Source organism: Salibaculum griseiflavum (assembly GCF_003129565.1).
GTDB lineage: Bacteria > Pseudomonadota > Alphaproteobacteria > Rhodobacterales > Rhodobacteraceae > Salibaculum > Salibaculum griseiflavum.
In genome coordinates this window covers 1-85,104 of sequence record NZ_QETF01000013.1, presented here as the reverse complement: position 1 = coordinate 85,104, position 85,104 = coordinate 1, and the positions used below count along the sequence as shown (strand labels likewise).

Sequence of the window (85,104 nt, the reverse complement as noted above, 5' to 3'; positions counted from 1 at the left end):
ACATCCTGCTGTATGCCCATGGCGAACCACTGTTCATCCAGTAGGTTTGTCAGTCTTTGTGCCCGCCTGCTCGCAACAGCATCACAAGTAGTTTTCAGAGAAAAGCTAATCTTATCAACAGAATAGAATTCTCTGACGTGCTTAGGAATCCGACGCACGAAGTAGTAAATGCCCGATTTTTTAAAGGTATGTTTTGGGGATTTGTTCAACGATTTGTTCTACGGTTGGTTCCCGCCAAACAAAAAGTTGTTATTTTACAGATATTTAGACTGAAGAAATGGTGCCCAGAAGAGGACTCGAACCTCCACGTCCATACGGACACCAGCACCTGAAGCTGGCGCGTCTACCAATTCCGCCATCTGGGCACAGATGTCGTGAGCAGGGCGTTTACGCCTGCACGCCGATGCTGTCAACGCGATTCCGCGATGTTTTTGCCGCCGGGCGCGGATCGGCAGCCTTCCGGCAAATCCGCCTTGTTTGTCAGGGGCGCGGGCGATAAACGCAAGGGAGCGATAGCCACGAGGGGTAAGACCATGTCCAATCTTGTCACGATTTTCGGCGGGTCTGGTTTTCTGGGACGATACATCGCCCGGCGCATGGCCAAGGAAGGCTGGCGGGTCCGCGTTGCCGTCCGGCGCCCGAACGAGGCCATGTTCGTGAAGCCCTATGGCGTGGTGGGGCAGGTCGAGCCTGTCTTCTGCAATATCCGGGATGACGACAGCGTGCGCGCTGTGGTGCATGGGGCCGATGTGGCGATCAACTGCGTCGGCACGTTCGACGCGTTCGGCAAGAACAATTTCGACGCCGTGCAGTCCGAGGGCGCAGAGAGGATCGCCCGTATCGCTGCGGAAGAGGGTGTGGCCCGCATGGTTCATGTTTCGGCTATCGGAGCCAACGCCGAAGCCGAAAGTGACTATGCCCGAACCAAGGCCGAGGGAGAGGCCGGTGTTTTGGTTCATATGCCCGGCGCAGTGATCCTGCGCCCCTCGATCCTGTTCGGGCAGGATGACAATTTCTTCAACCGGTTCGCGGGCATGACCACGATCAGCCCGATCCTGCCCATCGTCGGCGGCGACACCCGCTTTCAGCCGGCCCATGTGGACGACGTGGCCGAGGCCGCAGTCAAGGGGGCGTTGGGCGAGGCCGCGCCGGGGGTTTACGAGCTCGGTGGGCCGGACGTGAATACCTTCCGAGAGTTGATGCGGCAAATGCTGGGCGTGATCCGCCGCCGCCGCCTGATCTTCAACATGCCGTTCTGGATGGCGGGTCTGATGGCGCGGATCTTCCGGATCGGAGAGGTGATCAGCCTTGGCCTCGTCAAGGGGCCGATCACCAAGGACCAGGTTCTGTCGCTCAAGGTCGATAACGTGGTGCCGGAGGATGCAAAGGGCTTTGCCGATCTGGGCATCAAGCCGCAATCGATGGAAGCGATCCTGCCGGACTACCTGTGGCGTTTCCGCCCCTCGGGCCAGTATGCGGCGATCAAGGAATCGGCGCGCAATCTGAACACCTAGCTGTAAGCGGCCACGAGCAGCACGAGTCCCAGGATCACGCGATAGATCACGTAGGGCGTGAAGCTGACGGATTTGAGAAGCCGCATCATCAGCGACAGTGCAGCCAATGCGGCCAGGAATGACAGCAGCGCGGCAATCGCGCCATCGCGGGCCGCTTGTGCATTGGCGGTCAGCGCAACCTCCGCCCCCAGAAGCACGCCCGAGGCCAGAATCACCGGGATCGACATCAACATGGCCAGCTTGGCACTGTCTTCGCGGCCATAGCCCAGTCGCCGCGCCGCGGTGATCGTGATGCCGGATCGCGACGTGCCTGGGATCAGGGCCAAGGCCTGCCAAAACCCCATGATGATCGCGTCGCGCAGGGTCCAGTCGCCGGCCTGCTTGCTGGTGCCGCCGGTCTGGTCGGCCCAGTAAAGGACGATGCCGAAGATCAGCATGGTCCAGCCGATCAGCGCCATGGATCGCATCATGTCGTCCAGCCCGGTCAGTTTCAGAGCCAGCCCGAACAGAACCGCCGGAATTGTCGCGATAATCAGCAATAATGCCAGCCGCGCGCCTTCGGTATCGGCCTTGCCGTGCAGCAACCTGGGCAGCCCGAGAAGCGCCCCGCGCACGTCGCGCCAGAAATAGCCGATCACGGCCAGCAAGGTTCCGACATGCACAGCCACGTCGATCACCTGCCCCTGGTCCGCGCCACCCGTCACCTGCGGGATCAGGATCAAGTGACCCGACGAAGAGATCGGCAGGAACTCGGTGATGCCCTGGACGACAGAGACAAGGATCAGCGTGAATAGCGACATGCGGGGTGCCTGATTCGTTTCCGACGTTTCTACATCAGGTGCGAAAAAGCGAAAGCCGGGCAATAGGTCCGAAACGGACATAAAAATGCCCTTTGATGACTGGCGCAAGTCACCGCAAGCGACTATTTCCACAAACTAGGTCAACAATAATGACTTTTATTCTGTTCCGGTTCGGTTTAAACGGGGCGCTCTCGGGGCTCTGTTGGAGGATGGGACGTGGCCGATCAGAAGATGCTCAAGTTTGTCGACGTGGAACGGGATATGCCGGAAAAGCGCGCCCCCGACCTGCGCCGGACCGATTTCCACGAGATCTACGCCGAATACGCGGACGAGAAGGCCAAGGAACAGGCGGCGCGCTGCAGCCAATGCGGTGTGCCCTATTGCCAGTCGCATTGCCCGCTTCACAACAACATTCCGGACTGGCTGCGCTTGACCGCCGAGAATCGTCTGGAAGAAGCCTACGAGTTGAGCCAGGCGACCAATACCTTCCCGGAAATCTGCGGCCGGATCTGCCCGCAGGATCGCCTGTGCGAAGGGAATTGCGTGATCGAACAGTCGGGCCACGGCACCGTGACCATCGGCTCGGTCGAAAAATACATCACCGACACCGCTTGGGAAAAGGGCTGGGTCAAGCCGATCACCCCCCATGCGGAACGGTCGGAAAGCGTCGGGATCATCGGTGCCGGGCCGGCCGGGCTGGCCGCCGCCGAACGGCTGCGTCGTGCTGGCGTGCAGGTGACCGTCTATGACCGCTATGACCGCGCGGGCGGGCTGATGACCTACGGCATACCGGGCTTCAAGCTTGAGAAGGACGTGGTCATGCGCCGCATCAAGCAGCTTGAAGATGCTGGTGTCGAATTCGTCACCAACTGCAATGTGGGCGAGGATATCTCGTTCGATGCCATCCGCGGCAAGCACGAGGCCGTGCTGATTGCCACCGGCGTCTACAAGTCGCGCGAACTGCCCGCCCCCGGGTCGGGGGCCGACGGGATCGTTCGGGCAATCGACTACCTGACCGCCTCGAACCGCAAGAGTTTTGGCGACGATGTCGAGGAATTCGAAAGCGGCGAGCTGAATGCGCAAGGCAAGAAGGTTGTCGTGATCGGCGGTGGTGACACCGCCATGGATTGCGTGCGCACGGCGATCCGCCAGGGCGCCGAAAGCGTCAAGTGCCTGTATCGCCGGGATCGGGCCAACATGCCCGGTTCGCAGCGCGAAGTGCAGAATGCCGAGGAAGAGGGTGTCGAATTCGTCTGGCTGTCCGCGCCCAAGGGGTTCACAGGGGACGCGGTCGAAGGGGTCATGGTTCAGCAAATGCGCCTTGGCGCACCCGATGCCAGTGGTCGCCAGATGCCCGAGCTGATCGAGGGCAGCGACTATGTCGAAGAGGCTGACCTGGTCATCAAGGCGCTGGGCTTCGAGCCCGAGGATCTGCCGCGGCTGTGGGGCGTTGACGGGCTGGAGGTGACCCGCTGGGGCACCGTGAAGGCCGCGTTCACCACGGGTCTGACGAGCCTCGACGGTGTCTATGCCGCCGGCGACATCGTCCGTGGGGCCAGCCTTGTCGTCTGGGCGATCAAGGACGGTCGCGATGCGGCCGACGCGATCCTGGAGGATCTGTCCCAAGGGGCATCGGTCGCCGCGGAATAGGCCGGGTGCCTCGCCGGCCCGAGTGGTCGGCCAGAAACAGGAGCGCAGGATGAAGACAGTCGCAATAATGAGCATCGCCGCGATGCTGGCAGCGCCCGGTTGGGCGGTTGGCCAGACGTTCCAGATGCCCGACGGCTGCGAGGCCTTCGTGACCGTTCAGGGCAAGGATTGCACCGTTAGCCACATGTTCACCTGCGAGGCAGACCCGGCGGGCCATACCCGCCGCGCCGACCTGGATGAAGAGATGATTACCTATGTCGGCCGAGTCGATTCCGAGGCCCAGTGGATCGAGAGCTTTCATCTTCTGTCCGGCCATTCCGAACGCCTCGAATCCAATCCGGCCGACCGTGCGTCGTTGAGCGAGCTTCTGGCGAATGACCGCGACACCTGGGATTTCGTGACCGAAAGCGACGAGATCGGGCCGACCCGCTACACTGGCGAAGATCGACTGACCGGCGAACGCGTCGTGATCGACGACGTGACGCTTCTACGCACCGAATACGAAATCGTGTCGCGCAGCGCCGACGGCGAAGAGCTTTGGCGCGGGCAGGGGCGTGAATTCGTGCACCCTGAGTGGCGCGTCTTCCTTTCGGGGGTCAGCGAGTACCAGACGTCCGATGGCAGTTTCGAAAGTGACGGCACTCCCGTCGAATTCATCTTTCCCGGCGAACCGGGCTTTCTATCCGTCAATCCGAAATATGGCTGTGGCGTCGTCATGTCGTCCTACCGCACGGATTGACCGCATAACCGATCAAGCGCGCCCGAATGGGCGAAACGAGGAGCAAGACCATGACCAAGTTTGACGCCGATTGGGCCGCACAGGAACAGGCGAAGCGTGACTGGATGGCCGAGAACGGCCTGTATCGGCCAGAAGACGAGAAAGCCAATTGCGGCGTCGGCCTTGTCGTGTCCCTTGATGGCAAACCGTCGCGCCAGGTGGTGCAGAACGGCATCGATGCGCTCAAGGCCGTCTGGCATCGGGGTGCGGTCGATGCGGATGGCAAGACCGGCGACGGCGCGGGCATCCACGTGCAGATTCCCGTGCCCTTCTTCTACGACCAGGTCGAACGCACCGGCCACACGCCGCGCAAGGACGAATTGCTGGCCGTGGGCCAGGTGTTCCTGCCGCGCACGGATTTCGGCGCGCAGGAAACCTGCCGGACCATCGTGGAATCCGAAGTGCTGCGCATGGGCTACTATATCTATGGCTGGCGGCATGTGCCCGTGGCGATCGAGTGCCTGGGTGAAAAGGCCAACGCCACCCGCCCCGAGATCGAGCAGATCCTGATTTCCAATTCCAAGGGCGTGGACGAAGAAACCTTCGAGCGCGAGCTCTACGTGATCCGCCGCCGGATCGAGAAGGCTGCCGCTGCGGCTGGCGTCAAGGAACTCTACCTTGCCTCGCTGTCCTGCCGGTCGATCATCTACAAGGGCATGATGCTGGCCGAGCAGGTTGCCGAATTCTATCCCGATTTGCAGGACGAGCGGTTCGAAAGCGCCTTCGCCATCTATCACCAGCGCTATTCCACCAACACGTTCCCGCAATGGTGGCTGGCGCAACCCTTCCGGATGCTTGCCCATAACGGCGAAATCAACACGCTCAAGGGCAACCTGAACTGGATGAAAAGCCACGAGATCCGCATGGCCAGCGCCGCGTTCGGCGACATGGCCGAGGATATCAAGCCAATCGTTCCGCAAGGCTCGTCGGACTCGGCCGCGCTGGATGCGGTGTTCGAGGTCCTGGTGAGGTCGGGCCGCTCGGCGCCGATGGCCAAGACCCTGATGGTGCCGGAAAGCTGGTCGAAGCAGGCCACCGAACTGCCGCAGGCCTGGCGCGACATGTATTCCTACTGCAACTCCGTGATGGAGCCCTGGGACGGCCCGGCCGCCCTGGCCATGACCGATGGGCGCTGGGTCTGCGCGGGGCTCGACCGCAACGGTCTGCGTCCCATGCGCTACGTCGTCACCGGCGACGGGCTGGTCATTGCCGGGTCCGAGGTGGGGATGGTGCCCACGGATGAAGCCACCGTTGCTGAAAAGGGCGCGTTGGGACCGGGCCAGATGCTGGCCATCGACATGGCCAAGGGCGAGTTGTTCCATGACACCGAGATCAAGAACAAGCTGGCCCGCGCGCTGCCCTTCGGTGATTGGGTCGGCAAGATCAACGACCTTGAAACGAAGCTGTCCGGCGTGACCGAGACGCCTCTCTATTCCGGGGCCGAGCTGCGCAAGCGCCAGATCGCCGCCGGATACAGTATCGAAGAACTGGAGAGCATCCTTGTTCCCATGGCAGAGGATGGCAAAGAAGCCATCGCCTCGATGGGCGACGATACGCCCAGTGCGGTCCTGTCCGACAAGTATCGTCCGCTGAGCCACTTCTTCCGCCAGAATTTCAGCCAGGTCACCAACCCGCCGATCGACAGCTTGCGCGAATTCCGGGTGATGAGCCTCAAGACCCGCTTCGGCAACCTCAAGAACGTGCTGGACGAGGACAGCAGCCAGACCGAGATTCTCGTGCTGGAGAGCCCGTTCGTGGGCAATGCCCAATGGGATGCTCTGGTCGAGGCGTTCAATGCCCCGTCGGTCGAGATCGACTGCACCTTCCCGGCCGGTGGCGGGCAAGACGCCTTGCGCGACGCATTGGCCCGAATCCGCGAAGAGGCAGAGGACGCCGTGCGCTCCGGTGCCGGGCACCTGATCCTGACCGATCAGCATCAGAACCCGGACAAGGTGCCGATGCCGATGATCCTGGCCACCAGTGCCGTGCACAGCTGGCTGACACGCAAGGGTCTGCGGACGTTCTCCTCGATCAACGTGCGCTCGGCGGAATGCATCGATCCGCATTATTTTGCCGTGCTCGTCGGCTGTGGCGCCACGGTCGTCAACGCCTATCTGGCCGAGGACAGCCTCGATGATCGCATCGAGCGCGGCCTGCTGGACATGACCCTGACCGAGGCCGTGGCCCGCTATCGCAACGCCATCGACCAGGGCTTGCTCAAGATCATGGCCAAGATGGGGATCTCGGTCATCTCGTCCTATCGTGGCGGGTTGAATTTCGAGGCCGTGGGCCTGTCCCGCGCCATGGTCAACGAGTTCTTCCCGGGCATGCACAGCCGCATCTCGGGCATCGGCCTGACCGGCCTGCAGAAAAAGGTCGAACAGGTCCACGCGCAGGGCTGGCAGGGTGGCCAGGACGTTCTGCCCATCGGTGGTTTCTACAAGGCGCGCCGCTCGGGCGAGAAACACGCTTGGGAAGCGACGACCATGCACCTGATGCAGCAGGCCTGCAATCGGGCGTCGTTCGAGCTTTGGAAGCAGTATTCCAACGCCATGCAATCGAACCCGCCGATTCACCTGCGCGACCTGCTGGCGATCAAGCCGCTGGGCAACCCGGTGCCGATCGAAGAGGTCGAAAGCATCACCAGCATCCGCAAGCGGTTCGTGACGCCGGGCATGTCTTTGGGTGCGCTGTCGCCCGAGGCACACAAGACGCTGAACGTCGCCATGAACCGCATCGGTGCCAAGTCCGACAGCGGCGAAGGTGGCGAGGATCCGGCGCATTTCGTGCCGGAGCCCAATGGCGATAACCCGTCCGCCAAGATCAAGCAGGTGGCATCGGGCCGGTTCGGTGTGACCGCTGAATACCTCAACCAGTGCGAAGAGCTGGAAATCAAGGTGGCCCAGGGCGCCAAGCCCGGCGAGGGTGGCCAGCTGCCCGGCATGAAGGTCACCGATCTGATCGCGCGTTTGCGGCACTCGACCAAGGGCGTGACGCTGATCTCGCCCCCGCCGCACCACGACATCTATTCGATCGAGGACCTCGCGCAGCTGATCTATGACCTCAAGCAGATCAACCCGCGCTGCAAGGTGACGGTCAAGCTGGTGGCGTCCTCCGGTGTCGGCACGATTGCGGCCGGCGTGGCCAAGGCCAAGGCTGACGTGATTCTGATCTCAGGCCATAACGGTGGCACCGGCGCCAGCCCGGCGACCAGTATCAAGTATGCGGGCCTTCCCTGGGAAATGGGCCTGACCGAGGCGCATCAGGTCCTGTCGATGAACAACCTGCGCGACCGCATCACATTGCGGACCGATGGCGGGCTGCGCACGGGCCGCGACATCGTCATGGCGGCGATGATGGGGGCCGAGGAATACGGCATCGGCACCGCCGCGCTGATCGCGATGGGCTGCATCATGGTGCGTCAGTGCCAGTCGAACACCTGCCCGGTCGGGGTCTGCACGCAGGATGAACGCCTGCGCGAGAAGTTCACCGGCAATGCCGACAAGGTGGTCAACCTGATCACCTTCTACGCATCCGAGGTGCGCGAAATCCTCGCCGAAATCGGGGCGCGCAGCCTTGATGAGGTGATTGGCCGGGCCGATCTTCTGGCCCAGGTCAGCCGCGGGTCCGCGCATCTGGACGACCTCGACCTGAACCCCCTGCTGATCACGGTCGATGGGGCGAAGGACATCGTCTATGACCGGAACAAGCCGCGCAACGAGGTGCTGGACACTTTGGATGCGCAGATCGTCAAGGACGCCGCGCGTTTCCTCGAAGACGGCGAGAAGATGCAGCTGGAATATGCGGTGCAGAACACGCTGCGGACCATCGGCACGCGCACGTCCAGCCACATCGTGCGCAATTTCGGCATGCGCAACGATCTTCAGCCGGACCACCTGACCGTCAAGCTGAAGGGCAGCGCGGGTCAGTCGCTGGGTGCGTTCCTTGCGCCGGGTCTGAAGCTGGAAGTGTCGGGCGACGCCAACGATTACGTCGGCAAGGGCCTTTCGGGTGGCACGATCGTGGTGCGCCCGCCGATGCAATCGCCGCTGGTGGCGTCGGAAAATACGATCATCGGCAACACGGTGCTTTACGGGGCGACGGCGGGCTACCTGTTCGCGGCCGGTCGTGCCGGTGAACGGTTCGCCGTGCGCAACTCCGGTGCTCATGTCGTGATCGAGGGCTGCGGCTCCAACGGGTGTGAATACATGACCGGCGGCGTCGCGGTGATCCTTGGTGGAATCGGCGCGAATTTCGGGGCCGGCATGACCGGCGGGATGGCCTATCTCTACGATCCCGAGGGCAAATCCCAGGCCCTGATGAACATGGAAACGCTGGTGACCTGCCCGGTCACGGTTGACCATTGGGAGGCAGAGCTGAAAGGCCTGATCGAACGCCACGCCGCCGAAACCGGTAGCCGCAAGGCCGCCGATATCCTGCAGCATTGGGATGTCGAAAAGCCGAATTTCCTGCAGGTCTGCCCGAAGGAAATGCTGCCGCACCTGTCGGCACCGCTCTCGCTGGAAGACAGCGCCGTTCCTGCGGAATGACCACATATATGACACAATCGACCCGCCAATCGGCGGGTCGTTTCACATGCTGGGACAATCCTTTTGCGCTGCAGGCCGTTGCAAGGCGCTGATTGTAATTGAAAAAACGGCAGGATCTTCTTGATTGCCGCGCGGGGTGAATTCTTTTTTGCTCCGCAATTCTTCCCGAAATCCGACCAAATCGAAGGTCATGGTTGAACAAGCATTAACCCTGCGAGTTCAATCATGCCGACGAGTTACACAGACCAGTTCCTGACCATCGATCCCTACGCGCCGCCGCCGTCGGGTACGGCGATGACCTACTCCGTTCGGACACTCACGGACCAGAACGACGACTCGGATTTCGACCGGTTCGATAACGACAATATCAACGGAATCGACATAACGGCCTCTTACGCGGAGGACTCGGTAACGTTGAACGTGCCGGGCGTCGGCAACGTGACCTATACAGGCGTCACCTTTTACCTGGCCGACGGTTCGCGAGTCTTCACGCCCAATGACGGTCAGGTGCTGCAGAACGGGACTCTTGTCAGCACAACCTGGGTGTCGGGCGAGGGGCCTTTGCTCGCCTCTGAACTTGGACCGCCCTGTTTCGCATCCGGCACGATGATCGAAACCGACAGGGGCGCGGTGGCGGTCGAACGGATCACCGAAGGTGACCTTGTTCAGACGCTGGACAGTGGGTTGCAGCCGGTGCGCTGGCGGGGTGCCCGGACGGTATCCGGATTGACGGATTTCGCGCCGATCCGATTTGCGCCGGGCGCGATGAACAATCACAGGGCCATGCTTCTTTCGCCCAATCACAGGGTTCTGGTCACGGGGTGGCGCGCTGAACTTCTTTTCGGACAGGACGAGGTGCTGGTTGCGGCCAAGCACCTGGTCAATGGGGACACGATCAACCGGGTCCCGAGCCGGTCGGTGACATATCACCACCTGATGTTCGACCGGCATGAAGTTGTTTTCGCCGATGGGCAGGCGTCGGAAAGCCTGTATCCCGGCGATTTCATCCGGTCGGAACACCCGGAAATGCACGACGAAATCACGGCGTTGTTTCCGGAACTGGTCGGCACACCAACACAACAATGGCAGACCGCGCGCTATGTTCTCAAGCGGCCAGAGGCCGAAGTGCTTTGTTCGAGACAGTTTTCGCAGCCGATAAGAGCCGCTGCTTGACCGGACCGTTGGAACGGTGTGAATGGGCCTCATGGCCAGGAAGACTGCATCCCGCAAGCAAGACACAAGCAAGGAGCCGCGCCTGCGCAGGTTGCGCTTGTTCCTGCGCCGCTGGCTTCTGAGGGGAGGGCTGATCGTGCTTGGGGCTACGGTTCTGGTGGTCGGGCTTTTCACGGTGGTGAACCCGCCGACCACGCCATACATGTTCTCGGAAAGCAGCCGTCTGGATGGGGTGGACCATACCTGGGTCCCCATGGAAGAAATCGCGCCGGTCATGGCCCGCGCCGCCGTCGCCGCCGAGGATGCCGATTACTGCCTGCACTGGGGTTTGGACCTGTCCGCGATCCGCGCCGCCATGAATGACGGGACCGGGCGCGGGGGGTCAACGATCAGCCAGCAGACGGTCAAGAACGTTTATCTCTGGCAGGGGCGCAGCTGGTTCCGCAAATCCCTTGAGGCATTGCTTACGCCTGTGGTCGAGGCCGTCTGGACCAAGCGGCGGATTCTCGAAGTCTACCTGAACGTGGCCGAGTTCGATGAGGGTGTATTCGGTGTCGAGGCCGCGGCGGTTCACTATTTCGGTGTCCAAGCGCGGGATCTGACCCCGACCCAAGCGGCGCGTCTTGCTGCGGTGCTGCCCGACCCCAAGGCGCGGTCGGCGGCGCAGCCGTCAGCCTTCGTGCGATCTCGGGCGGCCAGCATCCTCGACGGGGCGGCGACGATCCGCGTGGATGGCCGCGCAGAGTGTTTCGAGGACTGAGCCGGGATTGAACAAGTCCGGCCCTTCGGGCATTGAAGGGAGAATAGCCCTTGCAGAGACCCGTTCATGAACCGCCTCTACCATTATCCCCTTTCGCCCTTCTGCCGCAAAGTGCGCCTGAGCCTCGCGGAAAAGAAGATCGAGGTGGAGCTGGTCGAGGAACGCTATTGGGAAAAGGACCCGGATTTCCTGCGCCGCAATCCGGCCGGCAAGGTGCCGGTGCTGAAGATGGGCAACCGCACCATGGCCGACAGCACCGCCATCTGCGAGTATCTGGAAGATGCCCATCCCACTCCGGCTCTACTGCCTGCAACGCCCGAGGGCCGTTACGAGATGCGTCGGCTGGTGGCCTGGTTCGATGACAAGTTCAATGCCGAGGTGACGACCAAGCTGATGGGTGAACGGGTGTTCCGCAAGGTCATGGGCACCGGCTATCCCGACAGCACCAACGTCAAGGCCGGCGCCAAGGCGATCAAGTATCACATCGACTACATGACCTGGTTGCTGGACCAGCGGCGCTGGCTGGCCGGCGACCAGATGAGCCTTGCCGATTTCGCCGCCGCCGCGCATCTGAGCTGCCTGGACTATATCTCGGACGTGGACTGGAACCGGTCCGAGGTGGTCAAGGACTGGTATGCCAAGATCAAGTCGCGGCCCGCCTTCCGGTCGATCCTGGCCGACCAGGTGCCGGGCTTTCCGCAACCTGCGCATTATGCCGACCTGGATTTCTGATCCGGTTTCGCCGCCTTCGGCGCCGACCCGCGCGAGGGGCTTTGCCCCTCGCGCTCCCCACGGTATTTTCGCCCCAAAGAAGCGGGGACGGTTTGGCGGATCTTAAGGCCCGGCTGATCGAACGGGCGCGGGCCGAAGGGTTCGCCAAGGTCGGCGTGTGCCGACCCGATGCAGTGCCCGAGATGGCCGCGCGGCTGGATCGTTTCGTGGCTGAGGGGCGGCATGGCCAGATGGGGTGGATGGCCGAGCGCATGGGCTGGCGCGGCGATCCCTCGGCGCTCTGGCCCGAGGCCCGGTCCGTCATCATGTTGGCCGAACCCTATACGCCCGATCACGACCCCCTGGAGGTTCTGACGCAGCGCGACCGGGCGGCGATCTCGGTCTATGCGCAGAACCGGGATTACCACGATATCGTCAAGAAGCGCCTCAAGCGGGTCGGGCGCTGGCTGGTCGAGGAAGAGGGATGCGAGATCAAGGTCTTCGTGGATACCGCCCCGGTGATGGAGAAGCCGCTGGCGCAGGCCGCCGGTCTTGGTTGGCAGGGCAAGCACACGAACCTGCTGAGCCGCGATCTGGGCAACTGGTTCTTTCTGGGCGCGATCTTCACCACCGTCGCACTGGCGCCGGATGATCCGGGACAGGAAAATTGCGGATCCTGCACCGCCTGTCTCGATATCTGCCCCACGGATGCCTTCCCCGCGCCGTTCCAGCTGGATGCGCGGCGCTGCATTTCCTACCTGACCATCGAACACAAGGGGCCGGTGGACGAGGAACTGCGCCCTTTGATGGGCAATCGCATCTATGGCTGCGACGATTGCCTGGCGATCTGCCCGTGGAACAAGTTCGCACAGCAGGCCACCGAGATGCGCTATGTCGGGCGCGAGGATCTGCGCGGCCCCAAGCTGGCCGAGTTGGCGAAACTGGACGACGCGGGATTTCGCACCATGTTTTCAGGGAGCCCTATCAAACGGATCGGACGAGATCGCTTTGTGCGGAACGTCGCCTACGCGATCGGCAATTCCGGTGACCCGACACTGCTTGAGGCTGTTCGGGCGCTGTGCACGGACCCGGACGATACCGTCGCCGATGCGGCGCAATGGGCGGTCGGGCGCTTGACCGAACGGAGGTTCGAATGAGACGACTTGTGATGATCTGGGCGCTGCTGGCGACGCCGCTGGCAGCACAAGTGGAGCAAGGCCCACCCAATGCGGAGTTCGAGCCGGCTTTCCCGGCTCAGACGCGCGCGCCCGCGCTAAAGGAGACCGCCGTGCAGGCGGACTGGTTGGTGCGCGGCCTGTCCAATCCCTGGGGAATTGCCGTGCTGCCCGATGGCCGGATGCTGGTCAGCGAGCGCCCTGGCCGTCTGCGGCTGATCGGGCCCGAGGGTGTTTCGGAGCCGATCAACGGCCTGCCCGAGGTCGATGCCCGGCGGCAGGGGGGGCTTCTGGACGTCGCGGTTCGGCCGGATTTCGACCGAACCCGCCAGGTCTGGTGGACCTATGCCAAACGTGTTGACGGGGGCACGGTGACGGCAGCGGCGACCGGCAGGCTCAGCGAAGACGGCACCCGGATGCAGGACGTGCAGGACATCTTCGTGCAGGAGCCGCCATCACCGAACCCGATGCACTACGGCAGCCGCATCGTCTTTGGCCCGGACGGCATGGCCTTCATCACCACGGGCGAGCATTTCAGCCGGTCCGAGCGGCAGCTGGCGCAGGATCTCGACACCACCTATGGCAAGGTCGTGCGCGTCACGCCGATGGGTGACGTGCCACCGGACAATCCCTTTGTGGGCGAGGACGGGCTGGATACGATCTGGTCCTATGGGCACCGGAACATGCAGGGCGCGGTGATCGGGCCGCAGGGCCGGCTCTGGACGATAGAACATGGCCCGGCCGGGGGCGATGAGCTGAACCGGCCCCTGCCGGGGCGCAACTATGGCTGGCCGGTGATTTCCTATGGTGTGAATTACAACCGGAGCAGCGTCGGGTCCGGTGAGGCTGTGCGCGAGGGGATGGAGCAACCCGTTTATTATTGGGATCCGGTCATCGCCCCGGGCGGCATGATGTTCCATAACGGGCGCGGCGGGTTCGACTGGAATGGCGATCTGTTGATCGGGTCGCTCAATCCCGGCGGGCTGGTCCGCTTGCGCTTTACCGAGGGCCGCGTGGCGGGTGAAGAGCGCCTGCTGCGCGATATCGGCCGGGTCCGCGATGTCGAGGTGCTGGGTGATGGCACGGTCCTGCTGCTGATCGACGCGCCTGATGGGGGCATCATGCGGGTGCGGCCGGCGGGTTGACTGGCCATTCGCCGGATCGGGGCGTAAGCAGAGCGCATGTTCGCCGCGACACCCGCAACCAGCCCCGTTCGGGGTATCTTCCTGATGATTTCCGCCGTGACGGTGTTCACGGTCATGTCCGCCTTCATCAAGGCCGTGCCGAATGTGCCTGCGGGCGAGGCCATGTTCTTTCGGTCGATCATGGCGATGCCGATCATCCTGATCTGGTTGATCTGGCAGGGGGAATGGCCGGGGGGCATCCGCACCAATAGCGTGCGCAATCACGCGGTGCGTGGATTGGTCGGGTCGGCGGCGATGGGTTTGGGCTTTGCCGGGCTGAAATACCTGCCGCTGCCGGAAGTTACGGCGATCCGGTTCGCGACGCCCGTGGTGATGGTCATTCTTGCGGCGCTGATGCTGGGGGAACGGCTGCGCCTGATCCGGATCAGCGCCGTGGCGACGGGCCTCGTGGGTGTCTTGATCATCATCTGGCCGAGGCTCAGCTTCGGTCTGGACAATACCGAGGCGCTGGGCGCGATCATGGTGCTGGGGTCGGCCTGCCTTGCCGCTCTGGCACAGGTCTTCGTCAAGGGCATGAGCGGGTCAGAGACAACGGCGGCCATCGTCTTCTGGTTCTCGCTGACTTCGACGCTGGCCTCGCTGCTGACGGTGCCGTTCGGCTGGGTCTGGCCGAACCCCGGTGAGGCGGCATTCCTGGTCGGTGCCGGCCTTGTCGGTGGCATGGGTCAGATCCTGCTGACCTCGTCCTACCGGCTGGCCGATGCGGGGGTTCTGGCGCCCTTCACCTATGTCTCGATGCTCTGGTCCGTCGTGATCGGCTATATCTGGTTCGACGAGGTCCCGACTCTGCCGATGCTGTTCGGCGCCGCGCTGGTGATCCTCGCCGGGGTGGTCATCGTGCTGCGCGAACGCCAATTGGGCAGCAACGCAACCGCCCGCCGCAAGGTCAGCGCCAAGGGGCTGCAATAGGCCCCGGGGGGTTGAAAGGGTGCATTTCGCGCCCCCACATGGTATGAAGAGACCCCATTCATGAGAGAGGAGGTGCTCATGACACGCCATATCATCGACCATCGGAAACCCCAGGGCCAAGCGTCCCGGGCAAAGGCATTCCTGAAGATCGAACGGGAAGAGCGGCCCAGCGATGCGACCCGCCGCCTGCAGCGCGAACCACGCAAGCAGGGGGCAGGGCGGCTGCGGCAGTTCTTGCGGATCGAGAAGGGCCAAGAGGCCTGATCTGAAACGAAAAGCCCCCGGAACAGGTGTTCCGGGGGCTTGGCCTTGCCATGTGGCGCGATCAACTGCGCACCAGTTTCTCGTAGCTTTCGACCATGTCCTTGGCCAGCGAACCAACTTCGAAATTGTAATTCCCGATTTGGCCCACCGGCGTGACCTCTGCCGCGGTCCCGGTCAGCCAGCACTGTTGGAAGCCTTCAAGCTCCTCGGGCATGATGACACGTTCATGCACCGGAACCTGCTTTTCCTTGAGCATCCCGATCACGGTTTGGCGGGTCAGACCGTTCAGGAAGACATCGGCCTTGGGGGTATGCACCTCTCCGTCCTTGACGAAGAATATGTTGGCACCGGTGCATTCGGCCACGTAGCCGCGATAATCCATGAACAACGCGTCGGAGCATCCCTTGGCCTCGGCCGCGTGCTTGGAGATCGTGCAGATCATGTAGAGACCCGCAGCCTTCGCATGCACCGGGATCGTTTCGGGGCTGGGGCGCTTCCATTGGGCGATGTCCAGCTTGGCGCCCTTGAACTTGGCATCACCGTAATATGCACCCCATTCCCAGGCCGCGATGGCAACCCGGACCGGGTTGCGCGCCGAGGCGACGCCCATGTCTTCGCCCGCACCGCGCCAGGCAACCGCGCGGACATAGGCATCGGACAGACCGTTGGCGGCGAGGACCTGCTGCTTGGCGGCCTCGATCTCGTCGATGGTGTAGGGGATCTCGAAATCCAGCTCCCCGGCCGAGAAATGCAACCGCTCCGAATGCTCGCGGCTCTTGAAGATCTTTCCGCCATAGGCGCGTTCGCCCTCGAACACCGACGAGGCGTAGTGCAGCGCATGGGTCAGGATATGCACATTCGCATCGCGCCAATCGACCAACTGGCCGTCCAGCCAGATTTTCCCGTCGCGATCATCATAGGCCCCTGCCATAGCATCCTCCATCAGCTTTGCATTTGTTGCGTCATTTAGGTCCGCTCCGGACACAAAATTTCGCAAAATCCTTGATTCGATACTGATCGCGCCTTGGAATGTCAACAACACTGACGTATTATTACCGCAAGCGTGATGAGGAGGCGGGCCATGGCCGACGGACCTGAAGGCGGACAGGCGCTGTTGTTCCTGACGGATGACCAGCTGCGCAAGGGCATCGAGGCGATGTTCTTCGCCTATCGCGGCTTCACCGCCGATCCAGACCGTATTCTGGCCGACCTTGCCTATGGGCGGGCCCATCACCGGGCCATCCATTTCATCGGGCGCAGCCCCGGCACGACCGTCAACAACCTGCTGTCGATCCTCGGTGTTACAAAGCAATCTCTGAACCGTGTGTTGCGCACGCTGATCGAAGATGGCCTTGTGATCAGCGAGGTCGGCAAGACCGACAAGAGGGAGAGGAACCTCTACCTGACCGAGCAAGGCCGGGCGCTGGAACAGCGTCTCTCGGACGCCCAGAGGGACCGGATGCGCGCAGCCTATCGCGCCGCGGGACCCGAAGCGGTCGCCGGGTTCCGGCAGGTGCTCGAGGCGATGATGGATGAGGACCTGCACCGCCATTACAGGGCGATGAAGGACGCGAAGGTGTGACATGATGAGTGACAATCCGCATTTGCTGGTGGTCGATGACGACGAACGCATCCGCGTCCTGTTGCAGAAATTCCTGGTGCGGAGCGGGTTTCTCGTGACCTCGGCGCGGGATGCGGACCATGCCCGGCGCATCCTGTCGGGGCTGGATTTCGACCTGATCGTCCTGGACGTGATGATGCCGGGCGACGATGGCGTCACCCTGTGCGGCGAATTGCGCCGGCAGCGCGACACGCCGATCCTGCTGTTGACCGCCAAGGCCGAAACCAGCGACCGGATCGCCGGGCTGGAAGCGGGGGCCGATGACTACCTGCCCAAACCGTTCGAACCCAAGGAACTGCTGCTGCGGATCAATTCGATCCTGCGGCGGATGCCCGCGACCGATACCGGCGTGGCCTTGCCCAAGGTGCTGCATCTCGGTCCGTTGCGCTATGATATCGAGCGCGGCGAGATGTGGCGGGGCGAAGACCTCGTGCGTCTGACAGCGACGGAGAACCAGCTCTTGCAGATCTTCTCGGGCCAGCCGGGAGAACCTGTCAGCCGTGCTGACCTGGTTGAGAAGCTGGGGCGCAGCGGTGGGCAAGCCCAGGAACGGGCGGTGGATGTGCAGATCACCCGTTTGCGCCGCAAACTGGAGGAAGACCCCAAACAGCCGCGATACCTGCAAACGGTGCGCGGCGCGGGCTACATGCTTGCACCGGACTGACCCCTGTTGTTCCGCGTTCAGAATGAACTGAGCCCTTGTGCGGACCTGGAATATGCGGTTTTCCTGACGCCATGAGCACTGCCCTGATCACCCATCACGATTTTTTCGATCATGTCACGCCGCCGGGCCACCCCGAACAGGTGGCGCGGCTGGATTCCGTTTATGGCGCCCTGGAGGACCTGGACCTGACCCGCGTGGTCGCCCCGCTGGCCGCCGAGGCGGACCTGCTGCGGGTGCATCCCAAGGCCTATCTTGACCGCATCGCCGACGCGATCCCGGAGAAGGGTATTCGGGCGCTGGATGCCGACACCCATGTGTCGCCCGGATCTCTGGGCGCGGCCTGGCGTGGGGCCGGTGCTGTGTTGCGGGGCGTGGACATGGTGCTGTCAGGCGAGGTGGGCAATGCCTTTGCCGCCGTGCGCCCGCCCGGGCACCATGCCGAAACCGAAACACCGATGGGGTTCTGCCTTTTCGGCAACGTGGCCGCCGCCGCGAAGTATGCCCTTGACCATCACGGCCTGTCCCGCGTCGCCGTTGTGGATTTCGACGTGCATCACGGCAACGGCACGCAAGACCTTCTGTGGGACGAGGCGCGGACCCTGTTCGTCTCGTCGCACCAGATGCCGCTCTGGCCCGGCACGGGGCGGCCCGACGAGACCGGTGCCCATGACAACGTGCTGAACCTGGCCTTGCCGCCCGAGAGTGATGGCGCCCATATGCGGCGGGTCTACGAGGCCGAGGTCTTCCCGCGCCTGCACGCGTTCGCGCCCGAGTTGCTGCTGATCTCGGCGGGGTTCGACGCGCATCACGCTGATCCGCTGGCCCAGCTGAACTGGGAGGTAGAGGATTTCGTCTGGCTGACCGGGGCGCTGTGTGACATCGCTGACGAGAGTTGCGGCGGCCGTGTGGTGTCGGCGCTTGAGGGCGGTTATGATCTGGAGGCCCTGGGCCTCTGCGTGGCGGCCCATGTGAATGTCTTGATGGAGAGAGCCCGATGAGTGACCGTCCCGTCGCCGAGATGAGTTTCGAAGACGCCCTGCGCGAGCTGGAAGAGGTCGTGGGCAAGCTGGAGCGCGGCGAGGTGCCGCTGGACGAGAGCATAGCGCTCTATGAACGTGGCGCGAAACTGCGGAAGCGCTGCGAGGCGAAGTTGCAGGAAGCCGAAGAAAAGGTCGCCAAACTGACGCTGGATGGCGACGGCACACCGACTGGAACCGAGCCGCTGGACGCGGGCTGATCCCGTGACATTGAAAGCGGCGGTGGAGCGCGCCCGTGAGGCGTCCGAGGCACGAATCGAGTCGGCCTTGGTCGGTGTCGAACTGCCGGTGGCCGAAGCGATGCTGTATGCCGTGCGTGGGGGCAAGGGGCTGCGGGCCTTTCTGGTGACCGAGAGCGCCCGGTTGCACGGGATCACTGATGCGATCGCACCCGCCGCCGCGATCGAGTGCATCCACGGCTATTCACTGGTCCACGACGACATGCCCTGCATGGACGACGATGCGCTGCGGCGCGGCCAGCCCACCGTGCATGTCAGATGGGACGAAGCGACCGCGGTTCTGGTGGGCGATGCGCTGCAATCTCTTGGTTTTGAGCTGCTGGCCGAGGCAAAGGGCGATCCGGCGCATGTTCTGGCCCTTGGCCGCGCTTTGGCGCGCGCGGCCGGTGTGCGTGGCATGGTCGGCGGGCAGGCGATGGATATCGCCGCCGAAAATGCTGCCCAGCCCCTGGACCTGGCGCAGATCGAGGCTTTGCAGGCGGGCAAGACCGGCGCGCTGATCCATTGGTCCGCGACGGCGGGCGCCCTGCTGGCGGGTGCGGATACCGACCCGTTGGCGTGCTACGGCGATGCGCTCGGCCGGGCCTTCCAGATCTGGGATGATGTGCTGGATGTCGAAGGCGATGCCGCCACGGTCGGCAAGGCCGTGGGCAAGGATGACGGGGCCGGCAAGGCGACCTTCGTGTCGCTTCTGGGGCTGGATGAGGCCAAGCGCCGCGCTGCCGACCTTGTGACAGAGGCTTGCGATGCCCTATGTATTTATGATGAAGACGCGGACAACTTGCGGGACTTGGCCCGCTACGTGATCTCGCGGGACAAGTGATGAGCCAGCCACCCGAAACGCCCCTGTTGGACAAAGTCCGGATTCCGGCGGACCTGAAAGGTCTTTCCGACGCCCAGCTGCGGCAGGTTGCAGATGAGCTGCGGACCGAAACCATCGCCGCCGTAAGCGAGACCGGAGGGCACCTGGGCGCGGGACTAGGCGTTGTGGAACTGACCGTGGCGCTGCATTCGGTCTTCGATACGCCGAAGGACAAGGTGATCTGGGATGTCAGCCACCAGTGCTATCCGCACAAGATCCTGACCGGGCGCCGCGACCGCATCCGCACCCTGCGCCAGAAGGACGGCCTGTCGGGGTTCACCAAGCGCAGCGAGTCACCTTACGACCCGTTCGGCGCCGCGCATTCCAGCACGTCCATCAGTGCCGCGTTGGGCTTTTCCGTGGCCCGCGACCTCGGGGGTGCCGGCGGTGACGCGATCGCCGTGATCGGTGACGGCGCAATGAGTGCCGGCATGGCCTTCGAGGCGATGAACAATGCCGGCCACCTGGGTAAACGGTTGATCGTGATCCTGAACGACAACGAGATGTCGATTGCCCCGCCGGTGGGGGCGATGTCGTCCTACCTGTCGCAACTCTATGCCGGCGCGCCTTTCCAGGACCTGAAAGCCGCGGCCAAGGGCGCGGTGTCCTTCCTGCCGCCGCCCCTGCAAGAAGGCGCGCGGCGGGCCAAGGATTTGCTGAAGCACATGACCGTGGGCGGCACGATGTTCGAGGCGCTGGGCTTTTCCTATGTGGGTCCGATCGACGGGCACGACATGGACAGCCTTCTTTCGGTACTGCGCACGGTCAAGGCACGCGCCACCGGGCCGATCCTGATTCATGCGATCACCAAGAAGGGCAAGGGCTATGCCCCGGCCGAAAGTGCCCAGGACAAGGGTCATGCGACTGCCAAGTTCGACATGATCACGGGCCAGCAGAAGAAGGCCCCGTCGAACGCGCCCAGCTATACGAGTGTCTTTTCCGAGGCGCTGATCAAACAGGCCGACGCCGACGACAAGATCGTCGCTGTGACGGCGGCGATGCCCGACGGGACCGGTCTGGCCCGGTTCATGGAGCGCTATGCCAGCCGCTGTTTCGACGTGGGCATCGCCGAACAGCACGCCGTAACATTCGCCGCCGGGTTGGCCGCCGGCGGGATGAAGCCGTTCTGCGCGCTCTATTCCACCTTCCTGCAACGCGGCTACGACCAGGTGGTGCATGATGTGGCGATCCAGCGCCTGCCGGTGCGCTTCGCCATCGACCGCGCCGGGCTGGTCGGCGCGGACGGGGCGACCCATGCCGGGTCGTTCGATATCGGATTCCTGTCGAACCTGCCGGGCTTTACCGTGATGGCCGCGGCGGACGAGGCGGAGCTGGTGCGGATGGTGGCCACGGCCGCGTCCCATGATGACGGCCCCATCGCCTTCCGCTTTCCGCGGGGCGAGGGGGTCGGGGTCGAGATCCCCGAGGATGCGCAGCCGCTGGAGATCGGCAAGGGTCGCATCATGCAGCAGGGCAAGGGCATCGCGATCCTGTCCTTCGGCACCCGCCTGGCCGAGGTCGAAAAGGCCTGCGAGTCGCTGGGCGGGAAGGGGATTACGCCCACGGTGGCCGATGCCCGTTTCGCCAAGCCCCTGGATCGTGACCTGATCCTGAAACTGGCGGCCGATCATGACGCCCTTATCACCATCGAGGAAGGTGCCATCGGCGGCTTCGGTTCGCATGTGGCGCAGCTTCTTGCCGAGGAAGGCGTGTTCGACCACGGGTTGAAGTTCCGGTCCATGGTGTTGCCCGATATCTTTATCGACCAGGCCAGCCCGCGCGACATGTATGACGTCGCCGGCATGAATGCCGAACATATCGAAGCCAAGGTTCTGGACGTGCTGGGCGTGGACGTGATCGGCAAACGGGCGTGATCCGATTGTGCGGCTGCGCCGCGCAGGTTTCCCTGAGACATCTTGAGCGCACAACGCCGTTGGTCCGGCGGGCTCGGCCCATGGGCCTGTGCCGTGAGTTTATTCGCCAAGATGAAGGGGCCGGTCAGCCCTTGTCCGATAGTCGCCGTTCGATTGCGTCGAGCCGTTTGAGCACTTCGTCCCGATAGGTATCTGTCGCGGCATCGGCTTCTTCGTGGTGGGCGTCCTGCATCGAGTTGACGATCAGGCCGACCAGAAGGTTCACGACCGCGAAGGTTGTCAGCAGGATGAAGGGGACGAAGAAGACCCAGGCATAGGGGTAGACCTCCATCACCGGGCGCACGATGCCCATGGACCAGCTTTCAAGCGTCATGATCTGGAACAGGGAATAGGCCGAGAGGCCCAGGGTTCCGAACCAGTCGGGGAAGGCATCGGAGAAGAGCTTGGTCGAGATGACCGAGCCGATATAGAAGATCAGCGCCATCAGAAGGAAGACGCTGCCCATGCCGGGCAGCGCGGTGATGAAGCCTTCGACCACCCGGCGCAGGCGCGGTGCGGCCGAAACCACGCGCAGCACCCGAAGGATACGCAGGGCGCGTAGCACGGAAAGGGTCTGTGCCGCCGGAATCAGGGCGATACCGACGATCACGAAGTCGAATATATTCCAGCCCGAGGCGAAGAACCGGAGCCGGTAGGCGAACAGCTTGGCCACGATCTCGATCACGAAGATCACAAGGCACAACGTATCCAGCGCGTAGATCACCGACCCCCATTGCGCCATCACCCGGTCCGATGTTTCCAGGCCGAGGATGATGGCGTTGAAGATGATCACGCCGATGATGAAATTTCGGAAGAACGGGCCGTCGATAAACAGGCTGGTTTTGTGTCTCAGGGTCATGATGGGCTTTTCAAATAGGACGGGCTAAACGGTCTTGGACGAGGCGGATTCCTGGGTCAGCAAGCTCTCAAGTCCGGTTCGGTAGTCGGGGTAGAGCAGTTCGACCCCGAGTTCGGACTTGATCCTGTCGTTTCGGACCTTCTTCGACTCGGCATAGAAGCTGCGGGCCATGGGCGACATCTGGGCCTTGTCGAAATCGACGGCTGGCGGTTCCGGCAGATCAAGCAGCTGCGCCGCGTGTGAAATCACGTCCTGCGGCGGCGCCGGGTCGTCGTCGCAGACATTGTAGACCGCGCCGGGGTTCGGGCGGTGCATCGAGGCGTCGAGCACTTGTGCGATATCCTCGACATGGATGCGGGAAAAGACCTGCCCGGGCTTGATGATGCGGCGCGCGGTGCCGTTGCGCACCTTGGCGAATGGGCCTCGGCCGGGCCCGTAGATACCGGCGAGCCGGAATATATGCAGTGGAAGGCCCTGTTCGGCCCATTGCGCCTCGGCTTCGACCCTGCGCTGGCCGCGCTCGGTTCCCGGCGTCAGCGGTGTTGTTTCGTCCACCCAGTCACCGCCATGATCGCCATAGACCCCGGTGGTGGACAGGTAGCCGACCCAGTCGAACTGCGCCGCGCGTGCGCGCAGGGTATCCCCCATAAGCTCCAGGGTCGGATCGCCGGACCCGGTCGGGCCGGTCGAGACCAAAAGGTGCGTCGCGCCCTCCAGCGCGGCTTCGATTGCGCGGCGGTCCCATTGCAGTGGCGTAACCCCTTCGGCGCGCAACATGTCGGCCTTGTCCGGGTCGCGGGTGGTGCCAAACACGGTCCAGCCCCGCGGCACCAGCCTGCGCGAGAGTGCCCGCGCTGAATACCCGTGGCCGAATGAGATGAGCTTTGCCATGCGTTCTAGGTGGGACAAGGCGGCCACCGTGGCAAGGGCCATTCGAATACTCGGTCGCCTTCTCAAGGCGGGTTTTCGACAATTGCCCTTTTTCAGGGCCCCCGAGATTACTTTCCCTTCCAGACCGGGTCGCGCTTTTCGGCAAAGGCGCGGGCCCCTTCGAGCTGATCCTCGGAATCGTAGAGCACATCGACGCTGCGCAATTGCCGCCCGGTAATACGGTTCATCGCGTCCTGGAACTTGCTGTCCTCGGCATCCCGCACGATTTCCTTGATCGCGGCGTAGACAAGCGGCGGCCCCGAGGCCAGCAGGCGCGCCATCTCCCAGGCCTTGTCCATCAGCTGATCACCCGGGTGGATATGGTTCACGATTCCCCAGCGATGCGCCTCGTCCGCATCGAACCAGCGCCCGGTCAGCAGCAGCTCCATCGCGATGTGATAGGGGATCCGCTTGGGCAGCTTGACGCTCGCGGCATCCGCAACGGTGCCCGACCGGATTTCCGGCAGGGCGAACTGCGCGTGATCGGCGGCCAGGATGATGTCGGCCGACAGTGCCAGTTCCAGGCCGCCCCCACAGCAGATGCCGTTCACGGCCGCGATCACGGGCTTGTTCATGTCGCGCATTTCCTGAAGGCCACCAAAGCCGCCCACGCCATAATCGTCGTCCACCGCGTCGCCGTCCGCCGCGGCCTTGAGATCCCAACCGGGGCAGAAGAACTTCTCGCCCCCACCGGTCAGGATCGCCACGCGCAGCTCCGGATCGTCCCGGAAATCGCGAAACACTTCGCCCATGCGACGGCTGGTCTGCAGGTCGATCGCATTGGCCTTGGGACGGTCCAGCGTCACCTCGAGGATCGTGCCATCGCGGTGCAGTTTCACGGGGTCTGTCATTGCGTTCTCCGGATCAGGGCGTCGGCGACGACGGCTTGGCTGGGGGTGCAGATCAAGGGGTTGATCTCAACCTCTTGAAGATGGGCGGTATTGGCAAGAACATAGTCCTGAATGGCCATGATCGCATCGAGAACGGCTTCGAGCTTGGCCGCGGGCTTGCCACGATAACCCGAAAGCAGGGGGGCGATCCGAAGGGATTGCAGAGCCTGTCTCACCCTGTTTCGGGAGGCGGGGACAAGCAAATGCGCGGTGTCCTGCATGATCTCGGTCAGAACACCGCCCGCCCCAAGGGTCAGAACAAATCCATGGGCGGGGTCCCGCAGGACTCCGATCAGCAATTCGGCAACGCCGTCCGTGACCATCCGTTCCAGCAACAGATCGCCGTCAGGCATCCGGTTGGCCGCGTCACGAATGTCATCGGCGTCTTCAAGGTTCAACATGACCGCCCCTGCCTCGGTCTTGTGGGCAATGCCTGTGGATTTCAGAACGAACGGCCCGGGTTGATCCCTTGCCTGATCCAGCACCTCCTCAAGCGCCCCCCTGCACCCCCATGGAACCGTTGCCCCATGGTCCGCGAGCACGCGTTTGGCCGCGTCTTCTTCAATCAAATCGGCTGGGTGTGCCGGTCCGGGTCGAGGCAGGTCGGCATCGGCCATGTGGCGCATTATGGCGGCCCGGATCGCCCCCATGGCCTCGGTCAAGCCGGCCAGCGGAATGACCCCGCCGGCCGCGAGTTCCCGGGCGCGGTCTTCGGGCATCAATTCGGGCAGGGTCGACACCATGGCCAGTCGCCCGCCTGTTTGCGCGCGCGCGGCGAGGGCAGCTGCAACGGCGCTGTCCCAGTCGGTGTCGTTACATATATCGGTGCGCGGAAAATCCACGATCAACAGTGTCAGGGCCAGATCAGGCTCGACCATGGACGAAAACGCATCTGTCATGGCCGAAACATCCCGCCAGATATAGGTGTGATAATCCAGGGGATTGGCCAGGGTTACGCGGGGGCCCAGCACCTGGGCCAGACGGTCGGTCTGGCGCCGGGTCAGTGGCGGAAACTCCAGCCCGAACCGCGCGCCCGTATCCGCGGCCAGGCTCGCCTCGCCGCCCGAACAGCTGATCGAGGCAATCCGCGCGCTGGGCAATGGACCGGCGATATGCAGCAGCTTGAGGGCTTCGAGAAAGGTGGACAGGTCATCGACCTGCCCTATGCCCAAGTGATCCAACAAGGCCCGAGCCCCTGTATCGGAACCGGAAAGGGACGCGGTGTGGGACACGGCCGCGGCCTGGGCGGCCTCGGATTGACCCACTTTCAAAACCACTAACGGAACATGCCGCATCTTCGCCTTGCGTGCCAGGGCCTGCCATTCCCCCACATCCCCGAACCCTTCCACATGCAGGCCGATCGCCGTGACACGGGCATCGTCCAGAAGCGCCATGGCAATCCGCGCCTGGCTGGTCTGGGCCTGGTTGCCGCATGTCACCACATAGCCGATCGGCAATCCACGCTTCTGCATCGTCAGGTTGATCGCCATGTTCGAGCTCTGGGTCAGGATCGCCACCCCCCGGTCGACCATCCGGCACCCATGCTGATCGGGCCACAGAAGCGCGCCGTCCAGCGCATTGATGATGCCGTAGCAATTCGGCCCGATGATCGGCATGTCACCCGCCGCTCGCAGCAGCGAGGCGTTCCGCTCGGCCCCGTCACCGACCTCGGCAAACCCGCTGGCAAAACAGACGGCGCCGCCCGCGCCGGCGTCATTGAGGCTCTGGACCGCCTCGATCGTCGCATCCCGGTTGATCCCCACGAAGGCCGCGTCGGGCGCGCCGGGCAAGTCCTCGATCCGCGCATAGGCGCCGTTTCGGGGGTGCACATGCCAGACCGGGCCGGAAAAACCGGCCCTTTCAATCTGTTCCATCACGGATCGGCACCACGCGCCCCCACCGATCACCGCCACGGAGTCCGGGCGCAGCACTCTGGACAGGTCGCGCATTACCGTTCGCCTTTCTTTGGACCGGAAATATCCCGGGGAGCGCGAGGGGCAGCGCCCCTCGCCCCGGTCGGATTGGCGAAGCCAATTCGAAATCGGGTCATGCGCCCAGCGCCCGCAACAGGTCGCGACTGATGATATGGCGCTGGATCTCCGATGTGCCGTCCCAGATCCTCTCGACCCGCGCGTCCCGCCAGAACCGTTCCAGCGGGTAGTCATCCATAAGGCCCATCCCGCCATGGATCTGGATCGCCGCGTCGGTCACCCGCGCCAGCATCTCGCTCGCAAAGAGCTTGGCGCTGGCGATTTCGCGGTTTGCGGGCAGGCCCCGGTCCAGCCGGTCGGCGGCGGCAAGTGTCAGCAGGTCGGATGCGTCGATCTCGGTGATCATGTCGGCCAGCTGAAAACTGACGCCCTGGAACCTGCCGATCTTCTGGCCGAATTGCTCACGTTCGGCGGCGTAATTCAGGGCATAGTCGAACACCCGCCGTGCGCGGCCCACCGACATTGTCGCTACGGTGATCCGGGTGGCATAGAGCCACGTGTTCATCACTTCGAATCCGCCATCGACCTCGCCCAGGACCTGGGCGTCGGGCAGGCGGCAATCGTCGAAGTCGAGGATCATGTTCTTGTAGCCGCGATGACTGACGGACCTGTAGCCGTCGCGGATGGTGAAGCCCGGCGTGCCCCGATCGACAAGGAAGGCGGTAATGCGTTTCTTGGGGCCCTTGGGGGTCTGGTCCTCTCCGGTCGCGATGAAGACGATGATGAAATCCGCATGATCCGCGCCCGAGATGAAGTGCTTTGTCCCGTTCACCACCCAATCGCCACCATCCCGCACGGCGCTGCATTTCATCCCCCGCACGTCCGACCCGGCGCCGGGTTCGGTCATCGCCAGCGCGTCCATCCGCTCACCTCGCACGGCGGGCATCAGGTAGCGGTCCACCTGCTCGCCCTCGCAAGCCATCAGGATGTTCTGGGGGCGCCCGAAGAAATGGGTCAGCGCCATGGAGCCACGCCCCAGTTCCCGTTCCACCAGGGCGAATTCGAGGTGGTTCAGCCCCGCGCAGCCGACGCTTTCGGGGAAGTTGCAGGCATAGAAGCCCAGATCGAGTGTCTTTCTCTTGATCTCGTCCGCGATTTCCCCGGGGACTTCGCCAGTGCGTTCGACAAGTTCTTCGTGTGGGTAGATTTCCTTTTCGACGAAGTTGCGGACGGTGTCGGCGATCATCTGCTGTTCGTCGGTCAGACCATAGGTTGTCATCATCTGGGCCTTCTGTAGGGACGGGAAAGGGTGGGTCCGACCCTAGCTCCGTCCCAGCCGCCGGGTGCTGGTCCAGCGCGACAGGTCCTCGAAGAACAGCCTACCGGGCATAGTCAGAGCCTTCCTCATCAAGAATCGCCTTGAGTTCCGACAGGTGGCGCTCGTCCTGTTCGGGGTAGTCTTCCAGTTCCCGCGCGGTTTTTTCGGCGATCTCGTCAGACAGGACGCGCAAGGGCTGGCCGGTTTGCAGGGCGCGGATATAGGTCTCGGCCGCGCGCTCGAAATAGTAAAGCCGATTGAAGGTCTCGGCGACGGTGGCACCGATCACCATGACCCCGTGATTGCCCATGATCATGACCTTCTTCCTGGGGTCGGTCAGAAGGCCGGCGCAGCGTTCGCCCTCGTCCTCGAAGGCCAATCCGCCATACCCGTCGTCGATGACGTAGCGATTGAAGAAGGTCGCGCAGTTCTGGTCGATGGGCGGCAAGCGGCTGTCTGCCAGAGAGGCCAGAACGGTGGCGTGGATCGAATGCACATGCATGGCGCAGCGGGCATGGGGGCAATGCCTGTGCAGACCGCCATGCAGGCCCCAGGCCGTCGGGTCGGGGGCGTCGGGTCCGGACAGAGTCTCGGGGTCGTTGGCATCCACCACGATCAGGTCACTGGCCTTGATCCGCGCGAAATGCATCTGGTTGGGGTTCATCAGGAACCGTGTGCCATCGTCGCTGATGGCAAGGCTGAAATGGTTGGCCACGCCCTCGTGCATGTTCAGCCGCGCGGTCCAGCGGAACGCGGCGGCCAGGTCCACACGCTCGGACCAATGATCCATGTTCGGCTTGAGTGTCGTGACGGTCATGGGGTCTCCGAAAGGTCGATGCCCTCAGCCAAGCACGGCCTGACCTCGCGTGACTAGCGAAAAAACGACATGGGGAATGGCTTGCGGGTCCGGGGAAACTGGTGTCACTGTGACGGATGACATTCATGATACCTGTTTCGCACCGTTATCGCAGGGCGCTGGCGGTGCGTTTTGATAACTGCCAAGGGGATGATGCGCGATGATCCCGTCCGATGCGAACCTGCCGGTCCTGTCACCCGATGTGCCGGAGCCAGAAGCCTTTTCCGATGCGGCCAGCGCGGTTGCCCGCCTGCGCGAGATCTATGAAATCGCGGTGGAATACCTGACCCGCACGTTCCAGGACAACGTCGCGGGGGACCGGCCCGACACACGGTTCCGCGCCTTTTATCCCGAACTGCGGTTCACGACCACGACCTTCGCCCAAAATGACACCCGGCTGAGCTTTGGCCACGTGGCCGGGCCGGGCACCTATTCCACGACGATCACGCGTCCCGACCTGTTCGAAGGCTACCTGACCCAGCAGATCGACCTGCTGATCCAGAACCACGGCCAGCCGGTCACGGTGGGCGTGTCCGATACGGCGATGCCGGTGCATTTCGCGGTGCGCGGAGAGATCACCGTGCCCCAGGACGGCGCCATCAAATACATTCTGCGCGACGTGTTCGACGTGCCCGACCTCGCCATGATGCATGATGACATCGTCAACGGAATCGGGTTCCGGCACGAGGATGGCTCGGCCCCGCTGGCGCCCTTCACCGCGCCGCGCATCGACTATTCGCTCGCCCGGTTGCAGCACTACACCGCCACCGCGCCCGAGCATTTCCAGAACCATGTGTTGTTCACGAACTACCAGTTCTACGTGCAGGAATTCGAGGCCTATGCCCGCGCCATGCTGGCCGACCCCGACAGCGGCTACAGTGGTTTCGTGGCGCCGGGATGTGACGAAATCACCGACCCGGACGCGCCGCTCTGCTTGCCCGAGAAGCTGCCGCAGATGCCGACCTACCACTTGAAACGCCCCGGCAATGCGGGGATCACCCTGGTCAATATCGGGGTGGGTCCATCCAACGCGAAGACCGCCACCGACCATATTGCCGTCATGCGCCCACATGCCTGGCTCATGGTGGGCCATTGCGCCGGACTGCGGAATTCGCAGCGGTTGGGAGATTTCGTGTTGGCCCACGGCTACCTGCGCGAAGACAAGGTGCTGGACGACGACCTGCCGGTCTGGGTTCCGATTCCGGCCCTGGCCGAGATCCAGATCGCCCTGGAAACCGCCGTTGCCGGCGAAACCGCGCTGGAAGGTTACGAGCTCAAGCGCTTGATGCGGACCGGCACGGTGGCCTCGCTGGACAACCGCAACTGGGAACTGCGCGAGCATACCGGACCCGTCCAGCGCCTGTCGCAATCCCGCGCCATCGCGCTTGATATGGAAAGCGCCACCATCGCCGCGAACGGGTTTCGGTTCCGAGTGCCCTATGGCACGCTGCTTTGTGTCAGTGACAAGCCGCTGCACGGCGAATTGAAGCTGCCGGGCATGGCCAGCGATTTCTACAAAACGCAGGTCGCGCGTCACCTGATGATCGGGATACGGGCCATGGAACACCTGCGTGAAATGCCGCTGGAGCGGATTCACAGCCGGAAATTGCGCTCTTTCGAGGAAACGGCCTTCCTGTAAAGGCCCAAAAAGCCCACAAAATAGGGTTTTTTTGCCTTCTCAAACACACTAACCGTTGTGGACGAACACAAGATACCGTTAAATAATGCCAGAAAAGCCCAACCAATCGGGCGGAATGAGGAGACCACATCATGGCAAAACCGTTGACCAAGACCCAGCTTGTCGCTGCCCTGGCCGAAGAAATGGGGACTGACAAGAAATCCGCAAGCGCCGCGCTGGACGCCATCACCGGCATCATCACCAAGGAAGTGTCCGGCGGCGGTGCCGTGACCCTGCCCGGCGTCGGCAAGATCTACTGCCGTGAGCGCCCCGAGCGCATGGTGCGCAACCCCGCCACCGGCGAGCAGATCAAGAAGGACGCCGACAAGGTGGTCAAGATGACCATTGCCAAGGCGCTCAAGGACAGCGTGAACTCCTGATCCTTGCCGAATAGATCGTGAAAGGGTCGCCCGCGGGCGGCCCTTTTTCGTTGCCCTCCGGGCCTTTCCAATGGCGGCTATTCGTGGTCAGCTTGCAGGAAACAAGGGCAGGGATTTTCCGACACATGAAGACCCAGGTGGATATCAGGGCCATCGCGCTGGGCGTGGCTTTCGGGGTAATGTGGGCCTCGGCCTTCACCTCTGCGAGGGTCATCGTTCAATATGCTTCGCCGCTGCATGCTTTGGCGATACGCTTCCTGATCTCCGGGCTGATCGGTGTGGTGCTGGCGCGGATGTTGGGCCAGAGCTGGCACCTGACTCGCCGGCAATGGACGGCTACGATCGTGTTCGGGGTGTGCCAGAACGCGCTTTATCTCGGCCTGAATTTCGTGGCCATGCAGACGGTCGAGGCCTCCTTGGCTGCGATTATCGCCTCGACCATGCCGCTGATCGTCGCCATCGCCGGCTGGGCGGTCTTCGGGGAAAAGCTGCCGCTGCTGGGTGTCGCGGGGTTGTTCGCGGGGGTTGTCGGCGTGGCGATCATCATGGGCGCGCGGGTGCAGGGCGGGGCTGATCTCTACGGGATTGCCTTGTGTGCCATTGCCGTTCTGTCGCTGGCCGTGGCCACGATGAGTGTGCGCGGGGCGTCTTCGGGCGGAAACTTCCTGATGATCGTCGGGCTTCAGATGCTGGTTGGTAGCGCGCTGCTCTGGGGCGCGGCCCTGTCTTTCGAGACATTCCAGGTCACCTGGTCCTGGCAGTTGGGCGTGGCCTTCGCCTACACGGTGGTCGTACCGGGGCTGATGGCGACCCTGGTCTGGTTCGTGCTGGTCAACCGGATCGGGGCCGTGCGCGCGGCGGTGTTCCACTTCCTGACGCCCTTCTTCGGGGTCCTGACGGCATGGGTTCTCTTGAGTGAACCCCTTGGCTGGAGCGACGTGATCGGCGTGGCGATCATCACCTTCGGCATCCTTGCCGTTCAATTGTCCAGGCAGAAACCGGCGAGCCCGGCCAAGCAGGCGGCCTAGCCGATCTGGCCGCGCAGGCCGCCGGTCTGGCCGCGGTCCAGCAGGATGTGGTCAAGGATAACAGCGGCCATCATCGCCTCGCCCACGGGCACGGCGCGGATGCCGACGCAAGGGTCATGGCGGCCCTTGGTCACGACCTCGGTCGGGGTGCCGTCGATCCGGATCGACTTGCGCGGCGACAGGATCGAGCTGGTCGGTTTGACGGCAAAGCGCACGACGATGTCCTGACCGGTGCTGATGCCCCCCAGGACACCCCCGGCATGGTTCGATGAATACTCAGGTCCGTTCGGCCCCATGAAGATCTCGTCGGCATTGTCGCGCCCGGTGAGGGCGGCGGCGGCCATGCCCTCGCCGATTTCGACACCTTTCACGGCGTTGATGCTCATCATCGCGGCGGCCAGGTCGGTATCCAGCTTGCCATAGACGGGCGCCCCGATGCCGGCGGGCACGCCGCGGGCCACGACCTCGATCATCGCCCCGACCGAGTTGTGGTCGTCCTTGCGCAACCAGTTCAGGTAGTCGGTCCAGTCCGGTACCGCCTGCGGGTCGGGGCACCAGAAATCGTTGTCGTCGATGCTGTCCCAATCGAACCGGGCGCGGTCGATGGTCTTTTCGCCCATCTGGACCATGTAGCCCTTGATCTCCACCCCCGGCGCGAGTTGCTTGATCGCCTCGCGCGCGACACCGCCGGCCGCCACGCGGGCCGCCGTTTCGCGGGCCGAAGACCTCCCGCCACCGCGATAGTCCCGCAGCCCGTATTTCTGGTGATAGGTGATGTCGGCATGGCCGGGGCGAAACGTCTGCGCGATCTCGCCGTAATCCTTGGACCGCTGGTCCGTGTTGCGGATCATCAGCTGGATCGGCGTGCCGGTGGTCGTGTCGTCGAACACGCCGGACAGGATTTCCACCGCATCGGGTTCATTGCGCTGGGTGGTCATCTTGTTCTGGCCCGGACGCCGCTTGTCGAGCCATCGCTGGATCATCGGCGCCGTCAATGGCACGCCCGGCGGACAGCCGTCGACTGTGGCCCCCAGGGCGGGCCCGTGGCTCTCGCCCCAGGTGGTGACGCGGAAAAGATGACCGTAGCTGTTGAGGCTCATGTTGGACGCTCCGTTTGCCCGCCCCGTCTAGCGGCCACTGCGGGTCTTGCCAAGCCCGGGGGCAGGCCCTAGGTTCCGCGCTACCTCGGGGTGCTTCGGAAACGAAGCTGAGATGCCAATCCGGCGAACCCGTTGAACCTGAACCGGTTAAGACCGGCGGAGGGAAGGTTTGTGAGCGATCCTCATTATTCCGACTTCCGTCCGGCGATATGGAGGATGCACATGAAAACCACCCTTTCCGTCATCGCGGGACTTCTGGCCACGAGTGCCATGGCCCAGGAAAACGTGCTGACCGTCTACACCTATGACAGTTTCGTCACCGAATGGGGCCCCGGCCCCGCGGTCGAGGCGGCGTTCGAAGAGACCTGCGGTTGCGACCTGCAATTCGAAGGCGCCGGGGATGGCGCCGCCCTTTTGTCGCGCCTGCAACTGGAAGGTCCGCGCACCGACGCCGATATCGTGTTGGGGCTGGACACCAACCTGACCGCCGCCGCGCGGGAAACGGGGCTTTTCGCGGAACATGGGCTGTCGCCGGATCTGGACCTGCCCGTTGAATGGACCGATAGCCATTTCCTGCCCTTCGACTGGGGTTATTTCGCCTTTGTCGGCAATGCCGGCGCCGAGGCGCCGACCTCGCTGCGGGACCTTGCCGACAGCGACATCCAGATCGTCATTCAGGACCCGCGTTCGTCAACGCCGGGGCTTGGGCTTCTGATGTGGGTAAAGACCGCCTATGGCGATGAGGCCAGCGCCCTTTGGGAAGACCTGGCCGACAATATCGTCACCGTCACGCCGGGTTGGTCCGAGGCCTATGGCCTGTTCCTGGAAGGCGAGGCCGACGCGGTTCTGTCCTACACCACCTCGCCCGCCTACCACCTGATCGCGGAAGAAGATGACAGCAAGGTGGCCTGGGCCTTCGAGGAAGGCCACTACATGCAGGTCGAGGTGGCCGGCAAGGTCGCCAGCACCGATGTGCCCGACCTGGCCGATCAGTTCCTTGCCTTCATGTTGACCGATGCGTTCCAGTCGGCCATCCCGACGACCAACTGGATGTATCCCGCCGTCGTGCCCGAGGACGGCCTGCCGGACGGGTTCGAGACCCTGATCCAGCCGGAAACGGCCCTCCTGCTGTCCCCGGAAGAGGCCTCTGCCACGCGTGACGCGGCCCTGGAAGAATGGCGCGCGGCGCTGGCACGATAGCGGCGCTTCTTGTGCTGTCATTGATCGCGGTCCCCATCGGGGCCGTGATCTGGACAGCCGGGGGCATCGCCGGGCTGAGCGCCGCTGATTGGGCAGCGTTCCGTTTTACCATCTGGCAGGCGCTTGTCTCGGCCGGGCTGAGCGTCCTGCTGGCCATACCCGTGGCCCGAGCCTTGGCGCGGCGGCGGTTCCGGGGGCGTGCGGCCCTCATCACTTTGCTGGGCGCGCCCTTCGTTCTGCCGGTGATCGTCGCGGTCATGGGGCTGGTGTCGATCTTTGGCCGCTCGGGGCTCGTCAATACGGTGCTGGCGGGGATCGGCCTGCCCCCGGTGACGATCTATGGACCCCAGGGCGTGATCCTGGCCCATGTCTTCTTCAATCTGCCGCTGGCCGTGCGCATGCTGGTGCATGGCTGGCTGTCCATCCCGGCCGAGCGGTTCCGCGTCGCGGCGCAACTGGGGCAGCCAGTGGGGCGTTTGCTGGAATGGCCGATGCTGCGCCGCACCGTGCCGGGGGTTTTCGTGGTCATCTTCCTTGTCTGCACCACCAGTTTCGCCGTGGCCCTGATCCTTGGTGGCGGGCCGAGGGCAACCACGCTGGAACTGGCGATCTATCAGGCGGTGCGCTTCGAATTCGACCTTGGTGGTGCGGCTACGCTGGCGCTGATTCAGCTTGGCGTCTGCGTCCTCGCCATGGCGGCCCTGATCGTGGTCGAGGCGCCGGACGCGCTGGGCGCCGGGCTGGATCGCACGGTGGAGCGGTGGGACGGTTCGCCCCGATTGGACGGTCTGGTCATGGCCTTGGCGGCGCTCTTCCTCATCCTGCCATTGGCGGCGATCATCCTGTCCGGCCTGCCCGGCCTGCAGCAGGTGCCGGTCTCGGTCTATGCGGCCGCCGGCCGCTCGGTTATCGTCGCGCTGGCGTCCATGACGCTGTGTATCCTGCTTGCGATCACGATCGTGACCCATGGCCAAAACTGGCCGCGCGTGGTGGCGACCCTGCCGCTCTCCGTGACGGCGCTGGTTTTGGGCACGGGCCTGTTCATCGTCGTTTTCCCGTTCCTGCGACCCTCAAGCGTGGCGCTTCCGGTCACGGCGCTGATGAATGCCCTTTTCGCGCTGCCCTTCGCGGTAAGGATTCTGTCCACGGCGCGAGACGATGCCGAGGCGCAGTTCGGGCGGCTGGCCGATGGCTTGGCGTTGAGCGGTTGGGCGCGGATGCGGGTGCTGATCCTGCCCCGTATCCGGCGGCCGCTCGGCTTTGCCGCTGGCCTTGCGGCGGCGCTGTCCATGGGCGATCTGGGGGTGATCACGTTGTTCGCGTCGGGAGGGCAGGAAACCCTGCCGCTTGCCATGTTTCGCTTGATGGCCGCCTACCAGATGGAGGCCGCGGCCGGTGCCGCGGTGCTGCTGGTGGCGCTTAGCCTTGGTGTATTCTGGTTGTTCGACAGAGGAGGCCGCGTTGGCGCTGGCGCTTGAGAATTTGAAGATTGCTCTCGACGGGTTTGAGCTTGCCGCCGATCTGACGGTCCAGGGAGGCGGGTTCATCGCGCTTCTGGGTCCGTCAGGCGCGGGCAAATCGACCGTTCTGAATGCCGTGGCCGGGTTCGTGCCGGTAGCGTCGGGTTCGGTGCGTTGGAACGGCACCCGGATCGACACTCTCCCGCCGGGAAAACGGCCTGTCGCGACGCTGTTCCAGGACAACAACCTGTTTCCCCATCTGAGCGTGGCGCGCAACATCGCCTTGGCCCTGACAGCCCGCGCCCGGCCGACAGCCAACGAGACCCGGCAGGTTGACGAGGCCCTGGCGCGTGTCGGGCTGGGCGAGATGGGCGCGCGCATGCCGGGCACGCTTTCGGGTGGGCAGCAGAGCCGCGCGGCGCTGGCGCGCGTCTTGCTTCAGGACAAGCCCCTCGTTCTGCTGGACGAGCCGTTTTCGGCCCTTGGGCCAGGCCAGCGGCGCGAGATGCTGGCGCTGTGCCGTGACGTGCTGGGCGGGGCTGGGCGCACGGTGCTGTTTGTCAGTCACGATCCCGAGGATGCGGCGCAGGCGGATGCGATCAGCGTCGTGATCGACGGCACGGTCTCGCCCCCGCGACCCGCGGCCGAGGTGCTGGAAGATCCGGCCAGTCCCCTGCGGTCCTATCTGGGCAAATAAAAAGGCCCGCCGGGTCGGGCGGGCCTTTCAAATCGTGTCCTGGACCGTTCAGGCCTTCTTGGCAGCCTTCTTGTGCGGGGCCCAAAGACGCTTGTTCGTCATGTAGAGCAGAACCGACAGAACCGTCAGGAAGATGACGCCGGTCAGACCGGCCTGCTTGCGGGCCATCATCTTGGGTTCGGCCGTCCACATCAGGAATGCGGCCACGTCCTGCGCCTGTTGCTCGACGGTGGCGGGGGTGCCATCGGCGTAGACAACGCCATCCTCGAAGAGCGGCGGGGCCATCGAGATGTAGCCGCCCGGAAACGCCTCGTTCTGGTAGAGAACGACGCCTGCTTCTTCCTTGGTTTCGCCGGTATAGCCAGACAGGATCGAGGCAATGTACTCGCCGCCGCCCATGCCGTTGAACAGCTGGCTGAGGCCGGTGCCGTAGGGGCCATGAAAGCCTGCACGGGCCTTCGCCATCAGCGACAGGTCCGGCGCGCCCTGGGTGTTGTTGGCCGGGAAGTGGTCGGCCGGGGTCAGGGTCTTCTGGTCGCCGGTTTCCGGGTCGATCAGGTCGAAGTTCTCGGGCGAATCGAAATCCGACATGAAGAACTGTTCCGCGTAGGCGCGCATCTGATCTTCCGGCAGGTGCGGGCCGCCCTCGTCGCTGAGATTGCGGAAGCTGACATATTTCAGACCATGACAGGCCGAGCAGTTCTCGGTGTAGACCTGAAGGCCACGCTGCAGCTGAAACTGGTCAAATGCACCGAACGGCCCTTCGTAAGAGAAGGAATAGTCGGTGATATGCGTGTCCTCGGCCCCGGCGGCGTTGGCGCCGGTGGCCAGTCCGAGGGCGACGGCTGCGGTAAGGGTGAGTGTGCGGATCATTGTCTTACGGTCCTTTCTCACTCGGCCGGGGTCGCCGAGCTATCGGCGGCCTTGTTGCCATAGTGCGCGTTGAAATCGTCCTCGATCGTGGCGGGCGGCGTGTCCGGCTTCTCGATCACGCCCAGCAGGGGCAGGATGATCAGGAAGTAGGCGAACCAGTAGGCCGACCCGATAAGGGCGATGATCGGGTAGATGCCTTCGGCGGGCATGGCCCCGGCCCACATGAGCACGAAGAAGTCCACGACCAGCAGGGCGAACCACCACTTGAACATCGGGCGGTAGCGACCCGAGCGCACCGACGAGGTGTCCAGCCACGGGGCCAGCGCCATGACGATGATCGCACCGAACATGGCCAGCACGCCGAAGAACTTGGCGTCGATGATCCCGAACGAGATCCAGTTGGCCAGGATCACGACCCAGACGTCAGCGGTGAAGGACCGCAGGATCGCGTAAAAGGGCAGGAAGTACCATTCCGGAACGATGTGCGACGGGGTTACCAGCGGGTTGGCCTCGACGTAGTTGTCCGGGTGGCCCAGGTAGTTCGGCATGAAGCCCACGATCGCGACGAAGACGGTCAGGATCACGGCCAGCGCGAACAGGTCCTTGATCACGAAGTAGGGCCAGAAGGGCAGGGTGTCTTTCTCGGCTTCGGCCTTCGAGGTGCGGCGCACTTCAACACCTGTGGGGTTGTTGTTGCCGGTCGAGTGGAAGGCCCAGATGTGCACGATCACCAGCCCGGCAATGACGAAGGGCAGAAGATAGTGCAGCGAGAAGAAGCGGTTCAGGGCCGGTTGACCCACGGACGATGCGCCCAGCAGCCAGGTCTGGATCTCGTCGCCGATGAAGGGGATGGCGCCGAACAGGCCGGTGATAACGGCGGTGCCGTGGAACGACATCTGACCCCAGGGCAGAACGTAGCCCATGAAGGCGGTGCCCATCATCATCAGGTAGATCAGCATGCCGATGATCCAGGTGACCTCGCGCGGGGCCTTGTAGGACCCGTAGTAAAGACCACGGAAGATATGGGCATAGACGGCCACGAAGAACAGCGAGGCGCCGTTCATGTGGAAGTAGCGGATCATGTGACCGCCATTCACGTCGCGCATGATGTGTTCGACGCTGGCGAAGGCCAGGTCGACATGCGGGGTGTAGTGCATGACCAGCACGACGCCGGTGGCGATTTGCAGCACTAGGCAGAAGGCCAGGACGATACCCCAGATCCACATCCAGTTCAGGTTCTTGGGGGTGGGGATCATCAGGGTGTCATAGATCAGGCCGATGACGGGCAGGCGGCTTTCCAGCCACTTTTCGCCGCGCGTCTTCGGTTCGTAATGGTCGTGGGGAATTCCGGACATCTTCGGCTCTCCTTAACCCAGCTGAATGGTGGTTTCGTCCACGAAGGACGCGACGGGAATCGGAAGGTTTTCCGGGGCGGGGCCGCGGCGGATACGACCCGACGCGTCGTAGTGCGAACCGTGGCAGGGGCAGAACCAGCCTTCGAAGTCGCCGGCGCCATCGCCCAGCGGCACGCAGCCGAGGTGGGTGCAAACACCCATCTGGACCAGCCACTTGCCTTCTTCGTCCAAGGTGCGGTTTGCGTCTGACGCATCGGCCGGATTGGCCAGGTTCTCGTTCCGGGCCATCTGGTCCGGCATCGAGTCCAGATCGGCATCCTGGCTGCGCGCCAGAGCGATCTCGTCCTCGGTGCGGTGGCGGATGAACACCGGCTTGCCCTGCCACAGCACGGTAAGCTGGGTCCCGGCCGAGAGGGTGCTGACATCGACACGGATCGAGGCCAGGGCCAGCACGTCCGCCGACGGGTTCATCTGATTGACCAGCGGCCAGACAGCGGCGCCGGTCGCGACGGCGCCGGCACCGGCAGTCGCATAATAGATGAAGTCGCGGCGAGTTCCTTGATGGTCTTCTGCGTTTGACACGGTGTTCATCTCCGATTTTCTTCAGACCCGGCCAAAAAGGCTGGGTCGCTCGCATAGAATACGGCGCCCCGAAAAAGACGCCATTCGCGCCGCTTCTAGCGGCACATTTCGGTGTCGTCCAGTTTCCAATCGGTCTCAGGGCAGAGGTGCGGCGATTGGCCCGGTGGTCCAGAGGGCCAAATCGTCGCGGTGACGGTTCATTCAGCGGCGGTGGCCTGCATGGATGGCCGAGCCGAGAATCGCTCGGCCCATTCCGCCAGGGTCGGCCGCCCCGCGCGCCAGCCCCGCCCAGCATGGCGCAGATCAAGATAGCCCAGCGCACAAGCGGTGGCGATCTGGCCCATCGTGACCGGCCCGGACAGGTGGCTGGTCCATCGGTCTTCCAGTGCGGTCAAGGCGCGGTCGATCTTGGCCCACTGCGCGTCCAGCCAGTCGGGCCATGCCGCGTCGCCGCGAAACCGGGATTCGTAGGTCATGGACACGGCGCTGTCGATAATCCCTTCGGCCGTTGCCTCCAGGGTCAGCACTTCCCACAGACGGGCCTTGGGGTAGAAATTCATGTCCGAGAGGCTGTCGAGGTAGCGGCATATCACCCGGCTGTCATAAAGCGCCGGGCCATCAGGCCTGACCAAAGCGGGAATACGTCCCAACGGGTTTGCAGCCAAGGCTGTTTCTGCGCTGTCGAACGGGGTCGTGGTCACGGGCACTTCCGAGATTCGATCCTCGAATCCTGCCTCGCGGATCAGGACCCTTACCTTGCGCACGTAAGGAGAGGCGGGGGACATGATCAGTTGCATCGGCAACACCTCTGGCCGGGACGGACTGATGCTAGACGGTTTCCAATCAGGGCTTCAACCCGGGTCGGGTTCAGGAAAAACGGTTCCCGGCGGCCAGGGTGGATATTTGGTCATGATAGAACGGAACCTGCCCGATGCCTTGAACGCGTCCAGCCAGCGTTGGACGTCGTCCCATGGCTGTGCGGCGAACCAATCCAGATCGACATGAGCGAATTGCCGGACGAAGGGCAGGATCGCCAGATCGGCAAGCGTCGGTCCCGGTCCGAACAGCCACGCTTGTCCAGACAGACTGTCATTCAGCCGGATGATGAAATCGCCGGCCCGCGCTCTCTCGGTCTCGGGATCCGCGTTTTCATAGCGACTGGCGTACTTGTAGCGATCAAGGGCCGACTTGAACGCGCCATCGCAAATCTCGACCAGATCGAAGCCCTCCGTCGGCATGTCCAACAGCGCCTCGGGGTCTCTTCGGCGCAGGGCCCAAAGCATGATGTCGAGGCTTTCATCGATGACCCCGTCCGGGCCATCGAGGCAGGGCACCGTGGCCGAGGGCGAGGTGGCAAGGAAAGCCGGGGGCTTGTCGCGCAGCACCACCTCGCGGAGCTCTACAGTCTGTCCGGCGCTGGCAAGTGCCAACCTGGCCCGCATGGCATAGGGGCAGCGGCGGAAGGACCAAAGGATCGGAGTCATGCCACCAGCTGTTTGCCGGCTGTGCCGGTGATGCGGGCGGTGACGATCCGACCCTCGGGCTGGTCCTCGGAAAAAGCGACCTCGGTGAACTGGGGGGTGCGACCCATGCGCGGGTTTTCCAGAAGAACGGCGTGGGTCCGGCCGACCTGGTCGGCCAGATGCGCCTGAACCCGCGTGTCGCCCGCCGCCCGCAGCCGGGCGGCGCGGTCGCGAATGACCGGGCCGGGAACCTGGTTCGGAATCTTCGCCGCCGGAGTCCCGTCGCGCTTGGAATAGGGAAAGACATGCAGCCATGTGAGGCCGCAGTCCTCCACCAGCCGCAGCGAGTTTTCGAACTGGGCCTCGGTCTCGGTTGGGAAGCCGGCGATGATGTCCGCGCCGAATGTCATGTCGGGGCGCAGCTTGCGGGCCTCTTCGGCAAAGCGAATGGCGTCATCGCGCAGGTGGCGGCGCTTCATCCGTTTCAGAATCAGGTCGTCACCGTGTTGCAGCGACAGATGCAAATGCGGCATCAGGCGCGGTTCGGTCGCAATCGCCTGCATCAGGGCCGGATCCACTTCTATGGAATCTATGGAGGAGATCCGCAGGCGCGGCAGGTCCGGCACCATTTTCAGGATGCGCATGACAAGATCGCCCAGTTTCGGCCCGGCCGGCAGGTCGGCGCCCCAGCTGGTGAGGTCCACGCCGGTCAGAACAACCTCGTTGAAGCCCTTGCCGACCAGCCGCTTGATCTGCTCCACCACCACGCCCGCGGGCACCGACCGAGAATTGCCCCGGCCATAGGGTATGATGCAAAAGGTGCAGCGGTGATCGCAGCCGTTCTGCACCTGCACATAGGCGCGGGACCGCGTGCCGAACCCGTCGATCAGGTGGCCGGCGGTCTCTGTCACGGACATGATGTCGTTGACCTGCACCTTTTCGGTTTCCCCGATCAGGTCGGGGGCCAGCGCCGCCCATGTCTCGGGCTGCATCTTTTCGGTGTTGCCGATCACCCGGGTGACCTCTGGCATGGCAGAAAAGGTCTCGGGCTCGGTCTGGGCGGCGCAGCCGGTGACGATCAGGGGCGCGTCGGGGTTCTCGCGGCGCAGCTTGCGGATTTCCTTTTTCGCCTTGCGCACAGCCTCGGCCGTGACGGCGCAGGTGTTCACGACCATCGCGTCGCCAAGGCCGGCGGCCTGGGCCAGGTCTCTCATTGCCTCGGTTTCGTAGGAATTGAGGCGACAGCCCAAAGTGGTGAAGTGCGGTGCCTCAGCCATGCCAGACCCCGTCAAAGACATGTGCCGTCGGGCCTGTCATCCAGACCCCGTCTTCGGTGATCTGGATATGGATCGGACCGCCATCCAATTCGATCGTCACCTCTGGTCCGACCAGCCCGCGCCGGTGCGCGGCCACGGCGGTGGCGCAAGATGACGAGCCGGAGGCCAAGGTGATCCCCGTTCCCCGTTCCCAGACCCGCATCCGAAGGTGGTCCGGCCCGATGACATGGGCGAATTGCACATTGGTGCGTTCGGGGAACAGCGGGTGATGCTCGATTCCGGGGCCGCGCGTGGCAAGGTCGATCGCTTCGGCATCGGCAACGAAAAAGGTGCAATGCGGGTTGCCCATGCCGGTTGCAGTCGGGGTGCCGTCTATGGGCAACTCCAGGGTATCCATTTCCCGCGCCAAAGGCACCTCGTCCCAGCGGGTCAGGGCCGGCCCCATATTGACCGAGGTCAGCCCCTTTCCTGCATCGCGGGCGATCAGGTGCCCCCGGTCCGTCGCCAGTGCCAGTTCGGTCTTGCCGGTCTGGTCCATGATGTGCCGGGCGATGCAGCGGGTCGCATTGCCACAGGCCGCCGAACGCGAGCCATCGGCGTTGTAGAATGTCAGGTGTGCGTCCGCCTCGTCCGAGGTCGTGATCACGGCCAACTGGTCGAACCCGATGCCGCGATGCCGATCCGCCATCGCGATCACGGTCGCATCTGACGGCCATGCGCGACCCGCACGCCCATCGATCACGACGAAGTCGTTTCCAAGCCCGTGCATCTTCATGAAGGCCAATGATTTCTGATCGGTCGCGCCCATACGCGGGCGTATAGAGGAGGCACCCGGACGAATCCAGAGATTGAAACGATTCCGGGGTTGACCCCCGCTCACACTCTTTCTAAAGACGCCGCCTAGTGGGCCGTTAGCTCAGTTGGTAGAGCAACTGACTTTTAATCAGTGGGTCGCAGGTTCGAATCCTGCACGGCTCACCACTGTTTCCTCGATATCCATGAACGCCTGATCAGGCGCGCCGCGACAGGATGTGTTGAATTGCGGTCAGGATGATGCCGTTGGTGTTCAGGTCGCTGTAGCCCTCCATCGGCGTCAGGTCGTCCTCCTGCAAGCCGGATGCAAAGCCCCAGCTGTCGAGGCGCGCGCGGGACCGTGCCAGGGCGAGGAGATCGTCTATGAAGTCATGGGAGCGGGTGGCCGCCCAAAGGTAGATTGCCTTGGTGCTGATCATGCGACGGTCTTCCAGTGCGGGGTCGCTTCCGGCCTCTTGGCCCGGGCCGGTTGCGGCTATTATCCACGCTGTGTCTCCCGGCAAGTCGACGCGAAGGCCCTGGTAGGCGAACCAGGGCGGCCTGTTCAGCGGCACCTCGGAAACACATCTGTAGCGCCCTGTTTCCTCGAACAGGCGAAGTTGTGCATCGAACAGGACATCCGCGAGGTAGCGAGCCTCCGGGCTCTGACCGAACTCTATCGCCTCCAGGAGTGCCGGTTCAGGTCCGAAATGGCCAAGATCAGCAGCCGCATACAGCAACCGTATCCGGTCATCACCACTGGGCCGGTCCGAGAGCGTCGGATAGGGCGTATGGACCGAGAGACCCGCAAAGGCGAACCCTCTGCGAATATAGTGCGTGCAGTGGGATTGTTGGGTGTCTACCCAGCCGGTGGATGTCCCATTAAAGGGGTGCCCTCCCCTGATCGCTCTTGCGAGATCCCAGCCATCGATCAGTTTTCGAGCCTGTTCGGGTGTTGCGAAACCATCCTTTTCAGCCCGTTGCAGTGCGATCAGAAAACGCCCTGTATCGCAGGCGTCGAAGGCCATTCGGGTCGGCTCGAGCGTTCCGGCATCGAACAGGGCTGGTGGAAGGCGGTGGCCATCGAGCTCGATGGTCGGGATGGCGCGCAGGATCTTTTCGATGCGGACCCGGGCCTCTTCATGAGGGATAAGCGACAGATGCGCCGCCGCCATGAGACCCTGAACCTGGCTGGCGACGTCCCAGAGCGTGATTTCGGCATTGATGACGAGCGTCGCGGCACCTGATTGCGCGGTCCCGGCACAAAGTCCGGTATCCGCGCGCGTGAAGCGATCGATGAACGAATATGCCTGTCGGGCATCCTCCAGAAAAGCCGTGCGGGCCGCGGCATTGGGTGGCGATGGTTCATCTGCCCCCCGCGCCTCGCGTCGGCGGGCTGACCAGAACCGGCGCAGGACCTGGTCTGGTGCCGCCAGTGCATCACGCAGCCCCTCGATCGTGGTGAATGTGACCAATCCCTCGCGCTTTGCGGTTTGAATCGTCCGCTGCAACTGTATCCGCTGGAACCGGGTTGCTATTTCATCCGGTGAAATTATCGCCAGCGCATCCGTCATCGGGTTTTCCCTGATCCGGTCCCCTACAGGGATAAGGCTCGGGCTATCATGGCCGATGTGAAAGCGACCATCGGCGCGCGGTCCGATCTCTGCATATCCAGCCTGACGCGGGGAGAGGACGATCTCGGCGATGTTGTCTTCCGACAATTGGTCGATTGGATCATCTGACCGAAAACAGGCGCTGCCGGGCTCCGAAAAACGGGCCAGTCGCGTGGCCGTTGTCAGGCAGGTTCCGGTTGATGACGACGGCGGCGTGTCTGGATCCGCACCGATCAGGGAATAGGGCACTTCGATTTCGTCCAGCATCATGGCAAAGTCCGCCTGCACTTCGCTGCCCCTGTCGGTTTCGAAGGCGAGAGCCATGTTCTTCGACGCGCCCGGATTACCCTGCAACAGGTGATCCTTGGGTCGGGTCGGCACGATCCGACCGTTTCCGAAGGCAAGATCCAGCGATTTGGCCCAGGCTTCTGCCCAGTCGATGGCGCGCGACGGATCCACATCCGAAATATCCAGAACCAGCATTTGCGGTTGCGCGGTGAGACCGAGGTCGGGGATCGTCTTGGCCGGGTCGTCATTCAGCCGCCGTCGGATGCCACCGGAGAGCCGCAGGATGCCCCAATCGACGGGCTGAACCTCGGTCCGGTCGGGCGCATTATCAGTCTGACCGGCATCAATCTGGATCCTGAAACCGGCCGCACGATAGGCGAAGGGTTCGATCCCAGGCGCACCATCAGGAAGAAACACCGAGACGGCGTCATCGAGCGCGAAGGCCGTATCGCCCAGAAGGTCGGCGATCCGATCGCGCAGCCGGGTTGCCTCGCGCAGGTGAAGGTAGCGATGCGCCGAGTCGATCGGGACATGGTTGACGGCAAGTTCGACAATCCCCTTGTCCGCGCCGAGCGTGACCAGAAGTGCCTTTAGTCTGTCGGTCTGACGGGACGAATTCTCATCACCTCGGTATTCCGAAAAAACAACCGTAAGTGGAATTAAGCGATTTGAAAAAGAGCGAAGTATTCGCGCGGGAAAATCAGAATTGGGTGTTTTCTCGACTCCTTGAATGACCAGGAAAAGGCTTCCGGCTCCAAGGGACTGGCCGGCGACCCGCCGTCCGGAAAGGGCCAACGCCAGTGCCGAGACCGAGGCCAAGTATTGTCGCCGTGTGACCTCCAAGACCTATGCCTCCGAAAAAACTATTCTTTTCACGTGTTTAGAGGATATATTAATATTGGTTGATGTTAAATATACACATCCTTTGACTTTTGCATAGGGCGATCATTTGCGCGAACGGCCCAAGATTGAACTGGAAAAAGAGGGACAAACTCTCATTGTCGGCTGGTTTCCCAAGCCCGTGCCGCAGCCGGTGTTCTTTGACCGATTCGGACGGCGGGCGAAGATCGTCTTGGGGCTTGTGCTATTCCTGATCGTCTTTTCCGTTTTTTGGTTTGTCGAATTCTTCTCTCGGGTCGATCAGCTGGATGCCTTGCCAAATGCAGCAACTGTGCCGGTCGTTGAGAGTGTCGCTGCTGCGTCCGGCCAGCTGGACGTCCGGGTGCTTCAGCCGGGACTGGAAACTCGCTGTGGTCAGTCGGTTCTGCAACCAGGACGAGACTACAACCGTGTGTCGGCCTTCCTGCCCTTCGGTGACAAACTGGCGCTGAGTGGCGCGCGGGCCTTCTGCGCGGACTTGCAGGATATCTACTACGAGGCGTGGACAATCACGGCGACGGGGGGGGAGATTCAGCCCCTCGGACCGGAGGCGCGGCCTATCCGCTCGACGACCACCGTGTCGGCTGGAACGCATTGAACAGGCCGAACGGTTTCGCAACCCTTGCGCCGGCCAGTTGGCAGACGACGGCAGATCTTGAGGCGTTGTTCAGTGACGTCAGCGGATCGGATTTTGCGTCCGAACTGGCCGGGATCATGCCCGATCTCGCCGGGCGGGGCCTGTGCGTCGACCTGTCTGCGCATCCCGACCTTTCGGTTTCCGCAGTCGCGGCGGCATCTGCGAGTTTGCGGAACGCGACGCTGCCATATGGCGCTGAATCCTGCCTGATCGCGGATGTCACCATGTCGGCCTTGCATGAGCCGTCCGCCATACCCGATGTGGATCGCGTTGTGGCCCGGGTTGCCCTTGCCGGCCAGACGCCGGTCGGCTCTCCGATGTCGCTGCGGGAAATCGAGCAGGCTGTCGAGCGGGTCGACGCCACCATTTCCGGGGATCGACTGCGTTTCGCCTATGTGACCGAAGGCCTCGCCTTCAGAACCGGTGAGCGAACGCCCCGAAAGGTGTCTTATGCCGAGGCCATGTTCCTCGCATCTCGGTATGACGCAACCACGACGATCGCCGCCGAGTCCGGTCTGCTGTTGATCCGCTACGTGGATTCGGACGGTGTATTCAACCAGATCTGGCTGCCGGACGCCGAGGTGCTTCATCGCATTCACACGAGCCACGGTGGCGGGCCTGCCGTCCTGTGGCCGATCGGCTACGAGAACCCCGCCTTCCGGTGGATCATTGACCAGCCCGACGCCACTGATGCCGCGGCGTCTTCCGCTGACTACCTCGGCCATTACGGCGTCTTTGAGGGCGCAGGGCCGTTTTCGACTACGGTATCGACTGCGCAGACCGGTCGGATTGCCTACCAGATTGATCCGGCGACCGGCGAACGGACCGGAGCGACGCTGGACGATGTGCCGATGGAGAATTTCGTACGCTTCTTCGGGGCTTCCACGGAGACGAATACACTTTCGTTGGCTTTTACCGGGCTGCCCGGTCGGGGCGATCTGGAGCGACTTCTTGAAACACTCGATCTGCTTGAGGTTCCAGCGACCTTCTTCCTTTCCTTCCGTGATATCCTGGGCGCCCGTGGCGCGGTGGATACACTGAAAGAGGCCGGTCATCAGGTCGGTGTCAAGCTCGTTCCCCAAGGGTCCAGTTCGACCGTAGCGCGGGACACGGCTCGGCTGTGCAACAAGCTGGTCCAGCATTTTCTGTCCCATGACGAAGGCTGGCGGGCGCGATTCGTGCTGGACCTCGAGGCACGCCCAGGCACGAACACGAACGCGGCACTGTTCACCCAGGTTCAGCAGATGCAAACGGACGGCTATCTCGTCGTCCACCCCACAATCGCTACGGCCATCGACGCCGACCGGGTCGATGCGTTGATCGACACGATCTACGATCAGGCGCTAGCCCGGTCTACCAACGTGCTGGCCTTCGATATCTCCGGGGCAAATCGGCGGGTGCTGAACGAAACGGTGCCAGACCTTCTCGCCCGTCTGCGCAGCGACGGGTTCGAGTATCGCGCGCTGGCCGATCTTGCTCAAATCGCGCCAGCCGAGGCGACGCCGGCGGTTCAAATGACTCCGCTTCGCCGCGACGACGTGACTTACGGTGTTCTGGCCGTCAGCTGGGCGGGGATCCAGGGTATCATTTTCGTCCTGGCATTGATCGTGGCCCTGCGATCACCGGTTTACCTTCTGCTGGCTTTCGCCCGGCGTAAGCGCTTCGATCTCGACATGGACTATCACCCGCCGCTTACCCTCGCGATCCCGGCCTTCAATGAGGAAAAGGTGATCGCGCGGACCTTGGACAGCGCCCTGTCCGTCGATTATCCTGGGCTGGAAATCGTGGTTGTCGACGACGGATCAACGGACGATACTCGGCAGATCGTCATGGAATATGTCGAGCTTTGGCCAAACGTCCACCTTGTGGAACAACCGAATGGCGGCAAGTGGAGTGCCCTGGATCACGCCATCGCGGTAACCGAAACGGAGCTGATCGCGATCCTTGACGCGGACTCCCTTATCGAGCCCATGGCACTGCGTGAGATCGTTCAGCCCTTCAAGGACGAAACTGTTGGGGGCGTGGCCGGGACGGTCGAGGTCGGAAACCGCGGCGGCATCCTCAGCGCGTTCCAACGGCTGGAGTATATGCACACCCAACAGGTGATGCGCCGCGCCTACGAGGTGTTTGACGGCATCATTGTTGTTCCCGGCGCCATGGGGGCCTGGCGGGTGGAAGCGGTCAAGAAGGCCGGTCTGGTATCCGGTGATACGATCACCGAGGATGCCGACCTGACGATCGCCGTTCACCGAGCCGGCTACAGCATCCGCTACCAGGAGAATGCGAAGTCCCACACCGAGGCACCGGATACGATATCCGGGTACCTGCGGCAGAGATTCCGGTGGACCTTCGGCATGTTTCAGGCGTCCTGGAAGCACAAACGATCGATCCTGGAGCGCAAGACGGTTGGCTTCATCTCGATTGTGGATGCGATCTGGTATCAGTTGATCACGAGCGTGATCTATCCGTTCTTCGACATCTACCTCATTGTCTTCCTGCTGCGGCTCGGCTTCAGCTATGCCACCACGGGCAGCGCCGGCGATGTCGATTTGTCCATGCAAATCTCGGCCGCTTACCTTTTGATCATCACGTTCGAATTCGTGAACATCGTGTTCGCAATGTACCTGGCGCGCCGGTGGGAATGGGTCCTTCTGCTGGTCGGTCCCTTGGCCCGGTTCGGCTATCGGCAACTTCTGTATCTTGCCTCGATCAAAGCCATCCACGCGGCCTTGATGGGCAAGCTGGCGGCTTGGAACAAGCTCGAACGGACAGGGACGGCTCGACTGGAAAGTTAGCGAGACAGGATCAGGACAGTCCCGGACCGCGCGGCGCGAATGGGATGGAATATCCGCCAAGATCGACGATGTAGTTGCGCAGCGGCATGCCATATGGATCGCGGATATCGGCGCGCCCGTTCGAGTTCACGAACTGACGCAGCGCGCCTGGCCCCAGGAGGTGGGTCGCCGCCAGCATGCCGCTGGGCGAAAGCGTGACGCCACCAACCTGGCGCCATGCATAGCGATCAAGGCCATCGGCCTCGATATAGCGCCACATGATCTGCATCCATTCGCGTGCGGCATCGTCCTGAACCGCAGGGTTGGCAAGGAAGTCGGCGACCGAACGAATTCCGTTCTTACCGGTGAATCCGCCACTGAAATTGTTGTCATAGACATCACGGTCGCGGCGCACATAGCCCAGGTCGATCAGAGCAGCCTCGCCGAATTGGTAGGCACCGATGAAGTTCAACGTGTTGACGGCCCGGTAATTTCCGCTGGATTCCCGGTGCCGCAATGCGCCGAAGAATGCGTCGTAACTGCCGGATGATGCCAGAATGACCTGTTCAGGCTCCGCAGACGATTGGATGCGGCTGTTTGCATTCTGGGCTGACACCTGGGGGCCTTGGGTCAAAGACAATAGTGCACCCACGACCACCCACGCCATGCGCGATGGTTTCCAAGCCATAACCTACCTCTGGTCTTAACTTCAGCGTTAAGTTGAACGCTTTGTCAGAAAACCACGGCGTTATGACAAGAGAGAGTTTGGAACAGGGCGTTTTTGTGGCGGGAATCCACCTATGATTGATTCATTTCTGCAACGTAGAGGTGAGGCCCGCCGCAACTCAGTGAGCCAGGTTGCAAAGATAATCCTGCAAATTCAGTGGCTAACAGCCGCCTCTCGGATCGCGCGGATATTGGCGCCATAGGGTGCGGGATCGGCGACAGAGCCGCCGCGGAAAACCGCCGACCCTGCAACAAGGACATCCGCCCCGGCTGCCGCGACGAGGGGGGCGGTCGTTGGATCGACGCCACCGTCGATCTCGATATGGATCGGTCGGTCGCCGATCATGTCGCGCAGCGTCCGCACCTTGGCTGTCATGTCGATGAATTTCTGGCCGCCGAACCCAGGGTTCACGGTCATCACGCAGATCAGGTCGGTCAGGTCCAAAACATGCGTGACCGCCTCGGCCGGGGTGCCGGGGTTCAGCGCGACACCCGCCTTCATTCCCGCCGCACGGATCGCCTGCAATGTGCGATGAATATGCGGCCCGGCCTCTACATGGGCGGTCAGAATATCGGCCCCGGCCTCGGCATAGGCGTCGATATAGGGATCGACCGGCGCGATCATCAGGTGCACGTCCATGACCGTTTTGACATGTGGCCGGAAGGCTTTGACGGCCATCGGGCCAAAGGTCAGGTTGGGCACGAAATGGCCGTCCATCACATCAACATGGACCCAATCGGCCCCTTGCGCTTCAATCGCCTGAATCTCCGCGCCGAAATTCGCGAAATCAGCGGACAGGATCGACGGGGCGATCTTGATCGAACGGTCGAAACTCATGGGATGCGGGCCTTTCGGGGCAGGGAAGATCGCGGGCTTTCTAGCACGCGTGTCGGCCCCAGTGGAAGAGAGACTAGCTCTCTTCCGAAGGTGGCCAGACGAGGGATTGCACGGTGTAGACCAGGATCGCTGCCCCGACCGCGCCAAGGGCCGCGACGCCCAGCAGGACGATCAGGTCGATCGGTCCACCGATATCGGCCAGTTGCGAGTCCGTCATCGCCATCGTGAACCACACGGCCAGCACCGCGCCCACGGGCATCGAGACCTGCGCCCAGAGAAACTTGCGCCAGCTGACGGCGTGGTCGCGGATCAGCACGTAGAGGTAAGCCAGTGTGACCAGCCCCGCCAGCGCCACCATGATCCAGAACAGGCCACGTCCGAAAATCTCTTCGAAGACGGCCAGCATGGTGGAAAGGGTCATCTCTTGCATGGGTCTGTCTCCTTACGCGCGGCCGCGCAGCATGGCGTTATAGGTGGCTTTCAGGGCGACCTCCTTCATCAGCCAGCTGATCCAAAGCTCTTCCAGCGGAGCGATGATGCCCGGGAAGGACGGCACAAGGTCGTTGTTGTAATCGAACTCGATCAGCATGGCGCGACCGACCTTGGTGATCATCGGACAAGAGGTGTAGCCGTTATAGGTCTCAGTCGGATCCATGCCGGCAATGGCGCTGACGATACCATCCTCCACGACGGGCACCTGCCATTTCACGCTGGCCGCGGTCTTGCCCTTGGGCACGCCGGCCACATCGCCCAGCGCCCAGATGTTGTCGTAGCGCAGGTGACGCAGGCTGTATTGGTCGCACTCCACCCAGCCCTGGTCGGCCCATTTGTCGGCCCAGGACAGGCCCGATTGGCGGATCACATCCGGCGCGCGCTGTGGCGGGATCACATGGATGTAGTCATAGTCCATCTCCACATCGAACCCGTCCTTGTCGGCAAAGGTGGCGCGGCGCGTGCCCGGTTCGATGGCCTTGAGTGTATGCTGCATGGCAGTGTCGATGCCGCGATCACCGAACAACATGCGCACCTTCTCGGCCACGATCGGCACACCGAAAAGCGACCCTTGCGGCGCGGCATAGATGTATTCGGCCTTGCCACGATTGCCGCCTCGACGGGCGATGTCGTCGATCAGGAACGTGTGCTTGAGTGGCGCGCCTGCACATTTCATTTCCGTGGCGGGGCGCGTGAACAGCCCAACGCCGCCCTCTTCGGCAAAGCGCCCGGCAGCGGCCCATGTGCGCGCGGCGTAGTCCGGCCCCGCGTAAAGCGCGCCGATCCCGTTTTCACCCACCATGTCGAGGCTGAAGCCCTCGATTGCATCGTGGTCCAGAACGAGGCCGGGGGCGACAACCAGGAAGTCATAGGAGACGGTCTGTCCGCCCTCGGTTGCCACAGTCCTCGCATCGGGGTCGATCGCCGTGGCCGTTTCGGCAATCAGGGTCACGCCCGAGGGCAGCCAGTCCGTCGTCTCTGAGACAACGTAATCGGCGGGCTTCAACCCGGCGGCGACGAGAGACAGGCCCGGTTGGTAAAGATGCTGCGGGCGTGGATCGATCAGGGTGATATCGGCCCCGTCCAGGCGGTCCGCCAAGCGGTTGGCAAGCGACGTGCCGCCAGCGCCTGCGCCGATGATGACGATCTTTGCATTGGTGGGCACCGGCTGGGCCTGCCCGGCGCCCGCTGCGGCCAAGGCGGCACCGCCAGCGGCCATACCGAGAAATGCGCGGCGGTTGGGTCTCGGATCAAGTCCGGGCAGGAGTCGGGTGTCTTTGGGCAAGGCGCTCTCCGTTCGTCGATTTGGGAACGCGCCCCGCAACGATCGAGGGAACCAGGTGATCGTTGCGGGGAAGGCAGGCACCGAAACCGGGCTGCCTTGCGCTCCTTCCCTGCGGCTGCAACGCAAGGGAAATATAAAAACATGTTGCTTTTGGCATAAATCGCCCAAGTTTCCTTGATGCAGATCAAAAAGCGGCTTGGGTTTCACAGAATTCGAGGGATGTGGGTATGGTCAGAGCCGATTCACGTGCCGCGCTCAAAGGCGTCTCAGGCGTCGATCACCGCGGCCGCCTCTGCCGGCCGGCGCACGGCGGCGGAGCGCGTGCGCGCCATCAGGAACGTTCCGTGCACATGCGGGGCATCGGGAAAATACCACCGACCCGTGATGCGGGTTGCCGTTGCGTTGACTTCCCCTTCATAGGTCGGTCGAGAATTGGTGTCGAAATCCGTGTAGGTCTTGAGGAAGCGTACGCTGCCGCCCCGGCGCGTGCCGGAAAGCACGGCCATCAATGTATCGCCGGCGCTGTCGCAGAAGGTGTTGGTCTCGACGGTCTCGCCGCGCAGGGTCGGTCCGGTCTGCGTAAGCACCGCGTCAAAGGCAACGGGTTCTCCATCGGCGGGATTGGCATAGTCATAGCGACCCGTCCAGGACCCCGTCAGCGACCCGGCGGTCGGCTGGTCAGTCCCGCCTGAGCGTATCGCCATAGGCCAGCTTCGGTTCCAGCTCGATTCGCTGGCCGCCTTCCTTGACCGCGCCGGAATTGCGGTCGGCGATGATCCGTGCCGCGGCCTCGCCGATCTCGGCACGGCAGGCATCCATCGTCGCCAACTGTAGCGGCAGACCGTCCAGCAATTCGACCCCGTTGAACCCGGCCAGACCGATCCGGCCGGGAATGTCGATCCCCTGCTCTTGCAGGTATAGCAGACCACCCGCGCCGATCATGTCGTTGGAGTAATAAAGGAAATCCAGGTCCGGGCTACGGGTCAGCATGGCCTGGGTCATCTCGCGCCCCTTGGAGAGTGCCGAACCACCGGAATAGAATTCCTGGTCGGCGATCTCGATCCCGTGGCCTGCCAGCGCCCGGGTCAGGCCCTCGAACCGTTTGCGGGCGCGGTGATCGAGGGGCATCTTGGTGCCCAGGAACCCGATCTTGCGATAGCCCGCTTCGTGGATCGCCTCGCCCATCAGTCGCCCGGCGCGGCGGTGCGAAATGCCGACATTGGCGTCCACAGCGTCGCCATCGGTGTCCATGATCTCGACGATCGGAATGCCGGCCCGTTCCAGCATGGCCCGCGCGGGTTCGGTATGTTCCAGACCGGCGATGATGATCCCCGAAGGTCGCCATGACAGCATCTCGAACAGGACTTTTTCTTCCTTCTCGGGTGAGTAATCCGTCACGCCCACGACCGGCTGCAGTTCGGTGCCTTCCAGCGCCGCGGAAACCCCGGACAGCACCTCCGGAAAGACCATGTTCTTGAGGCTTGGAATGATGACTCCGACGAGGTTGACCCGCTGCGAGGCCAAGGCGCCCGCGATCTTGTTGGGCACGTAGCCGAGCGTTCGCGCCGCTTCCTGCACGCGTTCACGGGTCGCCTGGCTGACATCGCCCTTGTTGCGCAAGACGCGACTGACGGTCATTTCGCTGACGCCGGATGCCTCGGAGACATCGCGAAGCGTGAGCGGGCGCTTGTTCGAACTGTTCAATGTGCTGGCCTGTCCATTGTCCCTTGCCACCTTGTTACCTTGCTTGCGGGGCGTTGTCCAAGCCCTTGCCCCGATCCGCCAAACGCGGCATTCAGGGGCCAGCGGTCCCGTGGCTCAACTGGATAGAGCAGCCCCCTCCTAAGGGGCAGGTTGCAGGTTCGAATCCTGCCGGGATCGCCAATCACCCTTGCAGCAGTTTCGCCATGTGAAGGACGGCCAGTTCGTAGCCATGCACGCCGCAGCCGGCTATGACAACGTCGGCGCGGCGGCTGACATAGGAATGGTGGCGGAACCGTTCCCGTCGATGAACCTGGCTGATATGCAGCTCGATGACCGGCCCGCCGAAAGCGCTCAGAGCGTCGAGGATCGCGATCGAGGTGTGTGTGTAGGCGCCTGGGTTGATGATGATCCCCGCCGCCTTGTCGCGCGCGTCGTGGATCCAGTCGATCAGCTGTCCTTCGTGATTGGATTGCCGCTGCTCGACCGTAAGCCCCTCTGTTTTGGCCACTTCCGTGCAACGGCCGGCGACATCCTCCAGCGTGTCGGCGCCGTAGATCTCGGGCTCTCGCCGGCCCAGCAGGTTCAGGTTTGGGCCGTTCAGGATATAGACCAGATTGCTCATCTTCGCGTCCTTCGCATTGCGTTGATAATGCGTAGCAAAGCCCGCGCGGCTTGAACATGCCGGTCAGTGCGGAAACCGCTTTACGGCGGCACCACGGCCACGCCATGCTGATCGGGCAGACAAGACACAGGCAGAATATGGCGAAATTTCCTACAGATCCGGGGCAGGACTCCTATGATGTCGTGATCATCGGTGGCGCGATCATGGGATCGTCGCTGGCCTGGCACCTGTCCACCTCGCCGGATTTTGACGGTTCGGTGCTCGTGGTGGAACGCGACCCGAGCTACGCTGCCTGCTCTACCGCGCACACCAATTCCTGCATCCGGCAGCAATTCGGTAACGCTCTGAACATCCGCATCTCGCAATATACCGCCGAAATCCTGCGCGATTTCCGGGCGCATTTGGGCGGGGATGACCGGGTGCCCGACCAGCATATTCAGTCCTTCGGTTACCTGTACCTGGCCGGGGACGAGGCGGGGGCGGACCGGCTGCGCCGGGCCCATGCGGTGCAGCAGGAGTGCGGCGTGCCCTCGCGCCTGTTGACCCCCGGCGAGATCGCCGAGGCCTACCCGTTCTATGCCCTCGACGATGTGATCCTCGGAAGCCACAACGCGCGCGACGAAGGCTATTGGGATGGCGGTGCTGTCTTCGAATGGTTCCGGCGCAAGGCGCAGGACAACGGGGCAGAGTTCATCGCCGGCGAGGTGGCCGGACTCGAGAAAGACCGGTCAGGGTCCCGTGTCGAGGCGGCGCAGCTGTCATCCGGTGAACGCATCGCCTGCGGTGTCGTGGTCAACGCGGCCGGGCCGCGCGCGGCGCGTGTCGCCGGCATGATCGGGCGCGATATCCCTGTCGAGCCGCGCAAGCGTTTTTCCTGGGTGTTCAAGGCCGAGCAGCCCTTGTCCGGAGAGTTGCCCCTGACCATCGACACCTCGGGCGTTCACGTGCGCCAGGACGGGCCGGATACCTATCTTGCCGGCGGTCACCTGGCCGATGACCCGGCGGCAGATCCCGATGATTTCGAGATGGACCCCGATTTCTGGATGGACGTCGCATGGCCTGCCATTGCAACGCGGATCCCGCAATTCGAGGCGATCCGCGTGATCAACGAGTGGGCCGGGCATTACGCGTTCAACACGTTCGACCAGAATGCGATCGTAGGGCCGGACCCCGAGGTATCGAACTTCCTCTACATGAACGGGTTTTCAGGCCACGGGCTTCAACAGGCGCCGGCGATGGGGCGAGGTCTGGCGGAATGGATCACGTCGGGTGCGTATCAAACGCTTGATCTCGGCCCGTTTCACCTCGACCGTGTACTGCGTGGCGAGCGCTTCGGCGAAAGCGCGATTATCTGAATGAACGTCTCGACCGCCTTGCACCTTGGCATGCAGAGAGTAAGAATCTTGCCTGTGGTGTTGAGTAGACGCGGTTATGAATGATGCTTCCCTCGATCGAATGATTGCCCTTTCGGTCGAGACGCTGACACAGGGCGATGAAGACCGGATCGGCGGTCTGGTGCGGCTCTTGGCGACGCGCTGGCCGAATGAACCGGCCCTGTCCATCGCCTTTGCCCTCACCAACGCTGCCGCCTCCATCGAGGAAATGGTCGATTCCGAAACCACGCCGCCCGTGGTCCTGATGCGTGCCTACAAGTTTGCGGCCCTCGTTGCGGCCGATGTGCATGCGGTGCAATCCATGGGCAAGGTGCCGGCCCGCGCCTCGGACCTTTTGCATTTCTGGCGACGGGTCGATCCCTGGTTCCTGAACCGCTGAGCTGGTTCAGACCATGCGGATCACGTCCTTGTCGATGGCCAGCATATAGCCTTTGCGGGCGATGTTCTTGACCAGCAATTCACTGATCATCTGGTTGCCCAGGCTGTCGCGCAGGCGCTTGATCCGCGTGGCGCCAGCGGCCTCGTCGCAATCGGCGGCGTTCCGTCCGGAGATAACCGCCTCGATCTCGGACCCGGACAGAACCTCGTCATCCATGCGGGCCTCTGCCAGCACTGACAGGGTTTCGATCGCCGCATCGGTCAGCTTGAATTCGAAATTGTTCAGCATCACCGTCTTCTGGTCGCGGGCGATCAGCAGGGAATTCACCTCGATTCCCTGGCGTTCGATCATGCTCATCCGGCGGTTCAGCGCGACCAGCATCACCAGGAAGGCCACGGCGGCGATCAGTAGGGCGGTCGCAAAAACCAGCAGCACAAAGATGACGAAGCGGTAGCTGTCCAGGGTCTCGGAAAAGGCCGTGCCGGACTGGGCCAGGATCTCAAGCAGCTTGACCTCGGCCTGGCCCGTCAGGTCGTCGTTCTCGATGAAAAGCTGTTCGACCCGCGCGTTGAAGGCGTTCGCGTCGGGCAGGTTCAGAAACAGGACCGCCGCGGCCACCGCAAGGATGACCACGATGGCGATGATGCCCGCCAGCACGACACGGTTGCCCGTTTGCCGTGCCTCAATAGCGGAGGAAGAATTCTCCGGCACTGTCACGTCTTTCCTCTAACCCGGCATCGTCGAAGACGCCCACGATGTTCAACAGCTGCCAATCCTCGTCGGACAGGCGTGTCTCCAGTTGATCCGCGGCATTGGTCGCGGTGCAGTCGCCGCGGATTTCAGCGACACCATAATGCAGGCGCAGGGGATCGTCGCGCTTGGCCTTGTAGTCGGCATAGCAGGCGGCCCCGGCGGGACCGGCGGCCAGCAGGCTGGCAAGCAAGAGGGGTAGAACGCGTTTCATGCCCGGACGATGCCCTTTCGGCGCAGTGTTATTCAATATCTCCGCGCGGGTCCCGGTTCGTCAACCGATAGCATCCCCGCGTTATTGAGCGACGGCGACACACATCGTCAGCCTTGGGTCATTCCGTCGGCCCGCGCCGATGCAATCGAAAGGATTGACCGATGATGAAGACCCTGACCGCCGGTCTGCTGGCCCTGAGCCTTGGACTGGGCACCGTAACGGCGACACCGGCCCATGCAACCCTGTCCGATGAGGAGAAGGTGATCGGCTTGCTGAGCCTGTTTCTTCTCGGGGCCGCGATCGCCCAGAACAATGACGACAAGAGCGATGCCCGTCGCGACCGGCGTGACAACAGGTGGCGAGAGCTTCCGGCGCGCTGCTTGACCAGCGTGTCCACCCGCCGGGGCGATGTGCGGATGTTCGGTGAACGCTGCCTGCGCCGTCACTATGACCACGTGAACCGGCTGCCCGCGCGATGTGAGATTTCGGTGCGGGGGCCGCGCCACATGCGCCATGGCTACGTGCCGCGCTGCCTGCGCCATGCCGGGTTCCGGCTGGAGCGTCTGCCCAACTGATCTGCATCGAGCAGGGCACGGGCCATTCGGCCTGTGCGGCGTGGGGTCGGGCAACCGGCCCCTTGCCATTTCCGGTGCGACCTGCTTGGAGGCCTGCCATGGTTGATGCCCCGGATTTCCATTTCGAGGATGCCGCCCGGCAGGCCGGCGCACGGCGTATCGCCGGCGTCGACGAAGTCGGACGCGGCCCACTGGCAGGGCCTGTGACGGCGGCGGCAGTGATCTTGGACCCAGACCGGATTCCCAATGGTTTGCAGGACAGCAAGAAGCTGACCGCCCGGCGACGGGTCCAGCTTGCTGCCGAGATCCATGCAAACGCCGAGGTCAGCATCGCACATTGCACCGTCGAAGAGATCGACAAGCTGAACATCCTGCGTGCTGCGCATCTGGCGATGGAACGCGCCCTGGCTGGGCTGAGCGGGGTCGATCATGCGTTGATCGACGGCAACATGATCCCCCGCGAGCTGACGTGTCCGGCCGAATGTATCATCAAGGGCGATGCCCGGTCGCTGTCGATTTCGGCGGCGTCAATTGTGGCAAAAGTGTGTCGCGATGCGATCATGGTGGATTTGGCGCAACAGCATCCCGGCTACGGCTGGGAGACGAACGCCGGCTACGGGTCCAAAAGCCATATGGAGGCCCTTCGAAATATCGGTGTGACCCCACACCATAGACGGTCCTTCAAACCGGTCCACAATATCTTGTATCAAGATAAAAACGTAACCCCTTGATTCAAAAATACTTTTGACAGCGAATCGCCTCTGACTCATCTTTAGGACAACGAACGAGCGGACAATCCGCCGGGACAGAGGCAGAAAATGACGAAGAAAAACACCGAAGCGGGCGCGTCGGCGCTCCCTCTGAATTCGATTCTCGATGGCGATTGCATTGAGGTGATGAACAGCCTTCCGGAAGGCTCCATCGACCTTATCTTTGCGGACCCGCCCTATAACCTGCAATTGCGCGGCGATTTGCACCGGCCCGACAATTCCAAGGTCGATGCCGTGGATGATGAGTGGGACCAGTTCGCCAGCTTCCAGGTCTATGACCAGTTCACCCGCGATTGGCTGAAGGCCGCGCGCCGTCTGCTGAAGCCCGATGGGGCGATCTGGGTGATCGGCAGCTATCACAACGTGTTCCGCATGGGGGCAGAACTGCAGAACCAGGGCTTCTGGATTCTCAATGACGTGGTCTGGCGCAAGTCCAACCCGATGCCCAATTTCCGTGGCAAGCGCCTGACCAATGCCCATGAAACGCTGATCTGGGCGTCGAAATCGGACAAGTCGAAATACACCTTCAACTACGAGGCCCTGAAGGCGCTGAACGAAGGCACGCAGATGCGGTCGGACTGGGTTCTGCCGATCTGCACCGGCCATGAGCGGCTCAAGGACGACAAGGGCGACAAGGCGCATCCGACGCAGAAACCCGAAAGCCTGCTGCACCGCGTTCTGGTCGGCACGACCAATCCCGGCGACGTGGTCCTCGACCCGTTCTTCGGCACCGGCACCACCGGCGCGGTCGCCAAGATGCTGGGACGTGATTTCATCGGGATCGAGCGCGAGGCAGCCTATCGCGAAGCCGCGACCAAGCGCCTGTCGAAGGTTCGCAAGTATGATCGCGATGCGCTTCAGGTTACCACGCCCAAACGCGCTGAACCGCGCGTGCCCTTCGGCCAGTTGGTCGAGCGCGGCATGCTGCGCCCCGGCGAGGAATTGTGGAGCATGAACGGCCGTCACAAGGTCAAGGTGCGCGCCGATGGCACGCTGATCGGGGACGACGTCAAGGGGTCGATCCACCAGGTCGGCGCCCATCTGGAAGGGGCGCCCAGCTGCAATGGTTGGACCTACTGGCACTTCCGCAAGGACGGCAAGAAGGTTCCGATCGACCTGCTGCGTCAGCAGATCCGCTCCGAGATGCGGGCGAACTAGCCCCAAGAGATACCGCCTGTGCCTGTGGCCAGACCACGGCACGACTTCCCCGCCGTCCCTCGGGTTCGGCGGGGCTTTTTGCATCCGGCCCAAACATTGCATTCGTGCGGGGGGCTGTTTAGGGACATGATCGACAGACCACGAGAAACGAGCCGATGCAGCAAAACCCGAACGCATTGCCTGACCTGACGGTCGTGGTCCCCTGCTACAATGAACGTGACAACGTGCGGCCGCTGGTGGATCTGCTGGACAAGGCACTGGCAGGCATTCGGTGGAATGTTCTCTTTGTCGATGACGACAGCCCCGACGGCACCGCGAAAGAGGTCCGGGCGCTGGCGCGCGAACGCGGCGACGTGCGCCTGTTGCACCGGGTCGGGCGGCGCGGGCTGGCCGGTGCCTGTATCGAGGGTATCCTGTCTTCGGTCAGCCCGGTGGTTGCCGTCATGGATGGCGATTTGCAGCATGACGAGACCAAGCTGGCCGACATGTTTGCCGTTCTGCGCGACAGGTCCGAGGTCGATCTGGTCATCGGCTCGCGCCATGTCGAGGGCGGTTCGGCCAGCGGTGGGCTGTCCGCGCTGCGCGAATGGGGCAGCGACCTGGCCACGAAACTGGCCCGGCGGCTTCTGAAAATCAGCGCCAGCGACCCGATGTCAGGCTTTTTCATGATCCGCCGCGAACGGTTCAACGAGGTCGTCACAGACCTACAGACCCAGGGTTTCAAGATTCTGGCCGACATGCTGGCGGCCTCGCGCGGGCGCTGGAATGTGGCCGAGGTCGGCTATGAGTTCCGCACGCGCCAGCATGGCGAAAGCAAGATGGATACGGCGATCACCCTGGAATTCCTCGGGCTGATCCTGTCGCGCCTGACCGGCGGGATTTTCCCGATCCGCCTGATCCTGTTCCTGATGGTCGGCTTGAGTGGCGTCGCCGTGCAATTGGTCGCGGTCCGCTTCGCCCTGTGGGCAACCGGGTTTCCCTTCTACATCGCCCAGAGCTTTGGCGTCTGGGTCGCCATGACCTCTAATTTCGCGCTCAACAACATCCTGACCTATCGTGACCGGATGTTGCGGGGGCTGGCCTGGTTTCGTGGGCTGCTGTCCTTCTACGCGGTCTGTTTCATCGGTGCGCTTGCGAATGTCGGCGTGGCCGAACTGCTGTATGAGACCTGGCCGAACTGGGCCGTGGCCAGTTTCGCGGGTGCCGTCGTGGGGGCCTTGTGGAACTTCGTGGCCAGCGCGCTGGTGACCTGGCGGATGCGCTAGACGATGGCGGCGGCGCGCGGACCATTGGGGATCGCCCCGATCCTTTGGATCCTTGCGCTGTCGCTGCTGTGGCGGGTGTTCTTCGCCGCCGTCCTGCCACTTGGCACGGATGAGGCCTATGCGCTGGCCGTCGGGCGGAGCTATTCCATCAGCTTCTATGACCATCCGCCGCTGGGCTTCTGGGCGCCAGCCCTGGCCGAGGATGTTCTGGGCGCCGCCGGTCCGTTGGGCTATCGCATCCCGAACCTTGCCCTTGGCACGCTTGCTGTCTGGTTTCTTTACCTGAGCGGCCGGCGATTGGGCGGTGAGAAGGCCGGGCTTTGGACCGCGCTGCTGGCGGCGCTGGCGCCCTTCATGGCCCTGTCGGGCGTGATGATCCTGCCGGACGCGCCGCTCTATGCGGGGATGACCGGGGCGCTTTATGCGCTGATCCGATTGGCGCAGGGGGAAACCGACCGGTTTTGGCTTTGGGTGTTCGGCGGGCTGTGCCTGGCCGTGGCTTTGGCCTCGAAATACCAGGCGGGATTGTTGCCGATCAGCCTTCTGATCTGGATCGCCGTGACCCGCAGCGCCTGGGGCTGGCTGGCACGGCCGGGTTTCTGGCTGGCCGTTGGTCTGGCGATGCTCGGCCTGCTGCCGGTCCTGCTGTGGAATATCGGCAATGGATGGGCGTCGTTCGCGTTTCACGGCGGGCGGGCCGGGGGCGGTGTGAATCCCGCCAATTTCGCGCTGATGGTGCTGGCTCAGGCGCTTTACCTACTGCCGGTGATCCTTGTCTGGGGCGTCGGGCGCCTGATGTCGCGCGACCTGTGGCGCGATCCGGTGGTGCGCCTGCTGATCCTGATCGCCCTGGGACCGATCGTGATGTTCAACGCGATCTACCTGTTCAGCGGCGGGACGCTGCCGCATTGGTCGATGCCCGGCTGGATGGTCCTGTTGCCGCTGATGGGGGTATGGCTCGCGCAAGGCGCGGGCACGGCCGCGGGCCGGTGGCTGATCGGCATTGCCGTGCCCATTCATCTGCTTTTGGCGGGCATCGCGCTGCATGTGCAGACCGGCTTTCTGACGGCCGCCAGTGACCCGCTGCCCGAATGGGACAATTCCGTGCCGCTGATCCCCATGGCAGAGACAAGGGCCGCGATGGCGGCCAGCGGGCACCTGAACGGGGCCGACCTGCTCGCGGCGACGGGCTGGACCGAGGCCGGGCACATCGCGGCCGCCCTTGGGCGAGAACACCCCATGCGCGTGATTGACGGCCGCGCGCATCACTTTGCCTTCATGCCCGGCCAGTCCATGGGAGGCGCCGCCCGGCTGATCGGGATCACGCGCCTGACCGAAGCCGAGGGGCTTGCCCTTGACCTGCTGGAAACGGCGCGCCAGCACGATCCCGGGGCGCGGCTTCTGGGCATCGTCACCGTTGAACGCGGATCACGTCCCTATTTCGCATTGCCGGTCGTTGCGCTTTCGCTTGATCCGGTGCGGCTGTCCGCACAAGAAGGGGACGAGTTCTAAAGATGGGTCCGGACATGGCGAAAATTCTGCTGACCGGTGGTGCGGGCTATATCGGGTCTCATACCTATGTAGGCCTTGTGGAGGCCGGGTATGACGTCGTGATTCTGGACAACTTCTCGAATGCCAAGGCCGATGTTCCGGCCCGTTTGGAACGGATCACGGGGCAGCCGGTGACCGTCTATCGCGGTGATGTGCTGGACCGCGCGCTGCTGGATCGGGTGTTTGCCGAGCACCGGATCGACGGCGTTGTGCATTTCGCGGCACTCAAGGCCGTGGGGGAAAGCACGCAGAGGCCCTTGGACTACATCCATACCAATGTGGGCGGGTTGTTGACCCTCTTGTCCGCGATGGATGCGGCGGGGGTCCGGCGCATCGTGTTCTCGTCGTCGGCGACGGTTTATGGCGAAACCGATATCCAGCCCATCCCCGAGGATCACCCGCGCACCTACACGTCCCCCTATGCCTATACCAAGATCACCGGTGAATTGACGCTGGAACAGGTGGTGGCCGCCGATCCGCGATGGGCCGTGGGTGTTTTGCGCTACTTCAATCCTGTCGGCGCGCATAAATCAGCCCTGATCGGCGAAGACCCGGCGGACCTTCCAAACAACCTGATGCCCTATATCGCCAAGGTGGCGACGGGCGATTTGCCCAGGTTGCGCGTCTTCGGAGATGATTACGATACGCCCGATGGTACTGGCGTGCGGGACTACATCCATGTCGAGGACCTGGCAGATGGCCACGTTCTGTCCATCGCCGCCCTGATCGAGACCGGCGAAAGCCATGCGGTGAACCTTGGAACCGGCAAGGGCTCGTCCGTGCTCGACGTGATCCGCGCCTATTCCGAAGCCTGTGGCCGGGATCTGCCCTATGACATCGTTGGTCGTCGGGACGGTGACGTGGCGGTTCTGACGGCGCGACCCGAAAAGGCGCGCGACGTGCTGGGCTTCGAGGCCAAGCGCAGCCTGGAAGACATGTGCCGGTCCAGTTGGGCCTGGGTCAGCGGGCAATTGTCCAACGATCTCAAGCCCTGACCGAATTGGTCAACTGGCGCCGCGCGGCATCGGAGTGGTGCCGAGCCTGTAAGGGGTCCAGTCGTCGATCTCGGGATAGTATTGCCGGCGCCAGGCCTTGACCCGCGGATTCATGATCTTGCGCCAAAGCGGCGGGATCACCGCTGCGACGGTCATCACAGGATAGCCATAGGGCAATTGCGGCGCCTCGTCCTCTTCGTAGTTCTGAAGCAGCGGAAAGCGCCGGTCGGGCTTGTAATGGTGATCGGAGTGGCGTTGCAGGTTGATCAGAAGCCAGTTCGATGCCTTGTGCGCGGCGTTCCAGCTGTGACGTGGCTGAACATGGTCGTATTTGCCGTCGCCCAGGTGTTTCCGCGTCAGCCCGTAGTGTTCCACGTAGTTGACCAGTTCCAGTTGGAAGACGGCCCAGAAGGCCTGCGTCAGGAACAGGAACAAGCCCCAGAGCCCGCCGATCCAGAGCGCCAAAAGGACGAAGGCCAGTTGCAAGGCAAGATACCGCCAGAACGGATTGGACGGATGGTGCCAGGGCAGCCCCTTGCGCGCCAGCATGGCCTTTTCGGCACGAAAGGCCGAGGGCGGGCATTCTCGCAGAACGCGGGGGAAATACCGGTGGAAGCCCTCATTATAGCGGGCCGTGACCGGGTCGCGCGGCGTGCCGACATAGCGATGATGCACCAGAAGGTGCTCGGACCGGAAATGCGAATACATCACCATGGCTAGCAGAATGTCGCCCAACCAGCGTTCGAGTTTCGGTTTCTGGTGCAGCAATTCGTGGGAATAGTTGATCCCGATCGTGCCCGACGCGATGCCGAGTGCGGCGAAAAGCAGCCATTCCTCGGCCCAGTGCAGATGGCCGGTCCGGGTGACGTAGACCAGGATGCCGAAAATTGTCAGGAACTGGATCGGTGTCCAGATCAGCGTGATCGCGCGATACCAGAACAGGTCCGAGGTGTCGGTCTCCGGGTCGGCATTCTCGGTATATCGGCCAAGGATCGCGTCCAGCACCGTGAACAGGTGCCAGGTCGCGAGCGGTAGAAGTGCGATGAACCATCCCCCCTTAAGGGCCGCAACCCAGGCCAGCGGCACAAGCATGAGGGAGGCCCAGAAGGGCAAGGCGCGACCGATCCGGGTCAGTTCGCTGTTCGGGATTTGGTCACTTGTCGCCATGGCACTCTACCTCGTGGGGCTTCACGCCAACCGTATTGCATCCAGCGCCAAGCTCAAAGGTCACGCAGCGTCGCGGCGGCCAAATCGAAGGCCTTTCGCATGACCGTGGGCAGGTCGGCGGGGCGAAAGCTGTTCGCGGGGTGGAATTGTCCGCGATCCGGCGCCGAGGTGGCCGGGACCGTCGCGATCTGCACCGCCAGCCGCAGGTGGAAATGGGTGAATGTGTGCCGCGCCTCGGCATCCAGTGTCTGCCAATCCGCAGGCAAGGGCGGGGCCGGGGCCGGGTCATCGCTCCAGTCCGTGGTGGGCCAGCCCAGCATGCCGCCCAGAAGCCCCTTGTCGGGCCGGGTTTCCAGAAGCCACGCCCCGTCGTCGCGCCGGGCGATATAGGCGATTCCATGGCGGGTGGGCTTGGGCTTCTTGGGCAGTTTGCGGGGCAACTCGGCGGCATGGCCGGCGCGGCGGGCGTCACAGTCTTCCCGCAGGGGGCAGATGCCGCATGCCGGGGATTTCGGGGTGCAGATCGTGGCGCCAAGGTCCATCACGGCTTGCGCATAGTCGCCGGGCCGTTCGTTGGGTGTGTGGCGTTCAGCGAGCGCTGTCAGCTCTTTCTTGGCCGTGGGCAGCGGGGTCTGAACGTCGTGCAGTCGGGCCATGACCCGTTCCACGTTACCATCCACCACCGTGGCCGGCTCGTCGAAGGCGATGGCGGCAATGGCGCTGGCGGTATAGGGGCCGATGCCGGGCAGCGTCAGCAGCGCCTCGCGGGTTTCCGGGAAACGTCCGCCGTGCTCCGTCACCACTTGCCGCGCGCATTTCAGAAGGTTGCGGGCACGGGCGTAATAGCCCAGCCCGGCCCATGCGGCCATGACATCGGCATCCTCGGCGGCGGCCAGGGCCGCGACGTTGGGCCAGCGCGTCGTGAAAGCATGGAAATAGGACCGCACGGCGGCGACAGTGGTTTGCTGCAACATGATTTCGGACAGCCAGACGCGATAGGGGTCGGGCCGGATACCTGCGGCCCTGTCCGCAGGCCCCACCCGCCAAGGCAGGTCGCGCGCGTGCCGGTCATACCAAGCCAGCAGGTGTTCCGATAACAACGTGTCACGCATTCTTTATTCCTGCCCCGACCGGGTTTCTCTGGCGTCTGCCGCACATAGGTTTAGACTAGGGCGCGACGATGAAACAACCACGCAAAACCGGCACCACGCGCGGCTTTTCCCGTGCGGCGACGTTGATGCAGGGGCGGATTCGCTCTGCCTCGGAATCACGTGGTTTTGCCGTGTCCCGCCTTCTGACCCATTGGTCCGAGATCGTCGGTGAGGCTACCGCGAAGGTCTGCCATCCGGTCAAGGTCAGCTATGCCCAGGGTGGAATGGGCGCGACGCTCTCGTTGCTGACCAGTGGCGCGCAGGCGCCGATGCTGGAAATGCAGAAAGCCCAGATCCGCGAAAAGGTGAACGCCTGCTATGGCTACAACGCAATCGCACGCATTCACATCACCCAGACCGCGCCGACCGGCTTTGCCGAGGGGCAGTTGGCCTTCGATCCTGCCCCCAAGAAATCGCAGGCGCCGGACCCGTCCACGATTCATACCGCGCAAGAGATTGCCGGTGATGTGGGCGATGACAGTCTGAGACTTGCCCTTGAAGCGCTGGGCACCAATGTGCTTAGCAAGCGTAACACCAGATAAGTGAAAAGAGATCCCATGAAAAATGCCCTCCTCGCCACTGTCGCTGTCGCTGCCGTTGCCGGTGGTGCATGGTTCCTGTCCCGTCCCGCCGTTCCGGCCGATCCGGTTCTGGGGGCCGCGCTGGCCCAGGATGCCGAATACGACGCCAGCCAGATCATCGAGATGGTGAAAGGGGCCGAGGATGCCCCGGTCGAGGTGATCGAATACGCCTCGTTCACCTGCCCCCATTGTGCGAATTTCCACGACAACCAGTATCCCCAGATCGAGGAAAACTACATCGACACCGGCAAGGTGCGTTTCGTCTATCGCGAGGTCTATTTCGACCGTCCCGGCCTGTGGGCGTCGATGGTGGCCCGTTGTGGTGGCGAGGAACGGTTCTTCGGGATCACAGACTTGATCTATGAGCGCCAGGATGAATGGGCCCGTCGCGAAAGCGGCGAAGAGATCATTTCGGACCTGCGCCGGATCGGCAAGGTTGCCGGCCTGACCGACGAAGACCTCGATGCCTGCCTCACTGACGGCGAGACCGCGCAGAACCTCTATGGCTGGTATCTGGCCAATGCCGAGGCCGACGACGTTCAGGGCACGCCCAGCTTTGTCATCAATGGCGAGAAGTATTCCAACATGTCCTATGATGATTTCGCCGCGATCCTGGACGAGAAGCTGGCCGAGGCCGACGCCGCCGAATGACACCTCTGGACGGTCTCAAGGTCGTGGAACTGGCCCGCATCCTTGCCGGGCCTTGGGCGGGTCAGTTGTTAAGCGACCTTGGGGCCGAGGTGATCAAGATCGAAGCCCCGGCCGGCGATGATACCCGTCATTGGGGCCCGCCCTTCATCGAGCGAGATCAAGACCGATCGGCTGCCTATTTCCATGGCTGCAACCGGGGTAAACGGTCGGTGGTGCTGGATTTCAAGGCACCCGAGGACCTGGCAACGGCCAAGCGCCTGATCGCCGAGGCAGACGTGGTGATCGAGAATTTCAAGGTGGGCGGGCTGGCGAAATACGGGCTGGACTACGAAAGTCTGAAGGCCGTAAATCCCGGCCTGATCTATTGTTCGATCACCGGTTTTGGGCAGGATGGGACTTATGCCGCGCGTGCGGGCTATGACTACATCATCCAGGGCATGTCTGGCCTGATGTCGGTCACAGGAGAGCCCGACGGCCAGCCGCAGAAGGTCGGTGTTGCCGTGACGGATATCCTGACCGGACTCTACGCCAGCAACGCGGTATTGGCCGCCTTGCACCAGCGTGGCCGAACTGGTGAAGGGCAGCATATCGACATGGCGTTGCTGGACGTGGCCGTTGCCACCACGGCCAACCAGGCGATGAACTACCTGGCCACGGGCGATGCGCCGAAACGACTCGGCAATGCGCACCCTAACATCGTCCCTTATCAGGTGTTTGACTGCGCCGATGGTTACGTGATCATCGCCGTGGGCAATGACGGGCAATTCCGGCGGTTCTGCGACCTTCTTGGCCTAGCCGGACTGGCGGGCGATGCCCGGTTCGCCACCAACCCGGCGCGGCTCGAAAATCGAGAGCTTCTGGTGGGCCAACTGGCCCAAGCCATGGCCGAATGGACCAAGGCGGACCTGTTGGCAGCCTGCGAGGGCGCGGGCGTGCCCGCCGGGCCGATCAATGACATGGCCGAGGTCTTCGCCGACCCGCAAGTCGTGGCGCGGGGGCTTCGTATCGACCCCGAAGGCGTGCCGGGCGTGCGGGCGCCGATCCGGTTTTCCGGAGCGGATCTTGCGACGGATCGCGCCGCGCCGCGCCTGGGCCAGGATCAGGATCTGGCAGAGTCCTGACCCAAGAGCGCATCCAGCCTGTCATCCAGTGCCGACCAATCTTCAAGGTCCAGGCGCACCGGAAGGGTGATGACCTTCTGCCGGAAGGCGGCCGGCAGGCGCACCGCATCCTTTTCGGTCGTGACCAATTGCGCGTTCAGCAAGGCCGCCTCTTTTTCCAGGCGCAGCATCAACGCATCCGTCAGCGGTTGGTGATCTTCCAGCGCCTCGCCACGCACCAATTCGGCCCCGAGACCGCGCAGGGTGGCAAAGAATTTTTCAGGGTGGCCGATCCCGGCAAAGGCCAGGACGCGCATCCCTTGCCAGGGCATTCCGGTGGGCAGGGGGGTCAGCGCACCGTCCAGCCGCAGGCAGTGATCCGGCAGGTCCGGTGCAAATGCCTCGCGATGTGCCGGTGCACCGATCACGAGAAGGGCATCGGCCCGCGCCAGCCCTGCAGGGACCGGTTCGCGCAGCGGCCCCGCAGGCAGGACCCGCCCATTTCCGAAGCCCTTGACCGCATCGACCACCACGATTGACAGGTCCTTGGCCACGGCCGGGTTCTGGAACCCGTCATCCATTACGATGACATCCGCGCCCGCTGCCTCTGCGGCGCGCACGCCCGCGGCCCGGTCCTTTGACACCCAGACCGGTGCGAAGGCGGCAATCAACAGCGGCTCGTCCCCGACCGCGTGCGCCCCGTGGCGCGTCGGATCGACCTGCACCGGCCCTGCAAGTTGGCCGCCATAGCCACGGCTGACCACGTGAACCGCGCTTCCGGTCCGCCCGATGTGCTGGCACAGCGCGATGACCGTCGGTGTCTTGCCGGTCCCTCCGGCATTGATGTTGCCGACACAGATCACCGGCACCTGCGCCCGGTATGCCGGGGCTCGGGCCACGCGCCGCGCGGTCAAGGTGCCATAGAGCCAACCCAAAGGCGCCAACAGGCGCGCCAGCAGGCCGGGATGCGACGGGTCCCTGTCCCAGAAGGCCGGCGCCCGCATCACTGCACCATCCCGTCAAGGACCGCGTCCTCGATCACCATGCTCAGGTCGCGATAATCCATCGAACTTCGGGTAACCTCTTCCCAACCGGCATGAGCCATGGTCGCAGGCCGTTCCGGACCGATCAATTCGCCCAGGGCGACACCCAGTTCAGAGCCGCTGCGCACTTTGCGCAGGGCGCCGGCTTGCGACAGGCGGCGGTACTGGGTTTGCCAAGGCTGCGTGAACGGGCCGTGCAGAACAGCGGAGCCGACGGCGGCGGCGGGGAAGGGCGGTGGCCCGTCGGGGCCCGACAAGGTGCCACCCATGAAACTGACCGGCGCGATGCGATACCAGAGCCCGGCTTCGCCCGGCATGTCGGCGACAAGGGCCTGGATGTCCTCTTGTGGCGGCTCATCGGCCGAGCGGAGCGCTGTGCGCAGACCCGCGCGCGACAGTCGCCGGACGAAGTCAGGTCCGTCGGCGATATCCCTTGGTGTGATGATCATCAGCAAGCGGTGACTTCGGCGGCTGGCGGATTTGTGCGCGGCAACCAGTTGGGCGATTTCGCCGGGCACGACCGCATCGGCGAACCAGGCCGGCCGGCTTCCGACCGCTTCGGCCATGACCGTCAGCTCGTTCGGGTCATGTTCGGGCGGGTCGGCGTCCTCCTGCAGCGGGCCGGTCACGCTGATCCGGCTGGCAGGAATGCCCATCTTTTGCAGCCAGCTGCTGGTGGCGCCATCGACTCCGAGTATCCGTGCGAAGGCGGAGAGCGGCTGTCGCAGGATGCGGTTTCGCACAAGCAACCCGCGTGGGCGGAGCTGGTCCAGGCGGGTATTGACCAGGATGGCCGGGATTTCGCGTTTGGCGACCGTATTCATCAGGGTCGGGCGCGGCCCGCCGAACCAGACCACGACAGACGGTGCGCTGTCATCGAGAAAGCTGCGCACGGAGGCGCCGTTATCGGCCGGGAGACCGGTTGCCTCGATCCTGGGGCAGTCCAGCAACCTCAGTTGATCCAGGTCTCCATGTGGGGCGCCCAGCAAGAGGCGCATCTCGGTTTCGGACCCGATCAGGTGCCGGGCCAGCGCGACCGCGGCGGCCAGGTTCGAGGCATCGTCGCAACCGATCCAGACAAGGGGATGGGTGGTCATCGCGGATCTGGCCCGTCGCTTGGCCGTTCAGCCCAGCTCCTCCGTCGGGGAGGCCTCGGTGCCCTCTTCGCGTAGTCGATGGAGGTGGGCGATGAAATAGCGCATATGGGCATTGTCCACGGTGCGCTGCGCCTCGGCCTTCCAGGCGTCATAGGCGGCGTCGTAGTTGGGGTAGATGCCGACAAGGTGGATATCCTCGACATTCTTGAAGGTGTTCTTGGTTGGATCGACGAGTTCGCCACCGAACACCAGATGAAGGCGCTGGGCCATTGCCATGCTCCTGCCATTGCTGCGATTGCGGCAGACCCTAGGGGGTCAACCGGGCAGCGTAAAGGGACCGGGCTGGGAAAGATCGCGGCGCAACTCCCCTATCAGCGCCCCATGCAAGGCGCCTCCGGCGACCATGCCCGCAATCTGCGGATGCGGGTTGTTGAACCGGGCGGGTCCGCCATTGCCATCGGTCGCGGTGCCGCCGGCCTCGGCCACGATCAGGCTTCCGGCGGCCACGTCCCATTCCCATGTCGGGCGCAGGGTCAACATGGCATCGAACCGGCCCTCGGCAACCAGGCAAAGCCGATAGGCCAGTGAGGTGCGAAAGCTGCGGCGAAAGCCGGGCACTGGCCCGCGCCAGAACCCGGGGGCAAGGTTCGGCTTGGTCGTGAGAACCTCGGCCCCTGTCGCATCCTGTGTTCCGGTGACGGTGATCGGGGCACCGTTCAGCGTCGCCCCGCGCCCCCGTGCAGCCCGATACAGCAGCCCCCGCGCCGGCAGGTAGACCACCGCGGCCGAAATGGCGCCCCGTTCGGCCACGGCAAGCGACAGCGCCCAGTCCTCGCTGTGGTCGATGAAGGCGCGTGTGCCGTCGATCGGGTCGATGATGAAGACGTGATCGGCGCTCAGACGGTCGGCATCGTCCTCGGTTTCTTCCGACAGCCAGCCATTGCCGGGGCGCGCGGTCAGCAGCTTGTCACGCAGATAGCGGTCCACGGCCAGGTCGGCCTCGGTCACGGGACCGGCGGCGTTGTCCTTTTCCCAGACCTGTGGATCGGCCCGGAAATGCCGCAGAGCGATGTCGCCGGCCTCTTGCGCGGCCTGCTCCAGCAGGGTGAGGTCGTTAATTACCGGCAAGGGTCAACCCATCGATGAGAAGCGAGGGAACAACCCGGCTAAGATGCGTTTGCGCATCATTGGCGGGCACGATCCGGCGCAGCATGTCGCGCAGGTTTCCCGCGATGGTGCATTCGTTGACCGGATAGGCAATCTCGCCATTCTCCACCCAGAATCCCGAGGCGCCGCGAGAATAATCCCCGGTATTGGGGTTGATGGTCGATCCGATCATCGACGTGACGAGCAACCCGGTGCCCATCTGGGCGATCAGGTCCTCGCGGCTGCGCTCGCCTTGAGTGAGAGCCACATGGGTGACGCCCGGAGATGGCGGGGCGGATACGCCGCGTGCAGCGTTGCCGGTGCTGTCCATGTCCAGCTTGCGGCCTGTCGCAAGGTCCAGGGTCCAGCCGGTCAGAACGCCGTTTTCGACGATGGCGCGCCGCCGCGTCGGCAGCCCCTCTGCATCGAACAGGCGCGAGCCCTGCACGCGGGCGCGGTGCGGGCTTTCGACGAGCGACAGGTCAGTTGGCAGAACCTCTTTGCCCAACCCGTCCAGCAACCAGGACGACCCGCGCGCGATGGCGGTTCCGTTGATCGCCTGCAACAGGTGTCCGATCAGGCTGCTTGAAATGCGTTCATCGAACAGAACCGGGTAGCTGCCCGTCGCCGGCTTGCGGGCGCCATGCCGGGCCACGGCACGCTCGGCGGCGCGGCGGCCGATCTCGGCCGGGCTGCGCAGGTCGGCCATGTGGGTGCGGCTGTCGAAATCGTAGTCGCGTTCCATTCCGGTGCCCGTGCCGCTGATGGCGACGCACGAGACGGAACACCCGGTGCCATCATATCCGGCCGAGAACCCGGCGCTGGTGGCCAAGTGCACGGATCGGCTACCATAGGTGGCGCTGGCGGATTGGACCTGCGTGACACCGTCAACCGCCAATGCGGCGGCCTCGGCCTCTTCGGCCCAGGATTGCAGCCTGGCGGGGTCGGGTTCGGGGCTGCCATCGACAAGGTCCAGCCGTTCGGTATCAAGGTCCGTCGCCAGCTGTTCGGGTGCGGCAAGCCCCGCATAAGGATCTTCGGGGGCGATACGGGCCATGGTGACGGCGCGTTCCGCCATTTCGCGGATCGTCTCGTCCTTGGTGTCCGAGGCCGAGACATTGGCCTGCCGGTTCCCGATGAAGACACGCAGCCCAAGATCGGTGCTTTCGGCGCGTTCTGCCTGTTCGAGGGCGCCAGCCCGCACGTCGATCGAGGCAGAGGCCCCCGCAACGAGAATGGCATCGGCGGCGTCGGCCCCGGCGGATTTGGCAGCCTGCAAGAGGCGGTCCGCCAGGTCGGGAAGGGAATGTATCATCTGCACCTCATGGATCGTCACACAGGTAGTCCGACCGCCGAGTTACCGCAAGTGCGCCCCCGAACGGCAAGCGGGGCGTCCGGTTGCCCGGCCGCCCCGCCCGATCGTGGTATTCCAGCGTTATTGGATACGCTGGCCATTGGCCAGGATGTGGCCCTGGTCATTGATCTCGATGGTCGAGGTCAGTTGGTCATCGCCCACCGGCGTTGCGAACATGCCGAGCATCATGCGCGGCATCATCGCCTGGTCCTCGGGGATCAGGCCCATCTGGATCAGTTTGTCGATCAGGCCGTTGACCCCGTTGATCCGGAAATCCGCCTGGCCCTCGGGGCGTGGCATGCCGGGGATCGTCTGGAAATCGGTGTTGTCGAAGGTGAAGGCCCCTTCGCCCATGACCTCGGCACCGGCAACACGCATCGTAAGGTCGTTCAGCGTCACGTCATGGATTTCACCGGGAAGGTCTGCCATGGCGGCCGCCTGGGCCTGCTCGGGATCCATGAAGTCGAAGAAGGGCGTGACATTGCCCGTCAGGTTCAGTGCCACGGTGGCCGGATCGCGCGGCAGGATTTCACCGGGATCGAACAGGTTCCACAGACCGTCGCCCACGGCAAGGTCGCGCAACTCGAAGCCCAGTTCGAACCCGCGCGGGGCGTTCGCCTGGCTGAGGGGCACATCCATGGTGAAGCCGAAGGTCGACATCGAAGCCTGGATGGGGAAGGGCAGCTCTTCGGGGATCGACATGTCGAGGGCGATGCCGGTGCTTTCGCTTTGGTAGAGCATGCCGTCATAATCCGCGGACACCGACAGGGCGGTGCTGTCCGTACTGACATTGCCAGAAGCGGATTCGCCGTCGGCGTCGATATTGAAATCATATTGGGCGGCACCGATCGAATAGCCCCCTTCGAAGGCGAAGCCGTCCGCGAACATGGTCTCGGGCGCATCCATGTCCATATCCATCGGCATGGCCAGCTTGGCGGCAAGCATCAGGTCAGCCATGTCGCCGTTGAATTGAATCACGCCGGACCCGCCCTTTTCGCGCAAGTCGACATTGATATCGACACCGGCCATGGTCAGGGAATAGTCCATGTTCTGTAGGTCACCGCTGCGCACGATGTAATCGCCACTGATGACTTCCATCGTGATCGTGGCGGCGTTCAGCAGGACCTCTTCCTCGATTTCGCCGCCAACACTGTCCACCGTGATGGAATAGCTGTCAGCCACCAGCGCATAAGACAATGCGTCGGGCGTGCCCGAGGCGACGATGTCCAGTCCCTCGTTGCTGATGGTCAGTTCCACGGGGCTGCCCTCGATCTCCAGGCTCATCGGATAGCTTTCCGGCATTCCCACACGCACCGTTCCATCGCCCTGTTCGGTGAAGGTGAGCGGCCCCATCTCGGAATTCACGGTCACGTCGTCGTCTGACATGGACAGTGTCAGGGTCTCGACGGTCAGGGTGTCGCCGGACATGGATTCATTCCCGACTGTGACGCCACCGTCTCCGTAGACCTCGATCTGCGTTTTCCAGTTGTCCCAGACTTGCTGGGCGGTGACATCGGCGTAGGCGGCTGTGCTGCAAAACAGGGCGGCCCCGAGGCTGCCGGCGCGCAGGAAAATCGGTTTCGTCATATCACGGGTGCTCCTATCAAGAATTCAGGACCAAGCTTTCCAAGCCCTGTCCTCCGGGTCAAGGTCGGGATATCAATTCCCTGGCGCAGGCAATCGAGAGGTGTCGAAAACATGCAGGACGCAAGTGACAAGACGATGAATGGCAAGGTGGTGCTGATCACCGGCGCCAGCCGTGGTATCGGCGCAGAGGCCGCGCGCGCTTTTGCAGAGGCGGGTGCCAAGGTGGCGCTGCTGGCGCGGTCCGAGGACCGGATCGCGGAGCTGGCCGGTGAAATCGGCCCCGCGGCAATCGCCATTCCCTGTGATGTCAGCCGGTTCTGGGAAATGCAGGCGGCCGTCGATGCGACCTTGAAGACCTTTGGCCGGATCGATGTTCTTGTGGGCAATGCCGGGGTCATCGAACCGATTTCCCACCTGGCCGAGGCCGACCCCGAGGAATGGGGCAAGGTGATCGACATCAACCTCAAGGGGGTGTTCAACGGGATGCGCGCGGTCCTGCCGCACATGCTGGACCAGGGCGGCGGCACGATCCTGACCGTATCATCGGGCGCGGCACATAACCCGGTCGAGGCCTGGTCGCACTACTGCGCCTCGAAAGCGGGCGCCTACATGCTGACCCGGTCGGTGGACAACGAATACCGCGACAAGGGCATTCGTGCCCTTGGCCTATCCCCCGGGACGGTCGCCACCGAGATGCAACGGGAAATCAAGGCGTCAGGGATCAACCCGGTCAGCCAGCTTGACTGGTCCGACCATATCCCGCCCGACTGGCCCGCGAAGGCGATGGTCTGGATGTGCGGGGCCGAGGCCGATGCGTGGCTGGGGGACGATGTATCGTTGCGTGACGAAGACGTGCGTCGAAAGGTGGGGCTGTCATGATCGAAATCGACCGCAATGGGGATGTTCTGACCCTGACGCTGAACCGGCCCGACAAGGCGAATGCCCTGACCGAAGATATGCTGGCGACGCTGGCCGATGCTGTATCCGAGGCGCGTGAAAAGCTGCTGGTCCTGACAGGTAAGGGCAAGGTCTTCAGCGCCGGGGCCGACCTGGACGAGGTCAAGGCCGGGGGGCTGGCCCTGTCGCCGCAATGGGAACGTCTGTCATGGGCCGTTGCCGAATTTCGTGGGCTGTCCGTCGCTGCGCTCAACGGCACCGTCGCCGGGGGCGCCATGGGAATGGTGCTGGCCTGTGACCTGCGACTCTGCGTGCCGGGGGCCAAGTTCTTCTACCCGGTGATGAAGCTGGGCTACCTGCCGCAACCGACCGATCCGCGCCGCTTGTCGGCGCTGGTCGGCCCCGCGCGGGCCAAGCTGATCCTCATGGGCGGACAGAAGATCGCGGCTGACGACGCGTTTGCCTTTGGCCTGGTGGACCGGATTTGCGACGCCCCGGCGGACGTGGCGCAGGGGATTGCAGCAGATGTTCTTGCTGCCAGGGCCGACCACGTTACGGCAATCAAAGGGATGATCTAGGGCTTGCCAGCCGTGCCTTATCGTTTGCGCCGGCCGCCCTTGCTTCGGGAATTGAACCCGGGAGGGCGTTTGCGGACCCAGCCGATAAACCTCGACAGCCGGGGATGGGCGCGCAGGGTCTCCACGGTGTTGTAGGCGCGGGCCAGCTCGGCCTCGCTCAGGGTTGCGTGGATCTCCTTGTGGCAGATGTGATGCAGCAGAACTGTCGGCCCGCCCTTGCCGCCTTTGAGTTTGGGCACGAGGTGATGCAGGCTTTGCGGTGCTTCCGGCGGAATTGGCCGCCCGCATAGCGCGCAGATGGGCGTTTCGCTGTTCATGAAGCTAGTGTAAGACCCTGTCCCGATACGCCAAGGGTTCAAGGGGTAAACCATGTTCGAGTCGATCTGGAATGAGTATGGACCAATGGTCATGGGTTGGGTGGAGGTGGCGCGCGATTGGTTGCTCAGCCCCGCCTTCTGGTCACAGCTGACGCTGTTGGTCGTCGCCTATCTTGCGGCCCTTGTGATCACGCGAAAGGCCAACCCCCGCATCGAAAAGCTGCTGACCCCGCCCGAGGAGGCGGTGAACATCCTTGCCAAGACCAGGCGGTTCGTCCTGCTGTTTCTGCCCCTTCTGCTGCCGCTATTGGCCTTTGCGCTGACCGCGGTGGGGGAACAGGTGACGCGGTCGCTGTTCGGATCCGGCGCGATCATTGCTTTCGGCAAGCGGGTCTTCCTGTTCCTCGCAGTGCAGGCCTTCGCCCGCGACATGCTGAAGGATCCGTTCCTCAAGGTTCTGGGCAAGTTCGTGCTGGTTCCCGTTGCCGCGCTTTATGTCGTCGGCCTGATCGGGCCGGTGATGACATGGCTCGATTCCACGGTCGTGCCATTGGGCAACCTGTCCTTCTCGGTGCTCAAGGCGCTGCAATTCATCGTGGTCGCGGCGGTGATGTTCTGGTTCGGGCGCTGGTCGAATGACCAATCGGTGGCGCTGATCGAGAAACAGCGGGACATGCGCCCGGCCACCCGTCAGCTGGCCGCCAAGGCCGCCGAGATCGCCATTTTCGGCATCGCCTTCCTGCTGGTGATGAACATCATGGGTATCCCGCTGACCTCGCTGGCCGTGTTGACCGGTGCGCTCGGTGTCGGGATCGGTTTCGGCCTGCAGAAGATCGCTTCGAATTTCATTTCCGGGATCATTCTGCTGCTGGAGGGTCAGGCGACAGTTGGCGACTATGTCGAACTGGACGGCGGCGAGGCGGGCACCATCGTCAAGATGACCGCGCGGGCGGCGATCCTGGAAACCTTCGACGGCCGCTGGATCGTGGTTCCGAACGAGGATTTCATCGTCACCCGCGTCGTGAACTATTCCGACCAGGGCAGTGCGAACCGCTACGAGGCGCCCTTCTCGGTCAGCTATGATACGGATATCAACCTGATCCCCGACATCATCGAAAAGGCGGTGGCCGAGTTGGATTTCGTCCTGTCCGAGCCGGAGGCCCCCGATTGTGAGCTGCGCGGCTTTGGCGACTCGGGAATCGATTTCGCCTGTGAGTTCTGGGTGAACGGCATTGATGACGGGCGGCACAAATATACCAGCCAGGTCTTGTTCGCGATCTGGAACGCCCTCAAGGCCCATGACATCGAGATCCCGTTCCCGCAGCGCGTGGTCGAGATCAAGGGCGGTTTCCCCAGGGCCGAGACTTGAGCGATGCGCTGATCGTCGGGGCCGGGCCAGCGGGCCTGATGGCGGCCGGGGAACTGGCCGCGGCGGGCCACTCCGTGACGATTGCCGAGGCGATGCCATCGCCGGCGCGCAAGTTCCTGATGGCGGGCAAGTCGGGCCTGAACCTCACCAAGAACGAACCGCTCGAGCAGTTCCTGTCGGCCTATGACGGTCGGGCCGAGGTCCTTCGCCCGATCCTGGCAGGGTTCGGACCGCCCGAGGTCATGAACTGGGCCGAGGCGCTGGGCCAGCCGCTCTTCACCGGGACGACGGGGCGCGTCTTTCCCAAGGCCATGAAGGCGTCACCGCTGCTCAGGGCCTGGTTGGGCCAGTTGGAGGCACAGGGGGTGACACTTCGGCGGCGCTGGCGCTGGACAGGCTGGGACCCGTCAGGTGCGCCGCAATTCGAGACGCCGGACGGACCGGTCGCCTTGCATCCGCGCGCGATTGTTCTGGCCTGCGGGGGTGCGTCCTGGGCGCGGCTTGGCTCGGATGGGGCCTGGGCAGACTGGCTTTCCGAGGTAGCGCCCTTTGCGCCTTCGAATGCCGCGCTTGCGGTCGATTGGACCGATCACATGGCGCCCCATCTGGGTGCGCCGCTGAAAGCCGTTGAATGGCGTGCGGGCGATCTTGCCTCGCGGGGCGAGGCGGTGATCAGCGTCCGCGGGCTGGAAGGGGGCGGCGTATACGGCCTGACCCCGGCCTTGCGGGCGGGCCTGCCCCTGACTGTCGATCTCGTGCCCGATCTTGACGCCGCGGCGCTGACCGCGCGCCTTCCTGCCAAGGCGCGGTTGGCGCATTGGCTGAAGAACACGCTGAAACTGCCACCTGCCAAGGCCGCATTCTTCTTCGAAATGACTGGCGGGGCGGGGCTCCCGCGATCCGAATGGACAAGAACGGTCAAGGCGCTGCCGGTCCGGCATGCCGGGTTGCGCCCGATGGACGAGGCGATCTCGACGGCGGGTGGCGTGCGTTTCGATGCGCTGACACCGGAGCTGATGTTACGCGACTGGGCCGGAGTCTTTGCGGCCGGCGAGATGCTGGACTGGGAAGCCCCGACAGGGGGATACCTCCTGACCGCCTGCATGGCGACGGGGCGCTGGGCGGGTCGGGCGGCTGCCAAGCACCTTGCTCAGACCGCGTAATAATCCCTGTACCAGGCTACGAATTGCGCCACGCCCTCTGTCACCGGGGTTTGCGGGCGATAACCGGTCAGATCCTTCAACAAGGTTCCATCCGCCCAGGTCGCAGGCACGTCACCCGGCTGCATGTCCATGAAGTTCTTTTCGGCGGTCCGGCCCGTGGCGGCCTCGACCGCCTCGATGAAGGCCATCAACTGGACCGGTTCCGAGTTGCCGATATTGACCACGCGATAGGGGGCGACCGGTGACAGGCTGTCGCCCTCTGCAACCTCACCCTCGGAGCGTTCGGGCGTGGCGTCCATCAACAGCCGGATCCCACGCACAAGGTCGGTGACATAGGTGAAATCGCGGCGCATGCCCCCGTGGTTGTACACGTCGATCGGGTCGCCGTTCAGGATTGCCTTGGTGAACTTGAACAAGGCCATGTCGGGCCGCCCCCAAGGCCCGTAGACCGTGAAGAACCGGAACATGGTCGTCGGAATGCCGTAGAGATGGGCATAGGAATGGCCCATTGCCTCGTTCGCCTTCTTGGTTGCCGCATAGAAGGACATCTGGGTGTCGGCTTTGTGCGTCTCGGCATAGGGCATGTCTGTGTTGGCCCCGTAGACCGACGAGGTCGACGCCATCAGCAGGTGCTTCACCGGCGTCGCCCGCACTGCTTCCAACAGGTTGAAGGTGCCTATGATATTGGCATCCACGTAAGAGCGCGGTTCCTCGATGGAGTAACGCACCCCGGCCTGCGCGGCAAGGTGGATGACGAAATCGGGCCGTTCCTCGGCCAGAAGATCGTGTAACAGGCCCTCGGTTTCCAGCCGGTCATTCACCGCCCGAAACCCTGCCGATTGCAGAAGATTCGCCTGCCGCCGTTCCTTGAGTCGAACGTCGTAATAATCGGTCATGGCATCCAGCCCGATGACCTCGATCCCCTCGTCCAGCAAAAGCCGCGACAGGTGATAGCCGATGAACCCGGCAGACCCGGTGACAAGCGCCTTGGCCATGACCCCTCCGAAATCGTGTTTGCATCACGTCTATAGGTGCCAAATCCATTTGCAACATGCTAACGAACCCCAAAACGGCCTGTTGCAGTCGGGCCAGGCTATCACCTGCGCGCCCCGGCGCATCATAACGGAGGAGGAAACGTGATTACTCCGGTCATTCTGGCAGGCGGTTCTGGCACCCGGCTCTGGCCGCTGTCGCGCAAAAGCTATCCGAAGCAATTCGCGGCCTTTGGTGGTGCGCAGTCGTTGTTCCAAGATACCGTGACACGACTGTCGGGGGCCGGCATGGGGCGCCCCGTGGTCGTCACCTCCGAGGCCTTCCGTTTCATCGTCACCGAACAGCTGGGCGAAATCGGTATCCCGCCGGAGACGGTTTTCGTGGAACCCGAAGGGCGCGATACTGCGGCCGCAATCCTGCTGGCCGCCCTGTCATTGGCTGACGATCCCGACCGGCTGATGCTGGTCGCACCGTCCGATCACGCGATTCCCGATGCGGCGGCGTTCCGCGCTGCCGTGGACGAGGGCGCCGTGTCGGCGCGTGAGGGCCGGATCGTCACCTTCGGCATTGCCCCGGATCGTGCCGAAACCGGCTATGGTTATCTCGAACTGCATGATGCCGCCGAAGACACCCGTGCGCGGCCCCTGGTGCGATTTGTCGAAAAGCCCGACAAGGCCCGCGCCGAGGAGATGCTGGCAACGGGGCGCTACCTTTGGAATGCGGGCATTTTCCTGATGCGAGTCGGCACCTTGCTGGAGGCCTTCGCCGTCCATGCCCCGGACCTGGTCGAGCCGGTGCAGGCATCATTGGACAAGGCCCGCCCGGACCTTGGGTTCCTGCGGCCGGAGGCCGGGGCCTGGGGCGAGGTGCGCAAGGTCAGCATCGATTACGCGATCATGGAAAAGACCAAGGATCTTGTTGTCGTGCCTTTCCCCGGGAAATGGACGGACCTCGGTGATTGGGAAGCCGTGCGCATCACCCATGCCGATGCGGACGGCGTAGCCGGTTCCGGCGATGTCACCGCCATTGATTGCCGCGACAGCCTGCTCTGGAGCGAGGGCGAAGGTCAGGCCCTGGTGGGATTGGGATTGGACAATATCGTGGCTGTGGCCATGCCCGACGCGGTGCTGGTCGCAGATCGTAGCCGCAGCCAGGACGTGAAACAGGTGGTCGAGGTGCTTCGAGATCGCGAAGCGCCCCAGGCAGATACCTTTACGCGCGATCATCGCCCATGGGGATGGTTCGAAAGCCTGGCCCTTGGCCCGCGATTCCAGGTCAAGCGCATCTTTGTTCATCCCGGCGGCCGCTTGTCCCTGCAAAGCCATGTGCACCGGGCCGAACACTGGATCGTCGTCGAGGGCAGCGCCGAGGTGACCGTGGGGGATGACGTGCGAATGGTGTTCGAGAACCAGTCGATCTATGTCCCGCAAGGCGCCGTGCATCGCCTGGCCAATCCCGGCAAGGTTGGTCTGACCCTGATCGAGGTGCAGACGGGCGCCTATCTGGGCGAAGACGACATCATCCGGCATGAGGATGTCTACAGCCGCAGCTGATCAGAAGCCGAAGATGAAATCATCGGCTGTCAGATCCGACACCTCCAGGGTTCCGCTGTCGGGCATGATCAACAGGGTTTCGTCGCCGAAGGCCAGGTGCACGCCATCGCCTTGGGGGGTCAGGGTCAATTGGTCGAAGCCGTACAGCATGGGAATCTCGCCCAGGTGGATCGAGTCCGTACCGTTCTCAAAATCCGCGATCATGTCGTGTTCGCCGTCGGCGACGAAGATGAAGACATCCGCTCGGGCGCCGCCGAAAAGGGTGTCCTGTCCCGATCCATCGATCAGGCGGTCATCGCCGCCGCCGGCGGACAGGGTGTCGTCACCGGCCATCCCGGCCAGCAGGTTCTGTCCACCATCGCCCGAGATTACATCGCTCTGATCGCTGCCGATCTGGCTGTCCGACAGGTCCGACAGGTCCAGCGCGAATTGCGTAACGCCTTCATCGCTGCCGCTGGCGAATATCTGGGCAACGCCATCCAGAACGGCCACGGCGATAGCAGACAGGTTCATCAGGGTTGTATCGGTCTGATCCGCGATCGTGTCGAGATGGTAAAGCGCGCCGCCGGGCAGGATCTCGAACACCGAAAGCCCGTCATCGCCGCCCCCCGCGATGACGAAGCTCCGGTTGCCGATCTCGAATGTTTCGACGGCCTGGACGCCTCCGAACCGCGTGTCGCGGCTGTCCAGGTAATGTGACAGGACGGTGGTTTCGCCATAAGGCCCGACGCTGACCACGCTGAGACTGTTGCTGCCCGCCGCGCCGACAATCAGGAGCCCCAGGTCGCCGACCTCGGCCGTGGCCAAGGCGGTGGGGGCCGAAACCCACAGCCCCTGATCTGGCCCAATAACGCCCATCAGACGCATGTCGCCCAGGTGGCCGAGCCAGTGGGTCGTGATCGTCCCGTCGCTTCCTGAAAGTGAAAACACGAAAGCCCTGTCGCCGATGGTGATGGTTTCAAGATCGGTGACATCCGACGCAGCAGGCGTATCCGATGTGGAGGTCGAATGGGTCAGGTCGAGCTTAAGGTCCGACCCGATGGAAAAGACATGAAGATCGGGTTGGCCCCATTGGCTGGTTATGACGAACGTCGTGCCGAGAACGCTGGCGGTGGTCGCGACCTCGGTGCCTGAAAGCCACCCCGCAGCATCATCGGGCAGGAAAAAGCCGTCGAACGCGCCGGCGGGGTCCAGAACATGCAGGGCCGTGTTGTCATCGGCACGCCCGGAGGGGATCAGCACGGGCTGTCCGTTGATGTCGACCACGTCGATATCACTCAGGCCGGCGGTGCCGCTATTCGGGCCCTGGCTCTCATGGTCCGTGTAGGTCAGCCCGCTGGTCGAGATCGCGTAGGAAACAAGGCCGCCATCGATCTCTGACCCAGTCAAGAGATAGGGTGTGCCGGAAATCCAGGCGATCTCAAGCGCGACGAGGCCAATGTCATGCGGCCCCGCTGTGATCGTCGTCACGTGTTCCAATTCGGCCATGCCGAACCCCCTCACCGGATTGACCCAGATCGGGTTTGCCAAGGCCTAGTGCCGGGGATGCGCCGCGATTGTGGCGCGCTCTCGACGCTTGGTTCTAATTTGTCTCAAGCGGTGCGCGGCCGATGGAATCGTAGCGTTCGAACCCGGCGCGCTTGGCGTCCTTCACGGAGTAGATGTTGCGCAGATCGGCCAGGCGGGGCGTGTTCATGTGGCGGGCGATCTTCTTGAGGTCGAGCCCGCGGAACTCGTTCCACTCGGTCAGGATGACCACGAGGTCGGCTTTTCGCGCGGCCTTGTAGGCATCCTCGACCCAGTTCACACCGGGCAGGAGCGCCTCGCCTTCGTGCCGGCCCTGCGGGTCCGTGACGCGCACCTTGGCCCCGCCACCCACCAGCGCGGGCACGATGGACAAGGACGGGGCGTCGCGCATGTCGTCTGTATTGGGCTTGAAGGTCACGCCCAGGACCGCGATCAGCTTTCCGTTGAAACTGCCGTCGCACAGGTCCAGCAGCTTGTCGATCATGCGGCGCTTGGTTTCCTCGTTCACCTTGATGACGGTCTCGGTGATTTGCATCGGCGCGGCATGTTCCTGGCCGATCCGGGCCAACGCCTTGGTGTCCTTGGGAAAGCACGATCCGCCATAGCCGGGCCCGGCATGCAGGAACTTGTTGCCGATGCGCCCGTCCAGACCCATCCCCTTGCTGACCTGCTTGATGTCGGCCCCGACCTTCTCGCACAGGGCGGCCATCTCGTTGATGAAGGTGATCTTGGTCGCGAGGAAGGCATTGGCCGCGTATTTGATCATCTCGGCGCTTTCCAGATCGGTGGTGACGATGGGGAAATCACGCAGGAAAAGCGGGCGGTAGATCTCGGCCATGACATCGGCGGCGCGGTCGGTCTGGACCCCGACAACCACCCGGTCGGGGCGCATGAAATCGTCGATGGCCGCGCCTTCGCGCAGGAATTCGGGGTTCGAGGCTACGTCGAAATCAAGGTCCGGGTTGGCCTTTTGAACAACCTGCTTGACCTTGCGGTTGGTTCCGACCGGCACCGTCGACTTGGTGACGATGACGATGTAATCCTTCGCCGTCTGCGCGATTTCCTCGGCCACGGCCATTACGTAGGTCAGGTCGGCATGACCGTCGCCGCGCCGGGTCGGGGTGCCGACGGCGATAAAAGCAGCCTCTGCCCCCTCCAGCGCTTCGGTCAGATCGGTGGTGAAGGACAGACGTCCGGCCTCGGTATTCTTCGCGATCAGCTCGTCGAGGCCGGGCTCGTAGATCGGAACCTCACCGGATTTCAGTCGTGCGACCTTGTCGGCGTCCTTGTCGACGCAAACCACCTCATGCCCGAAATCCGAAAAACACACACCCGAGACAAGGCCCACATAACCGGTGCCGACGACCGCGATCTTCATGAAACTGCTCCAAACCGTTCACGCCCGGTATTCGACCATGGGCTGGGCTCTGTCAACGCGTCCGGGCAATCACGGGATCCTCGCGGCTACCATTGTTCGATCAGCAACAGGGAATTGCCGTCCGTCGGCCGCGGACGCTCTGCGGCGCGACAAGCGCGAAACTTATCCTCCTGGCGTGCGCCATACTTGAACCGATGCGAATTGTCGGCGATTGTCTCGGGATGATGGTCCCTCGATCAAATCTGCCAATTCTCGCTGCCTTTGCGGTCACTCTGCTCTCGGCCTGTCAGTCGGGCAGTGAAGGTGACGGCGCTGGAGATCTGGACAGTCAAGATCCGCCGAGCGCAGGTTCAATCCTTTCCTCCTACTACGTGGAGAACTTCGACGCCTTCCGAGATGCAGCACTGGATTTGATCGAGAACGATCCAAGGTATCTGCTTCAGGTTGCCGATGGCGAGTGGTGGGTGGATCGTAATGGCAATCAAGTGTTCGAGGAAGGCATCGATGTTGTCCTGCTGAGTGATCCATTGAAACATGCTGGGGTTCACTACGCACATGCGAGCGGCCTGACCGGCTCCGGAGAGGTCATCGCATTCTCTGATGGGGGATACCTTCTGTCTCATGAGGTCTTCGACGGCAAGGTGGTCACGGACCTCAGCGACGTGGTCGATGGACATGGCACTGCGGTCGCATCCATTGCCGCCGGGGCCTCTGGCAGCATGATCGGCGTCGCTCCTGGGGCCGACCTGATTTTGGGTGATTTCGATTCCTACGGTCAACTTGCTGAGACGGCGAGAGTTGCGGCGCAGCAGGGCGCTATCGCATTGAACAATTCCTGGGGTTTCACGAATATGGAGGTGACCCAACAAACCTATGACAGCTTCAGTGCCGGGGTGGAAAGCGGCACCTATCTCGATGCCCTTAGGGTCAGGACCCATTGATTTCCGCATTTCGGCGTGATTCACGGTTCGAAAAACGAGCGGTGACCATGTCTGATCTTTTCTGGCTGACGGAGGCGCAGATGGCGCGTCTTGAGCCCTTCTTCCCCA

At 63.3% G+C, this 85,104-nt stretch carries 82 protein-coding genes, 3 tRNA genes and 1 riboswitch; of the genes, 44 read left to right on the top strand and 41 right to left on the bottom strand.

Going from position 1 to position 85,104, the window contains the following annotated elements:
- Together DFK10_RS16760 and DFK10_RS11870 are read right to left on the bottom strand one after the other, a co-directional pair.
- On the bottom strand, positions 1-209 hold a 209-nt coding region (locus DFK10_RS16760; RefSeq protein WP_408005591.1), incomplete at its 3' end, for a DUF6538 domain-containing protein.
- Positions 210-278: 69 nt separating this feature from the next.
- Positions 279-365: transfer RNA gene (locus tag DFK10_RS11870), tRNA-Leu, on the bottom strand.
- A gap of 168 nt (positions 366-533) precedes the next feature.
- Here DFK10_RS11870 and DFK10_RS11865 point away from each other — a divergent pair.
- A complete protein-coding gene (locus DFK10_RS11865) occupies positions 534-1,514 on the top strand; it encodes a complex I NDUFA9 subunit family protein (RefSeq protein ID WP_109389243.1) in 981 nt (326 codons plus the stop codon).
- On the opposite strand, the gene DFK10_RS11860 is transcribed toward DFK10_RS11865, so the two are convergent.
- Positions 1,511-2,314, bottom strand: coding sequence for an undecaprenyl-diphosphate phosphatase (locus DFK10_RS11860; RefSeq protein ID WP_109389252.1), 804 nt, complete (start codon positions 2,312-2,314; stop codon positions 1,511-1,513). The two genes, DFK10_RS11865 and DFK10_RS11860, sit on opposite strands and share 4 nt — an antisense overlap.
- Positions 2,315-2,530: 216 nt before the next feature.
- Here DFK10_RS11860 and DFK10_RS11855 point away from each other — a divergent pair, with 216 nt between their 5' ends.
- From DFK10_RS11855 to gltB, 3 genes are read left to right on the top strand one after another with little or no spacing between them, the layout of a single operon-like run.
- The gene (locus DFK10_RS11855; protein WP_109389242.1) at positions 2,531-3,964 is read left to right on the top strand and encodes an NAD(P)-dependent oxidoreductase; all 1,434 of its coding nucleotides are present in this window, start codon (positions 2,531-2,533) and stop codon (positions 3,962-3,964) included.
- 49 nt (positions 3,965-4,013) lie between these two features.
- Positions 4,014-4,703 carry a hypothetical protein gene (locus tag DFK10_RS11850; protein ID WP_109389241.1) on the top strand — a complete coding sequence of 230 codons (690 nt, stop codon included), beginning with the start codon at positions 4,014-4,016 and terminating at the stop codon, positions 4,701-4,703.
- 50 nt (positions 4,704-4,753) lie between these two features.
- Positions 4,754-9,292, top strand: a complete 4,539-nt coding sequence (gene gltB / locus DFK10_RS11845; RefSeq protein WP_109389240.1) for a glutamate synthase large subunit — start codon at positions 4,754-4,756, stop codon at positions 9,290-9,292.
- A gap of 42 nt (positions 9,293-9,334) precedes the next feature.
- Here gltB and DFK10_RS16510 read toward each other — a convergent pair whose 3' ends face one another.
- Positions 9,335-9,484: a hypothetical protein gene (locus DFK10_RS16510; protein WP_217810143.1), complete on the bottom strand. Its 150-nt coding sequence runs from the start codon at positions 9,482-9,484 to the stop codon at positions 9,335-9,337.
- Between the two features lie 33 nt (positions 9,485-9,517).
- Here DFK10_RS16510 and DFK10_RS11840 point away from each other — a divergent pair, with 33 nt between their 5' ends.
- From DFK10_RS11840 to DFK10_RS11810, 7 genes are all read left to right on the top strand, one after another.
- Positions 9,518-10,465: a Hint domain-containing protein gene (locus DFK10_RS11840; RefSeq protein ID WP_109389239.1), complete on the top strand. Its 948-nt coding sequence runs from the start codon at positions 9,518-9,520 to the stop codon at positions 10,463-10,465.
- 31 nt (positions 10,466-10,496) lie between these two features.
- Entirely contained in the window at positions 10,497-11,225 is a 729-nt protein-coding gene (gene mtgA / locus DFK10_RS11835) for a monofunctional biosynthetic peptidoglycan transglycosylase (RefSeq protein ID WP_109389251.1), read from the top strand.
- 66 nt (positions 11,226-11,291) lie between these two features.
- Complete coding sequence (gene fzlA / locus DFK10_RS11830) at positions 11,292-11,957, top strand: FtsZ-binding protein FzlA (protein ID WP_109389238.1); 666 nt, start codon at positions 11,292-11,294, stop codon at positions 11,955-11,957.
- A gap of 92 nt (positions 11,958-12,049) precedes the next feature.
- Entirely contained in the window at positions 12,050-13,093 is a 1,044-nt protein-coding gene (gene queG, locus DFK10_RS11825) for a tRNA epoxyqueuosine(34) reductase QueG (protein WP_109389237.1), read from the top strand.
- Positions 13,090-14,256 carry a PQQ-dependent sugar dehydrogenase gene (locus DFK10_RS11820; RefSeq protein ID WP_109389236.1) on the top strand — a complete coding sequence of 389 codons (1,167 nt, stop codon included), beginning with the start codon at positions 13,090-13,092 and terminating at the stop codon, positions 14,254-14,256. Before queG ends, DFK10_RS11820 begins: the two co-directional genes overlap by 4 nt.
- Positions 14,257-14,292: 36 nt before the next feature.
- Positions 14,293-15,225, top strand: coding sequence for a DMT family transporter (locus tag DFK10_RS11815; protein WP_109389235.1), 933 nt, complete (start codon positions 14,293-14,295; stop codon positions 15,223-15,225).
- Between the two features lie 78 nt (positions 15,226-15,303).
- The gene (locus DFK10_RS11810) at positions 15,304-15,489 is read left to right on the top strand and encodes a hypothetical protein (protein WP_109389234.1); all 186 of its coding nucleotides are present in this window, start codon (positions 15,304-15,306) and stop codon (positions 15,487-15,489) included.
- Positions 15,490-15,550: 61 nt separating this feature from the next.
- On the opposite strand, the gene DFK10_RS11805 is transcribed toward DFK10_RS11810, so the two are convergent.
- A complete protein-coding gene (locus tag DFK10_RS11805; RefSeq protein ID WP_109389250.1) occupies positions 15,551-16,420 on the bottom strand; it encodes a branched-chain amino acid aminotransferase in 870 nt (289 codons plus the stop codon).
- A 150-nt stretch (positions 16,421-16,570) separates the two neighbouring features.
- Between DFK10_RS11805 and DFK10_RS11800 the strand changes: the two genes are divergently transcribed.
- The 6 genes from DFK10_RS11800 (at position 16,571) to dxs (ending at position 21,786) form a co-directional block, all read left to right on the top strand.
- Positions 16,571-17,071 carry a MarR family winged helix-turn-helix transcriptional regulator gene (locus DFK10_RS11800; protein WP_109389233.1) on the top strand — a complete coding sequence of 167 codons (501 nt, stop codon included), beginning with the start codon at positions 16,571-16,573 and terminating at the stop codon, positions 17,069-17,071.
- 1 nt (position 17,072) lies between these two features.
- Positions 17,073-17,774, top strand: a complete 702-nt coding sequence (locus DFK10_RS11795) for a response regulator (RefSeq protein ID WP_109389232.1) — start codon at positions 17,073-17,075, stop codon at positions 17,772-17,774.
- A 71-nt stretch (positions 17,775-17,845) separates the two neighbouring features.
- On the top strand, positions 17,846-18,772 hold the full coding sequence (locus tag DFK10_RS11790; protein WP_109389231.1) for a histone deacetylase family protein: 927 nt from the start codon (positions 17,846-17,848) through the stop codon (positions 18,770-18,772).
- Positions 18,769-19,011 carry an exodeoxyribonuclease VII small subunit gene (locus DFK10_RS11785; RefSeq protein ID WP_109389230.1) on the top strand — a complete coding sequence of 81 codons (243 nt, stop codon included), beginning with the start codon at positions 18,769-18,771 and terminating at the stop codon, positions 19,009-19,011. The genes DFK10_RS11790 and DFK10_RS11785 overlap by 4 nt, the downstream gene beginning before the upstream one ends.
- A complete protein-coding gene (locus tag DFK10_RS11780; RefSeq protein ID WP_109389229.1) occupies positions 18,965-19,873 on the top strand; it encodes a polyprenyl synthetase family protein in 909 nt (302 codons plus the stop codon). The genes DFK10_RS11785 and DFK10_RS11780 overlap by 47 nt, the downstream gene beginning before the upstream one ends.
- Complete coding sequence (gene dxs, locus DFK10_RS11775; RefSeq protein ID WP_109389228.1) at positions 19,873-21,786, top strand: 1-deoxy-D-xylulose-5-phosphate synthase; 1,914 nt, start codon at positions 19,873-19,875, stop codon at positions 21,784-21,786. Before DFK10_RS11780 ends, dxs begins: the two co-directional genes overlap by 1 nt.
- A gap of 124 nt (positions 21,787-21,910) precedes the next feature.
- On the opposite strand, the gene DFK10_RS11770 is transcribed toward dxs, so the two are convergent.
- The 6 genes from DFK10_RS11770 to DFK10_RS11745 all read right to left on the bottom strand — a co-directional run bounded on the left by DFK10_RS11770 (position 21,911) and on the right by DFK10_RS11745 (position 28,570).
- The gene (locus tag DFK10_RS11770; RefSeq protein WP_109389227.1) at positions 21,911-22,684 is read right to left on the bottom strand and encodes an ion transporter; all 774 of its coding nucleotides are present in this window, start codon (positions 22,682-22,684) and stop codon (positions 21,911-21,913) included.
- A gap of 24 nt (positions 22,685-22,708) precedes the next feature.
- Positions 22,709-23,575, bottom strand: a complete 867-nt coding sequence (locus tag DFK10_RS11765; protein ID WP_109389249.1) for an SDR family oxidoreductase — start codon at positions 23,573-23,575, stop codon at positions 22,709-22,711.
- Between the two features lie 107 nt (positions 23,576-23,682).
- Positions 23,683-24,465 carry a carnitinyl-CoA dehydratase gene (locus DFK10_RS11760; protein ID WP_109389226.1) on the bottom strand — a complete coding sequence of 261 codons (783 nt, stop codon included), beginning with the start codon at positions 24,463-24,465 and terminating at the stop codon, positions 23,683-23,685.
- Positions 24,462-26,453 carry an acetate--CoA ligase family protein gene (locus DFK10_RS11755; RefSeq protein ID WP_109389225.1) on the bottom strand — a complete coding sequence of 664 codons (1,992 nt, stop codon included), beginning with the start codon at positions 26,451-26,453 and terminating at the stop codon, positions 24,462-24,464. The genes DFK10_RS11760 and DFK10_RS11755 overlap by 4 nt, the downstream gene beginning before the upstream one ends.
- A gap of 97 nt (positions 26,454-26,550) precedes the next feature.
- Positions 26,551-27,714, bottom strand: coding sequence for an acyl-CoA dehydrogenase family protein (locus tag DFK10_RS11750; protein ID WP_109389248.1), 1,164 nt, complete (start codon positions 27,712-27,714; stop codon positions 26,551-26,553).
- Positions 27,715-27,814: 100 nt separating this feature from the next.
- The gene (locus DFK10_RS11745; protein WP_109389224.1) at positions 27,815-28,570 is read right to left on the bottom strand and encodes a class II aldolase and adducin N-terminal domain-containing protein; all 756 of its coding nucleotides are present in this window, start codon (positions 28,568-28,570) and stop codon (positions 27,815-27,817) included.
- A gap of 199 nt (positions 28,571-28,769) precedes the next feature.
- On the opposite strand from DFK10_RS11745, the gene DFK10_RS11740 reads away from it, so the two are divergent.
- The 3 genes from DFK10_RS11740 (at position 28,770) to DFK10_RS11730 (ending at position 31,695) form a co-directional block, all read left to right on the top strand.
- The gene (locus tag DFK10_RS11740; RefSeq protein WP_109389223.1) at positions 28,770-30,248 is read left to right on the top strand and encodes an AMP nucleosidase; all 1,479 of its coding nucleotides are present in this window, start codon (positions 28,770-28,772) and stop codon (positions 30,246-30,248) included.
- A gap of 131 nt (positions 30,249-30,379) precedes the next feature.
- Positions 30,380-30,667, top strand: coding sequence for an HU family DNA-binding protein (locus DFK10_RS11735; protein ID WP_109389222.1), 288 nt, complete (start codon positions 30,380-30,382; stop codon positions 30,665-30,667).
- Positions 30,668-30,804: 137 nt separating this feature from the next.
- The gene (locus DFK10_RS11730; RefSeq protein ID WP_109389247.1) at positions 30,805-31,695 is read left to right on the top strand and encodes a DMT family transporter; all 891 of its coding nucleotides are present in this window, start codon (positions 30,805-30,807) and stop codon (positions 31,693-31,695) included.
- On the opposite strand, the gene aroC is transcribed toward DFK10_RS11730, so the two are convergent.
- Positions 31,692-32,795, bottom strand: coding sequence for a chorismate synthase (gene aroC / locus DFK10_RS11725; protein ID WP_109389221.1), 1,104 nt, complete (start codon positions 32,793-32,795; stop codon positions 31,692-31,694). The genes DFK10_RS11730 and aroC overlap by 4 nt on opposite strands.
- A 76-nt stretch (positions 32,796-32,871) precedes the next feature.
- A riboswitch (TPP riboswitch) is annotated at positions 32,872-32,977 on the top strand.
- A gap of 34 nt (positions 32,978-33,011) precedes the next feature.
- Here aroC and thiB point away from each other — a divergent pair.
- Genes thiB through DFK10_RS11710 form a run of 3 tightly spaced genes read left to right on the top strand, consistent with a single transcriptional unit; the run spans position 33,012 to position 36,152 of the window.
- Positions 33,012-33,995 carry a thiamine ABC transporter substrate binding subunit gene (gene thiB, locus DFK10_RS11720; protein ID WP_408005590.1) on the top strand — a complete coding sequence of 328 codons (984 nt, stop codon included), beginning with the start codon at positions 33,012-33,014 and terminating at the stop codon, positions 33,993-33,995.
- Positions 33,971-35,473, top strand: a complete 1,503-nt coding sequence (locus DFK10_RS11715; RefSeq protein ID WP_109389219.1) for an ABC transporter permease family protein — start codon at positions 33,971-33,973, stop codon at positions 35,471-35,473. The genes thiB and DFK10_RS11715 overlap by 25 nt, the downstream gene beginning before the upstream one ends.
- Positions 35,457-36,152: a thiamine ABC transporter ATP-binding protein gene (locus DFK10_RS11710; protein WP_235866832.1), complete on the top strand. Its 696-nt coding sequence runs from the start codon at positions 35,457-35,459 to the stop codon at positions 36,150-36,152. Before DFK10_RS11715 ends, DFK10_RS11710 begins: the two co-directional genes overlap by 17 nt.
- A 48-nt stretch (positions 36,153-36,200) precedes the next feature.
- Here DFK10_RS11710 and DFK10_RS11705 read toward each other — a convergent pair whose 3' ends face one another.
- The 7 genes from DFK10_RS11705 to dapF all read right to left on the bottom strand — a co-directional run bounded on the left by DFK10_RS11705 (position 36,201) and on the right by dapF (position 42,510).
- Positions 36,201-37,025 (bottom strand): cytochrome c1, encoded by an 825-nt coding sequence (locus tag DFK10_RS11705; RefSeq protein ID WP_109389218.1) that lies wholly within the window; start codon positions 37,023-37,025, stop codon positions 36,201-36,203.
- A gap of 17 nt (positions 37,026-37,042) precedes the next feature.
- Positions 37,043-38,380 (bottom strand): cytochrome b, encoded by a 1,338-nt coding sequence (locus DFK10_RS11700; RefSeq protein WP_109389217.1) that lies wholly within the window; start codon positions 38,378-38,380, stop codon positions 37,043-37,045.
- Positions 38,381-38,392: 12 nt separating this feature from the next.
- The gene (petA, locus tag DFK10_RS11695) at positions 38,393-38,962 is read right to left on the bottom strand and encodes a ubiquinol-cytochrome c reductase iron-sulfur subunit (RefSeq protein ID WP_109389245.1); all 570 of its coding nucleotides are present in this window, start codon (positions 38,960-38,962) and stop codon (positions 38,393-38,395) included.
- A gap of 197 nt (positions 38,963-39,159) precedes the next feature.
- The gene (locus tag DFK10_RS11690) at positions 39,160-39,759 is read right to left on the bottom strand and encodes a glutathione S-transferase (RefSeq protein WP_109389216.1); all 600 of its coding nucleotides are present in this window, start codon (positions 39,757-39,759) and stop codon (positions 39,160-39,162) included.
- Positions 39,760-39,813: 54 nt separating this feature from the next.
- The gene (locus tag DFK10_RS11685) at positions 39,814-40,446 is read right to left on the bottom strand and encodes a glutathione S-transferase (protein WP_109389215.1); all 633 of its coding nucleotides are present in this window, start codon (positions 40,444-40,446) and stop codon (positions 39,814-39,816) included.
- Complete coding sequence (gene mtaB / locus DFK10_RS11680; RefSeq protein WP_109389214.1) at positions 40,443-41,702, bottom strand: tRNA (N(6)-L-threonylcarbamoyladenosine(37)-C(2))-methylthiotransferase MtaB; 1,260 nt, start codon at positions 41,700-41,702, stop codon at positions 40,443-40,445. The genes DFK10_RS11685 and mtaB overlap by 4 nt, the downstream gene beginning before the upstream one ends.
- Complete coding sequence (gene dapF / locus DFK10_RS11675; RefSeq protein WP_109389213.1) at positions 41,695-42,510, bottom strand: diaminopimelate epimerase; 816 nt, start codon at positions 42,508-42,510, stop codon at positions 41,695-41,697. Before dapF ends, mtaB begins: the two co-directional genes overlap by 8 nt.
- Positions 42,511-42,607: 97 nt before the next feature.
- On the opposite strand from dapF, the gene DFK10_RS11670 reads away from it, so the two are divergent.
- Positions 42,608-42,683: transfer RNA gene (locus DFK10_RS11670), tRNA-Lys, on the top strand.
- A 29-nt stretch (positions 42,684-42,712) separates the two neighbouring features.
- On the opposite strand, the gene DFK10_RS11665 is transcribed toward DFK10_RS11670, so the two are convergent.
- Positions 42,713-45,238, bottom strand: coding sequence for a DUF3131 domain-containing protein (locus DFK10_RS11665; RefSeq protein WP_109389212.1), 2,526 nt, complete (start codon positions 45,236-45,238; stop codon positions 42,713-42,715).
- Between the two features lie 106 nt (positions 45,239-45,344).
- On the opposite strand from DFK10_RS11665, the gene DFK10_RS11660 reads away from it, so the two are divergent.
- Both DFK10_RS11660 and DFK10_RS11655 read left to right on the top strand, forming a co-directional pair.
- Positions 45,345-45,872 (top strand): hypothetical protein, encoded by a 528-nt coding sequence (locus DFK10_RS11660; protein WP_109389211.1) that lies wholly within the window; start codon positions 45,345-45,347, stop codon positions 45,870-45,872.
- The gene (locus tag DFK10_RS11655) at positions 45,869-48,706 is read left to right on the top strand and encodes a glycosyltransferase (protein WP_109389210.1); all 2,838 of its coding nucleotides are present in this window, start codon (positions 45,869-45,871) and stop codon (positions 48,704-48,706) included. The genes DFK10_RS11660 and DFK10_RS11655 overlap by 4 nt, the downstream gene beginning before the upstream one ends.
- 10 nt (positions 48,707-48,716) lie before the next feature.
- Here the strand turns inward: DFK10_RS11655 and DFK10_RS11650 are convergent, their stop codons facing one another.
- The 6 genes from DFK10_RS11650 to DFK10_RS11625 all read right to left on the bottom strand — a co-directional run bounded on the left by DFK10_RS11650 (position 48,717) and on the right by DFK10_RS11625 (position 53,760).
- Complete coding sequence (locus tag DFK10_RS11650; RefSeq protein WP_109389209.1) at positions 48,717-49,301, bottom strand: hypothetical protein; 585 nt, start codon at positions 49,299-49,301, stop codon at positions 48,717-48,719.
- Positions 49,302-49,565: 264 nt separating this feature from the next.
- Positions 49,566-50,249, bottom strand: coding sequence for a ribulose-phosphate 3-epimerase (gene rpe, locus DFK10_RS11645; RefSeq protein WP_109389208.1), 684 nt, complete (start codon positions 50,247-50,249; stop codon positions 49,566-49,568).
- A 73-nt stretch (positions 50,250-50,322) separates the two neighbouring features.
- The gene (locus tag DFK10_RS11640; protein WP_109389207.1) at positions 50,323-50,679 is read right to left on the bottom strand and encodes a DUF5368 domain-containing protein; all 357 of its coding nucleotides are present in this window, start codon (positions 50,677-50,679) and stop codon (positions 50,323-50,325) included.
- Between the two features lie 12 nt (positions 50,680-50,691).
- Positions 50,692-51,960: an NAD(P)/FAD-dependent oxidoreductase gene (locus DFK10_RS11635; RefSeq protein WP_109389206.1), complete on the bottom strand. Its 1,269-nt coding sequence runs from the start codon at positions 51,958-51,960 to the stop codon at positions 50,692-50,694.
- Between the two features lie 332 nt (positions 51,961-52,292).
- Positions 52,293-52,730, bottom strand: coding sequence for a hypothetical protein (locus DFK10_RS11630; protein WP_109389205.1), 438 nt, complete (start codon positions 52,728-52,730; stop codon positions 52,293-52,295).
- Positions 52,705-53,760, bottom strand: a complete 1,056-nt coding sequence (locus tag DFK10_RS11625) for a LacI family DNA-binding transcriptional regulator (RefSeq protein WP_408005589.1) — start codon at positions 53,758-53,760, stop codon at positions 52,705-52,707. Before DFK10_RS11625 ends, DFK10_RS11630 begins: the two co-directional genes overlap by 26 nt.
- A gap of 73 nt (positions 53,761-53,833) precedes the next feature.
- Here DFK10_RS11625 and DFK10_RS11620 point away from each other — a divergent pair.
- A tRNA-Arg gene (locus DFK10_RS11620) sits at positions 53,834-53,910 on the top strand.
- Position 53,911: 1 nt separating this feature from the next.
- Here DFK10_RS11620 and aroQ read toward each other — a convergent pair.
- Positions 53,912-54,352 (bottom strand): type II 3-dehydroquinate dehydratase, encoded by a 441-nt coding sequence (gene aroQ, locus DFK10_RS11615; protein ID WP_109389203.1) that lies wholly within the window; start codon positions 54,350-54,352, stop codon positions 53,912-53,914.
- Positions 54,353-54,489: 137 nt separating this feature from the next.
- On the opposite strand from aroQ, the gene DFK10_RS11610 reads away from it, so the two are divergent.
- Together DFK10_RS11610 and DFK10_RS11605 are read left to right on the top strand one after the other, a co-directional pair.
- Positions 54,490-55,707, top strand: coding sequence for an NAD(P)/FAD-dependent oxidoreductase (locus DFK10_RS11610; RefSeq protein ID WP_109389202.1), 1,218 nt, complete (start codon positions 54,490-54,492; stop codon positions 55,705-55,707).
- Positions 55,708-55,807: 100 nt separating this feature from the next.
- On the top strand, positions 55,808-56,125 hold the full coding sequence (locus DFK10_RS11605) for a hypothetical protein (RefSeq protein WP_109389201.1): 318 nt from the start codon (positions 55,808-55,810) through the stop codon (positions 56,123-56,125).
- A 6-nt stretch (positions 56,126-56,131) separates the two neighbouring features.
- Here the strand turns inward: DFK10_RS11605 and DFK10_RS11600 are convergent, their stop codons facing one another.
- Both DFK10_RS11600 and DFK10_RS11595 read right to left on the bottom strand, forming a co-directional pair.
- Positions 56,132-56,836 carry a winged helix-turn-helix domain-containing protein gene (locus DFK10_RS11600; protein WP_217810142.1) on the bottom strand — a complete coding sequence of 235 codons (705 nt, stop codon included), beginning with the start codon at positions 56,834-56,836 and terminating at the stop codon, positions 56,132-56,134.
- Entirely contained in the window at positions 56,808-57,089 is a 282-nt protein-coding gene (locus DFK10_RS11595) for a hypothetical protein (protein WP_109389199.1), read from the bottom strand. The genes DFK10_RS11600 and DFK10_RS11595 overlap by 29 nt, the downstream gene beginning before the upstream one ends.
- A gap of 161 nt (positions 57,090-57,250) precedes the next feature.
- On the opposite strand from DFK10_RS11595, the gene DFK10_RS11590 reads away from it, so the two are divergent.
- From DFK10_RS11590 to galE, 6 genes are all read left to right on the top strand, one after another.
- Positions 57,251-57,664, top strand: coding sequence for a hypothetical protein (locus tag DFK10_RS11590; protein ID WP_109389198.1), 414 nt, complete (start codon positions 57,251-57,253; stop codon positions 57,662-57,664).
- A 98-nt stretch (positions 57,665-57,762) separates the two neighbouring features.
- Positions 57,763-58,395, top strand: a complete 633-nt coding sequence (locus DFK10_RS11585) for a ribonuclease HII (protein WP_109389197.1) — start codon at positions 57,763-57,765, stop codon at positions 58,393-58,395.
- A gap of 87 nt (positions 58,396-58,482) precedes the next feature.
- Positions 58,483-59,592: a site-specific DNA-methyltransferase gene (locus DFK10_RS11580; protein ID WP_109389196.1), complete on the top strand. Its 1,110-nt coding sequence runs from the start codon at positions 58,483-58,485 to the stop codon at positions 59,590-59,592.
- Positions 59,593-59,747: 155 nt separating this feature from the next.
- Positions 59,748-60,857: a glycosyltransferase gene (locus DFK10_RS11575; RefSeq protein ID WP_109389195.1), complete on the top strand. Its 1,110-nt coding sequence runs from the start codon at positions 59,748-59,750 to the stop codon at positions 60,855-60,857.
- 3 nt (positions 60,858-60,860) lie between these two features.
- Complete coding sequence (locus DFK10_RS11570; RefSeq protein ID WP_109389194.1) at positions 60,861-62,369, top strand: ArnT family glycosyltransferase; 1,509 nt, start codon at positions 60,861-60,863, stop codon at positions 62,367-62,369.
- A 14-nt stretch (positions 62,370-62,383) separates the two neighbouring features.
- Positions 62,384-63,403, top strand: coding sequence for a UDP-glucose 4-epimerase GalE (gene galE, locus DFK10_RS11565; RefSeq protein ID WP_109389244.1), 1,020 nt, complete (start codon positions 62,384-62,386; stop codon positions 63,401-63,403).
- A gap of 9 nt (positions 63,404-63,412) precedes the next feature.
- On the opposite strand, the gene DFK10_RS11560 is transcribed toward galE, so the two are convergent.
- A complete protein-coding gene (locus DFK10_RS11560) occupies positions 63,413-64,570 on the bottom strand; it encodes an alkane 1-monooxygenase (RefSeq protein WP_109389193.1) in 1,158 nt (385 codons plus the stop codon).
- A gap of 53 nt (positions 64,571-64,623) precedes the next feature.
- On the bottom strand, positions 64,624-65,682 hold the full coding sequence (gene mutY / locus DFK10_RS11555) for an A/G-specific adenine glycosylase (RefSeq protein ID WP_109389192.1): 1,059 nt from the start codon (positions 65,680-65,682) through the stop codon (positions 64,624-64,626).
- 68 nt (positions 65,683-65,750) lie between these two features.
- Between mutY and DFK10_RS11550 the strand changes: the two genes are divergently transcribed.
- Genes DFK10_RS11550 through DFK10_RS11540 form a run of 3 tightly spaced genes read left to right on the top strand, consistent with a single transcriptional unit; the run spans position 65,751 to position 68,074 of the window.
- The gene (locus DFK10_RS11550) at positions 65,751-66,263 is read left to right on the top strand and encodes a DUF721 domain-containing protein (protein WP_109389191.1); all 513 of its coding nucleotides are present in this window, start codon (positions 65,751-65,753) and stop codon (positions 66,261-66,263) included.
- Between the two features lie 15 nt (positions 66,264-66,278).
- The gene (locus DFK10_RS11545) at positions 66,279-66,953 is read left to right on the top strand and encodes a DsbA family protein (protein WP_109389190.1); all 675 of its coding nucleotides are present in this window, start codon (positions 66,279-66,281) and stop codon (positions 66,951-66,953) included.
- On the top strand, positions 66,950-68,074 hold the full coding sequence (locus DFK10_RS11540) for a CaiB/BaiF CoA transferase family protein (protein WP_109389189.1): 1,125 nt from the start codon (positions 66,950-66,952) through the stop codon (positions 68,072-68,074). Before DFK10_RS11545 ends, DFK10_RS11540 begins: the two co-directional genes overlap by 4 nt.
- On the opposite strand, the gene lpxK is transcribed toward DFK10_RS11540, so the two are convergent.
- The 6 genes from lpxK to DFK10_RS11510 form a co-directional block, all read right to left on the bottom strand.
- Positions 68,053-69,057, bottom strand: a complete 1,005-nt coding sequence (gene lpxK, locus DFK10_RS11535; RefSeq protein WP_109389188.1) for a tetraacyldisaccharide 4'-kinase — start codon at positions 69,055-69,057, stop codon at positions 68,053-68,055. The two genes, DFK10_RS11540 and lpxK, sit on opposite strands and share 22 nt — an antisense overlap.
- On the bottom strand, positions 69,057-70,193 hold the full coding sequence (locus DFK10_RS11530) for a 3-deoxy-D-manno-octulosonic acid transferase (protein ID WP_109389187.1): 1,137 nt from the start codon (positions 70,191-70,193) through the stop codon (positions 69,057-69,059). The genes lpxK and DFK10_RS11530 overlap by 1 nt, the downstream gene beginning before the upstream one ends.
- Positions 70,194-70,220: 27 nt before the next feature.
- Positions 70,221-70,463, bottom strand: a complete 243-nt coding sequence (locus DFK10_RS11525) for a DUF4170 domain-containing protein (RefSeq protein WP_109389186.1) — start codon at positions 70,461-70,463, stop codon at positions 70,221-70,223.
- A 45-nt stretch (positions 70,464-70,508) separates the two neighbouring features.
- Complete coding sequence (locus DFK10_RS11520) at positions 70,509-71,321, bottom strand: 3'(2'),5'-bisphosphate nucleotidase CysQ (protein WP_109389185.1); 813 nt, start codon at positions 71,319-71,321, stop codon at positions 70,509-70,511.
- A complete protein-coding gene (locus DFK10_RS11515; RefSeq protein WP_109389184.1) occupies positions 71,308-72,654 on the bottom strand; it encodes a TldD/PmbA family protein in 1,347 nt (448 codons plus the stop codon). The genes DFK10_RS11520 and DFK10_RS11515 overlap by 14 nt, the downstream gene beginning before the upstream one ends.
- A 120-nt stretch (positions 72,655-72,774) precedes the next feature.
- Positions 72,775-74,280: a DUF2125 domain-containing protein gene (locus tag DFK10_RS11510; RefSeq protein WP_109389183.1), complete on the bottom strand. Its 1,506-nt coding sequence runs from the start codon at positions 74,278-74,280 to the stop codon at positions 72,775-72,777.
- Between the two features lie 111 nt (positions 74,281-74,391).
- Here DFK10_RS11510 and DFK10_RS11505 point away from each other — a divergent pair, with 111 nt between their 5' ends.
- Both DFK10_RS11505 and DFK10_RS11500 read left to right on the top strand, forming a co-directional pair.
- Positions 74,392-75,159 (top strand): SDR family oxidoreductase, encoded by a 768-nt coding sequence (locus DFK10_RS11505; RefSeq protein ID WP_235866831.1) that lies wholly within the window; start codon positions 74,392-74,394, stop codon positions 75,157-75,159.
- A complete protein-coding gene (locus tag DFK10_RS11500) occupies positions 75,156-75,755 on the top strand; it encodes an enoyl-CoA hydratase/isomerase family protein (protein ID WP_109389181.1) in 600 nt (199 codons plus the stop codon). Before DFK10_RS11505 ends, DFK10_RS11500 begins: the two co-directional genes overlap by 4 nt.
- 17 nt (positions 75,756-75,772) lie before the next feature.
- On the opposite strand, the gene DFK10_RS11495 is transcribed toward DFK10_RS11500, so the two are convergent.
- The gene (locus DFK10_RS11495; RefSeq protein WP_109389180.1) at positions 75,773-76,072 is read right to left on the bottom strand and encodes an HNH endonuclease; all 300 of its coding nucleotides are present in this window, start codon (positions 76,070-76,072) and stop codon (positions 75,773-75,775) included.
- A gap of 52 nt (positions 76,073-76,124) precedes the next feature.
- Here DFK10_RS11495 and DFK10_RS11490 point away from each other — a divergent pair, with 52 nt between their 5' ends.
- Positions 76,125-77,441 (top strand): mechanosensitive ion channel family protein, encoded by a 1,317-nt coding sequence (locus DFK10_RS11490; RefSeq protein ID WP_109389179.1) that lies wholly within the window; start codon positions 76,125-76,127, stop codon positions 77,439-77,441.
- Positions 77,438-78,604, top strand: a complete 1,167-nt coding sequence (locus DFK10_RS11485; RefSeq protein WP_109389178.1) for a BaiN/RdsA family NAD(P)/FAD-dependent oxidoreductase — start codon at positions 77,438-77,440, stop codon at positions 78,602-78,604. The genes DFK10_RS11490 and DFK10_RS11485 overlap by 4 nt, the downstream gene beginning before the upstream one ends.
- Here the strand turns inward: DFK10_RS11485 and DFK10_RS11480 are convergent.
- Positions 78,592-79,599, bottom strand: a complete 1,008-nt coding sequence (locus tag DFK10_RS11480; RefSeq protein WP_109389177.1) for an NAD-dependent epimerase/dehydratase family protein — start codon at positions 79,597-79,599, stop codon at positions 78,592-78,594. The two genes, DFK10_RS11485 and DFK10_RS11480, sit on opposite strands and share 13 nt — an antisense overlap.
- Positions 79,600-79,740: 141 nt before the next feature.
- Between DFK10_RS11480 and DFK10_RS11475 the strand changes: the two genes are divergently transcribed.
- On the top strand, positions 79,741-81,150 hold the full coding sequence (locus DFK10_RS11475) for a mannose-1-phosphate guanylyltransferase/mannose-6-phosphate isomerase (RefSeq protein ID WP_109389176.1): 1,410 nt from the start codon (positions 79,741-79,743) through the stop codon (positions 81,148-81,150).
- Here the strand turns inward: DFK10_RS11475 and DFK10_RS11470 are convergent, their stop codons facing one another.
- Both DFK10_RS11470 and DFK10_RS11465 read right to left on the bottom strand, forming a co-directional pair.
- Positions 81,151-82,638 (bottom strand): calcium-binding protein, encoded by a 1,488-nt coding sequence (locus tag DFK10_RS11470; protein WP_109389175.1) that lies wholly within the window; start codon positions 82,636-82,638, stop codon positions 81,151-81,153. It abuts the gene before it with no gap.
- A gap of 94 nt (positions 82,639-82,732) precedes the next feature.
- On the bottom strand, positions 82,733-84,055 hold the full coding sequence (locus tag DFK10_RS11465; protein ID WP_109389174.1) for a UDP-glucose dehydrogenase family protein: 1,323 nt from the start codon (positions 84,053-84,055) through the stop codon (positions 82,733-82,735).
- A gap of 92 nt (positions 84,056-84,147) precedes the next feature.
- On the opposite strand from DFK10_RS11465, the gene DFK10_RS11460 reads away from it, so the two are divergent.
- A complete protein-coding gene (locus DFK10_RS11460; protein ID WP_109389173.1) occupies positions 84,148-84,996 on the top strand; it encodes a S8 family serine peptidase in 849 nt (282 codons plus the stop codon).
- The last annotated feature ends 108 nt before the right edge of the window (positions 84,997-85,104 follow it).

Coding starts and splice junctions, on each gene's coding strand:
- DFK10_RS11865 (WP_109389243.1), top strand. CDS start 534: ATGTCCAATCTTGTCACGATTTTCGGCGGGTCTGGTTTTCTGGGACGA.
- DFK10_RS11860 (WP_109389252.1), bottom strand. CDS start 2,314: ATGTCGCTATTCACGCTGATCCTTGTCTCTGTCGTCCAGGGCATCACC.
- DFK10_RS11850 (WP_109389241.1), top strand. CDS start 4,014: ATGAAGACAGTCGCAATAATGAGCATCGCCGCGATGCTGGCAGCGCCC.
- gltB (WP_109389240.1), top strand. CDS start 4,754: ATGACCAAGTTTGACGCCGATTGGGCCGCACAGGAACAGGCGAAGCGT.
- DFK10_RS16510 (WP_217810143.1), bottom strand. CDS start 9,484: ATGACCTTCGATTTGGTCGGATTTCGGGAAGAATTGCGGAGCAAAAAA.
- DFK10_RS11840 (WP_109389239.1), top strand. CDS start 9,518: ATGCCGACGAGTTACACAGACCAGTTCCTGACCATCGATCCCTACGCG.
- mtgA (WP_109389251.1), top strand. CDS start 10,497: ATGGCCAGGAAGACTGCATCCCGCAAGCAAGACACAAGCAAGGAGCCG.
- fzlA (WP_109389238.1), top strand. CDS start 11,292: ATGAACCGCCTCTACCATTATCCCCTTTCGCCCTTCTGCCGCAAAGTG.
- DFK10_RS11820 (WP_109389236.1), top strand. CDS start 13,090: ATGAGACGACTTGTGATGATCTGGGCGCTGCTGGCGACGCCGCTGGCA.
- DFK10_RS11815 (WP_109389235.1), top strand. CDS start 14,293: ATGTTCGCCGCGACACCCGCAACCAGCCCCGTTCGGGGTATCTTCCTG.
- DFK10_RS11810 (WP_109389234.1), top strand. CDS start 15,304: ATGACACGCCATATCATCGACCATCGGAAACCCCAGGGCCAAGCGTCC.
- DFK10_RS11805 (WP_109389250.1), bottom strand. CDS start 16,420: ATGGCAGGGGCCTATGATGATCGCGACGGGAAAATCTGGCTGGACGGC.
- DFK10_RS11800 (WP_109389233.1), top strand. CDS start 16,571: ATGGCCGACGGACCTGAAGGCGGACAGGCGCTGTTGTTCCTGACGGAT.
- DFK10_RS11795 (WP_109389232.1), top strand. CDS start 17,073: ATGATGAGTGACAATCCGCATTTGCTGGTGGTCGATGACGACGAACGC.
- DFK10_RS11790 (WP_109389231.1), top strand. CDS start 17,846: ATGAGCACTGCCCTGATCACCCATCACGATTTTTTCGATCATGTCACG.
- DFK10_RS11785 (WP_109389230.1), top strand. CDS start 18,769: ATGAGTGACCGTCCCGTCGCCGAGATGAGTTTCGAAGACGCCCTGCGC.
- DFK10_RS11780 (WP_109389229.1), top strand. CDS start 18,965: ATGGCGACGGCACACCGACTGGAACCGAGCCGCTGGACGCGGGCTGAT.
- dxs (WP_109389228.1), top strand. CDS start 19,873: ATGAGCCAGCCACCCGAAACGCCCCTGTTGGACAAAGTCCGGATTCCG.
- DFK10_RS11770 (WP_109389227.1), bottom strand. CDS start 22,684: ATGACCCTGAGACACAAAACCAGCCTGTTTATCGACGGCCCGTTCTTC.
- DFK10_RS11765 (WP_109389249.1), bottom strand. CDS start 23,575: ATGGCAAAGCTCATCTCATTCGGCCACGGGTATTCAGCGCGGGCACTC.
- DFK10_RS11760 (WP_109389226.1), bottom strand. CDS start 24,465: ATGACAGACCCCGTGAAACTGCACCGCGATGGCACGATCCTCGAGGTG.
- DFK10_RS11755 (WP_109389225.1), bottom strand. CDS start 26,453: ATGCGCGACCTGTCCAGAGTGCTGCGCCCGGACTCCGTGGCGGTGATC.
- DFK10_RS11750 (WP_109389248.1), bottom strand. CDS start 27,714: ATGACAACCTATGGTCTGACCGACGAACAGCAGATGATCGCCGACACC.
- DFK10_RS11745 (WP_109389224.1), bottom strand. CDS start 28,570: ATGACCGTCACGACACTCAAGCCGAACATGGATCATTGGTCCGAGCGT.
- DFK10_RS11740 (WP_109389223.1), top strand. CDS start 28,770: ATGATCCCGTCCGATGCGAACCTGCCGGTCCTGTCACCCGATGTGCCG.
- DFK10_RS11735 (WP_109389222.1), top strand. CDS start 30,380: ATGGCAAAACCGTTGACCAAGACCCAGCTTGTCGCTGCCCTGGCCGAA.
- aroC (WP_109389221.1), bottom strand. CDS start 32,795: ATGAGCCTCAACAGCTACGGTCATCTTTTCCGCGTCACCACCTGGGGC.
- thiB (WP_408005590.1), top strand. CDS start 33,012: ATGCACATGAAAACCACCCTTTCCGTCATCGCGGGACTTCTGGCCACG.
- DFK10_RS11715 (WP_109389219.1), top strand. CDS start 33,971: ATGGCGCGCGGCGCTGGCACGATAGCGGCGCTTCTTGTGCTGTCATTG.
- DFK10_RS11705 (WP_109389218.1), bottom strand. CDS start 37,025: ATGATCCGCACACTCACCCTTACCGCAGCCGTCGCCCTCGGACTGGCC.
- DFK10_RS11700 (WP_109389217.1), bottom strand. CDS start 38,380: ATGTCCGGAATTCCCCACGACCATTACGAACCGAAGACGCGCGGCGAA.
- DFK10_RS11690 (WP_109389216.1), bottom strand. CDS start 39,759: ATGCAACTGATCATGTCCCCCGCCTCTCCTTACGTGCGCAAGGTAAGG.
- DFK10_RS11685 (WP_109389215.1), bottom strand. CDS start 40,446: ATGACTCCGATCCTTTGGTCCTTCCGCCGCTGCCCCTATGCCATGCGG.
- mtaB (WP_109389214.1), bottom strand. CDS start 41,702: ATGGCTGAGGCACCGCACTTCACCACTTTGGGCTGTCGCCTCAATTCC.
- dapF (WP_109389213.1), bottom strand. CDS start 42,510: ATGGGCGCGACCGATCAGAAATCATTGGCCTTCATGAAGATGCACGGG.
- rpe (WP_109389208.1), bottom strand. CDS start 50,249: ATGAGTTTCGACCGTTCGATCAAGATCGCCCCGTCGATCCTGTCCGCT.
- DFK10_RS11640 (WP_109389207.1), bottom strand. CDS start 50,679: ATGCAAGAGATGACCCTTTCCACCATGCTGGCCGTCTTCGAAGAGATT.
- DFK10_RS11635 (WP_109389206.1), bottom strand. CDS start 51,960: ATGGCCGCTGGCGGTGCCGCCTTGGCCGCAGCGGGCGCCGGGCAGGCC.
- DFK10_RS11630 (WP_109389205.1), bottom strand. CDS start 52,730: ATGGCGATACGCTCAGGCGGGACTGACCAGCCGACCGCCGGGTCGCTG.
- aroQ (WP_109389203.1), bottom strand. CDS start 54,352: ATGAGCAATCTGGTCTATATCCTGAACGGCCCAAACCTGAACCTGCTG.
- DFK10_RS11610 (WP_109389202.1), top strand. CDS start 54,490: ATGGCGAAATTTCCTACAGATCCGGGGCAGGACTCCTATGATGTCGTG.
- DFK10_RS11605 (WP_109389201.1), top strand. CDS start 55,808: ATGATTGCCCTTTCGGTCGAGACGCTGACACAGGGCGATGAAGACCGG.
- DFK10_RS11595 (WP_109389199.1), bottom strand. CDS start 57,089: ATGAAACGCGTTCTACCCCTCTTGCTTGCCAGCCTGCTGGCCGCCGGT.
- DFK10_RS11590 (WP_109389198.1), top strand. CDS start 57,251: ATGATGAAGACCCTGACCGCCGGTCTGCTGGCCCTGAGCCTTGGACTG.
- DFK10_RS11585 (WP_109389197.1), top strand. CDS start 57,763: ATGGTTGATGCCCCGGATTTCCATTTCGAGGATGCCGCCCGGCAGGCC.
- DFK10_RS11580 (WP_109389196.1), top strand. CDS start 58,483: ATGACGAAGAAAAACACCGAAGCGGGCGCGTCGGCGCTCCCTCTGAAT.
- DFK10_RS11575 (WP_109389195.1), top strand. CDS start 59,748: ATGCAGCAAAACCCGAACGCATTGCCTGACCTGACGGTCGTGGTCCCC.
- DFK10_RS11570 (WP_109389194.1), top strand. CDS start 60,861: ATGGCGGCGGCGCGCGGACCATTGGGGATCGCCCCGATCCTTTGGATC.
- galE (WP_109389244.1), top strand. CDS start 62,384: ATGGCGAAAATTCTGCTGACCGGTGGTGCGGGCTATATCGGGTCTCAT.
- DFK10_RS11560 (WP_109389193.1), bottom strand. CDS start 64,570: ATGGCGACAAGTGACCAAATCCCGAACAGCGAACTGACCCGGATCGGT.
- mutY (WP_109389192.1), bottom strand. CDS start 65,682: ATGCGTGACACGTTGTTATCGGAACACCTGCTGGCTTGGTATGACCGG.
- DFK10_RS11550 (WP_109389191.1), top strand. CDS start 65,751: ATGAAACAACCACGCAAAACCGGCACCACGCGCGGCTTTTCCCGTGCG.
- DFK10_RS11545 (WP_109389190.1), top strand. CDS start 66,279: ATGAAAAATGCCCTCCTCGCCACTGTCGCTGTCGCTGCCGTTGCCGGT.
- DFK10_RS11540 (WP_109389189.1), top strand. CDS start 66,950: ATGACACCTCTGGACGGTCTCAAGGTCGTGGAACTGGCCCGCATCCTT.
- lpxK (WP_109389188.1), bottom strand. CDS start 69,057: ATGCGGGCGCCGGCCTTCTGGGACAGGGACCCGTCGCATCCCGGCCTG.
- DFK10_RS11530 (WP_109389187.1), bottom strand. CDS start 70,193: ATGACCACCCATCCCCTTGTCTGGATCGGTTGCGACGATGCCTCGAAC.
- DFK10_RS11525 (WP_109389186.1), bottom strand. CDS start 70,463: ATGGCCCAGCGCCTTCATCTGGTGTTCGGTGGCGAACTCGTCGATCCA.
- DFK10_RS11515 (WP_109389184.1), bottom strand. CDS start 72,654: ATGATACATTCCCTTCCCGACCTGGCGGACCGCCTCTTGCAGGCTGCC.
- DFK10_RS11510 (WP_109389183.1), bottom strand. CDS start 74,280: ATGACGAAACCGATTTTCCTGCGCGCCGGCAGCCTCGGGGCCGCCCTG.
- DFK10_RS11505 (WP_235866831.1), top strand. CDS start 74,392: ATGCAGGACGCAAGTGACAAGACGATGAATGGCAAGGTGGTGCTGATC.
- DFK10_RS11500 (WP_109389181.1), top strand. CDS start 75,156: ATGATCGAAATCGACCGCAATGGGGATGTTCTGACCCTGACGCTGAAC.
- DFK10_RS11495 (WP_109389180.1), bottom strand. CDS start 76,072: ATGAACAGCGAAACGCCCATCTGCGCGCTATGCGGGCGGCCAATTCCG.
- DFK10_RS11490 (WP_109389179.1), top strand. CDS start 76,125: ATGTTCGAGTCGATCTGGAATGAGTATGGACCAATGGTCATGGGTTGG.
- DFK10_RS11480 (WP_109389177.1), bottom strand. CDS start 79,599: ATGGCCAAGGCGCTTGTCACCGGGTCTGCCGGGTTCATCGGCTATCAC.
- DFK10_RS11470 (WP_109389175.1), bottom strand. CDS start 82,638: ATGGCCGAATTGGAACACGTGACGACGATCACAGCGGGGCCGCATGAC.
- DFK10_RS11465 (WP_109389174.1), bottom strand. CDS start 84,055: ATGAAGATCGCGGTCGTCGGCACCGGTTATGTGGGCCTTGTCTCGGGT.